General features: G+C 71.1%; 102 protein-coding genes and 1 tRNA gene (2 of these 103 cut by a window edge). 64 read left to right on the top strand and 39 right to left on the bottom strand.

All coding sequences use genetic code 11. The annotated features are described in order from the left end of the window. Positions 1-74, bottom strand: the 5' end (the start) of a protein-coding gene (locus VD659_RS17555) for an LLM class flavin-dependent oxidoreductase (RefSeq protein WP_423262324.1). It extends 961 nt beyond the left edge of the window; 74 of the gene's 1,035 nt are visible here — the first part of the coding sequence; the start codon lies at positions 72-74; its stop codon lies off the left edge, out of view. Between the two features lie 380 nt (positions 75-454). Between VD659_RS17555 and VD659_RS17550 the strand changes: the two genes are divergently transcribed. The 5 genes from VD659_RS17550 (at position 455) to VD659_RS17530 (ending at position 4,472) form a co-directional block, all read left to right on the top strand. Further along, positions 455-787 (top strand): nuclear transport factor 2 family protein, encoded by a 333-nt coding sequence (locus VD659_RS17550; RefSeq protein ID WP_423262323.1) that lies wholly within the window; start codon positions 455-457, stop codon positions 785-787. A gap of 141 nt (positions 788-928) precedes the next feature. Continuing rightward, entirely contained in the window at positions 929-1,789 is an 861-nt protein-coding gene (locus VD659_RS17545) for a universal stress protein (protein WP_423262322.1), read from the top strand. 70 nt (positions 1,790-1,859) lie between these two features. Then, positions 1,860-2,852 (top strand): DnaJ domain-containing protein, encoded by a 993-nt coding sequence (locus VD659_RS17540; protein WP_423262321.1) that lies wholly within the window; start codon positions 1,860-1,862, stop codon positions 2,850-2,852. 63 nt (positions 2,853-2,915) lie between these two features. Beyond that, entirely contained in the window at positions 2,916-3,575 is a 660-nt protein-coding gene (locus VD659_RS17535) for a TetR/AcrR family transcriptional regulator (RefSeq protein WP_423262320.1), read from the top strand. Between the two features lie 39 nt (positions 3,576-3,614). Continuing rightward, the gene (locus tag VD659_RS17530) at positions 3,615-4,472 is read left to right on the top strand and encodes a 3-hydroxyacyl-CoA dehydrogenase (protein WP_423262319.1); all 858 of its coding nucleotides are present in this window, start codon (positions 3,615-3,617) and stop codon (positions 4,470-4,472) included. A gap of 75 nt (positions 4,473-4,547) precedes the next feature. On the opposite strand, the gene VD659_RS17525 is transcribed toward VD659_RS17530, so the two are convergent. After that, positions 4,548-5,531 carry an NAD(P)H-quinone oxidoreductase gene (locus tag VD659_RS17525; RefSeq protein ID WP_423262318.1) on the bottom strand — a complete coding sequence of 328 codons (984 nt, stop codon included), beginning with the start codon at positions 5,529-5,531 and terminating at the stop codon, positions 4,548-4,550. A 126-nt stretch (positions 5,532-5,657) separates the two neighbouring features. Between VD659_RS17525 and VD659_RS17520 the strand changes: the two genes are divergently transcribed. The 3 genes from VD659_RS17520 (at position 5,658) to VD659_RS17510 (ending at position 8,610) form a co-directional block, all read left to right on the top strand. Continuing rightward, positions 5,658-7,256 carry an AMP-binding protein gene (locus tag VD659_RS17520; RefSeq protein ID WP_423262317.1) on the top strand — a complete coding sequence of 533 codons (1,599 nt, stop codon included), beginning with the start codon at positions 5,658-5,660 and terminating at the stop codon, positions 7,254-7,256. 142 nt (positions 7,257-7,398) lie between these two features. Next, positions 7,399-8,163 carry a dienelactone hydrolase family protein gene (locus VD659_RS17515; protein ID WP_423262316.1) on the top strand — a complete coding sequence of 255 codons (765 nt, stop codon included), beginning with the start codon at positions 7,399-7,401 and terminating at the stop codon, positions 8,161-8,163. Between the two features lie 63 nt (positions 8,164-8,226). Then, complete coding sequence (locus tag VD659_RS17510) at positions 8,227-8,610, top strand: VOC family protein (RefSeq protein ID WP_423262315.1); 384 nt, start codon at positions 8,227-8,229, stop codon at positions 8,608-8,610. 25 nt (positions 8,611-8,635) lie between these two features. On the opposite strand, the gene VD659_RS17505 is transcribed toward VD659_RS17510, so the two are convergent. From VD659_RS17505 to VD659_RS17495, 3 genes are all read right to left on the bottom strand, one after another. Further along, positions 8,636-9,130, bottom strand: a complete 495-nt coding sequence (locus VD659_RS17505; protein ID WP_423262314.1) for a glutathione peroxidase — start codon at positions 9,128-9,130, stop codon at positions 8,636-8,638. A gap of 91 nt (positions 9,131-9,221) precedes the next feature. Continuing rightward, complete coding sequence (locus tag VD659_RS17500; protein WP_423262313.1) at positions 9,222-9,554, bottom strand: GNAT family N-acetyltransferase; 333 nt, start codon at positions 9,552-9,554, stop codon at positions 9,222-9,224. A gap of 81 nt (positions 9,555-9,635) precedes the next feature. Beyond that, positions 9,636-10,256 (bottom strand): DNA-3-methyladenine glycosylase I, encoded by a 621-nt coding sequence (locus VD659_RS17495; protein WP_423262312.1) that lies wholly within the window; start codon positions 10,254-10,256, stop codon positions 9,636-9,638. Between the two features lie 45 nt (positions 10,257-10,301). Between VD659_RS17495 and VD659_RS17490 the strand changes: the two genes are divergently transcribed. Next, on the top strand, positions 10,302-10,463 hold the full coding sequence (locus tag VD659_RS17490; protein WP_423262311.1) for a hypothetical protein: 162 nt from the start codon (positions 10,302-10,304) through the stop codon (positions 10,461-10,463). 37 nt (positions 10,464-10,500) lie between these two features. Here VD659_RS17490 and VD659_RS17485 read toward each other — a convergent pair whose 3' ends face one another. Genes VD659_RS17485 through VD659_RS17470 form a run of 4 tightly spaced genes read right to left on the bottom strand, consistent with a single transcriptional unit; the run spans position 10,501 to position 15,049 of the window. Next, entirely contained in the window at positions 10,501-10,935 is a 435-nt protein-coding gene (locus VD659_RS17485; RefSeq protein WP_423262310.1) for a YdeI/OmpD-associated family protein, read from the bottom strand. Positions 10,936-10,960: 25 nt separating this feature from the next. Further along, a complete protein-coding gene (locus tag VD659_RS17480; RefSeq protein ID WP_423262309.1) occupies positions 10,961-11,755 on the bottom strand; it encodes a ferritin-like domain-containing protein in 795 nt (264 codons plus the stop codon). 19 nt (positions 11,756-11,774) lie between these two features. Continuing rightward, the gene (locus tag VD659_RS17475) at positions 11,775-14,150 is read right to left on the bottom strand and encodes an HAD-IB family hydrolase (protein WP_423262308.1); all 2,376 of its coding nucleotides are present in this window, start codon (positions 14,148-14,150) and stop codon (positions 11,775-11,777) included. Further along, the gene (locus VD659_RS17470; RefSeq protein WP_423262307.1) at positions 14,147-15,049 is read right to left on the bottom strand and encodes a hypothetical protein; all 903 of its coding nucleotides are present in this window, start codon (positions 15,047-15,049) and stop codon (positions 14,147-14,149) included. The genes VD659_RS17475 and VD659_RS17470 overlap by 4 nt, the downstream gene beginning before the upstream one ends. Positions 15,050-15,155: 106 nt before the next feature. Between VD659_RS17470 and VD659_RS17465 the strand changes: the two genes are divergently transcribed. The 3 genes from VD659_RS17465 to VD659_RS17455 are packed head-to-tail and all read left to right on the top strand — an operon-like array spanning position 15,156 to position 18,519. Beyond that, on the top strand, positions 15,156-16,034 hold the full coding sequence (locus tag VD659_RS17465) for an SDR family NAD(P)-dependent oxidoreductase (RefSeq protein WP_423262306.1): 879 nt from the start codon (positions 15,156-15,158) through the stop codon (positions 16,032-16,034). Then, entirely contained in the window at positions 16,031-16,789 is a 759-nt protein-coding gene (locus tag VD659_RS17460; RefSeq protein WP_423262305.1) for a lysophospholipid acyltransferase family protein, read from the top strand. Before VD659_RS17465 ends, VD659_RS17460 begins: the two co-directional genes overlap by 4 nt. Further along, positions 16,786-18,519 carry an FAD-binding oxidoreductase gene (locus VD659_RS17455; RefSeq protein WP_423262304.1) on the top strand — a complete coding sequence of 578 codons (1,734 nt, stop codon included), beginning with the start codon at positions 16,786-16,788 and terminating at the stop codon, positions 18,517-18,519. Before VD659_RS17460 ends, VD659_RS17455 begins: the two co-directional genes overlap by 4 nt. Positions 18,520-18,620: 101 nt before the next feature. Here the strand turns inward: VD659_RS17455 and VD659_RS17450 are convergent, their stop codons facing one another. From VD659_RS17450 to VD659_RS17435, 4 genes are all read right to left on the bottom strand, one after another. Further along, positions 18,621-19,193, bottom strand: coding sequence for a TetR/AcrR family transcriptional regulator (locus VD659_RS17450; protein WP_137838807.1), 573 nt, complete (start codon positions 19,191-19,193; stop codon positions 18,621-18,623). A 470-nt stretch (positions 19,194-19,663) separates the two neighbouring features. Continuing rightward, positions 19,664-20,305, bottom strand: coding sequence for a TetR/AcrR family transcriptional regulator (locus tag VD659_RS17445; RefSeq protein ID WP_423262303.1), 642 nt, complete (start codon positions 20,303-20,305; stop codon positions 19,664-19,666). A 120-nt stretch (positions 20,306-20,425) separates the two neighbouring features. Further along, positions 20,426-22,234, bottom strand: coding sequence for a hypothetical protein (locus VD659_RS17440; protein WP_423262302.1), 1,809 nt, complete (start codon positions 22,232-22,234; stop codon positions 20,426-20,428). Positions 22,235-22,323: 89 nt separating this feature from the next. Continuing rightward, positions 22,324-22,707, bottom strand: coding sequence for an RNA-binding S4 domain-containing protein (locus VD659_RS17435; protein ID WP_423262301.1), 384 nt, complete (start codon positions 22,705-22,707; stop codon positions 22,324-22,326). Positions 22,708-22,784: 77 nt separating this feature from the next. Between VD659_RS17435 and VD659_RS17430 the strand changes: the two genes are divergently transcribed. After that, the gene (locus VD659_RS17430; RefSeq protein WP_423262333.1) at positions 22,785-25,286 is read left to right on the top strand and encodes a DEAD/DEAH box helicase; all 2,502 of its coding nucleotides are present in this window, start codon (positions 22,785-22,787) and stop codon (positions 25,284-25,286) included. A gap of 69 nt (positions 25,287-25,355) precedes the next feature. Here VD659_RS17430 and VD659_RS17425 read toward each other — a convergent pair whose 3' ends face one another. The 4 genes from VD659_RS17425 to folP all read right to left on the bottom strand — a co-directional run bounded on the left by VD659_RS17425 (position 25,356) and on the right by folP (position 28,573). Beyond that, positions 25,356-26,078 carry a trimeric intracellular cation channel family protein gene (locus VD659_RS17425; protein ID WP_423262300.1) on the bottom strand — a complete coding sequence of 241 codons (723 nt, stop codon included), beginning with the start codon at positions 26,076-26,078 and terminating at the stop codon, positions 25,356-25,358. Continuing rightward, a complete protein-coding gene (locus VD659_RS17420) occupies positions 26,068-26,814 on the bottom strand; it encodes a GNAT family N-acetyltransferase (protein ID WP_423262299.1) in 747 nt (248 codons plus the stop codon). Before VD659_RS17420 ends, VD659_RS17425 begins: the two co-directional genes overlap by 11 nt. Then, entirely contained in the window at positions 26,811-27,638 is an 828-nt protein-coding gene (locus tag VD659_RS17415; RefSeq protein WP_423262298.1) for a pyrimidine reductase family protein, read from the bottom strand. Before VD659_RS17415 ends, VD659_RS17420 begins: the two co-directional genes overlap by 4 nt. A gap of 62 nt (positions 27,639-27,700) precedes the next feature. Next, positions 27,701-28,573 carry a dihydropteroate synthase gene (gene folP, locus VD659_RS17410; RefSeq protein ID WP_423262297.1) on the bottom strand — a complete coding sequence of 291 codons (873 nt, stop codon included), beginning with the start codon at positions 28,571-28,573 and terminating at the stop codon, positions 27,701-27,703. 58 nt (positions 28,574-28,631) lie between these two features. Between folP and VD659_RS17405 the strand changes: the two genes are divergently transcribed. Both VD659_RS17405 and VD659_RS17400 read left to right on the top strand, forming a co-directional pair. Further along, positions 28,632-29,651 carry an NUDIX hydrolase gene (locus VD659_RS17405; protein WP_423262296.1) on the top strand — a complete coding sequence of 340 codons (1,020 nt, stop codon included), beginning with the start codon at positions 28,632-28,634 and terminating at the stop codon, positions 29,649-29,651. A 335-nt stretch (positions 29,652-29,986) separates the two neighbouring features. Next, positions 29,987-31,081: a DNA-3-methyladenine glycosylase family protein gene (locus tag VD659_RS17400; RefSeq protein WP_423262295.1), complete on the top strand. Its 1,095-nt coding sequence runs from the start codon at positions 29,987-29,989 to the stop codon at positions 31,079-31,081. A 67-nt stretch (positions 31,082-31,148) separates the two neighbouring features. Here the strand turns inward: VD659_RS17400 and VD659_RS17395 are convergent, their stop codons facing one another. Beyond that, positions 31,149-32,360: a coiled-coil domain-containing protein gene (locus tag VD659_RS17395; RefSeq protein ID WP_423262294.1), complete on the bottom strand. Its 1,212-nt coding sequence runs from the start codon at positions 32,358-32,360 to the stop codon at positions 31,149-31,151. A gap of 70 nt (positions 32,361-32,430) precedes the next feature. Between VD659_RS17395 and VD659_RS17390 the strand changes: the two genes are divergently transcribed. The 3 genes from VD659_RS17390 to VD659_RS17380 all read left to right on the top strand — a co-directional run bounded on the left by VD659_RS17390 (position 32,431) and on the right by VD659_RS17380 (position 35,039). After that, a complete protein-coding gene (locus VD659_RS17390; RefSeq protein ID WP_423262293.1) occupies positions 32,431-32,928 on the top strand; it encodes a hypothetical protein in 498 nt (165 codons plus the stop codon). 105 nt (positions 32,929-33,033) lie between these two features. Continuing rightward, positions 33,034-33,588 (top strand): YceI family protein, encoded by a 555-nt coding sequence (locus VD659_RS17385; protein ID WP_137838492.1) that lies wholly within the window; start codon positions 33,034-33,036, stop codon positions 33,586-33,588. A gap of 170 nt (positions 33,589-33,758) precedes the next feature. Then, positions 33,759-35,039 carry a DUF4192 family protein gene (locus VD659_RS17380; protein WP_423262292.1) on the top strand — a complete coding sequence of 427 codons (1,281 nt, stop codon included), beginning with the start codon at positions 33,759-33,761 and terminating at the stop codon, positions 35,037-35,039. A gap of 37 nt (positions 35,040-35,076) precedes the next feature. Here VD659_RS17380 and VD659_RS17375 read toward each other — a convergent pair whose 3' ends face one another. The 3 genes from VD659_RS17375 to VD659_RS17365 are packed head-to-tail and all read right to left on the bottom strand — an operon-like array spanning position 35,077 to position 38,466. Then, positions 35,077-36,564 carry an NAD(P)/FAD-dependent oxidoreductase gene (locus VD659_RS17375; protein ID WP_423262291.1) on the bottom strand — a complete coding sequence of 496 codons (1,488 nt, stop codon included), beginning with the start codon at positions 36,562-36,564 and terminating at the stop codon, positions 35,077-35,079. Positions 36,565-36,568: 4 nt separating this feature from the next. Then, complete coding sequence (locus VD659_RS17370; protein ID WP_423262290.1) at positions 36,569-38,002, bottom strand: aspartate aminotransferase family protein; 1,434 nt, start codon at positions 38,000-38,002, stop codon at positions 36,569-36,571. After that, on the bottom strand, positions 37,999-38,466 hold the full coding sequence (locus VD659_RS17365) for an Lrp/AsnC family transcriptional regulator (RefSeq protein ID WP_137838495.1): 468 nt from the start codon (positions 38,464-38,466) through the stop codon (positions 37,999-38,001). The genes VD659_RS17370 and VD659_RS17365 overlap by 4 nt, the downstream gene beginning before the upstream one ends. A 142-nt stretch (positions 38,467-38,608) precedes the next feature. Here VD659_RS17365 and VD659_RS17360 point away from each other — a divergent pair, with 142 nt between their 5' ends. The 13 genes from VD659_RS17360 (at position 38,609) to VD659_RS17300 (ending at position 58,525) form a co-directional block, all read left to right on the top strand. After that, complete coding sequence (locus tag VD659_RS17360) at positions 38,609-39,688, top strand: FHA domain-containing protein (RefSeq protein WP_423262289.1); 1,080 nt, start codon at positions 38,609-38,611, stop codon at positions 39,686-39,688. A 62-nt stretch (positions 39,689-39,750) separates the two neighbouring features. Beyond that, on the top strand, positions 39,751-40,557 hold the full coding sequence (locus VD659_RS17355) for a PP2C family protein-serine/threonine phosphatase (protein WP_423262288.1): 807 nt from the start codon (positions 39,751-39,753) through the stop codon (positions 40,555-40,557). Between the two features lie 7 nt (positions 40,558-40,564). After that, a complete protein-coding gene (locus VD659_RS17350; RefSeq protein WP_423262287.1) occupies positions 40,565-42,046 on the top strand; it encodes a serine/threonine-protein kinase in 1,482 nt (493 codons plus the stop codon). Beyond that, positions 42,043-48,051 carry an Ig-like domain-containing protein gene (locus tag VD659_RS17345; RefSeq protein WP_423262286.1) on the top strand — a complete coding sequence of 2,003 codons (6,009 nt, stop codon included), beginning with the start codon at positions 42,043-42,045 and terminating at the stop codon, positions 48,049-48,051. The genes VD659_RS17350 and VD659_RS17345 overlap by 4 nt, the downstream gene beginning before the upstream one ends. 16 nt (positions 48,052-48,067) lie before the next feature. Next, on the top strand, positions 48,068-49,039 hold the full coding sequence (locus VD659_RS17340; RefSeq protein ID WP_423262285.1) for an AAA family ATPase: 972 nt from the start codon (positions 48,068-48,070) through the stop codon (positions 49,037-49,039). Next, positions 49,036-50,493 carry a DUF58 domain-containing protein gene (locus VD659_RS17335; protein WP_423262284.1) on the top strand — a complete coding sequence of 486 codons (1,458 nt, stop codon included), beginning with the start codon at positions 49,036-49,038 and terminating at the stop codon, positions 50,491-50,493. The genes VD659_RS17340 and VD659_RS17335 overlap by 4 nt, the downstream gene beginning before the upstream one ends. Continuing rightward, positions 50,490-52,835, top strand: a complete 2,346-nt coding sequence (locus VD659_RS17330) for a transglutaminase-like domain-containing protein (RefSeq protein WP_423262283.1) — start codon at positions 50,490-50,492, stop codon at positions 52,833-52,835. The genes VD659_RS17335 and VD659_RS17330 overlap by 4 nt, the downstream gene beginning before the upstream one ends. Continuing rightward, complete coding sequence (locus tag VD659_RS17325) at positions 52,832-53,500, top strand: FHA domain-containing protein (protein ID WP_423262282.1); 669 nt, start codon at positions 52,832-52,834, stop codon at positions 53,498-53,500. The genes VD659_RS17330 and VD659_RS17325 overlap by 4 nt, the downstream gene beginning before the upstream one ends. A gap of 149 nt (positions 53,501-53,649) precedes the next feature. Further along, positions 53,650-54,159, top strand: a complete 510-nt coding sequence (locus VD659_RS17320) for a hypothetical protein (RefSeq protein ID WP_423262281.1) — start codon at positions 53,650-53,652, stop codon at positions 54,157-54,159. Positions 54,160-54,396: 237 nt separating this feature from the next. Further along, a complete protein-coding gene (locus VD659_RS17315) occupies positions 54,397-55,545 on the top strand; it encodes an ABC transporter substrate-binding protein (protein ID WP_423262280.1) in 1,149 nt (382 codons plus the stop codon). Further along, positions 55,545-56,744 carry an ABC transporter ATP-binding protein gene (locus VD659_RS17310; protein WP_423262279.1) on the top strand — a complete coding sequence of 400 codons (1,200 nt, stop codon included), beginning with the start codon at positions 55,545-55,547 and terminating at the stop codon, positions 56,742-56,744. Before VD659_RS17315 ends, VD659_RS17310 begins: the two co-directional genes overlap by 1 nt. A 6-nt stretch (positions 56,745-56,750) precedes the next feature. Further along, complete coding sequence (locus VD659_RS17305; RefSeq protein ID WP_423262278.1) at positions 56,751-57,662, top strand: ABC transporter permease; 912 nt, start codon at positions 56,751-56,753, stop codon at positions 57,660-57,662. After that, the gene (locus tag VD659_RS17300; protein ID WP_423262277.1) at positions 57,659-58,525 is read left to right on the top strand and encodes an ABC transporter permease; all 867 of its coding nucleotides are present in this window, start codon (positions 57,659-57,661) and stop codon (positions 58,523-58,525) included. Before VD659_RS17305 ends, VD659_RS17300 begins: the two co-directional genes overlap by 4 nt. Positions 58,526-58,542: 17 nt before the next feature. Here VD659_RS17300 and VD659_RS17295 read toward each other — a convergent pair whose 3' ends face one another. After that, a complete protein-coding gene (locus tag VD659_RS17295) occupies positions 58,543-59,547 on the bottom strand; it encodes an asparaginase (protein ID WP_423262276.1) in 1,005 nt (334 codons plus the stop codon). A 2-nt stretch (positions 59,548-59,549) separates the two neighbouring features. Then, positions 59,550-60,923, bottom strand: a complete 1,374-nt coding sequence (gabT, locus tag VD659_RS17290; protein ID WP_423262275.1) for a 4-aminobutyrate--2-oxoglutarate transaminase — start codon at positions 60,921-60,923, stop codon at positions 59,550-59,552. Positions 60,924-60,974: 51 nt separating this feature from the next. Here gabT and VD659_RS17285 point away from each other — a divergent pair, with 51 nt between their 5' ends. After that, positions 60,975-61,451 (top strand): OsmC family protein, encoded by a 477-nt coding sequence (locus VD659_RS17285; protein ID WP_423262274.1) that lies wholly within the window; start codon positions 60,975-60,977, stop codon positions 61,449-61,451. A gap of 1 nt (position 61,452) precedes the next feature. Beyond that, on the top strand, positions 61,453-62,016 hold the full coding sequence (locus VD659_RS17280; RefSeq protein WP_423262273.1) for a hypothetical protein: 564 nt from the start codon (positions 61,453-61,455) through the stop codon (positions 62,014-62,016). Positions 62,017-62,089: 73 nt separating this feature from the next. On the opposite strand, the gene VD659_RS17275 is transcribed toward VD659_RS17280, so the two are convergent. Beyond that, on the bottom strand, positions 62,090-63,145 hold the full coding sequence (locus tag VD659_RS17275; protein WP_423262272.1) for a glycoside hydrolase family 76 protein: 1,056 nt from the start codon (positions 63,143-63,145) through the stop codon (positions 62,090-62,092). Between the two features lie 89 nt (positions 63,146-63,234). Between VD659_RS17275 and VD659_RS17270 the strand changes: the two genes are divergently transcribed. The 4 genes from VD659_RS17270 to VD659_RS17255 all read left to right on the top strand — a co-directional run bounded on the left by VD659_RS17270 (position 63,235) and on the right by VD659_RS17255 (position 68,287). Next, positions 63,235-64,671 carry an MFS transporter gene (locus VD659_RS17270; protein WP_423262271.1) on the top strand — a complete coding sequence of 479 codons (1,437 nt, stop codon included), beginning with the start codon at positions 63,235-63,237 and terminating at the stop codon, positions 64,669-64,671. 46 nt (positions 64,672-64,717) lie between these two features. Then, positions 64,718-66,070, top strand: a complete 1,353-nt coding sequence (locus VD659_RS17265) for an MFS transporter (RefSeq protein ID WP_423262270.1) — start codon at positions 64,718-64,720, stop codon at positions 66,068-66,070. Between the two features lie 44 nt (positions 66,071-66,114). Then, positions 66,115-67,125, top strand: coding sequence for an FKBP-type peptidyl-prolyl cis-trans isomerase (locus VD659_RS17260; RefSeq protein ID WP_423262269.1), 1,011 nt, complete (start codon positions 66,115-66,117; stop codon positions 67,123-67,125). Positions 67,126-67,195: 70 nt separating this feature from the next. Further along, positions 67,196-68,287, top strand: a complete 1,092-nt coding sequence (locus VD659_RS17255) for a 1-deoxy-D-xylulose-5-phosphate reductoisomerase (RefSeq protein ID WP_423262268.1) — start codon at positions 67,196-67,198, stop codon at positions 68,285-68,287. A gap of 143 nt (positions 68,288-68,430) precedes the next feature. Here the strand turns inward: VD659_RS17255 and VD659_RS17250 are convergent, their stop codons facing one another. Beyond that, complete coding sequence (locus VD659_RS17250) at positions 68,431-69,375, bottom strand: NAD-dependent epimerase/dehydratase family protein (RefSeq protein ID WP_423262267.1); 945 nt, start codon at positions 69,373-69,375, stop codon at positions 68,431-68,433. A 68-nt stretch (positions 69,376-69,443) separates the two neighbouring features. On the opposite strand from VD659_RS17250, the gene VD659_RS17245 reads away from it, so the two are divergent. Together VD659_RS17245 and ispG are read left to right on the top strand one after the other, a co-directional pair. Beyond that, positions 69,444-70,772, top strand: coding sequence for a M50 family metallopeptidase (locus VD659_RS17245; protein ID WP_423262266.1), 1,329 nt, complete (start codon positions 69,444-69,446; stop codon positions 70,770-70,772). Positions 70,773-70,815: 43 nt separating this feature from the next. Next, entirely contained in the window at positions 70,816-71,967 is a 1,152-nt protein-coding gene (gene ispG, locus VD659_RS17240; RefSeq protein ID WP_171010928.1) for a flavodoxin-dependent (E)-4-hydroxy-3-methylbut-2-enyl-diphosphate synthase, read from the top strand. Between the two features lie 84 nt (positions 71,968-72,051). Here ispG and VD659_RS17235 read toward each other — a convergent pair whose 3' ends face one another. After that, positions 72,052-72,933: an endonuclease domain-containing protein gene (locus VD659_RS17235; RefSeq protein WP_423262265.1), complete on the bottom strand. Its 882-nt coding sequence runs from the start codon at positions 72,931-72,933 to the stop codon at positions 72,052-72,054. 209 nt (positions 72,934-73,142) lie between these two features. Between VD659_RS17235 and VD659_RS17230 the strand changes: the two genes are divergently transcribed. From VD659_RS17230 to VD659_RS17205, 6 genes are all read left to right on the top strand, one after another. After that, entirely contained in the window at positions 73,143-74,288 is a 1,146-nt protein-coding gene (locus VD659_RS17230) for a LacI family DNA-binding transcriptional regulator (protein ID WP_423262264.1), read from the top strand. A 217-nt stretch (positions 74,289-74,505) separates the two neighbouring features. Next, entirely contained in the window at positions 74,506-75,210 is a 705-nt protein-coding gene (locus VD659_RS17225) for an L-ribulose-5-phosphate 4-epimerase (RefSeq protein WP_423262263.1), read from the top strand. Positions 75,211-75,269: 59 nt separating this feature from the next. Beyond that, on the top strand, positions 75,270-76,403 hold the full coding sequence (gene chvE, locus VD659_RS17220) for a multiple monosaccharide ABC transporter substrate-binding protein (RefSeq protein WP_423262262.1): 1,134 nt from the start codon (positions 75,270-75,272) through the stop codon (positions 76,401-76,403). Between the two features lie 118 nt (positions 76,404-76,521). Continuing rightward, positions 76,522-78,069 carry a multiple monosaccharide ABC transporter ATP-binding protein gene (gene mmsA / locus VD659_RS17215; protein ID WP_423262261.1) on the top strand — a complete coding sequence of 516 codons (1,548 nt, stop codon included), beginning with the start codon at positions 76,522-76,524 and terminating at the stop codon, positions 78,067-78,069. 32 nt (positions 78,070-78,101) lie between these two features. Continuing rightward, entirely contained in the window at positions 78,102-79,343 is a 1,242-nt protein-coding gene (mmsB, locus tag VD659_RS17210; protein WP_137835633.1) for a multiple monosaccharide ABC transporter permease, read from the top strand. A gap of 66 nt (positions 79,344-79,409) precedes the next feature. Beyond that, positions 79,410-80,903 (top strand): hypothetical protein, encoded by a 1,494-nt coding sequence (locus VD659_RS17205; protein ID WP_423262260.1) that lies wholly within the window; start codon positions 79,410-79,412, stop codon positions 80,901-80,903. A 24-nt stretch (positions 80,904-80,927) separates the two neighbouring features. On the opposite strand, the gene VD659_RS17200 is transcribed toward VD659_RS17205, so the two are convergent. Continuing rightward, complete coding sequence (locus VD659_RS17200; RefSeq protein WP_423262259.1) at positions 80,928-81,569, bottom strand: GyrI-like domain-containing protein; 642 nt, start codon at positions 81,567-81,569, stop codon at positions 80,928-80,930. A gap of 64 nt (positions 81,570-81,633) precedes the next feature. Here VD659_RS17200 and VD659_RS17195 point away from each other — a divergent pair, with 64 nt between their 5' ends. The 5 genes from VD659_RS17195 (at position 81,634) to ndk (ending at position 88,227) form a co-directional block, all read left to right on the top strand. Then, positions 81,634-82,242 (top strand): TetR/AcrR family transcriptional regulator, encoded by a 609-nt coding sequence (locus VD659_RS17195; RefSeq protein WP_423262258.1) that lies wholly within the window; start codon positions 81,634-81,636, stop codon positions 82,240-82,242. A 244-nt stretch (positions 82,243-82,486) separates the two neighbouring features. Beyond that, entirely contained in the window at positions 82,487-85,903 is a 3,417-nt protein-coding gene (gene ileS, locus VD659_RS17190) for an isoleucine--tRNA ligase (protein ID WP_423262257.1), read from the top strand. Continuing rightward, positions 85,896-87,422 carry a bifunctional folylpolyglutamate synthase/dihydrofolate synthase gene (locus VD659_RS17185; RefSeq protein WP_423262256.1) on the top strand — a complete coding sequence of 509 codons (1,527 nt, stop codon included), beginning with the start codon at positions 85,896-85,898 and terminating at the stop codon, positions 87,420-87,422. Before ileS ends, VD659_RS17185 begins: the two co-directional genes overlap by 8 nt. Further along, complete coding sequence (locus VD659_RS17180; protein WP_137835627.1) at positions 87,419-87,808, top strand: DUF4233 domain-containing protein; 390 nt, start codon at positions 87,419-87,421, stop codon at positions 87,806-87,808. The genes VD659_RS17185 and VD659_RS17180 overlap by 4 nt, the downstream gene beginning before the upstream one ends. Then, positions 87,805-88,227, top strand: coding sequence for a nucleoside-diphosphate kinase (gene ndk, locus VD659_RS17175; RefSeq protein WP_137835626.1), 423 nt, complete (start codon positions 87,805-87,807; stop codon positions 88,225-88,227). Before VD659_RS17180 ends, ndk begins: the two co-directional genes overlap by 4 nt. Here the strand turns inward: ndk and VD659_RS17170 are convergent. Next, a complete protein-coding gene (locus VD659_RS17170; RefSeq protein WP_423262255.1) occupies positions 88,224-88,838 on the bottom strand; it encodes a vitamin K epoxide reductase family protein in 615 nt (204 codons plus the stop codon). The genes ndk and VD659_RS17170 overlap by 4 nt on opposite strands. Positions 88,839-89,150: 312 nt before the next feature. On the opposite strand from VD659_RS17170, the gene VD659_RS17165 reads away from it, so the two are divergent. Beyond that, positions 89,151-91,886: an Rne/Rng family ribonuclease gene (locus VD659_RS17165; RefSeq protein WP_423262254.1), complete on the top strand. Its 2,736-nt coding sequence runs from the start codon at positions 89,151-89,153 to the stop codon at positions 91,884-91,886. On the opposite strand, the gene VD659_RS17160 is transcribed toward VD659_RS17165, so the two are convergent. Beyond that, on the bottom strand, positions 91,883-92,158 hold the full coding sequence (locus VD659_RS17160) for a DUF4031 domain-containing protein (protein WP_423262253.1): 276 nt from the start codon (positions 92,156-92,158) through the stop codon (positions 91,883-91,885). The genes VD659_RS17165 and VD659_RS17160 overlap by 4 nt on opposite strands. Before the next feature lie 155 nt (positions 92,159-92,313). Between VD659_RS17160 and rplU the strand changes: the two genes are divergently transcribed. The 4 genes from rplU (at position 92,314) to proB (ending at position 95,300) form a co-directional block, all read left to right on the top strand. After that, positions 92,314-92,622, top strand: coding sequence for a 50S ribosomal protein L21 (rplU, locus tag VD659_RS17155; RefSeq protein ID WP_137835623.1), 309 nt, complete (start codon positions 92,314-92,316; stop codon positions 92,620-92,622). A gap of 13 nt (positions 92,623-92,635) precedes the next feature. After that, positions 92,636-92,893: a 50S ribosomal protein L27 gene (gene rpmA / locus VD659_RS17150; RefSeq protein WP_092553949.1), complete on the top strand. Its 258-nt coding sequence runs from the start codon at positions 92,636-92,638 to the stop codon at positions 92,891-92,893. A 104-nt stretch (positions 92,894-92,997) separates the two neighbouring features. Further along, positions 92,998-94,509, top strand: coding sequence for a GTPase ObgE (gene obgE, locus VD659_RS17145; RefSeq protein ID WP_423262252.1), 1,512 nt, complete (start codon positions 92,998-93,000; stop codon positions 94,507-94,509). Further along, positions 94,506-95,300: a glutamate 5-kinase gene (gene proB / locus VD659_RS17140; protein ID WP_423262251.1), complete on the top strand. Its 795-nt coding sequence runs from the start codon at positions 94,506-94,508 to the stop codon at positions 95,298-95,300. The genes obgE and proB overlap by 4 nt, the downstream gene beginning before the upstream one ends. Positions 95,301-95,326: 26 nt before the next feature. Here the strand turns inward: proB and VD659_RS17135 are convergent, their stop codons facing one another. Continuing rightward, positions 95,327-96,256: an EamA family transporter gene (locus tag VD659_RS17135; RefSeq protein WP_423262250.1), complete on the bottom strand. Its 930-nt coding sequence runs from the start codon at positions 96,254-96,256 to the stop codon at positions 95,327-95,329. Positions 96,257-96,301: 45 nt separating this feature from the next. Here VD659_RS17135 and VD659_RS17130 point away from each other — a divergent pair, with 45 nt between their 5' ends. From VD659_RS17130 to VD659_RS17095, 8 genes are all read left to right on the top strand, one after another. Further along, the gene (locus VD659_RS17130) at positions 96,302-97,582 is read left to right on the top strand and encodes a glutamate-5-semialdehyde dehydrogenase (RefSeq protein WP_423262249.1); all 1,281 of its coding nucleotides are present in this window, start codon (positions 96,302-96,304) and stop codon (positions 97,580-97,582) included. 72 nt (positions 97,583-97,654) lie between these two features. Beyond that, a complete protein-coding gene (locus VD659_RS17125) occupies positions 97,655-97,867 on the top strand; it encodes a hypothetical protein (protein WP_423262248.1) in 213 nt (70 codons plus the stop codon). 7 nt (positions 97,868-97,874) lie between these two features. Then, the gene (gene nadD, locus VD659_RS17120; RefSeq protein ID WP_137835618.1) at positions 97,875-98,492 is read left to right on the top strand and encodes a nicotinate-nucleotide adenylyltransferase; all 618 of its coding nucleotides are present in this window, start codon (positions 97,875-97,877) and stop codon (positions 98,490-98,492) included. A 47-nt stretch (positions 98,493-98,539) separates the two neighbouring features. Continuing rightward, positions 98,540-99,610 carry a hypothetical protein gene (locus tag VD659_RS17115; RefSeq protein ID WP_423262247.1) on the top strand — a complete coding sequence of 357 codons (1,071 nt, stop codon included), beginning with the start codon at positions 98,540-98,542 and terminating at the stop codon, positions 99,608-99,610. 16 nt (positions 99,611-99,626) lie between these two features. Continuing rightward, positions 99,627-99,998, top strand: coding sequence for a ribosome silencing factor (gene rsfS, locus VD659_RS17110; RefSeq protein ID WP_423262246.1), 372 nt, complete (start codon positions 99,627-99,629; stop codon positions 99,996-99,998). 89 nt (positions 99,999-100,087) lie between these two features. Beyond that, a tRNA-Ala gene (locus tag VD659_RS17105) sits at positions 100,088-100,160 on the top strand. Positions 100,161-100,365: 205 nt separating this feature from the next. After that, on the top strand, positions 100,366-103,062 hold the full coding sequence (locus VD659_RS17100) for a fibronectin type III domain-containing protein (protein WP_423262245.1): 2,697 nt from the start codon (positions 100,366-100,368) through the stop codon (positions 103,060-103,062). Between the two features lie 172 nt (positions 103,063-103,234). Continuing rightward, the gene (locus VD659_RS17095) at positions 103,235-103,573 is read left to right on the top strand and encodes an SdpI family protein (RefSeq protein WP_423262244.1); all 339 of its coding nucleotides are present in this window, start codon (positions 103,235-103,237) and stop codon (positions 103,571-103,573) included. A gap of 64 nt (positions 103,574-103,637) precedes the next feature. Here the strand turns inward: VD659_RS17095 and VD659_RS17090 are convergent, their stop codons facing one another. From VD659_RS17090 to VD659_RS17080, 3 genes are all read right to left on the bottom strand, one after another. Continuing rightward, positions 103,638-104,504 carry a DNA/RNA non-specific endonuclease gene (locus VD659_RS17090; RefSeq protein WP_423262243.1) on the bottom strand — a complete coding sequence of 289 codons (867 nt, stop codon included), beginning with the start codon at positions 104,502-104,504 and terminating at the stop codon, positions 103,638-103,640. Positions 104,505-104,550: 46 nt separating this feature from the next. After that, positions 104,551-106,587, bottom strand: a complete 2,037-nt coding sequence (locus VD659_RS17085; RefSeq protein ID WP_423262242.1) for an ArnT family glycosyltransferase — start codon at positions 106,585-106,587, stop codon at positions 104,551-104,553. Positions 106,588-106,656: 69 nt separating this feature from the next. Continuing rightward, complete coding sequence (locus VD659_RS17080; RefSeq protein ID WP_423262241.1) at positions 106,657-107,271, bottom strand: helix-turn-helix domain-containing protein; 615 nt, start codon at positions 107,269-107,271, stop codon at positions 106,657-106,659. Between the two features lie 73 nt (positions 107,272-107,344). Between VD659_RS17080 and VD659_RS17075 the strand changes: the two genes are divergently transcribed. Beyond that, a complete protein-coding gene (locus tag VD659_RS17075) occupies positions 107,345-108,721 on the top strand; it encodes an NtaA/DmoA family FMN-dependent monooxygenase (protein WP_423262240.1) in 1,377 nt (458 codons plus the stop codon). 4 nt (positions 108,722-108,725) lie between these two features. Here VD659_RS17075 and VD659_RS17070 read toward each other — a convergent pair whose 3' ends face one another. From VD659_RS17070 to VD659_RS17045, 6 genes are all read right to left on the bottom strand, one after another. Then, the gene (locus VD659_RS17070) at positions 108,726-109,682 is read right to left on the bottom strand and encodes a Dyp-type peroxidase (RefSeq protein WP_423262239.1); all 957 of its coding nucleotides are present in this window, start codon (positions 109,680-109,682) and stop codon (positions 108,726-108,728) included. A 77-nt stretch (positions 109,683-109,759) separates the two neighbouring features. Continuing rightward, complete coding sequence (locus tag VD659_RS17065; RefSeq protein WP_423262238.1) at positions 109,760-110,512, bottom strand: FadR/GntR family transcriptional regulator; 753 nt, start codon at positions 110,510-110,512, stop codon at positions 109,760-109,762. A gap of 29 nt (positions 110,513-110,541) precedes the next feature. Beyond that, positions 110,542-111,333 carry a 3-oxoacyl-ACP reductase gene (locus VD659_RS17060; RefSeq protein ID WP_423262237.1) on the bottom strand — a complete coding sequence of 264 codons (792 nt, stop codon included), beginning with the start codon at positions 111,331-111,333 and terminating at the stop codon, positions 110,542-110,544. 96 nt (positions 111,334-111,429) lie between these two features. Next, positions 111,430-112,788, bottom strand: coding sequence for an aldehyde dehydrogenase family protein (locus VD659_RS17055; RefSeq protein WP_423262236.1), 1,359 nt, complete (start codon positions 112,786-112,788; stop codon positions 111,430-111,432). Further along, positions 112,785-113,588 carry a gamma-glutamyl-gamma-aminobutyrate hydrolase family protein gene (locus VD659_RS17050; protein WP_423262235.1) on the bottom strand — a complete coding sequence of 268 codons (804 nt, stop codon included), beginning with the start codon at positions 113,586-113,588 and terminating at the stop codon, positions 112,785-112,787. Before VD659_RS17050 ends, VD659_RS17055 begins: the two co-directional genes overlap by 4 nt. Positions 113,589-113,598: 10 nt before the next feature. Beyond that, on the bottom strand, positions 113,599-114,839 hold the 3' portion of the coding sequence (locus tag VD659_RS17045) for a glutamine synthetase family protein (protein ID WP_423262234.1). 148 nt of this gene lie beyond the right edge of the window; 1,241 of the gene's 1,389 nt are visible here — the last part of the coding sequence; the start codon falls outside the window, past its right edge — the gene reads right to left on this strand; it ends in the stop codon at positions 113,599-113,601.

Below are 114,839 nucleotides of genomic sequence, written 5' to 3'. Positions count from 1 at the left end.
GGCAGCGGGGTTCCGGATGCGTCCGCCGTGACGTCTCCGAAGGTGTCCAGCCCCAGTTCGAGCTCGCGTGTCATCGTCGTTCCCTCATCGTGTTGGTTCGCATGGGCAACCCATGTTCATGCACATGCATGAAACTCCCAACGAGGGGGCCGCGTCAAGTATTCCGGAGAGCAGGCCCGGGAAGGGCCGTCACCTCGTCGAGCTCCCGCGAACCCTCGGCGCGGTAGGCGCGGCGCTCGAGCACGCCGAACTCCCCGCAGCTGCTGGCCTCCTGACCGGAGCAAGTATCGAAATGCGGAGGACCGAGGCGATATACGCTTCGGTCCTCCGCATTTCGGTAGTAACTCATCACACCTCAGCAGCCGGCGCCGCCAGCGCGCGCCTACCCGGGATCTCCCCGTGAACACGCCGCACCCCCCTGGCGCCGGTCCGCGCCCGCCGTGAGGATGGACGCATGACCGGCACCTCGAACCTCCCGCCCGCCATCGCCGCCTTCTTCGACGCCACCAACGCCCGCGACACCGAACGTTTCCTCGCCGCCTTCGCCCCCGACGCCGTGCTCGACGACTGGGGCCGCTCCTTCACCGGCCGCGAGGGCATCGCGCGCTGGAACGACACCGACAACATCGGCAAGCAGAGTCACTTCGAGGTCACCGGCGTGCTCGAGACCAACGGCGTCCACGCCGTCTCGATCACCGTCACGGGCAACGGCTACAACGGCGGCGGCACCATCGCCTTCTCCCTCGACGGCGAGGGCCGCATCGCCCGCGTCGACATCACCGGCTGAGCGGATGCGCGCCCGCGGGCGCATGACCCGCTCGCGGCAATAGGCTGGCGGCAGGGCTGCCGGCGGAGTCGCGGCGGTCCACGAGAGCGGTGAGCGGCACGGGCGGCGGATGCGCATCCGCCGCCGGGGAAAAGGGGAGACATGAGCGGCACGATCATGGTGGGCTACGACGGATCGCCGGCGGGCAAGGTCGCCCTCGACTGGGCTCTGCGGCGGGCGGAGGCCACGGGGCACGACGTCGACGTGGTGTTCGTGGCCGACACCTCGTGGGATTCCGAGGCCTTCACGGCGGCGCCGTTGCTGCAGAAGCACGGCGAGGTCGTTCTCGCGAGCGCCGCCTTCAACGCCGACTCCAAGGCACCCGACGTGCGGGTCACCTCGCGAGTGGTGCACGGAAATCCCGTCGCGGTGCTCTGCGCCGAGGCCGAGTCCACGGGCGCGGCCCTGCTCGTGGTGGGCAGCTACCGCAAAGACCTCTACGAGCGCCTCACCACCAGCGCGGTGAGCCTGCGGGTGGCGGCGTCGGCGAAGGTGCCCGTGGCGGTCATCCCCGACCTGCCGGTGTCGGGGCGTTCGGGGGTCGTCGTGGGCATCGACGGCTCGGAGTCGGGCGACGCCGTCCTCGCCGAGGGCATCGCCGAAGCCGCGAGGCTCGAGGAGCCGCTGCACATCGTGAGCGCCTGGACCATGCCCCCGCTCTCGATGCCCGACTTCACCGACGGCTCCGAGCTCTATGACGCCCTCGAGGAGCGCGCCCGGCTCGGCGCGCAGGCCGCCGTCGAGCGGGCGGGCGCGCATCCGGAGCTCGTCATCGACACCCAGGTGGTGCTCGACGCGCCCGCCGCGGCCCTCATCACCGCCGCCAAGCAGGCGAGCCTGCTCGTGATCGGCAGCCACGGGCGCCGCGGCCTCAGCCGGTTCCTGCTCGGCTCGGTGAGCCACGACGTGCTCATCCACACCCCGTGCCCCGTGATCGTGCTGCGGGTGGCCGACACCGCCTGAGCCGCACGCCCTCGGCGAACGCGCGGCCCGCACGAAGGGCGCGCCGAGGACCGACCGGTATCGTGGTCGCGTGTCCGACAGCCCCGCCTCCGCCACGCCGTACGAGGTGCTGGGTGTGCCGCCCACGGTCAGCCACGAGGAGCTGCGCCGCGCCTACCGCCGGCTGCTGCGGGAGACGCATCCCGACACCGGGGGCAGCGCCTCCCGCTTCGTGGCCGTTCAGCACGCCTGGGAGCGCGTGGGCACGCCGGAGGACCGCGCCGCCTACGACCGCGGTCACGGCGCCCGGACCATGGCGCCGGAAGGGTCGGCGGCGCACGCGGCCGGCGCATCCGGTTCGTCGAGCACGGCGGGGGAGGGCTTCGGCTCGCCCTCGCGCGGAGGCTCCGGCCGGGCGGCGAGCTCCACGGTGCGTGCCCGCAGCTACGGGCACCCCGGCGGACAGGAGCGCGAGCGCTACCTGACGCTGCTGCGCGAGTGGGTGGGCCGGGGCGTCACCGTCAGCGACCCCTATGACCCGGCACTCGTGCGCTCGGCGCCGCGGGAGATCCGCGGCTGGCTCGCGAAGGCCATCGCCGAGGAGTCCACCGCCGGCCTCGTGGGCGCGCTCGGCATCGGCTACACCATCTGGAACAACGTGCTCACCGGCCGCACCCTCGGCGGCGTGCCCGAGACCATCGACCATGTCGTGCTCGGCCCAGCCGGGCTGTTCGCCATCCAGTCGGAGGACTGGGGCGGCGAGGTGCGCCTGCGCAAAGACGACCTCGTCGGCGACGGCCTGCCTCCTGGCGCCGAACCGCTGCACGAGCTCGCGAAGGGCGCCCGCGCGCTGGCCCGCTCGCTCGGCGTCACCTTCACAGGCCTGGTCGTGGTGGTTCCGGATGACGCCCTCGCCGAACCCGTCTCGGTGGTCGGCCGCGGGCGGCTGGCCGGCACCGTCGTGGTGCGCCGTTCCCTGCTGCCGCAGTTGCTGCGCACCGGGGTCGGCTCCGCCGATCGCACGAGCATCGATCGCGCCTTCGAGTTGCGACCCCGCCTGCAGCGCGGGATCCGCCTGGCCTGAGGGCTCTGAGGCCCTAGGGCACGCGCCGGTGGATGTGCATCCGAAAACGGAGTACACTCCGAAATGAGCACGATCCGTGGAGGTGGCCAGATGGAGACCCTGGGGCGCAGAGAACGCAGCAAGCTCGACAAAGAGCAGCGCATCTTCCAGGCGGCGGCGGAGCTGTTCGAGTCGCAGGGCTTCGAGGCCGTGACCACGCAGGCCGTCTCCGACCGGGCCGACGTGGGCACCGGCACCCTGTTCCGCTACGCGGCCACCAAGGGCGAGCTCCTGCTCATGGTCTACAACCACCGTTTCGCCGACGCCATCGCCGCCGGCCGGCGCGACGCCGCCCGGGCCGACGGGCTCGCCTCGGCGGTGCAGGCGGCCGTCGCGCCCCTGCTCGAGGCCGGCCGGAGCTTCTCGCACAACGCGATGGTCTACCAGCGCGAGCTGATGTTCGGCGACCCCACCGACCGCTTCCGCGCCGAGGGACTCGCCCTCGTGGCCGAGCTCGAGGGCGCTCTGACGAGCCTGTTGCTGACCGCGGGCGCCTCGGCGGAGTCTGCGACACATGCGCCCGGCGACGCAGTGGCCGCCCGCCGCGCCGCGCGGTCGATCTTCGCGGTCGTGCACCTCGCCCTCGTGCAGCCCGCCATCAACGCCTTCCCCGACACCGACCCGGTCGCCGAGGCTCGAGCCCAGATGGCGCAGATCGTGCGCGGCTACGGCCCGACACCATGAGCACTCCCTGAACAGATCCAGAACAGAAAGAAGCACTCGATGAGCAGTTCGAACTTCCACAAGGTGACGGTGCTCGGCACCGGCGTGCTGGGCTCCCAGATCGCCTACCAGACCGCCTACAGCGGCTTCGCGGTGACGGCCTACGACATCAACGCCGCCGCGCTCGCCACCGCGAAGGAGCGTTTCGCGGGCCTCGCGAAGACCTACCTCGCCGAGGTGCCCGGCGCCACCGAGGAGTCGGTGCAGGCGGCACTGGGCCGCCTGAGCTACTCCAGCGACCTGGCGGAGGCGGCCGCCGACGCCGACCTCGTCATCGAGGCGATCCCCGAGGTGCTCGCCCTCAAGCAGGAGACCTACGAGAAGCTCGGCGCCGTGGCCCCAGCGAAGACGGTCTTCGCCACCAACTCCTCCACGCTCCTGCCGAGCGACATCAAGGGCTTCACCGGCCGCCCCGACCGCTTCCTCGCCCTGCACTTCGCCAACAAGGTGTGGCAGTTCAACACCGCCGAGGTGATGGGCACCACCGACACCGACCCGGCCGTGTTCGGCGCCGTGGTGGCGTTCGCCGGAGAGATCGGCATGGTGCCCATCCCGATCCACAAGGAGAAGGCCGGCTACGTGCTGAACTCCCTGCTCGTGCCCTTCCTCAACGCGGCCGTCGAGCTCGCGGCCGGCGGCTATGCCGAACCGCACGACGTCGACAAGGTCTGGCGCATCGCCACCGGGGCGCCCCTGGGCCCGTTCCAGATCTACGACATCATCGGACTCACGACGCCGTACAACATCCTCGCCCACGGCACTCCCGCCAACCAGAAGCTGGCCGAGTGGCTGAAGGCCAACTACATCGACAAGGGCAAGCTCGGTGTGGCGGCCGGCGAGGGCTTCTATAGGTACTAGCGTGTGCTGGCTGCCGGAGGGTTCGGGCTGCGAGCGACCCCTCCGGGCGGCGCTGGACCTTCCCGGGGCTGGGGCTCAGGGGAGGAGGAGGATCTTGCCGATGTGGGCGGAGGACTCCATCAGGCGGTGGGCGGCTGGGGCCTGATCGAGGGGGAAGGTGGCGCCGACGACCGGGCGCACCGCTCCGTCGGCGAGCAGCGGCCAGACGTTCTCGCCCACGCTCGCCATCAGGGCCGCCTTCTCGGCCGGCGGCCGGGCGCGAAGGCTCGTCGAGCGCAGCGTGCCGCGCTTCATCATCAGCGCCCCGAGGTCGATCGAGGCGGTACGCCCGCCCATGCTCGCGATGTTGGCGATGCGCCCCTCCACCGCGAGCGCCCGGACGTTGCGCTCGAGGTAGTCGCCGCCCACCACGTCGAGGATGACGTCGGCGCCGCCGGTCGCCGCCCTCACTCGCTCCACGAAGTCCTCCGTCGTGTAGTCGATCAGGATCTCCGCACCCAGCTCGCGGCAGGCCTCGAGCTTCGCCGCCGAGCTCGCCGTCACGGCGACCCGTGCGCCGAACGCCCGCCCCAGTTGCACCGCCATCGTGCCGATGCCGCTCGATCCGCCGTGCACGAGCAGCGTCTCACCCGCCGCGAGCCCCGCCAGCAGGAACACGTTCGACCACACGGTCGCCACCACCTCCGGCAGCGCGGCCGCCTCCACGAGCCCGATCCCGTCGGGCAGGGCGAGAACCTGCCCGGCCGGCACCGCCACGCGCTCGGCGTATCCGCCCCCGCCGAGCAGCGCGCACACCCGGTCGCCCAGGGCGAAAGGGGTTCCGGATGCCGCGACGCCCTCGCCGAGCTCCACGACCGTTCCCGACACCTCGAGCCCCGGCCACGCCGGAACACCGGGCGGCGGCGGGTAGAAGCCCTGCCGCTGCGAGACGTCGGCCCGGTTCACCCCGGCCGCCGCGACCTCGATCACGACCTCTCCGGCGCCGGCCCGCGCATCCTCGACGTCCGCCAGTTCGAGCACGGAGGCGTCGCCCGGCTCCCTGATCACCACAGCTCTCATTCCGCCCACGCTACGCCCAGTGCGGCGAACCGCCGCGCCACCGCGCAACACCCTGCGGCCGCAGCACTTGCGTACCGACCGTGAGCGGTAGTCAAATAGCGTCACGACTATCGAAGGAGATAGATCATGGCCCGCTCGTCCTACCCAGACGTCGCCATCCCGGCGAAGAGCGTCTACGACCTCCTGTTCGCCGACCTCGACGACGCCGACCTCGACCGCGTCGCTCTCGTCGACGGAAGCTCGGGCGACGAGACCAGCTACCGCCAGCTCATCGCACAGATCGATGCCCTGGCCGGTTCGCTCGCCGCGCGCGGGCTCGCGGTGGGCGACACCGTGGGCATCCTCTGCCCGAACGTTCCGGCGTTCGCCACCGTGTTCCACGGCATCCTCCGCGCCGGGGGCACCGCCACCACCATCAACTCCCTCTACACGGTCGACGAGATCGCGAACCAGCTGCGCAGCGCGGACGCGCACTGGCTGTTCACGGTGTCGCCCCTGCTCCCGCAGGCCGAGGCCGCCGCGGCGGCGGTGGGCATCGCACCCGATCACCTCGTCGTGATCGACGGCGCCGACGGGCATCCCTCGCTGCGCGATCTGCTCTTCGACCGCGCCGCCCCGCCCGAGGTCGCGTTCGACCCCGCCGCGCACCTGGCCGTCCTGCCGTACTCCTCCGGCACCACGGGCCGGCCGAAGGGCGTGATGCTCACGCACCGCAACCTCGTGGCCAACGTGCTGCAGTGCCAGGACGTCATCCCGCTCGACCGCGACGACCGCGTGCTCGCCGTGCTCCCGTTCTTCCACATCTACGGCATGTCGGTGCTGCTGGACTTCGCCCTGCTGAAGCGGGCAGCCCTCGTGACGATGCCGAAGTTCGAGCTCGCCGAGTTCCTCCGGGTCGTGAGCGAGCAGCGCTGCACCTGGGTGTTCATCGCGCCGCCGATCGCAGTGGCGCTCGCGAAGCATCCGCTGGTGGCCGACTACGACCTCTCGAGCGTGAAGGTGATCTTCTCCGGCGCGGCCCCGCTCGACCGCGAGCTCGCCGCGGCGGTCGCCGAGCGCATCGGCTGCACGGTCTGCCAGGGCTACGGCATGACCGAGACGAGCCCGGTCACCCACGTCATCCCGGTCGGCGAGACCGGCATCGACCGCTCGGCCATCGGCCGCGCCGTGCCCAACACGGAGTGCCGCGTGATCGACACCAAGACGGGCCGCGACGTGCGGGTGCCCCGTCGGGGCGTCAGCGAGCCGGGGGAGCTGCTCGTGCGCGGCCCGCAGGTGATGAGCGGCTACCTGCACGACCAGGAATCCACCCGTGCCACGATCGACCAGGATGGCTGGCTGCACACCGGCGACATCGCCACCGTCGACTCGGCGGGCGTCTACGCCATCGTCGACCGGCTCAAGGAGCTCATCAAGTACAAGGGCTACCAGGTGGCGCCGGCGGTGCTCGAAGCGGTGCTGCTCGCGCATCCGGATGTCGTCGACGCCGCCGTGATCGGCGTCGACGACGAAGACGGCCAGGAGGTTCCGAAGGCCTTCGTGGTGCGGCGCGAGGGTTCGGCGCTCGACGAGGGCGAGGTGATCGAGTTCGTGCGCGTGCGGGTGGCGCCGCACGAGAAGGTGCGCCTCGTGGAGTTCATCGAGTCGGTGCCGAAGTCGAGCTCGGGCAAGATCCTGCGCAAAGACCTGCGGTCGAAGGTGGGGCGGCACGCGATCGTGCGCTGACGGCCGGATGCGCGGCTCCCGGATGCGCGGCTCCCGGATGTGCGGCTCCCGGATGGGCGCGGAGCCGGTGCGCGCACGGCCGCTCCGCGACGCGGCCGGCCCGCCGCATCCGCCGTTCAGAGCGGCGTGGTAGACCGGGATCATGACCGACGACCTCTCGCCCCAGCACCGCGCCCTGCTCGACACCGTGCCGCTCCCGGAGGGCGCCGACATCCGCTCCGAGCGGATTCCCTACGCCGAGAGCGGCGCCGCGCTCGACGGTGTGCTCCTGTGGGACGCGACCGCCGCCGAGCGCCGCCCCGCCGTGCTCGTGCTGCACGACTGGACCGGCGAGAACGAGTACACCCGAACCCGCGCGGCCATGCTCGCGCGCCTGGGCTACGTGGCCTTCGCGGCCGACCTCTACGGCGCCGGCATCCGGCCGCAGGGCGATGACGCCGCGGCGCTGGCGGGCGAGTTCTACGGCGACCTGCCGAAGTTGCGGGCCCGCGTGCAGGCGGGCTACGACGTGCTCGCGGCCGACGAGCGCGTCGACCCCGACCGCATCGCCGTGATCGGCTACTGCTTCGGCGGTTCGGCGTCGATCGAGTTCGCCCGCACGGGTGCCGAGCTCGCCGGCGCCGCCTCCTTCCACGGCGGGCTCGTCACCCACGAGCCGGCCGACGTCGCCGCGATCGCCGCGCCGCTGCTCCTGCTCACGGGAGCCGCCGATCCCGTGGTTCCCGACGAGGCGGTGGTGGCGTTCGAGAACGAGTTGCGCACGGCGCCCGGGCTCGACTGGCAGATCGTCAGCTACAGCGGCGCCCCGCACGCGTTCACCCTGCCGATGGCCCCGAGCTACCGCGAGAAGGCCGACAAGCGCAGCTGGGCGGCGCTCGAGGGCTTCCTCACGGAGGTCTTCGCCTGACCCTGGACCTACGCCGCCGGGCGTGACATTGTGGACGGTGTTCACATACGAGAAGGAGGCCTCATGGTCACGAGCAGCTACGCGTTCAGCGGTTTCGGCGTCGACGACATCGACGCCGCCCGGGCCTTCTACGGCGAGACCCTCGGTTTCGCCGTGTCGCAGAACGAGATGGGCATCCTGAACATCACCCTGCCGGGCGGCGCGATGGTCATCGCCTACCCGCGTCCCGACCACGTGCCGGCGGCGTACACGATCCTCAACATCACCGTCGACAGCATCGACACCGCGGTCGACGAACTGGCCGCGGCGGGCGTGAGCATGGAGCGCTACGAGGGCATGCCGCACGACGAGAAGGGCATCATGCGCGGCAAGGCGCACGACCGTGGCCCCGACATCGCGTGGTTCCTCGACCCGGCGGGAAACGTGCTCTCGGTCATCGAAGACTGAGCAGCCCGCCGGCCGCGAGCGCGCCTCAGGCCAGCGCGGCCTCGATCGCCGCGACGACCTCCGGGGCGTCGGGCTCGGTGCGCGGGCGGAAGCGCGTGATCGACCCGTCGGGAGCGAGCAGGAACTTCTCGAAGTTCCACTGCACGTCGCCGGCCTCGCCCTGGGCATCCGGCACCGCCGTCAGCTCGACGTAGAGCGGATGCCGCCCCTCGCCGTTCACCTCGGCCTTCTCCAGCAGCGGGAAGGTCACGCCGTAGGTGGCGGAGCAGAACTCCACGATCTCGGAGGCCGTGCCCGGCTCCTGGCCGTTGAACTGGTTGCAGGGCACGCCGAGCACGGTGAAGCCGCGCTCGGCGTAGCTCCTCTGCAGCTCCTCGAGCTTCGCGTACTGCGGCGTGAGGCCGCAGCGCGAGGCCACGTTCACGAGCAGCACCGTGTTCTGCGGCTCGTCGCCGAGGTAGTCGGCGAGCGAGGTGGCACGGCCGTCGATGGTGGTGAGCGGGATGTCGCGAAGGGTCATGTCTTTACGATAAGCCCGTCGCCCGGACCCGGATGCGCGCCCTCCGACGGGCAGGCGGTCGGGCGGCCTGGCGGCCTGCCGGCCGGGCGGCTCAGCCGAGCGAGGCGCGCAGGCTGATCGACACAGGGTCGATCACGTCGTCGAACTCGTGGTGGCGCTGCAGGTAGCCCACCATGAACGGGCACACCGGCACCGCGCGCAGCCCCGCGTCGCGCACCTGCCCGAGCGTGCCGGCCATGAGGGCGCTGCCGTAGCCGTGGCCCTCCTCGGCGGGGTCGATCTCGGTGTGCAGGAACACGCGCTGCGCGCCGCGGTCGGTGTACTCGGTGAAGCCGAGCTCGCGGCCGCCCGCGCTGATCACGTACCGGTTCTTCTCCGGCACGTTCACGACGGTGGGGGACTCGGATGCCATGTCGTCGGTCATGACTCCAGCGAAGCAGAACGGCGCGCAGAATGCGAGCGCCCGGGCCGTGGCTCGGCCGTGCCGCGCATCCGGATGCCCGCCTCAGCCCGGCCAGACGCCCGAACTGCCCCGGCGGTGGCTGTCGAGGAGGTGGGTGTCGACGATGCCGACGGCCTCCATCAGTGCGTACATCGTGGTGGGTCCCACGAAGCGGAAGCCGTGCCCGCGCAGAGCCGCCGCCAGCGCCACGGATTCGGGGGAGGAGGTGGGGATGTCGGCGAAGCTCACCGGCCGCGGGGTGACCTCGGGCCGGAACGACCAGATCAACCCCGGCAGGCCGCCCTCGACCTCCTCGCGCAGGCGCACGGTGGCGCGGGCGTTGCCGATGGTCGCCACGATCTTGGCGCGGTTGCGGATGATGCCCGCGTCTCCCAGCAGCCGTTCGATCTCGGTGTCGCCGTAGCCGGCCACCGCATCCGGGTCGAAGTCGTCGAAGGCGAGCCGGAAGGCCGGGCGCTTGCGCAGGATGGTGGCCCACGACAGCCCGGACTGGAAGGCCTCGAGGCTCACGCGTTCGAACAGTCCCTGTTCGTCGCGCACCGGCATGCCCCACTCGGTGTCGTAGTAGGCCGTCAGGAGCGGGTCGACGGATGCCCAGAGCGGGCGGGCGAGCCCGTCGGCTCCGCGCACCACGGCGGGGGGCTCACTCTGCGCGTCGCTCACACCCTCTAGTATTGGGGAAGTCACAGATTCGGGAGGATCACTGCAATGAACGTGCTCGCTGCTATCGGAGCCATCCTGCTGTTCCTCGTCGGAATCTTCCTCTTCGGGCTGCTCGAGAACGCGTGGGTGTTCTTCGCGGGCATCCTCTGCGTCTCGGCGTCGCTGTTCATCGTGTTCACGGTGCTGCCGACGCAGCGCCGGCACTGACGCCCGTTCCGGAGGCATCCGCCCCGGCGGCACCGGGTCAGGCGAGCTCTTCGAGCGCCTTCTCGATGCGGCGCTGACGCGTCGCGTCGGTCTTCGCGCTCTCGACCGAGGTGGCGAGCCGCTTCTTGTTGGTGAACGAGAGCGCCTGGAATCGCGCAGCGGCGTCCGGATGCGCCGCGAGGGCCGCCGCCAGCTCGGCCGGCAGCTCGACCTCCCGCGGAGCGTCGTCGAGCACGACCTCGACCTCCACCTCGTCACCCGCCGCCACGCCCGCTGCGGTGCGGTTCTCGGCGCTCAGGGCGATGAGGAACCGGCCTGTGTAGAACACGATCGACGAGCGGTAGCTGTGCCCGTTGAGCGTCACCACCACGGGGATGCGCTTGCCGGCATCCAGCGCCTCCACCACGCTCTCGGGCACCGGAATCCCGGTGTTGTTCTTGCCGCTGCCGAGGATCGTCGTGGTGAACTTCATGCGGCCATCCTGCCACCTGGGGCGGTCAGGCCGCGATGCCCCGCGCGTCGAGGGCGTCCTGCACGATGGTGAGGCCATCCAGGCCCGGCATCTTCGCGATGTGGGCGTCGATCTTCGCGGCCTCGCGGCGGCCTTCGGCGCCGCCCATCAGGTGCCCCATCACGTGCTTGACCTCGGCGTCGGTCATGACGCCCGAGCCCACGGGGCCCCAGAAATTCTTCAGCGCGAAGCGGGCGAGCACCTGGGCGCGCTTGGACTTCGCGAGGCGCTCCCGGGCCTGCGTGGCGTAGAACGCCACGTGACGGGCCTCCTGCTTCGCGATGCGGCGCAGCAGCTCGGCGAGCACCGGGTGCTTCTCCATGTCGGCGAGGCGGTTGTAGGCGGCCACGGCCGACCACTCGTTGGCCGCACCCCAGATCATGTGCACGGCGATGAAGCCCGAGCCCACGATGTTCCCGAGCAGCGACTGCTTCACCGGGTCGAGGCGGTCCTTCCAGCCGAGCTTGAGGCGGGTGGCCTTGAGCTCGTCGAAGTCCACGATCACGTCGTGCTCGGCGAGCACGGCGGCGAGGGCTTCGCCGTGCCAGAACTCCTCGCGGTTCCACATGGTCATGAACGCGGTCACGTCTTCGTCTTTGTGCGAGGGCGTCACGAGCATGTCGCGCAGGTAGCAGACCGTGTGGTACTCGATGTCGCACATGTAGCGCAGCGAACGCAGGGTTCCCTCGGGCAGGGGGTTCTCGCGGAAGTCGCTGAAATCGAGGTCCTGCCAGGCGACCTTCTTCGAGGTCTCGGTGTACTTGTCGATGTCGAAAGCCATTGGGGGTGTCGATCGGCGCTCAGGCGCCTGACCGGTCTCCTTCCTCGGGTGCGGAATTCTTCGGCGCGTTCGTGCGGGACGCGTCGGGGAGCATCCTCAGCGTAGCCGTCGACGACTGACGGTCGGATGTGCGTCTGGTCCAGTCCTCGACCATCCACTTGGTGCGCTGCGCGTGCCGGTAGAGCTCCGTGTCGGGATTCACCACGGTGGCGTTGCCGAGCAGCTGCAGCCAGGCCACGTCGGCCAGGCTGTCGCCGTAGCCGTAGGACTGCGTGAGGTTCATGCCGTGCTTGTGCGCGTATTCGCGCAGCCACGCGGCGCGCGCCTCGTCGACGAGCGGGGGAGTCGCGAGGTAGCCCGTCATCACGCCGTTCGCGGCGTGCATCTCGCCGGCCACGACCTCGTCGAAGAACGGGGCGAAGGGCTCGGCGGCCGAGCTCGTCGCGCCGGTCACGAGAACCGTGCGGTGACCGGCGGCGCGGTGCTGCGCGACCCGGTCGAGCGCATCCGGAATCGCCCGCGACAGCATGGCGGCACCGAAACGGCCCTGCACGAGCTGCTGCAGCTCCTCCACGCGGATGCCCTTGTAGCGGCGCACGAGGGTGCGGATGAACTCGCCGCGGTCGCGGTGGTCGGCGCGCAGGTACTTCGGCACCGAGAGCATGAGGCCGGCGAACTCCTGCGGCCACTGCGCCTTCGGGATCATCGCGAGCCGCACCCAGAGGTACTGCTCCACGAGGTTCGACTCCACCACGGTGCCCTCGAAGTCGAACACGGCGAGCACGTCGCTGCGCACCGGCAGGGCGCGCTTCGCACGGGCGCGGCTCGCGGGCCGGTTCGCGTAGGCCTTGGTGAGCCCCGTGATCGAGGGGAAGTGGATGTTCTGGAAGTAGTCGTGCCAGTCGATCTCGACCACGTCGAACGAGCGGTCGGCCTTCTGGTCGGCGGGGATGCGCTCGTTCAGCGCCCGCGTGTTGCGGTCGTCGAAGATGAGCTCGGTCTGCACGTAGGCGCGGTAGAGCTCGGCGAAGTAGCGCAGCTGGTCGAGGCCGCGCTGGCGCTGCTGCAGCGACTCGGTCCACTTGCGGGTCTGCTTGGTGGAGGGGAGGCGCGCCACGGTGTTGTCGGCCGAGGCGGTGAGCCGCTCCTGCATGCGGAGGGTGCGCTCGACCGAGCGGCCGCCGGGGAAGCGCCACGACGGCACCTCGATCGGGCCGTCGACGTGCGGCATGGGGTTCTTGGTGAAGAACTCCTTGACGTTCTCGTACATCGAGTGGAACGGCAGCGGGTTCCGCGCCCCCGAGACGATCTGGTAGTAGTCGGGCTTGCTCACCGGGGCCGGCGTGAGCGCGGCCGCGATGATGGCGTTCACCACGAAGTCGACCGGGATCACGTCGAGGATGGAGTCGGGAACGCCCGGGAACTCGGGCAGCTGCCCGCGCCCGTAGGCCATGATCAGCGGGTCGGCGACCTTGAAGCCGTCGAGCCAGCCGGGGAACGGATGCCGCAGAGCGCTCTCGATGATCGAGGGCCGCACGATGCTGAGTCGGTGCCCGGCGGTGCCCCAGAGCTCTTCGGCGGCGCGCTCCGCGAAGGCCTTGGTGAGGGTGTAGACGTCGGTCCAGCCGAGCGACTCGGCGCGGATGCGACCGTAGTCGACGAGGCGCTTGGTGACCCACTCCACGCGGGCGGCCTCCGCATCCTGGGCCACGGCCTGCGGGCCGACCTTGCCGAGCTTGGCGCGCGAGGCGGCAAGGAGCTTGCGCAGCACCTCGGGCTGGCGCGAGGCCATCTCCACGCGGCGGCGGGCCGACTTCGCGGCGTAGTTCTCGGCGCGCCAGTCGATGGCGTGCTCGAGCGAGGCCTCGGGCACGACGCCCTTGCGCATACCGCCCACGTAGGCGGTGGAGACGTGCACGACGTGCGGGTCGCCGCCCGAGGCGAGCAGGGCGCCGTAGATGCCGGTGGCGCCGTCGACGTTGGTCTGGAACGCCTCGTCGATCGGCGGGTCGAAGGACACCGTGGAGGCTCCGTGGATGACCACGTCGAGGTCTCCGGGCAGCTCGCCCGGGTTGGCGAGGTCGCCCTGCACCACGTTCAGGCGCTCGCGCACGGCGCGGGCCACCTCCTCGTCGCCGACGCGCTCGCGCCAGGCGCGGAACACGGGCTTCTTCAGCAGGGTGGTGAGGCGCGATTCGCCGCTCGACGACGACTTCGGGCGGATCAGCAGTGAGATGCGGGTGTCGGGATGCGACGACAGCAGCCGTTCGAGCACGGCCTGGCCCACGAATCCGGTGGCTCCCGTGAGCAGCACATGCGCAGAACCCAGGTCGTGGGGCTGCTCGGGTGCGGCGCCCGTGTCTCGGGGCTGGTCGGTCGGGGTGCGGTCGGTCATCCGTTCGCTCCGCCTTTCCTGTCGTGTCGGAGGGTGTGGCCGAGGGTGGAGGCAGTTCGCCCCAGCCAGTGGGCCACGGTGTTCGCGGGGCGGCGGGCGGTCGCGGCCGTCCGGGCCTGACGCACGAGGTGCAGCTTCTCGAGCCCGGGCAGAGTCTGCACCCGGCTGTCGATTCCGTCGATGTTCGCGTCGTCGAAGAGTGTTTCGTAGAAGTCGGCCGTATCGGATTTCCTCAGGCTCGCGGCACCGATCGGCCACGAGATGCGGGCGAGGCTGCGGCGGGCGAGCGAGCGTGCCCGCGCCGACTCGCGCAGCCGCCGCACGGCCTCCGGCTCGACGAAGGCGCGGTGGCGCGTCTTCACCTCGAGCACGCGCTCGATCAGGGCCACGAGTTCCGGATGCGGGTCGACGGTGGCGAGGCGGGTGTAGGCGGCCTCGGTGATCCACTCGTCGACGGTCACCGAGGCGAGGTGCACGCCGATCACGTCGGGGCCGATGGCGTTGGCGCGGAAGGACTCCACGATGGGGGTGGCGCGCTCGGCGAGCTCGAGGGCGAGTGCCCGCAGTCGCGGCAGCTGCTCGGCCGCTGCCGGGTCGACGCCGTGGGCGCGCACGATCACGTCGAAGGCATCCGCGATCCAGAACTTCTCGAAGGCCCAGGTGGTGAGGAACGCGGTGACGCGCGCGTCTTTGTGGGTGGGCGTGACGAGCACGTTGCGGAGGTACGTCATGGTCTGGCGCTCGAGCTCGCGGAGGTAGGCGAGCATCCGCACCGTGGCGGGGTCGAGCGGATGCGCGGCGAAGGCCTCGAGGTCGATCTCGGAGCGGTGGCTCCCCACGGCCGTGCGCGCGAACTCCCGCACGTCGAAGCGCTTCGGTGCTTCGTTCTCGATCGACATGGTCTGCTCTCCGGACAACGGAATCCCTCCGCGTTGGCGGTGTACCAGTGGTGTGGGCTCAGCGCGAGCGTCTATCGCTACGCACTCCGTAGCGTATCCTAAGAAAATGGCGACGGCTCTGGTGACCGGTGGCACATCCGGGATCGGTGCCGCATTCGCCCGGGCGCTCTCGCTCCGGGGCTACGACCTCGTGCTCGTCGCCCGAGACGAATCCCGGCTCCGCAGCATGGCCGAAGAACTCGGCCGTGACGGTGCGACGCGGGTCGAGATCCTGCCCGCCGACCTGAATGTGCGTGCCGACGTCGATCGCGTGGCGGCCCGGCTGGAGTCGACCGAGCAGCCGATCGACTTCCTGGTCAACAACGCGGGCTTCGGCATCCATGGTTCTCTGCTCGAGCGCGACGTCGAGATCCACGAGCGGGCCCTGAACGTGATGTGCCTCGCCGTGCTCGTGCTCGGGGGCGCCGCCGGGCGCGCCATGAAGGCGCGCCACAAGGGCACCATCCTCAACGTCTCGAGCGTGGCGGGCACGATCGCCACGGGCAACTACTCGGCCGTGAAGGCCTGGACCACCGCCTACACCGAGGGCCTCGCCGTCGAGCTGCGCGACACCAACGTGCAGGTCAGCGCCGTGCTGCCCGGCTGGGTGCGCACCGAGTTCCACGATCGCGCCGGCATCCGCACGAAATCGATCCCCGAGTTCCTCTGGCTCGACGCCGACGAGCTCGTGGAGGAGTGCTTGCGCGACGTCGCGCGTGGCGCCGTGCTCTCGGTGCCGTCGAAGCGGTTCAAGGTGCTGCTGTTCCTCACCCGGCACGCGCCGCGGCGCGGCATCCGCTGGGTCTCCGGCAAGATCTCGTCGAGCCGCAACAAACCGATCGAACCCGCTGCTCCGAACGACACTGATCCGGATGACACTGCTCCGAACGACACCGAGCCGAACGACACCGACCCGAACGACACAGTGGAGAAGGTGAGACCATGACCGCGCATCCGCACCTCATCAGGGCTCCGAAAGACCGCTTCACCTCCCCGGTGATGGCGGGCATGCGCTTCGTGGCGCAGCGCATGATCCTGAAGCCCGTCGTCTGGTCGATCACGCACGTCAGCGTGCGCGGGCACGACGCCGTGAAGGGCGTGCAGGGCGCGTTCATCGCCGTGGCGAACCATTCCAGCCACCTGGATGCGCCGCTCATCATGTGCGCGCTGCCCCGCCGCCTCGGCCGCTACCTCGCCGCCGGAGCCGCAGCGGACTACTTCTTCGACATCTGGTGGCGGCGCATCCTCACCTCGCTCTTCTTCAACGCCTTCCCGATCGACCGCACCGGAACCGCGCAGAAGCAGGGCGTCTCGAAGAAGCTGCTCGCTCGCGGCGTTCCGCTGCTGGTGTTCCCCGAGGGCACCCGCTCGAAGACCGGTGAGATGGCGGAGTTCAAGGCGGGGGCCGCCGCGCTGTCGATGGCGTGCGACGTGCCGTGCGTTCCGGTGGCCATCGTCGGCGCCTCGCTCGCCATGCCCCGCGGCCGCAACTGGCCCATCCCGGGCCGCCCGCCCGTCGCCGTGGTGTTCGGCGAGCCGATGCACGGCCGCCCCGGTGAGACCGCCGACCAGTTCTCCGCCCGCATCGCCCGCGAGGTGCGCCGCCTGCACACCCAGGCCGCCGGCACCGCCGACATCCCCGCGCTGCCAGCGCGAGCGACGAACACGAACACGAGGAACTCCACGAAGGGAGCCGCATGACCGACGTCAAGCACATGAAGTGGTGGGGCTGGGGCATCGAAGGGGTCGGTTTCCACTTCGAGGACAAGCCGGCCTTCGCCCCCTTCGTGCAGAAGGCCGTCGCGCTCGACGTGCGCACCCCGCCGGTGCCGCCGCTCGCCTTCGACGAGCTCACCATCGCCCCCTCCCGCATCAGCCCGACGTTCGAAGCGGAACTCGCGGCCATCGTGGGCGAGGAGAACGCCACGACGGATGCGATGGAGCGCGTCGTGCACACCTACGGCAAGTCGATCCGCGACCTGCTGCGCATCCGCCGCAACGAGATCGCCCGCGTGCCCGACATCGTCGTCTACCCCGGCGACGAGTGGGACGTGCAGCAGATCGTCGACGCCGCGGTCGCGGCCGGAGCCGTCATCATCCCCTTCGGCGGCGGCAGCAACATCGCCGGCTCGCTCGAGCCCCTGCCCGACGAGCAGCGCACCATCGTCTCGCTCGACCTCGGCCGGCTCGATCGCGTGCTCGAGATCGACGAGGGATCGGGCCTCGCGCGCATCCAGGCCGGCGCCCAGGGCCCCTCGATCGAGGAGCAGCTGAACGCCAAGGGCTGGACCATGGGGCATTTCCCCGACAGCTTCACCCACTCGACGGTCGGCGGCTGGGTGGCCACGCGTTCCTCGGGCATGCAGAGCGACAAGTACGGCGACATCGCCGACATCTGCCGCGGGCTCCGGATGGTGCGCCCCGGCGCGATCGTCGAGCTGAGGCCGCTGCCCTCCACCTCGACCGGCCCGTCGGTGCGCGAGATGATCCTCGGCTCGGAAGGGCGCCTGGGCGTCATCACCGAGGTCACCGTGCAGGTGCACCGCCAGCCCGCCGTGCGCGAGGTGCAGGCCTACTTCTTCCCGAACTGGAAGGCCGGGCTCGCCGCGATGCACGAGATCTCGGAGTCCGACGCGGCGCCGTCGATCACCCGCGTCTCGGATGCGCGCGAGAGCGGATTCTCGCTGGCCACGGCGAAGGAGTCCAAGGGCGTCTCGGGCACGGCCCAGAAGGTGCTCTTCTCGGTGCTGAAGCGCCGCGGCTGGAACCTCGACGAGATGTGCCTCTCGTTCATCGGCTACGAGGGCTCGGAGTCGCACGTCTCCTACGAGAAGAAGCTCGTCGGCGCCATCGTGAAGAAGCACGGCGGCATCGGCGTGGGCAAAGGGCCCGGCGCCCTCTACGACCAGAAGAAGTTCGACACGCCCTACCTTCGCGACTTCCTGCTCGACCGCGGTGCCGCGGCCGACGTGTCGGAGACCGCTGCGCCGTGGTCTCGCCTGCAGGAGGTCTACGACTCCACCGTCGCCGCCGCGAACAAGGCCTACGAGGCCCTCGGCGTGCACGGCTGGATCATGTGCCACCTCTCGCACTCCTACCACTCGGGCGCCTGCCTCTACTTCACCTTCGCCTTCGTGCACGGCGACGACCCGATCGCGCAGTACGAGGTCGTGAAGTTCTCGATCCAGCAGGCGTTCCAGGACGCCGGCGGAACGCTCTCGCACCACCACGGTGTCGGCGTCGAGCACTCGCCGTGGATGGAGCAGGACATCTCGCCGGCCGGCGTCGCCCTCATGCAGGGCCTCTTCGACTCGGCCGACCCGGGCCAGCAGTTCAACCCCGGCAAGGTCCTGGGCGTGCAGGTGACCGCCGAGGACGTGGCCGAGCTCGTGGCGAAGGCCCCGCGCGCCGCCGAGGTGCCCGCCTCCTAGCCCCCCTCCTCCCTCCTCCCTCCTCTCGAGTCGCCAAAAACCGCCCCAAAACTCTCGTTTTGGGGCGGTTTTTGGCGAGTCGGCACGCAGTCGACTCGGGGTCAGTCGGGGGGAGTGAGGGCCGGCCAGAGCAGGGTGAGCAGGCGGTCAGCCCACTCCTCGTCGGGCTCGCCGCCGCGGATGACGTGCCCTACGGCCGAGCCGAGCAGCACGCTCACCACGAGCTTGACGTCGAGGCCGGCGCGCAGGTCGCCGCGCGCGACCGCCTCGTCGAGGAACGCCACGAGCTGGTGGCTGCGCATCCGGATCATCAGGCGCAGCTGATCGGTGAACGGCCCTTCGTCGCCCATCAGGATGGCGGCGACCGTGCCGCGCCCCACGATCTCCTGCACCCGCTCGCGCCCGGCACCGAGCAGCCAGTGCAGGGTGTCGTAGGTCGACAGCCCGCTCGGCAGCGTCACCTCGGTGGTGGCCGCGTCGATCGCGGCGGCGAGCAGCGCCTCACGGTCTTCGTACCGCCGGTAGATCGTGGTCTTCGCCACCCCGGATGCCGCCGCCACCGCTTCGACGTTGACGCCCGCCGGCCCCCGGTCCCTCAGCAGCTGCAGCGTCGCGGCCACGATCCGCGCGTCGGCCCCGCCGTGCGCATCCGGCTCGACTGCGCGGTCGCTCATGGCTGAAGTCTAGTTGTGTGAGGTGTGCGAGCCCCCACCCGCCCCCACCCGCACAAGCCGCGCCGAGTGTGCGGCCGCAGCCTCGCCCCCTACCGAACGCAACGGGTCCCACCCAGCCGACCCCGGGTGAGCGCGCGCCCGCGAAGCGACCGCCCCAACGGCCCCCAACCGGCCTACCCCGGCCAGCGCCCGCCCGCCCGCAACCGAACGCAACAGGCCCCACCCGGCCGACCCCGGGTGACCCCGCGGCCGCGCAGCGACCGCCCGAAACGAGCCGCGCCCGGCCTACCCCCTGGCCAGCACCCGCCCGCCCCGCCCCCAACCGAACGCAACAGGCCGCACCCAGCCGCCCCAGGGTGAGCGCGCGGCCGCGCAGCGACCGCACGCGAACATATCGCGGAGCGCCGGGCGGGGACCGGCGCGACCCGTGGACGCCGCGCGAAGCACGGCGCCCACGGCAGCAAGCACTATCACAGCCCCCGATCGACCATGTCGAGCAGCCGGGCTGTGGAGTGGTCGATCATGCGGTCGTCGAGGCCGCGGAGGGGGCCGTCGATCACGAGCATCCCGAGGCCGTGCACCGCCGCCCAGGCCAGGAACTCGGCGTTCTCGCGGCGGCCGGCAGGCAGAACGCCCGCGGCGACCAGGGAGTCCAGCGCGGCCCCCACGAGCTGGAAGGGTGTGCGCCCCCCGCGACCGGCCTTCTCGGGGACGTTCGCGCGGCGCAGGTCGTCGGGCACCGAGAACGCGGTGCGGAAGAGGCCGGGCTCCTCGCGGGCGAAGGCGATGTAGCCGAGCCCCACGGCGCGCAGCTGCATCCGGGCGTCGGCCTCGGGGTCTCCGGTGGCCGGATGCGCCGCCAGCTCCTGCTCGATGCGATCGGCGGTGAAGCCGAGGCAGGCATCCGAGACCGCGTGCAGAAGGGCGAGGCGGTCCTCGAAATGCCGGTAGGCGGCGTTCGGGGAGACGCCGGCCCGGCGCGTCGCCTCACGCAGCACGATCGCACGCGGGCCGCCCTCGCGAGCCATCTCGACGCCGACTTCGACGAGTGCGCCCCGCAGGTCGCCGTGGCGGTAGGTGGTGCGCGCGGCGGGCTCGCGTTGCTCGCTCATAGCGGTCCTCGGGGTGGACGATTCGTCGATGGCGACGGCAGGAACGACCTGACCGTTGTGGACAGTGTACACATCGATGTCGTGCGGGTCGCCACTACGCCGCGCGGGTCATCCGGTCGTTCACTCCCCGGCGATGACGTTCAGCACGAGCACGGCGGAGTCGTTGGCCCCGATGTTGTACTCGTTCGTCTCGTTCTCGTCGCAGAGCTGGCTGGTGGCGACGTCCTCGATCTCGGCGACGAGGGCCTGGGATGCGCGCAGCTCGTTCTCGAGGCCGGCGATCGCGGTGACCCGCTCGCCCTGCAGGGCGGTGAGCGAGTCACTCAGACGTTCGCGGTCCTCGAGGGAGATGGCGGCGTCGGACAGCGCGCGGTCGCGCTCGTCGGCGAGGATGCCGATCTCGGCGCGCGCGGCGGCCAACTCGTTCTCGAGCTCCGCCACGCGGGCGCGGGCAGCTTCGAACGCCGTGTCGTCTGCGGGGGCGGGTTCGTGCGCCGACTCGGCCACGGCATCCGGAGTCGCCTCGCTCGCGGCGGCGGCGGCGGCAGCTGCTGCGGCGGCCACGGCGACCGACTGCTCCTCCTTCGCCTGAGCGAGCTCGCTCTCGAGTTCCGCGATGCGCGCCTGCTGCGCGTCGAGCGCGGCGGCGTTCGACGCCAGCGCGGCGGATGCGCCCTCGCCCTCGGACGACAGCGACTCGAGCGTCGCGGCGTGGTCGGCGCGCAGCTGCGCGATCTCGGCCTCGAGGCGCTCGGCGTTCGCCGCGCCCTCCGCGGCAGCGGCGGCGACGGCCGCCTCGTGCTCCGCGGAGAGTCGCTCGWTCTCGGCCTCGAGRCGTTCCGCGGTCGCCGCACCCTCGGCGGTGGCGGCGGCAAGAGCGGCCTCGTGCTCGTCGGTCAGCGCGGCGATCTCGGCCTCGAGGCGCTCGGCCGTCGCGGCACCCTCCGACTCGGCGGCGGCGAGGGCCGCTTCGTGCTCGGTGCGCAGCTGCGCGATCTCGGCCGCGTGCGAGGAGCGCAGCTGGTCGAGCTCGGCCGCGTGGTCGGCCTGCAACTGCTCGGCCTGGCTGCGGAGCAGTTCGGCATCGGAGGCGTGGCCCGAGCGCAGCTCGTCGCTCTCGGCTGCGTGCGCGGCCCGGAGCTCCTCGACCTGGGCGGCGTGCGCCGCGGTGAGCTGCTCCACCTGCGCGGCGTGGCTGCCGCGCACCTCGGCCAGCTCGGCGGCATGGGCGGCGTGCAGGCTCGCGATCTGGGTCTCGTAGCCCGCGACCACCGCCTGGTTCTCGTCGCCGAGCCGCACGGCGGTGGCGGCGAGCTCCGCCTGCAGCAGGCCGGTCTGCTCACTGAGCACGGCCTCGTGGCGTGCGCTCTCCTCCACGATCACGGCGTTGAGGCGGCCGGTCTCGGAGTCGAACTGCGCGCGCAGGGCGGTGGTGTCGTTCTCGTAGCGGGCCTGCAGCTCGGCGAGCTCCGACTCCCGCTGGCGCAGTGCTGCGGTGGTCTCGTCGAGGCGCGCTTGCGTGTCGGCCAAGCGGGCCGAGGTGTCGGCGAGCTGGGACTGCGTCTCGGCGAGCCGGCGCTCCGCATCCGTCCGCGCTTCGTCGCGGCTGCGGCGGTCGTCGACCACGAGCCCGAGCTGCGCCCGGATGATCTCGAGCGGGTCGCTCGACTCCACCTCCTCGATCGGCACCACGACCGGCGGCTCGTAGGCCGGGTGGGCGGTGGGGTCGACGAAGTGGTGACGGTAGAGCTCGTCGACGATGCCCTCGTAGCGAGCCCGGAACTCGGGCGTGCCGATCTTGAGCGAGGCCCCGATGAAGCTCAGCGCCGTGCGGTCGCGGCCCGTGAGCTGGTATTCGGTGGCGGCGGGCGCGCCGGGCTGAGGCGCCTCGGGGATGTCGGGCGTTTCGGTCGGGGTGGCGTCGGACATGATGCTCCTACTGGCCTCGCGGTGTCGGGTGGCGGCGGCGGCCGCTCGTGCGGGTTGCCGCTGGTCGAAGCGGCTCGTCGTGTTCCAGGTTAGTAGTCGTCGCGAGAACCGCGCAGCCGTTCGAGCTCGCGACGGTCTCGTTTGGTGGGCCGGCCGGTGCCCCGGTCACGCAGGGGGACGAAGGCCACGGCCTCGCGCGGTGGCGGCGGGGGAGTGAGGTCGAGGGCGATCTCGGCGGCGACGGTGGCCGAGCCGCGCTTCACCCCGAGACCGGCGACCTTCAGGATGCGGTCGAATCCGCTGATCCGCGCCCGCACCTCGTCGCCCACCTTCACGCTCTGCGCGGCCTTCGCCCGTTCGCCGTTGAGCTTCACGTGCCCGGCGCGGCAGGCGGCCGTGGCGAGGGAGCGCGTCTTGTAGACGCGCGCGGCCCAGAGCCAGCTGTCGACGCGCACCGATCCTTCCGCTGCCATGCGCCCAGCCTGCCACACGGCCCTGCACCTAGGCTTGGGTGGTGTCCACGCCGCCCACCGCATCCGCCCGCCCGTCGATGCCGGCGCCCTTCGATCCGGATGCCGCCTACGAGGCTTTCGCGGAGTGGGCCGCGAACCGCGGCACCGCCCTCTACCCGGCGCAGGACGAGTCGATCGTGGCCATCGTCTCGGGCGAGAACGTCATCCTCTCCACCCCCACCGGCACCGGCAAATCGCTCGTCGCGGTCGGGGCGCACGCGGTGGCGCTCGCCCAGGGCATCCGCAGCTACTACACGGCTCCCATCAAGGCGCTCGTCTCCGAGAAGTTCTTCGACCTGGTCGAGATCTTCGGCGCCGAGAACGTGGGCATGGTCACCGGCGACTCCTCGGTGAACGCCGACGCGCCGATCATCTGCGCGACCGCCGAGATCCTCGCGAACCTGGCCTTGCGGCACGGCCCCGACACCGCCGTGGGCCAGGTGGTGATGGACGAGTTCCACTTCTACGCCGAGCCCGACCGCGGCTGGGCCTGGCAGGTTCCGATCCTCGCGCTGCCGAAGGCCCAGTTCGTGCTGATGTCGGCCACCCTCGGTGACGTCGACTGGCTCGCCACCGACCTCTCGCGCCGCACGGGGCGGGAGACCACCGTCATCACGGGCGTCGAGCGCCCGGTTCCCCTCACCTACCACTACGCCACCACGCCCATCCAGGAGACCGTCGAAGAGCTGCTCTCCACGCAGATGGCGCCGGTGTACATCGTGCACTTCGCCCAGCTCGCGGCGATCGAGCGCGCCCAGGCGCTGTCGAGCATCCGGGTGGCCTCGCGCGAGGTGCGCGACGAGATCGCCGAGCTGATCGCCGACTTCCGCTTCACCACGGCTTTCGGCAAGACACTGTCGCGGCTGATCCGGATGGGCATCGGCGTGCACCACGCCGGCATGCTGCCGAAGTACCGGCGGCTCGTGGAGCGGCTCGCGCAGCGCGGGCTGCTCAAGGTGATCTGCGGCACCGACACGCTCGGGGTGGGCATCAACGTGCCGATCCGCACGGTGCTGCTCTCGGCGCTCACGAAGTTCGACGGCACCCGGATGCGCCAGCTCACCGCTCGCGAGTTCCACCAGATCGCGGGGCGGGCGGGGCGCGCCGGCTACGACACGGCCGGCACGGTCGTCGTGCAGGCGCCGGAGCACGAGACCGAGAACCTCAAGGCGCTGGCGAAGATGGGCGACGACCCGAAGAAGCGGCGCAAGTTCATCCGCAAGAAGGCGCCGGAGGGCTTCGTGTCGTGGGGCGAGCCGAGCTTCGAGAAGCTCATCGCCGCGCAGCCCGAGCGGCTCACCTCCCACCTCACGGTGACGCACGCGATGGTGCTCAACACGATCGCCCGCGGGGGAGACGTGTTCGACAACATGCGCGCGCTCCTCGAGGACAACCACGAGTCACGGGCCTCGCAGCGCGACCTCATCCGCCAGGCCCTCGCCATCTACCGCACGCTGCGCACGGCCGGCATCGTGGAGCAGGTGACGGATGCGACGACCGGGCGCACCCTCATCCGCCTCACCGTCGACCTGCAGCCGAACTTCGCGCTCAACCAGCCCCTGTCGCCCTTCGCGCTCGCCGTGTACGACCTGCTCGACGAGGACTCGCCCACCTTCGCGCTCGACGTCGTCTCGGTGACCGAGGCGATCCTCGACGATCCGCGGCCGGTGCTCTCGGCGCAGCAGTTCGTGGCGCGCGGCGAGGCCGTTCAGGCCATGAAGGCGGAGGGCATCGAGTACGAGCAGCGGATGGAGCTGCTCGACGAGGTGAGCTACCCGAAGCCGCTCGCCGGTCTGCTCGGCGAGGCGTTCGACACCTATCGGGCCTCGCAGCCCTGGATCGGCGACTTCGACATCTCGCCGAAGTCCGTCATCCGCGACATGTACGAGCGGGCGATGTCGTTCGGCGAGTACATCGCGTTCTACCGCTTGCCGCGCTCGGAGGGGCTGGTGCTGCGCTACCTCTCCGATGCCTATCGCACGCTGCGCACGACGGTGCCCGACGAGTACAAGAACGACGACCTGCTCGACCTGATCGAATGGCTCGGGGAACTCGTGCGGCAGACCGACTCGAGCGTGCTCGACGAGTGGGAGTCGCTGATCAACCCGGCTGCGGTCACGGCGGCGGCCCGCGAGGAGTCGGAGGCGATCGTGCCGCCGGCGCCGCGCCTGCTGACCTCGAACCCGCGGGCGTTCCGCATCCTGGTGCGGAACGAGCTGTTCCGGCGGGTCACGCTGGCCGCCCGCGAGGCGTGGGAGGAGCTCGGGGAGCTGGACGCGGGGTCCGGCTTCACCGCGGCGCGCTGGGCAGAGGCGATGGACCTCTACTACGACGTACACGACTCGGTGGGCATCGGCCCGCACGCCCGCAGTGCCGCCCTGCTCATCCTCGACGAGGGCCCCGCGGTGTGGACGGCCCGCCAGATCTTCGACGACCCGGCCGGCGACCACGACTGGGGCATCTCGGCCGAGATCGACCTCGCGGCCTCGAACGATGCCGGGGTGGCGGTCGTGCGCGTGCTGCGCGTCGACCAGCTCTGATAGAACGGAGGAGAATCGGGGGCTTCGTGTGCACTGCGTCGACGAGACCCCCGATTCTCCTCCGTTACGTCACCCCACTCGCGGCAGCTGCCACCCGAACGCGATCGCCAGGATGCGCAGCCCCGCGCACACCACGAACCCGATCGTCATGGCGACCGCGGGCGTGAGCCGCGCCTTCGCCCCGAGGTAGACCGCGAGGGCGCCGGCGGCGGCCGCCGAGGCATAGATGCTCGACGTGAGCACGGTGGGCACGTGCCCGAGCAGCACGTCTCGGGTCATCCCTCCGCCCACCGAAGTGAGCGTGCCGATGATCACCACCACCCAGCCGTTCGAGCCGAACTCGAGCGCCTTCTCCGCGCCCGTGATGGCGAAGAGACCGAGGCCCAGGGCGTCGAGGACGGCGATCACGTCGTCGGGCGCGGTGGCTCCCGCCGCGACGAGGGCGAACGCCCCGAGCGAGCCCAGGAGCGCGACGATGATGCGCGACGGCGAGCGGAACGCGAACGGCGGCGTGTCGCCGAGCAGCACGTCGCGCAGGATGCCGCCCACCATCGACGACACGCAGCCCACCACGACCACCCCGAAGAGGTCGAGTCCACTCACGGCCGCGAGCCGAGCGCCCTCGAAGGCGAACAGCAGGGTCGCCACGATGTCGGCGACGGTGAAGGCCAAGGTGGCGTGTGCGCCGCGCCGCGCCCAGCTGCTCGGGCGCCGCGCCGGGCCGCGGGCTCCTGCGGGAGCGGCACCCATCGCGCCCGCGCCCGTCGCCGCCTCGTCTCGTTCAGCCGGCATGGGCATCCGCCGTTCGGTCGAGCGGGGCGAGAGGGCGCTCCAGGCAGAGGAGGTCGGCGCGGTCGTCCCACGACGCGGTCTCGACGAAGCCGAGACGGCCGTAGAGGGCGATCGCCGGGAGCCGCCAGCGCCACACCGACAGTCGCACCCGCTCGGCGCCGGATGCCGCGGCCTCCCCGATCGCCGCCTCCAGCAGGCGGGTGGCGAGTCCGCGGCCGCGATGCCCGGGGTCGACCCAGAGGCGCTTCACCTCGCAGGACGCCGGCCGGCCGGTTGGGCCGGTGACGATCACGACACCGCTCGCCGGATCGGTGGGCGAATCCCGCGCCAACAGCACCACGCAGCCGGCGAAGGCCCGCGCGGGGTCGTCGATCTCGGCACGACAGCGCGGTGGAAGAGCCGCGGCCGAGGTGACGCCCGAGCCCTTCTCCGCCTCGGTGGCGAGATGGTAGGCGGTCAGCAGGGCGGCGAGCTCGGAGGTGCCCGGCTCCGGCAGCGCCCTGGCAGCGGTGATGGGTGTTGCGGGCGAGGGCGCCCCGGTGGAGGGTGCCGCGGTGGTGGGGCTGGTGGGTGTTGCGGGCGAGGGCGCCCCGGTGGAAGGTGCCGCGGTGGTGGGGCTGGTGGGTGCTGCCGGCGACGGCGCCCCGGCGGAGGGCGCAGCGGGCGAGGGCGCCGAACCGGAGCCCGCGGCACCGGGCGCGCGGCCGCTGAGCGCGCCGTTCCAGCGCTCGATCACGCCGGCCGCCCGGCGTCGGGGCCGTGCGCACCGGGTCGCACCCAGCGGGCGAGCAGCATGCTGCCGCTGCGCAGCAGCAGGCCGAGCTCGAGGTCGCGCGGCGAGGATCCCTCGCCCGGTGCGCTCACGATGCGCCGCCCGCTGCCCCCCTCGAGCATCGGGCTCGTGGTGAGGCAGAGCTCGTCGACGAGCCCGGCCGCGGTCAGTTCGCCGAAGAGCGAGGGGCCGCCCTCGCACAGCACCTGGGCGAGCCCGCGACCGGCGAGCTCTCGCAGCACCGTGGAGGGGTCGACGCGCTCGGCGCCCGCGTCGATCACCGTGGCGACCTCGGCGAGCCGCGCTCGCGCATCCGCCGGCGCCGACGCCACGGTGAACACGAGGGGCCGCACCGGTGCCTCGGCGAACAGCGCGCTCGCGGGGTCGAGGTCGAGACGGCCGCTCACGAGCGCCATCGCCGGATGCTCGGGCAGCCCGGATGCGCGCCGCCAGCGCACGAAGCGCTCGCCGACCGTGAGTGCCCCGTAGCCCTCCGCGCGTGCCGTGCCCGCTCCGACGAGAACGACGTCCGCGACACCGCGCAGGGTGTCGAACACCGCCTTGTCGGCCGGCCCGCCGAGCCCGCCGGAGAGACCGTCGACCGTGGCGGAGCCGTCGACGCTCTGGATGAAGTTGACGCGCAGCCAGGGCTCGCTGCGGCGCGGGGGTGCGTAGCGCGCGAGCAGCTCGTCGGGGGAGAGCGGCCTGGAGGGCTCCGGGAAGAGTTCCACGATCTCGGCCGGTGCGGCGGCGCCAGCGGCGGCGGTGTCGGTCTGGGTCTCGGTCACGCGGGCTCCGATCGGCGGCAGGGTTCAGAAGTCAGGGTTCAGAAGTCAGGGGTCGGGCGGCGTCAGACATTGTGCACGGCGAGCACCGGGTCACGGAACCCGAGAATGCCCTCGAGCATCCGCATCGAGGCAACGGCCGCCCGTACGTCGTGCATCCGCACCACCCGGGCGCCGAGCATCACGCACGCCGTCGCCGCCACGATCGAGCCCTCGAGCCGCTCCGACTTGGGCACGCCGAGGGTCTCGCCGATGAAGTCCTTGTTCGACACGGCCGCCAGGGTGGGGAGGCCGATCGCCGTGATCTCGGCCATCCGGCGGGTGAGTTCGAGGCTCTGCACGGTGTTCTTGTTGAGGTCGTGGCCCGGGTCGATGAAGAGGCGGTCCTGGCCGACCCCGGCGGCCACCGCGCGTTCGACCCGCAGCTCGAGGTAGGCCCGCACCTCGGCGGCGATGTCGTCGTAGTGCGGATGCGGGTAGGGCGTGCGGGGCGCGGCCAGGCTGTGGGTGATGACGAGCGAGGCGCCGGACGCGGCCACCACCCCGGCCAGCTCAGGGTCGCTGAGCCCCGTGGTGTCGTTCACCACGTGGGCTCCGGCGGCGATGCAGGCCGCAGCCACCTCGGCGCGGAACGTGTCGACGGAGATCACGACGTCGCTGCGCGCGCTCACTGCCTCCACCACCGGAAGCACCCGGTCGAGCTCCTCGGCGGCGGGGATCTCGGGGCCGGGGGCGAATTTCGCCCCGCCGATGTCGACCCAGTCGGCGCCCGCCTCCGCCGCGGCGAGGGCGGCATCGACCGCCCGGTCGAGGGCGAAGGTGGCTCCCTGGTCGAAGAAGGAGTCAGGGGTGCGGTTGACGATCGCCATCACGGCCACCTGCCGGTCGAAGTCGAATCGGCGCCGGCCGAGGGTGCGCACCGGATGGCGGAGTCTCATGCATCCATCATGGCTGCTCGGCGCGGTCGCGCGCGTTCAGACGTGAGAAGCTGGGTGGATGACCGAGGTCCCCGCCCGACTCCCGCCCCGTGACAGCGGAGACGCCTGGGTGGAGGGGCCGGACGGCCGGCGCTACTGGGGCCGCTACGGCGCCGCCGGGCTGCTCGTGCACGACGAGGCGGCCGGGGTGCTGCTGCAGCACCGCGCCGAGTGGAGCCACTTCGGCGGCACCTGGGGGCTGCCCGGCGGGGCGCGACACGCGGGCGAGTCCGCGGTGGCCGGCGCCGTGCGCGAGGCGGGCGAGGAGGCCGGTGTGCCGGCGGACGCGCTCGAGATCGCCTTCACCTCGACGGTCGACTTCGGCTTCTGGTCGTACGTCACCGTGGTGGCCCGCGCCTCCCGCCCCTTCGAGGCGACCATCGGCGATGCGGAGAGCCTCGAGCTGCGCTGGGTGCCGGTGGCGGAGGTCGATGCGCTCCCGCTGCACCCGGGCTTCGGGGAGGCTTGGCCGGGGCTGCGCGCGCGACTGGGGCGGCGCATCCGGCTCGTCGTCGACGCGGCCAACGTGGTGGGCTCACGGCCCGACGGGTGGTGGCGGGACCGCGCCGGAGCGGCTTCGCGCCTGCTCGGGCGACTGGATGCGCTGAGTGCGGCAGGCGTGCCGGTCGAGGCTCTCGAGAGCGCCGACGCCGATCTCGCGGGCGGCCGCTGCTGGGCCGGCATCGTGGTGGTGCTCGAAGGGCAGGCCCGGGCCGCGGAGCTGCCGGTTCTCGCGGCGCCGACGGGTGGCGACGGGGACGCGGTGGCCGCACCGGATGCGCCCCTCGCCGAGACCGTGACCGAGCACCCCGACGGAGCGGCCGCGATGGCGCCGGCGCTCGAGATCGTGCGCGCACCGGCATCGGGCGACGACACGATCGTGGCCGTGGTGGAGTCGGCGCTCGCCGCGGACGCTCGCGGTGCCGATCGGCTGCTCGTGATCACGGCCGACCGCGAACTCGTCCAGCGCGTGACCGCCGCGGGCGCGGAGACCCGCGGCCCGGGCTGGCTGCTCGAGCAGCTCGACGCCCTCGACTGACCGCCGGGCCTGTGTCGCGGCGGCGTCTGGCGGTGTTGATGCCGCAGACGCGCCATAGTGCTGGCCGCGGGTGCCTCGTGGCAGCGCCGGCATAGCAACCGCCTCGGTGCCGTTGCCGGCACCGAGGCGCGCGGTGCTGATGCCGCTCCCTACTTCTCCCGCCGGCCACGGGCTGCTCGCGGCGCAACGCGTGCGCCGACCCGCATCGCGTGCGCCGACCCGCATCGCGTGCGCTGACCCGCATCCGCGCGCCCCGACCCGCAACGCGTGCGCCGACCCGCATCCGCGCGCCCCGCGTCGCCGATGTCCGCGCCCTCACGTAGTCTTCTCGCACGATGACCATCACCGCCGGCACTCCGTCCACCGCCGGTGGCTTGCGCCCGCCTCATGACGGTGCGCGCGATGACGATGTGCGCCGTGACGATGACCCCCGTGACGATGGGCGCCGTGACGGTGTGCCCCGTGGCGAGGTGCTCCCTGACGCCGCCCGCCCTGCGCGCCGCGACGACGCTCCGCTCGAGCTCCACTACGAGCCGCGCGAGCCGGTCGACTACCGGGCCACCCTCGCCCCCCTCCGCCGCGGCGCCGGCGACCCCTGCGTGCACGTCGACGAGAGCGGCGCCGTCTGGCTCGCGCTCCGCACGCCCGAAGGGCCCGCCACGCTGCGCTTCTCCGGCGCCCGCGGCCGGGTGCGCGTGTGCGCCTGGGGGAGCGGAGCGTCCGCTGCTCTGCAGCAGGTGCCCGAGCTGCTGGGCGCCGACGACGCCGGGCACTGGGCCGAGCTCGACCTCGGCGCCTCCGCCCTGCTCGCGGACGCGAGGCACCGCAACCCCGGCCTGCGCCTCACCCGCACCGGCCGGGTGTTCGACGCTCTCGCGCCGGCCGTCATCGAGCAGAAGGTCACCTCGGTGGAGGCGTTCCGGGCGTGGCGCATCCTCGTCACCGTGCACGGCGAGGCCGCCCCGGGGCCCGCTCCCGCGCGGATGCGGCTGGCACCCACCCCGGAGGTGTGGCGGCGCATCCCGTCGTGGGAGTGGCACCGCGCCGGGGTCGACCCGCGTCGCTCGCGCACCGTGCTCCAGGCTGCTCAGGTCGCGGCGGGTCTCGAGCGCACCACCGCGCTCGGCCGCGGGGGCGCCGAGGTCGAGCGCCTGCTCCGCACCGTGAACGGGGTCGGCGTGTGGACGGCGGCGGAGACCGCGCAGCGCTCGCACGGAGACGCGGATGCGGTCAGCTTCGGCGACTACCACCTCGCCGCCCACATCGGCTGGGCACTCGTGGGCCAGCCGATCGACGACGACGCGCTCGCCGAGCTGCTGGAGCCGTGGCGGGGGCACCGGCAGCGCATCGTGCGCCTGGTGCTGGCGAGCGGGTTCCGCAAACCGCGGCACGGCGCGCGGATGACGATCCAGGACCACCGCGACCACTGAGCGCTCAGCCCCACTCGGGCATGCATCAGCAGGCGAGCCGCGACCCCCGCCCGGTCGACCCGAGGGATCAGTACCAGTGCGGGCTGCGCGCCGTCCACTGCGAGAGCGCCTCGCACGGCGTGCCGTACACATCGGAGATGTAGGCGAGTCCCCAGTTGATCTGCGTCGCGGCGTTCGTGACGTAGTCCGCGCCCATTGTCGCCATCTTCGAAGCCGGCAGCGATTGCGGGATGCCATATGCCCCACTGGAGGCGTTGTAGGCATTGGCCTGCCACCCGGATTCGCCAGTCCAGAGACTGACGAGGCAACCGAATTGGCCACCGCCCCAGCCATAGGAGCTCATCTGGCTCGCGGCGTAGGCTTGCGCGTCGGCGGGCGACGCGACGGCCGAGGAATCAGGAACCCAAGCGCTATCGAGGGGGTTGTCGGTCGCTCCACTCGCCGCGGCCGCCGCAGCCGCCGCGGCCGCTTCGGACGCCTTCTTCTGCGCCTGGTACACGAGGCCCGCCTGGTAGCCGGCCTCGACCGATTCGCTGGTCTGCTTGAGGCTCGCGAGCTGGGCGGTCATCTGGGCGTTCTGCGACTGCGCCAGCGCCACGGCCGCATCGGCTTCGGTCTTCGCCGAGGCCGCCGCGTCCTTCGCCTGCGAGGCCTCCTGCTCGAGGGCGTCGCGGGCGGTCTTCGCCACGTCGGCCTGCGAGTTCAGCGCGTCGGCCGTGTTCTGCGCCTGCACAGCCTTGTTGCGGATGCCGGCGGTCTGCTCCGTGAGCTTCGACATCGCGCCGAGGCGGTAGAGCAGAGACGTCGAATCGCCCTGGTTGAGGATGAGGTTCACCGTCGAGTCGCCGCCGTTGCGGTAGAGCTGGGCGGCGAGCTGCCCCACCTGCGTGTTGGCCTTGTCGGCGTCGGCCGTGGCGGTGGCGGCTTGCGCGGCGAGGGTGGCGGCGTAGCCGGCGGCCGCCTCGGCGTCGTACTTCGCCTTCAGATACTCCTGGCCGCGCTGCAGATAGACGGTGTTCGCAGCGTCGGCGGCCTGCAGGTTGGCGGTGAGCTGACTCTGGATCTTCGCGACCTCCGCCTGCGTCGCCTGCACGTTCTGCTTGGCGGCGTTCACCTCGTCCCACGAGGGGAAGACGGGGTCGGCGCGAAGGCCCGCGGGCGCATCCCGGATCGTGGCGGGGGCTCCGGATGCGCTCGCCGCTGCGGGCAGACCCGGCACGGCGACGAGGGCCGCCACCACCGAGAGCACCCCGAGTGCGCGGGCAGAGGGCTTCCACATGCGGTCCAGGCTAAGCGACGAACCCGAAAGAGAAGGCGAAGGGATGCGCGCGTCCCGATACCATGTCGCCATGGATCCCGTCGTGACCGAGGGCTGGAACGACTTCGCCGTCGCCACCGCCGGAGCGGCCGGCGCGCTCGCCGGGCTCATCATCGTGGCGATGTCGGTGAACATCAAGGAGATCATCTCCGGCCAGGCGCTGCCGGCCCGGGCGGGCGCGACGATCGCCTCGGTGGTGGTCATCGTGGTGTCGTCGGCGGCCATCCTCATCCCGGGCCAGCTCGCCGTGGCCCTCGGCCTCGAACTGGTGCTCTTCGCCGCGGGCGGGCTGGCACTGCAGGTGGTGGCGATCAAGGAGATGTTCGCGACCAGCGAAGGCGCGTCGCTGCGGGACAAGGTGGCCCAGAGCGTGCTGGGCGTGGGGCAGCTGCTGCCCGTACTGGTGGGCGGCGCGTTCGTGGCGGCCGGCGCATCCGCCGGGCTGTTGGGCGTGGCGGCGGGGTTCATCGCGATCTTCGTCGTGTCGATCCTGAACGCGTGGGTGCTGATGGTGGAGATCCTCCGTTAGGAATGCCGGGCGAGTTCGGAATAAATCTCCAGGTCGATGCATTTGTATTGACACAGGCCACCTTCGCGCCTCGCTCACGTCCACGACTCACGAAGAGAGAACACCATGACTGACACCATCGAGATCCCCGGCTACAAGGTCGGCACCTGGACCATCGACCCCTCCCACTCCGAGGTCGCCTTCAGCGTGCGCCACATGCTCATCAGCAAGGTCAAGGGCACCTTCGACACCTTCACCGCCACTTTCGTGACCGGCGAGAACCCGCTCGACACCACCGTGTCGGCCACCGCCGAGGTCGCCTCGGTGAACACCAACGACAAGAACCGCGACGGCCACCTCGCGACCAACGACTTCTTCAACGCCCCCGAGTTCCCCCAGATCACCTTCGTCTCGACCGGCGTGCGCAACGTGGGCGGCGACTACAAGGTCGACGGCGATCTCACCATCAAGGGCGTCACCAAGCCCGTCACCTTCGACTTCGAGTTCGGCGGCTTCGGCACCGACGCCTACGGCAACTACAAGGGCGGCTTCGAGGCCAAGACCGAGATCGACCGCAACGACTTCGGTGTGAACTGGAACGCCGCTCTCGAGACCGGCGGCGTGCTGGTCGGCGACAAGGTCACCATCACCATCGACGTGCAGGCCGTCCTGCAGCCGTAATCTGCGGGGCTTCGCCCCTCTTCGAGGGCGTCGCGGGCCGGGTTCACCCCGGGCCGCGACGCCTTTCGCGTTTCTCCCCGAGACTTCTCCACAGGCCGGGATCCGGTGGCCCTGTCCACAGATCGCCGGTTTCACCCCCGTGGCCTGATGGTGCTCAGGACACTGGTCGCATGACCACGATCACCGCACCCTCCCGCACCTCCACCACCGGCCCGTCGGCATTCGCCGAGGTCGACGACCTTCTGGGGTTCCGGCCGCAGAGCTCTCTCGTGCTGCGCGTGCGCCGTCGCCGAAGACCGCTCGCCGTGCTGCGCATCGACCTGCCGCCCGGTGCGCTCTCGGCAGCTCACGGCGAGTTCGCGCGCCGGCACCTCGCCGAGGCCGTCACCGGCATGCTCGCCCGCATCGAGGGAGCCGTCGATGTCGAGCTGGTGGTCTACGCCGAACCCCCGGGGCGCGACGGTAGGCCTGCCGTCTCCGGGGTCGCCGAGTCGGTCGCCGCGCGACTCGACGCTGCGGGCTTCGCGGTCCGGCGCGCCTTCTGGGTGAACGGCGCGCGCTGGGCCGAGCTGCACCGGGGGGTCACGCGGATGCGCTGGCAAGCGATGCCGGAGGCCCCCGGATGCGCGGTACCCGGCCCGCAGTCGCCGTCCTCCGTCGCCGCGGCCGGCTCGCCGATCCCCGCGCCGACCGGCGCCCGCACGGGGATGCCACCGGCCGCCGATCCCGGTGGCCGTTCGACCGGTGCGCACTCCGCCGCGAACGCAGTGCCGCCGCCGCATGCCGATCCGCACCACGGCCCCTTCGTTCCGATCACCGCGGCCACCGCGGAGCGCCGCACCCGCGCCCTGGCCACCCTCGCGGGGCTGCAGCGGCCGGGGCGCGACGGCCGCGACGACGGCCCGGTCGAGCAGCTGCTCCACTGGCACGCCGTGCTCCGCTCCGAGGGCACGCTGCCCACCGATGTGCGCTCGATCTCCCTGGCCTGGTCGCTGCGGCACAAGCCGTTGCGCGACGCCGTGCTCCTCCTCTCCGCCTGGGGTCTCGACGCCGGCGTCGTCGCTCTGCGCGAGGCGGGCGACTCTGCGGTGTGCCGGGGGAGGAGGCGGGGAGTGGTGCTCGAGAGCTTCCTCGGCGAGGGTGAGACGGCTCCCGAGCGCTCGGCTCTCCGTCGTTCGGTGGAGGTGCTGCGAGGAGTGGTGGAGTGCGTTCCCGAGCCCATCGCCGGCGCCCCACTCACGATGCTCGCGTGGCTCGAGTGGGCGCGAGGGCGCGGGAGCGTGGCCGTCGCCTACCTCGAGGAGTGTCGCCGGGTCGACCCCGACTACGAGCTGGCGGCGCTGTTCCGCACCATGCTCGCGCGCGGCTTCGTGCCGGAGTGGATCGTGGCGCCCCGTTCCGGGGCCCGAGCGGGCGGTGTCCTCGACGCGGAGCCGTCCGGTGCGCGCTGACGCGCCGGCCGCCGTGAGGGCGGCCGCGCCGACGCGTTCAGTGGCCGGTGAGCGGGCCGAGGAGGCGGGCCGCGAGCGAGCGCCGGCCGGTGACCGACTCCTCGAGGTCGGCGGCGCCGGTGCCCACCAGCCCCAGGTTCGCTCCCACGAAGCGCCACGGTTCCGGCTCCCACTTGGGCGAGAGGTGGTTCACCCATGGCAGGGCGGTGAGCTCGGTCGAGGAGCCGACGATGAGATCAGCGAGGGTGCGCCCGGCGAGGTTCGTCGTGCTCAGGCCGTCGCCCACGTAGCCGCCCGCGAAGGCCACTCCGGTGCGCGGGTTGAAGCTCGCCGTCGCGTGCCAGTCGCGAGGCACGCCGAGGGGGCCGCCCCACCGATGGGTGACTGCCGCTCCGCGCACGGCGGGGAAGAGCTCCACGAGGGTGCGTTCGAGGTGCCCGAACACGCGGTCCACGCGGTCGTAGCTCGGCTTGATGCTGCTGCCCCAGTGGTAGCGGGCGCCACGGCCGCCGAAGGCGAAGCGGTTGTCCGCGGTCCGCTGGCCGTAGATGAGCAGGTGCCGGTAGTCGCTGAAGGTGGTGCCGTGCTCGATGCCGAGCTCGTCCCAGAGCGCGTCCGGCAGCGGCTCGGTGGCGATCATCAGGGAGTAGAGGGGCATGATCCGGCGCCCGACACCCGGCAGCTGGGAGCCGTACGCCTCGGTGGCGATCACGATCTGCTCGCATTCCACGAGCCCCTCTCCGCCGGCTCCGGAGTACAGAACCCGGTGAGGCGCCCACTCCACCACCTCGGTCCGCTCGGCGATCACGACGCCGAGCTGCTCCACCACACGGGCGAGTCCGCGCACGAGCTTGGCGGGGTGCAGTCGCGCACAGGCCGGGTCGAAGGCGGCGGCGAGCGAGGAGGTCGCCGAGAGGGCACGGGCCCTCGGGTCGTCGTGCGATCCGGGGGTCACGAGTTCGAGCTGGTCGACGCCGAACTCGCGCGCGGCGTCGACGTCGGCCAGCGCGGCAGCGCGCTGAACGCCGTCCCGGGCGAACACCAGGGTGCCGCCGTGCGCGAAGTCGCAGTCGATGCCTTCGGCGGCGGTCACCCGGCCGACTTCGGCGACGGTGTCGATCATCGCCTGGCGCATGGCGCGGGCGGCCTCGTCGCCGTACTGCCGTCGCAGGGCCTCCGTCGAGCGGGGGAACAGCGCCGAGCACCACCCGCCGTTGCGGCCGGAGGCCCCGAACCCCACGGTGTGCTTCTCGACCACGGTGATCGCGAGCTCGGGGTTGCGCTTCTTCAGGTAGTACGCCGTCCACAGTCCGGTGAGGCCGCCGCCGATGATGCACACGCCCGTCGAGAGGTCACCCGAGAGGGGCGCCCGAGGGGCCAAGAGGTCGGGGCGAGCAGATGCCGCGTCGGTGTGAGCGGATGCCGTGTCGCTGTCAGCCTGCGCGCCCTCGGCGTGGTGGCTGTCGGCGCCGAGCGAGTCGAACCAGAACGAGATGTCGCGGAGCTCCCGCACGGTGCCGGCCACCCGGTTAGAGCCGAGTCCAGGCTTCGGAGAGAACTCCGCGCAGAATCTGCTCGATCTCGTCGAACTCGGCCGGCCCGATGGTGAGAGGAGGGGAGAGCTGGATGACGGGGTCGCCCCGGTCGTCGGCTCGGCAGTACAGCCCGGCGTCGAAGAGCGCCTTCGAGAGGAAGCCGCGCAGCAGGCGCTCCGACTCGTCGTCGTCGAAGGTCTCGCGGGTCGCCTTGTCCTTCACCAGTTCGATGCCGAAGAAGTAGCCGTCGCCGCGCACGTCGCCGACGATCGGCAGGTCGAGCAGCTTCTCGAGGGTCTGCCGGAAGATCGGCGAGTTCTGCTGCACGTGCTCGTTGAGCTTCTCCTCCTCGAAGATGTCGAGGTTCTCGAGCGCCACGGCGGCCGACACGGGGTGACCGCCGAAGGTGTAGCCGTGGTAGAACGCGGTCTGGCCGTGCTTGAACGGCTCGTAGATCCGCTCGTTGATGATCGTGGCGCCGATCGGGGAATACCCGCTGGTCATCGCCTTGGCGCAGGTGATCATGTCGGGTTCGTAGCCGTAGGTCTCGCAGGCGAAGTAGTTTCCGATGCGGCCGAAGGCGCAGATCACCTCATCGGAGACGAGCAGGACGTCGTACTGGTCGCAGATCTCGCGCACACGCTGGAAGTAGCCGGGAGGCGGCGGGAAGCATCCGCCCGAGTTCTGCACCGGCTCGAGGAACACCGCCGCCACCGTCTCGGGGCCCTCGAACAGGATCATCTCCTCGATGCGGTTCGCCGCCCACAGACCGAAGGCCTCCGGCGTGCCCTCGAAGCCCATCTCGGGGGCGCGGTAGTAGTTGGTGTTCGGCACGCGGAAGCCGCCGGGCGTGACGGGCTCGAACATCTCCTTCATCGCGGGGATCCCCGTGATCGCCAGGGCGCCCTGCGGGGTGCCGTGATAGGCCACTGCCCGGGAGATGACCTTGTGCTTGGTGGGTCGGCCCTGCAGCTTCCAGTAGTACTTCGCCAGCTTGAACGCCGTCTCCACGGCTTCGCCGCCGCCGGTGGAGAAGAACACGCGGTTGAGTGAACCGGGGGCATAGTGTGCGAGCCGGTCGGCGAGCTCGATGGCGGAGGGATGGGCGTACGACCAGATCGGGAAGAACGCCAGCTCCTCGGCCTGCTTAGCAGCCACCTCGGCGAGGCGCTTGCGGCCGTGGCCGGCGTTCACGGTGAAGAGGCCGGCGAGACCGTCGATGTACTTCTTGCCGGTGGAGTCCCAGATGTGGTGGCCTTCTCCGCGGGTGATGATGGGCACTCCGGCGCCCGACTCCATCACCGACTGGCGGGCGAAGTGCATCCAGAGGTGGTCTTTGGCCATCAGCTGGAGTTCGGACTCGGTGCGCGAGCCGCGAGCGGCGGCGGTGTACGACCGGGCGGAAACGGGCTGTTCTGTCGTTGTCATCGTGTACCCCAGTTGTAGAGCTGCTTGTGCAGCTTCAAATAGACGAATGTTTCGGTGGACTGGACGCCCTCGAGCCGGCGGATCTCGGAGTTCAGCAGGGTGATGAGGTCGTCGTCGTCTTCGCACACGACCTCGGCGAGGATGTCGAAGGTTCCGGCGGTGAGCACCACGTAGTCGACGGCCGGCATCGCGGAGAGCGCGTCGGCCACCACCCGGGTGTCTCCTGACACCTTCAGGCCGATCATCGCCTGGCGGTAGAAGCCGAGCTGCAGCGGATCGGTGACGGCGACGATCTGCATCACTCCCGATTCGGTGAGCTTCTGCACCCGCTGCCGGACGGCGGCCTCGCTGAGGCCGACGGCCTTGCCGATCTCGGCGTACGAGCGACGGCCGTCGTCTTGCAGCTGCTCGATGATCGCCTTGGAGGTGTCGTCGAGCAGGGAGGGCCTCGGCTTGGTGCTCATGCTTCGATACTGTCAGGTGCAGGGGTGCCCGGCAAGCGAATCCGAAGCAGATCACAGCAAATGATGCTGAAATCGACAGTCCGGCTTTCAGACTCCCGCCACGGCGGCGGGCGGGCGCATCCGCCGGTAGTACTCTCGCCGCATGGGGAGTCTGCGATTCGTGCCCGCCGAGGGGGAGTGGACGGTTCTCGCCGCGTGGCCCACGGTCGTGACCCTCGACGCCGGTGCCGGCGACGAGGTCGTGCAGGCCGTCTGGAACGCGCTCTCCACCCCGAACGCGTCGATCGAATCGGTCGTGTCGAGCATCCCGATCCGCACGGCAGCGGCCGAGGCCTCGTTCTCGGTCGTGCGCTTCCGTGCCGAGGGCGCGGAGGACGACACGGTCGACCCCGCGATTCCACCGTCGGCGTGGACGGCCACCGTGGTGGCGCGCGGAGCCGCCGCCGTCGACCTGCACTCGGTAGGAGGAACGCGTCGTTTCGGGTCGGGCGGCATGCAGCCCTGGGCGCTCGCCGAGTTCTCCTCCGTCGTCGCCATCGCGACCGGCGGGCTGGCCCCGGTTCCCGAGTCGGTTCTGCACCTGCCCACGGATGCCCGCCGGCTCGACCACGGGATCGCCCGCGCCAGTCGGGTGCTCTGGGCCACCTCGGTCGGGCTGTTCGTGCCCGAGGGAGCCGCCACGGGGCCCGACCCCGACACAGCCGACGGCGAGACCGTGCTCCGGCCGCGGATGCAGACGGCACCGACGGCCGGGCCCCTCGAGCCCGCTGCGGAAGCGGCGGAAGCGGGCGCAGCGGCGGCCGAGTCCCTCGACCCAGCGTCCGGCACCGAGTCCGACGCCGGGCCGGAGCCCGCGCCCGAGTTCGAACTGCGGGTGGGTGACGGCGAGCCGATCGCCCTCACCGGCGCGGTCGTCATCGGCCGCAGTCCCCGCATCCGTCGCTCCTCCTCGGCCGCCGAGCAGCTGCTCGTCACGGTCGACTCGCCGTCGCAGAAGGTCTCGGCGAACCACGTGGAGATCGCGCGCACCGGGCGCACCGTCGTGGTCACCGATCTGCGCTCGACGAACGGCACCACGGTGCGCCTGCCGGGGCAGCCCGCCCTCCGTCTGCGGCAGGGAGATTCGGTGGTCGCATCGGTGTCGGCTATCGTCGAAATCGGCGACGGAAACGTTATCCACATCTCGTCGCGAGACCGGGGAAACTCCGGGATCACCCTTTAGGATTCCCGGAAAGCTGTCAGGAGTTGGTCACCGTGACCCAAGTCGGTCGAACGAGCGCGCGCGTGAGCGTGACACGCGACGGCGCGAGTCCGCGCCGCGTCACCCTGTCGTGGGCCTCGCTCACCGACAAGGGCAACAAGCGCGCGGTCAACGAAGACAGCGCACTGAGCGAGATCCCCTTGTTCGTCGTGGCCGACGGGATGGGCGGGCACTCCGCCGGCGACGTCGCCAGCGCCGCCGTGGTCGAGCGGCTGAGCGGCATCACCGAAGCCGTCACCACCGCCGACGCCATCGAGTCGGCGCTCGCCGAGGCCCTGACCGACATCGACAAGGTGGGCGACGAATCCGCCCTCGGCACGGGCACGACGGTCACCGGCGTCGCTCTCGCGGAGGTCGACGACGACCTCGCCTGGATGGTGTTCAACATCGGCGACTCGCGGGTCTACCTCTTCGCCGACGACGAGCTGCGTCAGCTCACGGTCGATCACTCGGTGGTGCAGGAGCTCATCGACGCCGGTCTCATCACCAAGGAGCAGGCCGAGCACCACCCCGACAGCAACGTCATCACGCGCGCGGTCGGCTTCCACGAGAAGCCGGTGCCCGACTACGAGCTGCTGCCCGTGGCCCCCGGTCAGCGCATCCTGGTGTGCTCCGACGGGCTCACCAAGGAGCTCACCGACTTCGGCATCCGCCACTATCTCTCCACCACCCCCTCCGCGGAGCGCGCCGCCGTCGAACTCGTCACGGCCGCGCTCGCGAACGGGGGCCGGGACAACGTGACCGTCGTGGTGGTCGACGTGGAGTCCGACGAGACCGAGGCACCGGGCTCCGACGCGCGCGCGGCGCGCCACGGGTCGACCCGGAACTGAGAGCACCATGGCCCGGCGTCTTCCGTCACCCCCACCCGCGCTCCCCGGGTTCACGCCCGTGCGCGTGCTGGGCTCGGGCGGGTTCGCCGACGTGTTCCTGTTCGAGCAGAACATGCCGCGGCGGCAGGTGGCCGTCAAGGTCATGCTGCCCGAGGTTGTGAACGATCAGGTGCGGCGGATGTTCCAGGTCGAGGCCGACCTGATGGCCAAGCTGAGCGCGCATCCGTCGATCCTCACCGTCTACGAAGCCGGCGTCTCCTCCGACGGCCGGCCTTACCTCGTGATGGAGCTCTGCTCCTCCTCGCTGGGCCAGCGCTACCGCAGCGAACCGCTGCCGGTGGCCGAGGCGCTGCGCATCGGAGTGAAGATCGCGGGGGCGCTGCAGACCGCGCACGAGCAGGGCATCCTGCACCGCGACGTGAAGCCGTCGAACATCCTCGTGACGGCATACGGCGCTCCCGTGCTCTCCGACTTCGGCATCTCGGCGTCGACGCGCGGCAACGCGGCGGCCGAGGCCGTCGGGCTCTCGATCCCGTGGTCGGCGCCCGAGGTGGTCTCCGAACAGACGCAGGGCACCGTCGCCTCCGAGGTCTGGGCGCTCTCGGCCACGCTCTATTCTCTGCTCGCCGGCCGCTCTCCGTTCGAGGAGCCGGGAGGCCGCTCGGCGCCGGGCGATCTGGCGCGCCGGATCGTGAAGGCCAGACTCGCGCCGACCGGGCGCACCGACGTGCCCGCGTCGCTCGAGCGCATCCTGGCCCGCGGCATGGCGAAGAACCCCGTGCAGCGTCCCGCCTCGGCGCTCGAGCTGCTGCGCGAGCTGCAGGCCGTCGAGACCGAGCTGGGCCTCGCGCAGACGAGCGCCGAGATCGCGATGGCGGAGTGGGCGAGCGACTACTCGCGCGATTCCGACGAGCGCACGGTCATCCATGTGGCGGAGGCGACCCGTCGCCGCCGCCGGAGCGTGACCGGAGCGCGCGGCCCCGCCGGATCCGGATCCGGCGGATCGCGCGCGGGCTGGGCGTCGGGCTCCGTGCCGGGCGTCGGGCCGGCTTCCGGCGCCGGAGAGGGCAGCGACGGACGTGACCGTTCGGTCGCGTCCCGCGTCGCGGGCGCCGGCCCCGGCTCCTCTCGCACGGCAGGCGGCCGCGGCCGGGTCTGGCTGGTCGTGGCGGGCGTCGTCGTCGCCGCCGCGATCGCGGCCGGCGCGATCTTCCTCGTCGCGCGCCCCGGCAGCGGCGGAATCCCGCGGGTCGGCGAGATCGCGGCCACCACCCAGGGCGGCCACATCCTCTTCACCTGGGCGGACCCGGGCCTCGGTGACGGCGACAGCTACCGGGTCACGACCAGCAGCGGCCAGAGCTCGGTGCAGAAGAGCCGCGAGTTCGCGGCCGACCCCACGAGCACCGCCCCGGTGTGCATCTCGGTCGCCGTCGTGCGCGCGGGAAAGTCGGGCGAAGCGAGCTCGCAGAAGTGCGCAGCGCGGGAATGACCGATCGAGCGCGAACCGCCGGCTGGCTCCGTTCGCACCGCTCCCTCGCCATCACGGTCGCCGCGAGCGGTGTCGTCGCGGCGCTGGTGGCCGTCGTCGCCGTGGTGTCCACCGGCTATACGGCCCGTCAGGTGCACCTCGACGACGCGGCCGTCTGGGTGACGAGCGACCTGCACCAGGCGGCCGGCCGCGCGAACCCGCAGCTCGGCGAGCTGAACACGGCCGTGCGGATGCAGTCGGGCTCGCTCGCGGTGAGCCAGCTCGGGCAGACGGTCGTCGTGAGCGATCTCGGCGGCGGGCAGGCGCGCATCCTGAACACGGCCGACGCGAGTGTGGCCGACACCGTCCCTCTCCCCGTCGGCGACGTCGGGATCGCGCTCACCGACTCGCGCGCCGTCATCACCTCGCGCACAACGGGGGACGTGTGGATCACCACACCCGGCGCGCTGGCGACCTTCGATCCCTCGAGTCCGCCCGACCTGACGCTCGGCGCCGGCGGGGACACCGCGATCACGGCGGCGGGCTCGATCGTCGCCGTGTCGGTGGCCACCGGCTCGGTGTTCACGGTGAATCCCTCGGCGGCGGCCGGCGCCTCCGCCAGCACGCCGATCTCGGTGGACGCGGGCGCCGACGTCTCGATCAGCGCCGTGGGCGAGCGCTGGGTGGTGCTCGACCGCAGTACCCGCCGGCTGATCACCGCCGAGGGAGCCATCGACCTCTCGGGCTCGATGAACCCGGTCGCCGCGGCGGGTACGGGAGCCTGGTTGCAGTCGGCCTCGGACGCCTCGCCGAGGGTTCTGCTCGCGACCAGCGAGGCACTTCTCGCCGTCACCCTGGCCGACGGCTCCGTCGAGCCGCTGTCCTCGGGGCACACCGGCAGCGCCGCGCGGCCGGTGCAGGTCGGCGGATGCTGGTACGCCGGCTGGACCGACGGCCGCTCGTGGAGCGCGTGCGGCGAGCCCGGCACGGACGGCGGCGGTGCGGCCGCGGATCCCGCCGCCGTCACCGTCGGCACCGCCGGAGCGACGGGAGTGACGACCGCCCCGGCGACGGGCGCCGAGGGCACCCTCTCGGGCGCCGCCTCCGGCGACGAGCTGGTGTTCCGCACCAACGGCGGCGGTGGCGTCCTGCTGAGTGACGCCGTCACCGGGCGCTCCTGGGATGTCACGCGCCAGAACGCGCCGATCGACAACTGGGAGGCGCTGCTGCCAGACACCACCTCCAACCAGCAATCGTCCTCGGCCGTCACAGACGAGCCCGTGCAGGCCGACCCCACTCAGCGTCCTCCCGTCGCGGTCGACGACCAGCTCGGCGCCCGGACCGGCCGCTCGACGGTGCTGCCGGTGCTGCTGAACGACTACGACCCCAACGGCGACGTCATCGTGATCGACTCCGTGCGCGTGCCCGACGGCGTCGACTGGAGCGTCGCCCTGATCTCCGACGACCAGCAGCTCCAGCTCACCCTGCCCGCCACGGCCACCGGGGAGCTCGCCATCGGCTACACCATCTCCGACGGGCGGGGCGGCACGGCGGAGGCCACCGCCCACGTGGCGGTGCGCGCTCCCACCGAGAACTCGCCGCCCGTGCAGGCCTCGAAGCCGGGCATCGACGTGGCGCTCGGCGGCCGGCAGAGCACCGACATCCGCAGCAGCTGGTACGACCCCGACGGGGATGCCTTCTTCGTGCAGAGTGCCGGGGTCGCCGCACCCGACGTGGTCACCTACACGCCCGACGGCGTGATCACCTATTCCGACGCGGGGCAGAGCACCGGGCCGAAGGAGATCGCCGTCACGGTGAGCGACGGCCAGGCCTCGACGGCGGGCTCGATCGGCGTCGTCGTGCATCAGCCGGGCGAGGTGCCGCTCGTCGCCTCGGGCTTCGTGGTGCTCGTGCACGTGGGCCAGGAGGTCGACGTGAGCCCGTTGCCGCACGTCGCGGGGGGTTCCTCGGCGCTGCGGCTCGCGAACGTGCCCGCGCACGACGGTTTCACGATCGCTCCCGACTACGCCGGGGGGACGGTGCGGATCACGGCACAGACCGCCGGTTCGGAGTCGCTCGACTACGCGGTCGCCGACGGCGCGCGGACGGCCTCGGGCGTCATCCGCGTGATCGCCACGCAGCCGCCGGATGCGAACACCCGCCCCGTGACCGTGCCCCACTCCGCCTTCGCGCGGCAGAACGCGAGCGTGCTGGTCGACGTGCTCGCCGGTGACTTCGACCCGGCCGGCGGCGTGCTCATCGTGAGCGGGGTCACCGGCGTGAACCCGCTGGACGGTGTGCGGGTGGAGATCATCGAGCAGAGGCTCATCCGCGTCACGCTCACCCGCCCGCTCGACCTGGGCCGCATCACCTTCGGCTACACCGTCACCAACGGACTCTCCGACGCGCAGGGCTTCGTGACCGTCGTGCAGATCCCGGACCCCGCGTCGCGCCAGCCACCCGTCGCCGTGCCCGACACGGCCTCGGTGCGGGTGGGGGACGTGGTCGACATCCCCGTGCTGCGCAATGACGTGCATCCCGACGGCGATCCGCTCACCCTCGACCCCGTGCTCGTGCAGGGCCCGGGCGCAGACGCCGGCCTGCTCTTCGTCTCGGGCAATCTGCTGCGCTACCTGGCCCCGTCCACCCCCGGGGACTTCACCGCCGTCTACCGCGTGGACGCACCCGACGGCCAGTGGGCCACGGCCCAGGTGACCATCAGCGTGCGCGAGGCCGACCCCACCGCGAACGCGGCACCCGTGCCGGCGCAGGTGACCGCGCGCGTGATCGCGGGCGAGACCGTGCACATCCCGATCACCCTCACCGGCATCGACCCCGACGGCGACTCGGTGCAGTTCCTCGGCATCGATTCCGCCCCCGGCAAGGGCACCGTGGTCGCCACCGGCGCCGACTCGATCGACTACCAGGCGGGCGACTACTCCACCGGCACCGACTCGTTCAGCTACACCGTGGTCGACCGGCTGGGCGCGCGCGCGACCGGCACCATCCGCGTGGGCATCAGCGCACGACTCGACGGCGCCCGCAACCCGGTGGCCACCCCCGACGAAGCACAGGTGCGGCCCGGCAAGACGGTGCTCGTGCGGGTGCTCGACAACGACTCCGACCCCGACGGCAGCCCGCTCACCGTCACCGACGTGACCCCCGTCACACCCGGCGCCACCGCTTCGGTGTCGGACAACATGCTCTCGATCGCCGCGCCGGCCACGCCGGGCCGGTACGGCTTCATCTACTCGATCGCGAACGGTCGCGGCGGAACGAGCTCGAGCTTCGCCACCATCGACGTGCAGCCGGATGCGCCGCTCTCCCGCCCGCGGGTGAGTGACACCGTGCTCACGCTCACCGACATCCTCGACAAGAAGACGGTCGACGTCTCGGTGCTCGACAACGTGTTCTTCGCCGAGGGGCCGACGAGCAGCCTCTGGCTCTCGGTGCTGCCCTCGTACTCGCAGGTGGCTCGTGTCGTCGGCGGGCGGATCCAGGTCGACGTCCTGCCCGGCCGCCAGGTGATCCCGTTCACGGTCGCGCATCCCGACGACCCGAACATCCGGTCGAGCGGCTTCATCTGGGTGCCGGGCACCGACGACGCACTGCCGCAGGTGCGCGCCGGGGCTCCCAAGCTCTCGGTGCAGAGCGGGGCGACCCTGAGCATCCCGATCAACGATTTCGTCGTCGCGGTGGGCGGACGCCAGGTCACCATCACCGACCCGAACACCGTGCGGGCCACCCACGCCGACGGTGGTTCGCTCGTCGCCGACGACCGCACGGTGGTCTTCCGCAGCGCCGACAAGTACTTCGGGCCCGCCTCCGTCTCGTTCGAGGTCACCGACGGCAGCCGCACGGCGACGCTGGTGCTGCCCATCACGGTGACGCCGCGTGACAACCAGCCTCCCGTGTTCAACGGAGCCATGATCGAGTTCGAGCCCGGACAGCAGAAGGTCATCGATCTGAGCCGCCTCACGAGCGCTCCCGGCGGCGGCGCGCAGCTCGGCTATCAGCTGCTCGATCCGAAGCCGGCGGGGTTCTCGGCCGTGCTGCTGGGGTCGAGCCTCACCATCTCGGTCGATGTGGGCACGAAGAAGGGCACGACGGGCGCCTTCTCCATCGGGGTGAGCGACGGCGCGAATCCGGGCAAGGCCGGGCGCATCGAGATGAGCGTGGTGCCGTCGACGAAGCCGCTCGCGGTACCGGCGACGGATGCGGTGGTCGCGCCACGCGGCAAGACCACCAGCGTCGACGTGCTCGCCAACGACGACGCCACCAACCCCTTCCCGGGGAAGCCGCTCACGGTGATCGCCGTGCGTGGAGCCGACGCCGGTTCGCTGCCGACCGGGGTGACCGTGGTGCCGAGCGCCGACAAGAGCGTCCTGCAGATCACGGTGGCGGCGGATGCCCCGCCCGCCGACGTGAGCGTGCAGTACCAGGTGCTCGACGGCACGGGCGATCCGGAACGCGCCACCTGGGGAACGGTGCGCATCGCCGTTCAAGACCGGCCCGGACCCGTGACCGGCCTCAGCGTGACCGGCTTCGGCGACCGCACGATGACCGTCGCGTTCTCGCCCGGCCCGGCGAACAACGCGCCCCTCCAAGGATTCGACGTCACGGCGGCGACCCCGGCCGGAGCGTCCGTCACCACCCGATGCTCCGGCACCGCGTGCGTGGTGGGCACGCCCGGCAACGGGCCCGGCAACGCGGTCACGCTGAGTGTCGTGGCGATCAACTCGATCGGGGCGTCCGATCGGGTGTCGTATCCGGTACCCGTCTGGTCCGACCTGCTGCCCTCGGCGCCGGGCGTGCTCACCCTCGTGCCGCGCGACGGCGCGCTCGGCGTCAGCTGGGCGGCCTCCACAGTGCCCTCGGGCGGGTCGCCGGTGCGGCAGTACGACGTCTCCGTCGGCGGCCGGGTGGTGGCCACGGTCGACGCGAGCGGCTCCGGATGCACGGCCTCGGGCTGCAGCGCCCTGGTGGGCGGCCTCGCCAACGGCACCTCGACCACGGTCACGGTCACCGCCCGCAACGGCGCCTACCCCTCCCTCTCCGCCTGGCCCTCCGTCTCCGGCGCGGGCACACCCTATGGCGCGCCTGCCGCCTCGCCGGTCTCCGCGGTCGCGAACCTCGGCAGCGGCCTGGGTTCGGTCACGGTCTCGTGGCCGGCGTTCGCGGGCAACGGAGACGCGGTGGCCGGGTACTTCGCGCAGCTGCTCGCCCCCGGAGTCACGAGTGTGCCGGGCGGCGCCCAGGCCTGCTCGGTGTCGTCGCCGGCGCCCGGCACCGTCTCGCCTCCCCGCGCCGGCGGCGACGTGGCTGCGCAGCTCGCGCTCGGCGGCGACGCGCGCAGTGCGACCTTCTCCGGTCTCGATCAGGTCGACCAGAGCTACTCCTTCGTGGTCTGGGGCTACAACGCGGCCGGCTGCGTGGCCTCGGCCGTCACGACCGCGGTGGCCTCGCCGAGCCCCGGCAAGGTCGACGCCGGCGGAGTCTCGATGACCATGGTGCCGAGCGGCAAGACGGTCGACGTGCGCGTCGACTCTGCGCCCACGCCGTCGGCGCCCTCCGCGAACGTGCGCTACGCGGTGCGGCCGGTCGACGGCGGCGGATCGCCCACCGGGGCCCGCCAGTCGTTCACCCTCGGCGGGTTCCCGCGCGAACTCACCGACGGGGCGTTCGGCGAGAGGTATCGCTTCATCATCCAGGCCTGCAACGTGTGGGGCAGCACCGAGGTCTGCGGGCCGTGGTCAGACCCCGTCACCGCGCCCGAGCCATCCCTCACCTTCGCCTTCGACTCGGAGCCGGTCTACGACGGCACGGCCTGGGGCTGGCTGGCCGACCCGCCGAACGGCACTCTGACGCCCCGCTACTCCTGCGGCACGGGCACGCCGCCGGCTGAGCCGGGAGGCACCGGAGGCGTGGTCGGAGCGAACTCCTGCACCCCGGATGCGCCGGCCCCACGCGGCAGCAGCTGGCTCGACCTCACCATCGGCGCCTACCACTTTGTGTACCGTGGCTAGCGGAAAGGCTCCCTCCATGACCATGACGACCGAGCAGGCGACGCGCTTCGCCGACGTCTTCGATCGCCTCACTGCCTCGATCGAGCAGACGCTGCACGGCAAGTCGCACGTGGTGCGACTCGCGCTCACGGCGCTGTTCAGCGAGGGCCATCTGCTGCTCGAAGACGCGCCGGGCACCGGCAAGACCTCGCTCGCCCGTGCCATCGCCGACAGCGTGCGCGGCACGTCGAGCCGCATCCAGTTCACGCCCGACCTGCTGCCCGGCGACATCACGGGCGTCAGCGTGTTCGACCAGAGCAGCGGGGCGTTCACCTTCCATCCCGGACCGATCTTCGCGAACGTGGTTCTGGCCGACGAGATCAACCGGGCCTCGCCGAAGACGCAGTCGGCGCTGCTCGAGGTGATGGAGGAGGGGCGGGTCACGGTCGACGGCCAGGGGCATCCGGTGGGCGAGCCGTTCATGGTGATCGCCACCCAGAACCCGATCGAGCAGGCCGGAACCTACCGCTTGCCGGAGGCTCAGCTCGACCGATTCCTGATCAAGACCTCGATCGGCTACCCCGATCACGCCACGACCCTGCGCATCCTCGCGGGCGCCACCGAGAAGGCCCACGGTGAGGCACGACCGCCGTTGATCACCTCGGAGGGGGTGTCGCTGCTCGCCGCCGAGGCCCGTTCGGTGCACGTCGACCCCACCATCAACGACTACGTCTCGCGGCTCGTGCAGGCCACCCGCGACGCCGACGAGACCCGGCTCGGAGCCAGCGTGCGGGCCGCCCTCGCGCTCATCCGCTCGGCCAAGACCTACGCGGCCTCCGACGGCCGGCACTACGTGGTGCCCGACGACGTGAAGTCGCTCGCCGGTCCGGTGCTCGCGCACCGGCTCGTGCTCGACCCCGAGGCCGAGTTCGACGGCGTGACCCAGCTCGGCGTCGTGTCGCAGCTGCTCCTCGACGTCCCGCCGCCCGGGGACGTCGCGCCCGTATGACCTCCGGGGGCGACTCCGCCGGCGCGGGCTCGCGCCTGGGCGCGCCCGCATCCGCGTCCGTGTCCGCGCCCGGTGGCGGTGCCGCGGATGCCCCACAGCGGCATCCGCGGAGCGTCGTCGTCTCCGCGAGCGGCTGGGTGGTCTGCGCGATGGCGGTGCTCGGCCTCGCCGGGGGCCTCGGGCTCGGCTGGACCGAGCTGCTCGTGATCGGCGTCTTCGCGGTGGTCGTGGCCGCCGTGGCCTCGGTGTTCCTGCTCGGCCGCATCGTCGGCCGGATCGACATCGCCGTGCGCGACCGCGAGGTGACGGCGGGCGCCGCGGCCTCCGTGGTCGTCCGCGTGCGCAACGAATCGGGCCGGCGCCAGCGCGCCCGCCTCGCCGACTTCGTGGTGGGGGAGCGCACCGAGAGCATCCGGCTCCCCGCCGTGGGACCGGGGGAGTCGCACGAGATCGTCATCTCCGTGCCGACGAGCCGGCGCGGCGTGATCGAGCTCGGGCCCGTCACCATCCTGCGGCGCGACCCGCTCGGACTCGCCCGACGGGAGTCGGTGCGCTCGGGCACCGCCGAACTCTTCGTGCATCCCGCCACGGTGCCCGTCGGCGTGAGCACCACCGGGCTGCTGCGCGACCTCGAGGGCATCCCCACGGCCGACCTCACCGACAGCGACATGTCGTTCCATGCGCTCCGCGCCTACCTGCCCGGCGACGACCGGCGGCACATCCATTGGAAGAGCACGGCGAAGACCGGTTCGTTCCTCGTGCGGCAGTTCGAGCAGACCCGCCGCAGCCACCTCATCGTGATGCAATCGCTGAGCGCCGCAGACTACGCCTCCGAAGAGGAATTCGAGCTGGCGGTGAGCGTCACGGCGTCGATCGGCGTGCGGGCCGTCACCGACGGCACCGCGGTGTCGGTGTTCGCCGGGGTGCCCGCGCGGCCGTCGACCGGCGTCGGGCGGGGGCGGATGCTCCGGGCCGGCGGCGCGGGAGCAGCCGGCCGCGCGGGCCGCGCGGGGGCTGCCGATCGGGCGACGGCGCGCGACGGCGGGCGCCCGCGTTCCGGGGCGGCCGCCGGACCGTCCGCGGGCGGCCCTCGGGCCGGAGCGGCCGGGCATCCGGGGCGCCTGCGCACGCGGACGCCCCGCCAGCTGCTCGACGACCTCAGCCGCATCGCCGAATCCTCGTCGGCCGGCACCGCGCGGGTGGCCGCGCTCGCCCGTGCGGTCGGGGAGTCGGCCCCGGATGCCTCGGTCGTGTTCCTGGCGTGCGGGTCGACGGTCACGGCCCGCCAGCTGCGCGCGGCCGCCTCGCACTTCGCGGCCGGCGTCGAGGTGGTGGCGGTCGTGGTCGAGCCGGAGGCCGAGGCGGCGCTCGTGCGCATCGACGCGCTGCGCATCACACGCATCGGCTATCTCGACGATCTCGTGCGCATCCTGAGCCGGGCGGTGGCCGCATGAGCGCGTCGGCGCCGGCCCGCGCCGGGGCCGGGGCCGGGGCCGAGGCTGTGCGACCCGCCTCGGTGGGAGCCGGACGTCGCGGGCGAGCCGGGCGATCCCGCCGCCCCCGCGGGCCCGGCTGGCCGCGCATCCTCGCCGCCGCCCTCGTGTTCGAGGTGCTCACCCTCGTCGCGGCGGAGAGCTGGTGGCCGATCTACGAATCGCCCGCCTTCGTCGTGATGGCCGTGGTCACGGTGACCGTCGGCGTGCTCATCGGAGCCGCCGGGGCCCGCTGGTCGTGGCCGGGCCATCTCGTGCTGGCCGCGGTGGTGGTGGCCTGGGCTGCGCTCGGCGTTCCGCTGGCCGTGCCGGCCGAGGCGGCCGGCGGCGTGCTGCCGAGCGCCTCCGGCCTGGTCGACCTCGTGGTGACCACGGGCACCGGATGGAAGCAGCTGCTCACCATCGCGCTGCCCGTCGGCAGCTACCAGGCGCTCCTCGTGCCGGCCTTCGTGCTGCTGCTGGTCGCCTCGACGCTCGGCGTCACCGTGGCGGCGCGGTCGTCGCGGCCGGCGTTCGCCGTACTCCTGCCGGCGCTCGTGCTCGTCGGGGGAATAGCGCTCGGTGGGCCCGATGCCTTCGCCCCGGCGCTCGTGGGTGGGGCGTTCGCCGTCGTGTCGGTGCTCTGGCTCGTGGTGTCCCGTGGGCGCGTGCCGGCGCGAGTGCTCGGCCCGGCAGCCGCCCTCGTGGTCGTGGGCCTCGTGGCGGCCCTCGCCGTCGCGGCCGCGACGCCCGCGCCGGGTCGCGTGGTCGCCCGAGACGCGGTGCAGCAGCCCTTCGACGCCAGCCGGTATGCGAGCCCGCTCTCGGGGTACCGGGCACAGCTCAAACAGCCGGCCGACGCATCCGTGCAGCTGCAGGTCTCGGGCGCCGCGCCGGGCGAGCGCATCGTCGTGGCCCGCATGGACTCCTATGACGGCGTCGTGTTCAGCGTCGGTGGGGCCGCCGGGTCGAGCTCTCTCTTCTCCAGGGTGCCGGGAACGCTGCCCGGGGGACAGGACGCGGCGAGCGGCTCGCGCGTCGTCGTCGTCGTCGGCGCCTATCAGGGGGTCTGGGTTCCCACCGTCGGCGTGCCGAGCGCCATCGACTTCTCCGGGCCGAACGCCTCCGCCCTGCAGAACTCCCTCTTCGCGAGCGCCGCCCTCGGCACCGTCGCCGACACCGCCGGGCTCACCACGGGTGACTCCTACACCGTGACCACCCGGCTCGACTCGGCGGTGACCGACACCACCGACCTCACTCCGGGTGCGCTCGTCACCGGTGCGAACGCGTCCGCTCCGGATGCGGTGGGCGTGCGCGCGGCGACCTGGGCGCCCGACTCGCTGTCCCCGGGGCTGCGGCTCAGCGGAATCGTGGCCGGGCTCCAGTCGGGGTATGTGAGCAGCGGGCTCCCCGGCGAGGTCTTCAGTCGTTCGGGTCACGGGGCCGACCGCATCCAGGAGCTGCTCACGGCCACGCCGATGGTGGGCGACGACGAGCAGTACGCCGCCGCGGGCGCCCTCCTGGCCGAGGCCGCCGGGTTCCCGGCGCGGGTCGCGACCGGTTTCACGGTGCCCGGCGCGGGCGGCGTCTCGGAGTCCGGGAGCGGGAGCGGCGCGGCGATCGCGGTGCGCGGCGCGGATGCGCACGCCTGGGTCGAGGTCTACACCGCCGAGGCGGGCTGGGTCGCGCTCGATGTCACTCCCGCTCCGCGCCCCATCCCCGAGGCCTCGGTGGACCAATCCTCGAGTGCGGTGCGGCCGCCCGAGGTCATCCCGCCGGCCACCGAGGAACTCGCCGATCCGGGCAACGCCGCTCCCTTGCAGCAGAACGACAGCAGCGCGCCCCCCGGTGACGGAGCCATCGCCACGGTCCTGCGCATCGCGGCCATCGCCGGTCTCTCGCTCGGAGTGCTCGCGGTGCTGCTCGCTCCGTTCCTTCTGGCGCTCGCGCTCAAGGCCCGGCGTCGCGCGCGCCGGCGCAGCTCCGGCAGCGCCCGTTCGCGCGCGGCGGGCGGCTGGGCCGAAGTGGTGGATGCGGCACGCGACCTCCGCGAGCCGCCGGCTCCGAGCGCCACCCGGCGCGAGGCGGCACGGAGCTTCGGGGGAGGCCCGGCCACGGCGCTCGCCGAACGTGTCGACGGCGCCCTCTTCGCGCCTGTCGAGCCGAGCGAGGCCGAGCTCCGGGCCATCTGGGAGGCGTCGGACGCCGAGCGGAGACGGCTCCGGATCGCCCGTGGGCGGTTCGCTCGGCTGCGTGCTCGCGTCTCCTGGCGATCGTTGCGCGCCTATCATGGCAAGGACAGGAAGAGGCAGGACGACCAGTGAAGTGCAGGACATGCGGCACGATCCTGAGCCCCGGGGCCCTGCTCTGCGGCGAGTGCGGAACCTCGGCCATCGCGCCCCGGCCCACCCTCGGCGACACCGCCCGGTACGACCGGCAGGCCCTCCTCGACGCGATCGCGGGCGAGGAGCGGCGCAGCCGCGGCGGAGCGCTGGTGGCACCGGCGGTCCCGGGCCCCGATGCCACTCCGCGGTCCGAGCCCGAGACGCCGCTGCCGACGGCGGCAGCTCCGGAGACCGCCGGTCTCGTGACGGAGGCCGCCGCCGCCGTCCCGGCACCTGCTGCACCGGCAACTGCTGCGCCGGCGGCGTCGCGCGCCTCCGGAAGCCTGTTCAGTCTCGTGTTCAGCACGGGAGAGAGCATCCGGGTGGCCGGCAGCGGCCTCGTCGGTCGCAACCCGGCACCGGCGGCCGGGGAGCGCGTCGACTACCTCGTGCAGATCGTCGACCCCGAGCGCAGTGTGTCGAAGACGCACCTCGAGTTCGGCGTCGACGACGGGGGTCTCTGGGTGGCCGACCGCGGTTCCTCGAACGGCACGCGCCTCGAGCCCGACCGCGCCGAACCGCTCGAACTCCGCGCGGGCGAGCGGATGCGCGTGGAACGCGGCACCCGCGTCGGCATCGGCGACCAGTACTTCGACGTGCACTGAGTTCCGTGTCGTGGTGAGCCTCGGCGCCGCCTGGCACGCGTGCGACGACGGCCCGCCGCGACTCCTCCACATCGGGAGCCGAACCGCTCGCTCTCCACGGATCCCGGATGCACGCCACCGCGACCGTGCCGCTCGCGTTGAATCGACGCATGCACACCTCCACCGCCGCCCTGATCGGCGCCACCCCCGTCGCCCACGCCACGCGCGCCAGGCCGGCCCTTCCGGCGTTCGAGCTCGGCGCCACCCCTCGTGGTCACCCCGTGCGACTCCGGCTCCGTGCCGGCCCGGCCGGTGAGGGCGCCGCGGATGCGCCCGTCCTCCGGCTGAGCGGCGTCCGGCCGGTGGTGCTGGCCTTCGCCCGCACATTGCTCACGCAGGCGCGCGCTCTCGGCCTGCCGGAGGTGCGTCTCTCGAACGACGGGTCGCTCCACGTGGCCGGTGCGGTGGTGGTCGTCGTCGGCCCTATCGCGCCGGGTCCCGTCACCGGCTCCCGGCCGCCCCCGGCGCGTCTCGAGTTCCACGACGCACCGTGGGCGCTCCTGCACTGGCCGCGAGGTGATCGGCAGCAGCTGATCCGCTGCGCGCTCACCTCCGAAGCCGATCTGGATCTTCTGTCGAGACAGACGAAAACGACGGTCATCACGTCACCGCGACACTGATTTCGTAAAGACTATGTTTCGAAGTGCTGTTTTTCGTTGTTCCCTGTGTCGCACTGGGGCATGCGTGTGCCAGTATCGGACCTACCATTTTCGAGTCCGTGACGATTCGGAAGCGTGGTTCGCACACTGCCTGTCCGCCAAGAGGAAAGCGTGAAGAGCATGACCTTGAGACCACCACAAGACCCGATGATCATTCAGGCCATCCGCCACTCGCAGGCGATGCAGAAGGCCCGAGCGATGAATCTCACGCGGCGTGGCTTCCTCGGAGCGGCCGGTATCAGCGCCACGGCACTCGCTCTCGCCGCCTGCGCGCCTTCCGAGAAGAAGGCGCTCACCCCGGCGACCGACGTCTCCGCCACGGAGAAGACCCTGCGGTGGGACAACTGGCCGGCCTACATGGACGAGGACTCGGCCGGCAACTACCCCACGCTGATGGGCTTCGAAGACCAGTCGGGCATCACGGTCACCTACAACGTGGCGGTCGACGACAACAACAGCTACTACGCGAAGTCGAAAGACGCCCTCGCCCTCGGCCAGGACATCGGTGCCGACACCGTATGCCTCACCGACTGGATGGTCGCGCGCCTGGTTCGCAACGGCTACGTGCAGACCCTCGACCACGCCAACATCCCGAACATCTCGAACCTGAGCCCCTCGTTCGCGAACCCCGACTTCGACAAGGGGCGCCAGCTCTCCCTGCCGTGGCAGGGCGGCTTCGCCGGCATCTGCTGGAACAAGGAGAAGGTGCCGAAGGGTCTGACGAGCGTCGACGAGCTGTGGGACGCGTCGCTCAAGGGCCGCGTCGGCGTGCTCTCCGAGATGCGCGACACGATGGGTCTCATCATGCTCTCCCAGGGCGTCGACATCACCGGTCAGTGGGGCGACACCGAGTTCGCGAACGCGATGGACAGCTTCACCCAGCAGGTCACCGACGGCCAGATCCGCAACATCAAGGGCAACGCCTATCTCAACGACCTCCAGTCCGAAGACACCTATGCGGCGATCTGCTGGTCGGGCGACATCACCTCGCTCAACGCGCAGGCGGGCGACAAGTGGCAGTTCGCGATCCCGGATTCCGGAGGAACGCTCTGGAACGACACCTTCGTCGTGCCCATGGGCTCGGCGCACAAGGCGAACGCCGAAGCCGTCATGAACTACTACTACGAGCCGGAGGTCGCGGCGGAACTCGCCGCCTGGGTCAACTACGTGACTCCGGTCGTGGGGGCCAAGGAGGCCGCCGTGGCGCTCGACCCGCAGCTCGCCGAGAACCAGCTGATCTTCCCCGACGACCAGACGCTCTCGACGGTTCACGTCTTCCGCACGCTGACGCCGTCCGAGGAGAACGACTACGGAGCCCAGTTCCAGAAAGTGCTCCTGGGAAGCTGATGGCCATCGCCTCCTTCGCCGACAAGGGCGCCGACCTCGAGCTCGTGGGGATCACGAAGCGGTTCCCCGGCTTCACCGCGATCGAAGAACTCGACCTGTCGATCCCGGCAGGCTCGTTCTTCGCTCTGCTCGGCCCTTCGGGCTGCGGCAAGACCACCACGCTGCGGCTGGTGGCCGGGCTCGAGGAGCCGACGGCCGGCCAGATCCTGATCGGCGGCAAAGACGTGACGGCGACGAAGCCGTTCCAACGGCCGGTCAACACGGTGTTCCAGTCGTATGCGCTCTTCCCGCACATGACCATCCTCGAGAACGTGGCCTTCGGTCTCCGCCGGCGCAAGATGAGCGACCCGGTCGCGAAGGCGCACGAGGCGCTCGCGCTCGTGGAACTCGACCATCTGGCCGCGAGGCGGCCGGCTCAGCTCTCGGGCGGTCAGCAGCAGCGCGTGGCGCTCGCCCGCGCCATCGTCAACCGGCCCGCTCTGCTGTTGCTCGACGAGCCGCTCGGCGCGCTCGACCTGAAGCTCCGGCGGCAGATGCAGCTGGAGCTCAAGACCATCCAGACCGAGGTGGGACTCACCTTCCTTCACGTCACCCACGATCAGGAGGAGGCCATGACCATGGCCGACACCGTGGCGGTGATGAACAAGGGCCGCATCGAGCAGATGGGCGCGCCGGAGGAGCTCTACGAGCTGCCGCGCACCGCCTTCGTGGCGAACTTCCTCGGGCAGTCGAATCTGTTCAGCGGCTCCGTCACCGCCTCCACGGCCGACGCGATCACGGTCGACGTGGCCGGAGTGCCGATCGTCGTGCCGCGCACCCGCGCGAAGCGCCATGCGGGCGAGGTCGCCATCGGCGTGCGCCCCGAGAAGGTGAGCCTGCTCACCGAGGCGCCGCAGCCCGTCGCCGGCCGTAACGTGCTCGGCCCGGGCCGGGTGACCGACGTCTCGTTCTCGGGAGTGAGCACGCAGTACCTGGTCGAGGTGCCGGGCGTGGGCGAGCTGATCGTGTTCGCCCAGAACATGGTCTTCGGCCCGGTCGTGCACGTGGGCGCGGAGGTCTGGGTGTCGTGGAACGCCGATCACGGCTTCGGCCTCGACGACGATGCGAGCGCGGTGCCGCGCTTCCCGGCCGACGCCTCCACCGAATCGATCGCCGTCCAACGGCGGATCGCCCTCGAAGAAGAACTCGAACAGGCCTGAGCCGCCATGGCCTTCACCGCGTTCTCCTCGCAGGCGGTCGTCGAGCAAGCGCCGCGCAAGCGGAGCTTCATCGCGCTCGTGCTGCTGCTGCCCGGCATCCTCTACCTGGTGCTGTTCTTCCTCGCCCCGCTGATCTCGCTCGTCATCACCTCGTTCCAGCAGCCGGTGATCGACGGCGACGTGGGGGAGTACACGGCCGGGTTCCAGTGGCAGAACTACACCGACGCGATGGGCGAATACTGGCCCCTCGTGCTGCGCGCCTTCGGGTTCGCGATCATCGCCACGGTGCTCGCGCTGATCATCAGCTACCCGATCGCCTACTTCATCGGGGTGAAGGCGCGGCGGTGGCCGCTCCTGCAGAGCCTGCTGCTCACCCTCGTGATCGCGCCCTTCTTCATCAGCTTCCTGCTGCGCACCCTCGCCTGGAAGCAGATCATGAGTGACGAGGGACCGATCGTGCAGTTCCTGAAGACCGTCGCCATCCTGCCCTCCGACGGCCACCTCACCGGCACCACCTTCTCGGTGATCTTCGGTCTCACCTACAACTTCATCCCGTTCATGACCTTGCCGCTCTACGCCACCCTCGAGCGGCTCGACCTGCGCTACATCGAGGCGGGAGCAGACCTCTACGCGAGCCCGTTCACCGTGTTCCGCAAGGTCACCATCCCGCTCTCGATGCCCGGCATCGTCTCAGGAACCCTGCTCACCTTCATCCCGGCGGCCGGTGACTACATCAACGCGAGCCGCGACTTCCTCGGCAGTTCCTCCACGGCGATGGTCGGCAACGCGATCGAGGCCAACTTCCTCGTGCTGCAGAACTACCCGATCGCCGCCGCGCTGTCGATCGTGCTGATGGCGGTGATCCTCATCATCGTGGGCATCTACGTACGCCGCTCCGGAACGGAGGACCTGATATGACCAGTGCGGTCCCCGCGAAAGCCTTCGAGCAGGCCTCCTTCGAGCCCTCGCCGGCGCCTCGGCGCCGCAGCCGCCTGCGCGGCATCGGCCTGCCGATCTACACCGGTCTCGCTCTGCTGTTCCTGCTCATCCCGATCGCGTACACCTTCGTGTTCTCGTTCAACGACTCCGGCAAGCTCAACATCGCCTGGCAGGGGTTCACCCTCGACAAGTGGCTCACGGTCTGCAACACGCAGGGGCTCTGCGAGGCCTTCGGCAACAGCATCCTCGTTGGCGTCGTCTCGACGGTCGTCGCCACCGCGCTCGGCACCCTGATCGCCATCGCGCTCGTGCGCTACCGCTTCCGGTTCCGCTCGGCCATCAGCCTGCTGCTGTTCCTGCCGATGGCCACACCCGAGGTCGTGCTCGGTGCGGGTCTCGCCGCTCAGTTCCTGACGCTCGGCACCGAGAAGGGGCTGCTCACCATCATCCTGGCGCACACGATGTTCTGCATCAGCTTCGTCGTGGTGACGGTGAAGGCGCGGGTGGCGAGCCTCGACCCAGCCCTCGAAGAGGCGGGGCGCGACCTCTACGGCTCGCCCGCGCAGGTGTTCTGGCGCATCACCTTCCCGCTGCTGCTGCCCGGGATCGCGGCGGCCGCGCTGCTCTCCTTCGCCCTGAGCTTCGACGACTTCATCATCACGAACTTCAACTCGGGCTCGGTCGACACCTTCCCCAAGTTCATCTACATCGCGGCGGCCCGAGGCATCCCGGCGCAGGTGAACGTCATCGCGTCGGCGGTGTTCCTGCTCGCGATCGTGATCGTGGTGGTGGCGCAGGTCTCCCGCGCGGCCCGGGCGAAGCGTCTCGCCAAGCAGAGCTAGGGCCGGTCAGCCGGCCTTCAGAGGCTCGGCGACACCGTCACGGCGCCCACCGGTTCTCCGCGGCCCCACACGGTGAGGTCGAGCTCGGAGACCACCTCGGCGACCGCCGCTGCGTCGAGCGCACTGTGGCGCGCCAGCAGCGTGAGCGCGACGAGGGTGGCCGGGCGCAGACTGCCGTCGAGCATCTTGAGGGTCACCGTGGTGCCGTCGGGCGCGACGAGAACCATCACGCCGTCGGCGCCGAACTTCGCGAGAACGCCGAGGCGGTCGATCACGATGCTGTTCGGGCGCCCGGGCCCCTCGACGACCCAGCCGTTCGCGAGGGCACCGTCGACGAGGCGACGGGCCGGGCCCTCGTCGGCCAGCCGCACGCGGTTGTAGCCGCGGGCCAGCGCGATCAGCGACATCGCGTGCACCGGGGTGCCGCATCCGTCGACCCCGGTGTGCACCACGGGCTCGCCGGTGAGGCGTTCGACCGTGGCCAGGATGCGCTGCTGCAGCGGATGCGCCGGCTCGAGATAGTCGGCGGTGTTCCAGCCGTTCGCCGCGCACGCGAGCAGCATGGCGGCGTGCTTGCCCGAGCAGGTCATGAACAGCCGCTCGGGGCGCCCGCCGCTGCGGATCACCTCGGTGCGGGTGGCGGAGTCGGCGGGCCAGTCGGCCGGGCAGCCGAGCGCGTCGGGCGTGAGGCCGCCGAGGTCGAGCATCGACCGCACCACGGCGAGGTGCGCCGGAGTGGCCGTGTGGCTCGCCATCGCCATCGCCGACTGCAGCGGATCGAGCTCGACGCCCGATTCGAGCACGGTGAGCGCCTGGAACGGCTTCAGGCTCGAGCGCGGGTAGACCGGGCGTTCCGGTGCGCCGAAGCTCGCGACGACCTCGCCGGCCGGGGAGAGCACGACGGCCGAACCCGCGTGGCGCGACTCCACGAAGCCGCTGCGGTCGACCACGGCGAGCTCGACCGACTCGGCCAGACTCGCGGTGCCGAGCGACGGAGCGCCCGGTTCCGAAGCCGTGCCCATGTTCACGCGCCCAGCGACGCGAAGGCCTCGTCGAGCACCGAGAGCGCGTCGGCGAGCAGGGCGTCGGAGACGGCGAGGCTCGGCAGGAAGCGCAGCACGTTGCCGTAGGTTCCCGCGGTGAGCACGAGCACGCCGCGCTGCGCAGCGAAGGCCACGATCGCGTTCACGGCTTCGGCGTTCGGGGTCTTCGTCGTCGACGCGGTGCCCGGCTCGACGAGCTCGATCGCCACCATGGCGCCGATGCCGCGCACCTCGCCGATGATGTCGTACTTCGCCTGCAGCTCGAGGAGCCCGGCGTAGAGCGTCTGCTCGATGCGCTTGGCCTCGGCCAGCAGCGAGCCGGCCTCGATCTGCTCGAACACGGCGATCGCGGCCGCCGCAGCCACCGGGTTGCCGCCGAAGGTGCCGCCGAGGCCGCCCGGCTGGGCCGCGTCCATGATCTCGGCGCGGCCGGTGACGCCGGCGAGCGGCAGGCCGCCCGCGATGCCCTTGGCCGAGAGCACCATGTCGGGCACGAGGCCGAAGTGCTCGCTCGCGAAGTAGGCGCCGGTGCGGGCCATGCCGCTCTGGATCTCGTCGGCGATGAACACGATGCCCTGCGCCGTGCACCACTCCTGCAGAGCGGGGAGGAAGCCCTCGGCCGGCACCACGAAGCCGCCCTCGCCCTGGATGGGCTCCACCACGAGGCAGGCCAGGTCGGCGGCGCCGACGGTCTTCTCGAGGTAGTTGATGGTGCGTGCCGCCGCCTCGGTGCCGGAGAGGCCGTCGTGGTAAGGGTAGGAGTTCGGCGCGCGGTACACGTCGCCCGCGAACGGGCCGAAGCCGGTGGAGTAGGGCGCGGCCTTGAAGTTCATGGCCATGGTGAGGTTGGTGCGGCCGTGGTAGGCGTGCTCGAGCACGGCGACGCCGTTGCGGCCGGTGTGCTTGCGGGCGATCTTGACGCCGTTCTCCACCGCCTCTGCGCCCGAGTTCACGAGCACCGTGCGCTTCTCGAAGTCGCCGGGGGTGTGCTCGGCGAGCAGCTCGGCCACCCGCACGTACTCCTCGTAGGGGGTGATGGTGAAGAGCGTGTGGATGACGTCCTGCAGCTGGCCGGCCGCCGCATCCACGACGGCCTTCTCGGTGTGGCCGACGGTGGTGACGCCGATGCCCGCGCCGAGGTCGATGAACTGGTTGCCGTCGACGTCGACGAGGATCGCGCCGTTCGCCTTGGCGATGTACACCGGCAGCGCGCTCGACACCCCGCGCGGCACCACGGCGAGGCGGCGGCGGTGCAGCTCCTCCGACTTCGGGCCGGGGATCGCCGTGACGATCCTCCGCTCCTGGGTGACCGAGTAGCTCGGGGTCGCGATCGAGGTGTCGATGGTGTCAGTCATAGTCTTCCGAGTTTAGGCCAGGGGCCTCCGCGGGAGGGTTAGCATGGCCGGGTGAAACCTGAGCATCACTACAGCGTGGATGTGGCCTGGCTTGGCAATCGCGGCAGCGGCACGAGTCACTACCGCGAATACGGCCGCCAGAACGTGATCGCGGCGGCCGGCAAGCCGGTGATCGAGGCGTCGGCCGACCGCACCTTCCACGGCGACGCCGACCGCTGGAACCCCGAGGAGCTCCTCGTGGCGGCGCTCAGCGAATGCCACATGCTCTCCTTCCTGCATGTGGCCGTCGTCCACGGCGTGGTCGTGACGGCCTACACGGATGCCGCGGAGGGCGTGATGCTGCAAGAGGGCGACGGGGGCCGCTTCACGAGCGTCACCCTGCATCCGCGCGTCACGGTCGCCGGGCCGCTCGACGAGGAGCGGTTCGAGCGGATGCACCGCGAGGCCGGCGAGAAGTGCTTCATCGCGAACTCGGTGAACTTCCCGGTGCGGCACGAGGGCGTGCTCGTCGTCGAACCGGCCATCTGAGATGAGCGTGGCCGGATCGGGCGCGGCAGCGCCGCGCGTCGGGCCCGGATCACCCGCACCACGGCCCGTGGAGCCCGCCGCCGTCGAGGTCTTCGTGCGGGGTCGCACCCTGCGCGGAACGCTCGGCGACGCCTTCGTGCGTGAAGCGGTCGAGCTGTTCGCCGAGCTGCACGGAGCCGGGCCGCCGCCTCGCACGAGCATCAGCCGCGCGGTCGAGCTCACCGCCGTGGCCGTGACGCGCGCCGGCCGGGTGCGGGTCGACTGCACGATCGCCGACCCTGTCTTCGCTGGCGGTCGGCTGCCGGCGCTCGCGCCGGCCGATCACGCCGCACCAGGAGAGCGCATCGCGCTCGCAGAGCCGGGTGACCCCGCCGCGCCCGAGCGCCCGTCGGCGCCGGGCGAGGCCGCCGCCGACGGCGCGGGTGTCACGAGCGTGCGCTACGAGTCACTCCCGGGCGCCGTGCCGCTCGCCGCACCGGCGGGCGTCGACCGTTCGCGCACGATCACGGTGCACAGCGACGCCCCGATCGTGCACTTCCACGTCGTCCTTCCCCGAACGGAATGAGATTCCGGGGTCGTCTCCACATCCTGCGCACGCGACCCCCGAATCCCATTCCGACCGCCGCCCGAGCGGAGGGTCAGAGCCGCGCGACCGCCTCCAGCGCCATCACGGCGGACAGCTGGGTCGACATCGCCGTGACAGGCGGCGGAGCGGCGCTCCAGTCGTCGCCGGCGCGGCCGTCGGCGTCGAGGTGCGCGGCCAGCGCGCTCGTCGTCCCGCGCAGGAACCCCAGCAGCTCCGCGCGGTCCGTGCCGGGCGGCAGCGCGCCCACGAGTAGCGCGAGGTACCGCACGAAGACGCCCTTGAACAGGCCCACGTCGCCGCCTCCGCGCTCGTCGAGCCGCGCCTGCTCGCCGCGGATGACGCCGTCGGGTGCGAGCGCGGCGATCGCCGCCTCCGCCGTGCGCGCGGCCCGTGCAAGGAGTGTCTCGTCGCCAGACGACGCGTACGCCTCCACGAGAGCCCCGACGTAGAGCCCCTGGTTGTAGCTGAACACCCACGCGTCGTCGCGCTCGGCGCCGCCGGTGCGCCCGAGGCCGTCTACCACCAGCCCGCCGGGGGAGAGGAGGTTCTCGGTGAGCCAGCTCAGGGCGGCCTCGCCGGCCACGCGCATCCGCTCGTCCCCCGTGCGCGCGAACAGGCGCAGGGCCGCGATCGCGAACGCCCCGTTGCTCGGCGCATTCTTGTAGCCGGGCTGCTGCACCCGCCAGGACACGCTCTCGCCGTGCAGTGGGTTCCAGCCGCGGTCGTGGATGCGCGCGAACAGCGCCACCGCGTCGGCGAGGTAGGGCGAAGCGGATGCGCGCGACCCGCCCGCGTCGTGGAGTCGCAGCGCCGCGATGCACAGCCACCCCATGTCGTCGAAGTAGTCGTTGAAGAGTCCGCGATTGCGGCGCTTCAGCTGCGCGTAGAGTCGCTCCGCCTCGGCGAGGCGGGCCGGATCGCCCGTGCGCTCGAAGGCGTCGACCCGCACCTCCACGGCGTGCGCGAGCCACCAGTAGTTCAGGGCGAAGCTCTGGCGCCACCGGAATCGAGAGGTGTTGCGCAGCCGCCCCGGAACGAGCCGGGAGCGGAAGCTCCGGCTCAGCCCGTGCTGCGCGAGCTCGGCCGCCCGCCCCAGACGCTCGTCCATCCGCCCACCCTAGGGCGTCCGGTCCGTGTGCCGCCCGGTGTGCTCGGATCGTCGCAAACAGCGACGCAGGCCTCGCGGTCGAGCAAAGGATGCACTTGACTGAGGCCATGTCCCGGCAGCAGCGTTTCGTTCTGATCGTGGCCATCCTGTCGGCCATCGTGTCGTTCCTCGACGCCACCGTCATCAACGTGGCGCTCCCGGCCATCGGACGCGAGCTCGGCGGCGGTCTCTCGGCCCAGCAGTGGGTGGTCGACGCCTACCTCATCACGCTCGGCGCCGTCATCCTGCTCGCCGGCTCGTTGTCGGACGTGTTCGGCCGCAAGAAGGTGCTTCTCGCCGGCCTCATCGGCTTCGGCGTCACCTCCCTGCTGTGCGCCTCCGCTCCGACGATCGAGTTCCTGATCGTGTCGCGCGGCCTCCAGGGCATCGCGGGCGCGCTGCTCGTGCCGTCGTCGCTCGCCATCATCCTCGCCAACTTCAGCGGCCCCGCCCAGGGCCGCGCCATCGGCACCTGGACCGCCTGGACCAGCACCGCCAACATCGCCGGCCCCATCCTCGGCGGCGTGCTCGTCGATCAGCTCTCCTGGCGCTTCGTGTTCGGCATCAACGTGCTGCCCATCGCCGTGACCATCGTGCTGCTCACCAAGCTCGAGCCCGACCGCCACCACGCGCCCGGCGCGCGCATCGACGTGCTCGGCGCCGTTCTGGGCATCCTCGGCCTCGGGCTGCCGGTGTTCGCCCTGATCGAGCAGGCGAACTTCGGCTGGGGCTCCCCGGTCGTGCTCGTGCCGCTCGTCGTGGGCGTGCTGGCGCTCGCCGGCTTCCTCGTCAACGAGCGTTTCACGGCCCAGCCGATGCTGCCGCTCAGCCTGTTCCGGGTGCGCAACTTCTCGGTGGGCAACGTCTCGACCTTCCTCATCTACGGGGCGCTCTCGCTCGGCTTCTTCACCATCGCCGTCTTCCTGCAGCAGGTGGCGGGCTACAGCGCGACCGAGGCCGGATTCGCCATGATCCCCACGAGCCTGCTGCTGATCTCGCTCTCCACCCTGTTCGGCAAGCTGAGCGGCCGCCTCGGGCCGCGGCTGTTCATGACGGCCGGCCCGCTCATCGCCGGCAGCGGGTTCCTGCTGATGCTGCGCGTCGACGAGCAGGCCCCCTATCTCACGCAGGTGCTGCCGGCCATCGTCGTCTTCGGCCTGGGAATGGCCATCACGGTCGCACCGCTCACGGCCGCCATCCTCGGCGCCATCGACCCGTCGCGCTCCGGAATCGCCTCGGCGGTCAACAACGCCGTCTCGCGCGTGGCGGGCCTCATCGCCGTCGCCCTCGCGAGCATCATCACCGGCGCCGCGGTTCTCGATCTGGCCGGATTCCACCGCGTGGTGCTGGTCGCCGCCCTGTTCTTCATCGCGGGCGGCGTGGTGTCGTTCCTCGGCATCCGCAACCCCGCGCATCCGGCCGGCCCCGCGCATCCTGCTCCGGATGCGGGACCGCAGCCCGATAGACTCGCCACGTCGCCCGAGTAGCCGGTGGGCATTCCCGCCTTCGCTGCGACCAGAATGCCGAGTGCCCGTGCCTTCTCCGAAGACACCCACCGCCCTGCGGGGCTACCGCGAGATCTTCGCCGTGCCCGGATCGGCCGCCTTCGTCGTGGCCGGCTGGTTCGGCCGGATGCCGCGCTCCACGCTGAGCCTCGGTTCGGTGCTGCTCATCGCCGGCGCCACCGGCCGCTACACGCTCGCCGCCGGTGTGGCCGCGGCCATCGTGGTGGGCACCGCCCTGCTCGGCCCGCTCTGGTCGCGCGCCATGGACCACTACGGCCAGCAGCGCGTGCTCCTCGCGGGCCTCGCCGCCTCGACGCTCGCCGGGGTGTTCCTGGTGGGGAGCGTCACGGCCGATCTGCCGGTCTGGACCTGGTTCCTCGCCGCCTTCCTCGTCGGCGGCAGCGCGGTCGACATCGGCTCGGTCACCCGCGCCCGCTGGTCGAACCTGCTGCCGCCCGGCCACCAACGGCACACGGCCTACTCGATCGAGTCCGTGGCCGACGAGTCTGTGTATGTCATCGGGCCGCCGGTGGTGACCGTGCTCGCGGCCGCGGTGAGCCCCGTGCTCGGCTTCGGGGTGGGGCTCGTGCTCGGGATCGCCGGGGGAGTGGCGCTCGTGCTGCAGCGCAGGACCGAACCCCCGGTGCGCGAGGAAGCCGCCCAGAACGCGGCGGCGCCGACGGAGGCCACCCGCATCCCGCCGGCGCCGCAGCAGCCCGGGCATCCGGATGCCGCGGCCGTCGCCGGCGGCGCCAGGCCCGCGGGGCGCCGCGCCCGTCCGCCACTCTGGCGCCGCCTGCCCGAGGGCGTCGCCGGCACCCTGCCGCTCTTCCTCGGGGTCGGGCTCGTCTTCGGCTCGATCGACCTCACCGCCGTCGGCGTGGCGAACGCGGCCGGCGAACCCGCAGCGGCCGGGTTCCTGCTCGCGATGTACGCCCTCGGCAGCGTGGCGGCCGGTCTCGTGTTCGGACTGCTCCGCTTCACCGTGCCGCCCGTCGTGCGCGTGGGCAGTGCCGCGGTGCTCTACGCGCTGGTGCTCCCGGTCGTCGCTTTCGTCCCGGATGTGACGGTGCTCGGGATCGTGCTGCTCCTCTCGGGCCTGGTCACGACGCCGCTCCTCATCTCCGGGATGGGGCTCGTGGAATCCCGTGTCGACCCCGCGCGGCTCACCGAGGCGTTGACCTGGCCGTCGACCGCCATGAGTGTGGGCGTCACCGCCGGTTCATCTGTCGCGGGCATCCTCATGGACGGCCTGTCGGCCCGATCGGGCTTCGTCGTGACCGTGGTCGGGGCCTTCGTGGTCGGTGTCTGCGGGCTCGTGATGCTGGCGGCGCACCGGGCCCGCTCCCAGCGGGTCACCAGCTTGGACCAAGCGGACTGAGCAAGACTGTCACGCGATCCCCCCGACACTCACGAAGAGGAACCATGCGCTCACTCCCGGCATTGGCCGCAGCAGCCGTCGCCGCCACCCTCCTGCTCGCGGGCTGCTCAGCCTCCGGCGACGCCTCGTCGACGAACGCGGCATCGAGCGACTGCACGCCGACGGCCTCCGGCAGCGCCTCCGAAGGTGTCACCGTCGCGGGCGACTTCCAGGCCGCGCCGACCACGACCTTCACCGGTCCGCTGACCGTCGACGCCACCCAGCGCACCGTCGTCACGACCGGCGACGGAGCCGTCGTGCAGAACGGCGACGTCGCCACCATCGACTTCACCATCTACAACGGCACGAGCGGCAAGCAGGTGTTCTCCACGCTCGACGCCGGCGGCACGCAGCTGCAGCTCACGGTCGACTCGACCCAGTTCATCCCCGGCATCGTCAACGCCGTCGCGTGCTCCACGGTGGGCTCCCGCGTCGTCGCGGTCATCCCGCCGGCCGACGGCTTCGGCACCACCGGCAACACCTCGCTCGGCATCGCCGCCACCGACAGCATGGTGATGGTCGCCGACGTCGAGGCGATCATCCCGACCCGCGCCGACGGCGCCGACCAGGCGCCGCAGGACGGCTTCCCCACCGTCACCCTCGACGACACCACGGGCGCCCCGACCGTCACCATCCCCTCGGCCGACCCGCCCGCCACGCTGCAGACCGAGGTGCTCAAGAAGGGCACCGGCGCCACGGTCGCCGACGGCGACAACGTCACCGTGCAGTACCAGGGCCTCGTCTGGGGCACCGGCAAGGTCTTCGACCAGAGCTGGGGCCAGGGCGGTCCGCGCACCTTCCAGACCACCGGCGTCGTCAAGGGCTTCGCGGCCGCGATGGTCGGCCAGACCGTCGGATCCCAGGTTCTCGTGGTCATCCCGCCGGACCAGGGCTACGGCTCCGCCGGCAACAGCGCCGCGGGCATCTCGGGCACCGACACCCTGGTGTTCGTGATCGACATCCTGAACACCACCACGCCGCCGGCCACCACGCCGACGCCGACGCCGACCCCGTAGGAGCGGATGGCCCACGGGCCGTCCGTCCGGCGAATCGCCGGGCCGGTGGACCGGATGCGATGATGGCACGGTGAGACGTGTCATCATCCTCGGTTCCACCGGCTCCATCGGAGTGCAGGCCCTCGACGTCATCCGGGCGAATCCGGAGCTGTTCGAGGTGGTCGGCCTCATCGCGGGAACGAACCGCACGGCGATGGCTGCGCAGGCCGCCGAGTTCGGCGTCGACCCCGCGGCGACGGGGCTGGGCGCTCGTGAGGCGGAGCAGCTCGTGCGCGACGTCGAGTGCGACGTGGTGCTCAACGGCATCACCGGATCCGTCGGGCTCGGACCCACGCTCGCCGCCCTCGAGGCGGGCCGCACCCTGGCTCTCGCCAACAAGGAGAGCCTGATCGTGGGCGGCGACCTCGTGAAGGGCGCCGCCCGGCCCGGGCAGATCGTGCCCGTCGACTCGGAGCACTCGGCCATCGCCCAGGCGCTGCGTTCGGGCACCGCGCAGGAGGTGTCCCGCCTCGTGCTCACCGCATCCGGCGGTCCGTTCCGCGGGCGGTCGCGCGCCGAGATGGCCCACGTCACGCCGCGCGAGGCGCTCGCCCACCCCACCTGGGACATGGGTCTCGTGGTCACCACGAACTCGGCCACCCTCGTGAACAAGGGCCTCGAGGTGATCGAGGCGCACCTGCTGTTCGACGTTCCCTACGCCGACATCGCCGTGACCGTGCATCCGCAGTCGGTGGTGCACTCCATGGTGGAGTTCGTCGACGGCTCCACGATCGCACAGGCCTCACCGCCCGACATGCGGCTGCCGATCTCGCTCGGCCTGCAGTGGCCCGCGCGGGTCGCCGGCGTCGGTGCGCCCCTGGACTGGACGGCCTCGCACAGCTGGACGTTCGCGCCCCTCGACGAGGTGGCGTTCCCCGCGGTGGCGCTCGCGAAGCAGGTGGGCCGCGCCGGCGGCAGCTACCCGGCGGTCTTCAACGCCGCGAACGAGCAGGCGGTGCACGCCTTCCACGCCGGGCGCATCGGGTTCCTCGACATCGTCGACACCGTGCAGCGGGTGGTCGACGCCCACGAGATGCCGGGCGAGGCCGTCACCCGCGAGTCGCTCGCCGAGGCCGAGCTCTGGGGCCGCGCCACGGCCGACGCGCTCATCGCCGCGGCCTGAGCCCCCCACCACCCTCACCCCACGAGCCCCTACCCCACCCCGCCACCCCTGTTTCGCCGAGCCGTCGAAACTACGTGCATGTTCACGAGTTATGACGTTCGTCCGACGGCTCGGCGATTGGCAGGGATGGGGGAGGTGATGGGTCAGGGGGCGGGGTAGGAGAGGGCGGTCGTGCGCAGGGCGTCGGCCCACGGGGTGGCCCGGATGCCGAGTTCGCGCTCGGTCACGGCCGAATCCACCACGAAGGCGTCGGTGAACTGGTAGCTCGACGCCCGTACCTCGCGGATGAGCGGGGAGAACACGCCGACCAGGCGCAGCAGTCCGCGCGGCCAGGGGGCGACGCGGCCGTGCGAGCCGGAGAGGGCGTTCGTCTCCGCCGCGATCTCGCGGAAGGTGCGCGTGGTCGACGGCACGAGGAAGACCCGCGCGGCCGGTGCATCCGAGCCGTCTGCGGCCGTGCCGCCGGGGGCGTCGGCGGCCGCGACGAGTGTCGTCACGATGTCGGGCAGGTAGCTCCAGCTGTGCCGCGCATCCGGCGAGCCCACGACCCTCGCCGTGCGCGAGCGGCGCAACGCCGTGAAGAAGCCGGCGCCGAGGTGGTTCGTGCCGCCGACGCCCGGGCCGAAGTAGTCGCTCGCCCGCACCTCGCTCACCCGGATCTCGCCGCGCGCCGCGGCCTCCGCCGCCTGCAGCCACCCCGTCTTGCGCACGAGCCCCTTCGTCTCGGTGGTGACGAGCGGCGAGCCCTCGGTCATCGGGGTGCGCGTCGGGCCGTAGGCGTAGAGATTGCCCATGATCACGAGACGGGCCCCGGATGCGTGCGCCGCCTCGATCGCCGCCGTGAAGACGGGCGGCCACTCGACCGGCCAGGTCCAGTAGGGCGGATTCGTCACCAGGAAGATGGTCGCGGCACCCGTCGCGGCCGCCGTGAACGCAGCCGGGTCGGAGGCATCCAGGCGCAGCGACGCGCATCCGGCCACGGCTGTGCCCGAGCGGGTGGCCACCCGCACCTCGTCGCCCCGAGCCGCGAGCCGCGAAGCCAGCTGACCGCCGATGTGACCGGCCCCGACCACCAGCTGAACCGCCACGGGATCTCCTCACGCTTCGCTCAGCGAACGATCAGCGCTCGCCTTTTCTCCCAGGGTAGTGTCCTCGTGTGGATACGGTCCTTCAGTTCGTTCTCGGCGTTCTCATCATCGGTGTGGGCGTCGCCGTCTCCATCGGCCTGCACGAGGTCGGGCACCTGGTGCCCGCGAAGCTGTTCGGCATCAAGGTCACGCAGTACATGATCGGCTTCGGCCCCACCGTGTTCTCCAGGCAGCGCGGCGAGACCCAGTACGGCATCAAGGCGGTTCCCCTCGGCGGCTACATCTCGATGATCGGCATGTTCCCGCCGCGCCGAGAGGGTGAGAAGGCGAGAGCGAACAGCACGGGCTTCTTCCAGTCGATGGTCCAGGATGCACGGGCCCAGTCCCAGCTCACCATCGGTCAGGACGAAGACCGCGCCTTCTACCGCAAGCCCGTGTGGCAGCGCATCATCGTGATGCTGGGCGGCCCGTTCATGAACCTCGTGCTCGCCTTCGTGTTCTTCTCGATCGTGCTCGTCGGCTTCGGCACCGCCCAGGTCTCGACCACCGTCGGCAGCGTCTCGGCCTGCGTGTTGCCCGCCACGAGCACGCAGACGACGTGCGAGTCCACCGACCCGGCCTCGCCGGGCGCGGCCGCCGGTCTGCAGCCCGGCGACAAGCTCGTGAGCCTCGGCGGCACCCCCATCACGAGCTGGGCGCAGTCGACCGACATCATCCGCCAGTCCTCCGGCCAGACCCTCCCGCTCGTGGTCGAACGCGACGGCGCCGAGGTCACGCTGAGCATCACGCCGCTGCTCACGCAGCGCTACGTCTACGACGACAAGGGCAACGTCGTCACGAATGCCGACGGCACGAAGCAGACCGAGAACGTCGGCTTCGTCGGCATCGGCGCCGCCACGCAGCTCGTGCCCCAGCCCATCACGGCCGTCCCCGCGATGATCGGCGAGAACATCGGCAGCACCGTCGCCCTAGTGGCGAACCTGCCGCAGCGCCTCTACGACGTGGCGCAGGCCGCGTTCGGCTCGGCGCCGCGCGATCCCAACGGCCCGATCAGCGTGGTGGGCGTCGGCCGGGTGGCGGGCGAGATCGCCTCGATCGACAGCATCCCGCTGGCGGCGAAGGCCGCGAGCCTGCTCGGCCTCCTGGGCTCGCTCAACATCGCCCTGTTCGTCATCAACCTGGTGCCGCTCACCCCGCTCGACGGCGGGCACGTCGTCTCGGCGGCGTGGGAGGGCATCCGGCGATTCTTCGCGAAGCTGTTCGGGCGCCGCGACCCGGGGCCGGTGGATGCGGCCAAGCTCATGCCGCTCACCTTCGCGGTGGTCATCCTGTTCGGCGGCATGACCGCGCTGCTCGTCTACGCCGACATCGTGAAGCCGGTCAACATCTTCGGCTGAGGCCGCTGACCGCGCATCCAGATAGCGGTTCTAGACTGAACCCGTGCCAGCAATCAATCTGGGAATGCCCAAATCGGCCCCCGAAACCCTCGCTCCGCGGCGCAAGTCCCGCCAGATCAAGGTCGGCAAGGTGCTCGTCGGCGGTGACGCCCCGGTCAGCGTGCAGTCGATGACCACCACGCCCACCCCGAACATCAACGCGACGCTGCAGCAGATCGCCGAGTTGACGGCCTCCGGATGCGACATCGTGCGCGTCGCGGTGCCGTCCCGCGACGACGCCGAAGCGCTGCCGATCATCGCGAAGAAGTCGCAGATCCCGGTGATCGCCGACATCCACTTCCAGCCGAACTACGTGTTCGCGGCCATCGACGCCGGCTGCGCCGGGGTTCGGGTCAACCCGGGCAACATCCGCAAGTTCGACGACCAGGTGGGCAAGATCGCCGCTGCCGCCAAGGCGGCCGACGTCAGCATCCGCATCGGCGTGAATGCCGGCTCGCTCGAGCCGAGCATCCTCGCGAAGTACGGCAAGGCCACCCCGGAGGCGCTCGTGGAGAGTGCCGTGTGGGAGGCCAGCCTCTTCGAGGAGCACGACTTCCACGACTTCAAGATCTCGGTCAAGCACAACGACCCCATCGTGATGGTGAAGGCCTACCGCCTGCTCGCCGAGCGCGGCGACTGGCCGCTGCACCTCGGCGTCACCGAGGCCGGCCCCGAGTTCCAGGGCACCATCAAGAGCGCCACCGCGTTCGGCATCCTTCTCGCCGAGGGCATCGGCGACACCATCCGCGTCTCACTCTCGGCGCCGCCGGCGCAGGAGGTGAAGGTGGGCCTGCAGATCCTGCAGTCCCTGAACCTCCGCGAGCGCAAGCTCGAGATCGTGTCGTGCCCCTCCTGCGGGCGCGCGCAGGTCGACGTCTACAAGCTTGCGAACGACGTGACCGACGGCCTCGAGGGCATGACCGTTCCGCTGCGCGTGGCCGTGATGGGCTGTGTCGTGAACGGCCCGGGCGAGGCCCGAGAGGCCGACCTCGGCGTCGCCTCGGGCAACGGCAAGGGCCAGATCTTCGTCAAGGGCGAGGTCATCAAGACCGTGCCCGAGTCGGAGATCGTGGCCACCCTGATCGAGGAGGCCAACCGCCTCGCCGCCGAGATGCCGGCCGGCGCCGTCGGCTCGCCCGAGGTCGTCACCGCCTGACGCCCCCAGCCGTGTGACAACGGAGGAAATTCCGGGGGTACGAGTGCAATACGTCGACGAGACCCCCGATCTTCCTCCGTTACGTCACGCTCGGCGGGGCCAGAGGTGCTTGCGGTCGCGCACGAGCTCCAGAATCACAGCTTCGCACTCCGGCCACTGCCACATCACCTGCGCGTAGCTGAGCCGCACCACGAGATAGCCGAGGCGGGTGAGCTCGAGGTCTCGGCGGCGGTCCTCCTCGAAGTCGGCCTTCTTCGAGTGCCACTCGTGGCCATTGAGTTCGAGCACGAGGCGGTCGCCGAGCAGCAGGTCGACGTGGCCCACTCCGGGGATCAAGACCTGCGAGCGGATGCGGATACGACGGCTCCGGAGCGTCACGCGCGCCTTGGTCTCTAGGCCGGACTGCGACGCCGGGTCGACGAGTGCCAGGAGCTGCCGGTATTTCGCCGGAAGCGGCGCGAGCGCGTCCTGGAGCCCGGAACGGCTGATGAGCTCGCGGTTCAGCGCCGAGTCGAGGGTCACGAGAGCGTCAAGTCGGTGCTGGCAGGTGACGGCGAGCGCCAGCGCGGTCGCCATGTCGTCGACCGGTGCCTTTGCTGGGCGCGCCCACCCCGGGCGATGAAGCAGCACGGGGTGGTGCGTACTCAACGGCCGAGCCCGATCGAACGGCGAGGAGACACGGCCCGCCTTCGGGGACACGCGCACGTGCAGGCGGGAGTCGTCGGCGCACCACACCTTGTGCCGCCGCAGAAGCGTCGTGCAACTGAGCGTGCCGCCTACGCGCACGGCGGCCACGGCACGGGGATCGGCGCCGGCGAGGGCGAACCAGCCGCGACGCACCCGCACGAGGTCGCCGCGGTTGACGGCCGCGGTCAGCTCCCGCGAGGTCACTCCTTCAGTGGTCAGACTCGTGATCGATGCGACGCCGCCAAGCGACTCGACGGTGGAGAGAGCAGAGGTGTGCATATCGGGAGACTGCACGCTGCCGCGGCCGTCCGGGCAACGAGTTCGTTGATCTGTGGAGGGATGCGGGCTGTGCAGAACACGCTCGGCGCGAGCGACGGTGGCTCGATGTGACTGTCACATTCCTCTCGGGGCACTCACAGCACCGGGTGCATAATGAACATGCGCTCACAGTTGTGACCGTGCACACGAGCCATCCTGCGAGCAACGACGTGACCACAGAACCCCCGCCTCCGGCGCGACGCACACGGGCTCCGAGCATCCGCGACGTCGCCCGCCTCGCCGGGGTCTCGCACCAGACGGTGTCACGCGTGCTCAACAACCACGCGAGCATCCGCGACGAGACGAAGAGCCGCGTCCTCGAGGTGATGGAGCAGCTGCAGTACCGCCCCAACCGGGCGGCGCGGATGCTCGTCACCAGCCGCTCGCGCACCATCGGCGTGCTCACCTCCTCGCGCTCGGAGTACGGGCCGGCGTCGAGCATCCAGGCCATCGAAGAAGCCGCCGTGCTGCAGGACTACCTCGTCATCACCGCCAACGCCGACGGCAACGACTCCCGCTCCATCGCCCGCGCGATCGCCCATCTGCTCGACCAGGCGGTGGAGGGGATCGTGGTGATCGCCCCGCAGGTGAGGGTGTTCGACACCCTCGCCGAGATGCGGCTCGACCTGCCTTTCGTGACGCTGCAGTCGACCGGCCGGATGAACGACCACGCGCTCTCCGTCGACCAGATGACGGGCGCCCGGCTCGCCACCCGCCACCTGATCGAGCTCGGCCATCGCGGCATCTACCACCTCGCCGGCCCGCAGGACTGGATCGAGGCGGAGGCCCGGATGGAGGGCTTCCTCCGCGAGATGAGCGACCAGGACGTGCCCACCACGGCCCCGATCCTCGGCGACTGGACCTCGGAGTTCGGCTACTACGCGGGCCGTGAGCTGCTGCGGGTGCGCGACTTCACGGCCATCTTCTCCTCGAACGACCAGATGGCGCTCGGGCTCATCCACGCCATCCACGACGCCGGGCTGGACGTGCCCCGGGACATCAGCGTGGTGGGCTTCGACGACATCCCCGAGGCGGCGCACTTCTGGCCGCCGCTCACCACCGTGCGGCAGGATTTCGCAGAACTCGGCCGCCGTGCGGTGGACCTGCTGATCGGCGACGGGCACGACGAGGCGCACGCGGAGGCGGGCCGCGGCGCGGACGCCGGCGCGGGCGACGACCCGGATGCCGCGGTGCCGGCCGCGCCGCCGCGTGAGGGGATCGCATCCCTCCGGTCCGACCCCGAGGGGGAGCCTGTGCCCCGCTCGGTGGTGCCCACCCTCGTGGTGCGCAGCTCCACCGCCCGACCCGCGTTCTGAGCGCGGTTACCGAAACGAGATCATTCCGGGTTGACACGGAGATCGGTTGTGGGGCTACCATGATGAACCGATGTGACCGTTCACATTTCTACGGATGTGAACGGTAACAAACAGTCGGCCGGCACCGTCCGGCTGCGCAGACGAAGGAGTCCCGCGTGTTCGAGCGCCCCACCGCCCCCCAGCCGATCCGGCTGAGCGACGCCACGGTGCAGAGCGCATGAGCGGCTTCGGGCCCGAGGTCGAGGTGGGCATCGCCCGCCTCCGCGCCGAGATCGCCACCCTGCACGCCGAGCTCACCCGCTACGGCCTCGTCGTCTGGACCGGTGGCAACATCTCCGGCCGCGTCGACGGCGCCGAACTGTTCGTGATCAAGCCCTCCGGCCTCGGCTACGACGAGCTGGCGCCCGAGAACATGGTGCTCTGCGACCTCGACGGCGTCGTGGTGCAGGGCACCCCGGGCGCCGGGCGCATCCCGTCCAGCGACACCGCCGCGCACGCCTACGTGTACCGCAACCTCCCCGAGGTCGGCGGCATCGTGCACACGCATTCGCCTTACGCCGTCGCCTGGGCGGCGCGCGGCGAGTCGATCCCCTGCGTCACCACCGCGATCGCCGCCGAGTTCGGGGGAGAGGTGCCCGTCGGCCCCTTCGCCGTCATCGGCGACGACTCCATCGGCCGCGGCATCGTCGACACCCTCGCCGGGCACCGATCTCCCGCGGTGCTGATGCAGAACCACGGCCCCTTCACCATCGGCCCGGATGCGCGCTCCGCCGTGCGCTCGGCCGTGCTCCTGGAGGATGCCGCCCGCGCCGCCCACCTCGCCCGCCAGCTCGGCGAGCCCCGGCTCATCCCCTCCGCCGCCGTCGACTCGCGCTACGAGCGCGATCGCCGCGATCGCCGCGATCGCGCCCTGCGCCCCTGAACCCGCACCATGTCCGAACCGACAAAGAAGTCCCTCACCGAAAATCGAAAGGAATCACAGTGAAGATCAAGACACTGCTCGCCGGAGTCGCCGCGGGCGCGATGGTCATCGGCCTCGCAGCCTGCTCCAGCGGAGGAAGCGGTGCCAGCAGCACCGGCGCCGCCGCAGCCGGAGACGGCGGCCTCATCGGCGTCGCGATGCCGACGAAGTCGTCGGAGCGCTGGATCCAGGACGGCGACGCCGTCAAGTCCCAGCTGGAGGACGCCGGCTACACCGTCGACCTGCAGTACGCGGAAGACGACATCCCCACCCAGGTCTCGCAGATCGAGAACATGATCACCAAGGGTGCCAAGGCCCTGATCATCGCCTCGATCGACGGCACCACCCTGACGAGCGTCCTGCAGGAGGCGGCCGACAACAGCATCCCGGTCATCGCCTACGACCGCCTCATCCGCGACACCCCGAACGTCGACTACTACGCCTCGTTCGACAACTACAAGGTGGGCGTGCAGCAGGCCAACTCCGTGCTGAACGGCCTCGGCCTCGTCGGTCTCGACGGCACCCCCACGAGCGGCGCCCCGGCGGGTCCGTTCAACATCGAGCTGTTCGCCGGTTCGCCCGACGACAACAACGCGACCTTCTTCTGGAACGGCGCCATCGACACCCTGCAGCCCTACATCGACAAGAAGATCCTCGTCGTGAAGAGCGGCCAGACCGCGTTCGAGCAGGCGGCGACGCTGCGCTGGGACGGCGAGACGGCGCAGAAGCGCATGGAGAACATCCTGACGTCGACCTACTCCGACGGCTCGAAGGTCAACGCGGTGCTCTCGCCCTACGACGGCATCTCGCGCGGCATCATCTCTGCTCTCACCGACGCCGGCTACACCGTGGGCGCCGGCTGGCCGGTCATCTCGGGCCAGGATGCCGAGCTCGACTCCGTGAAGGCGATCGTCGCGGGCGAGCAGTACGCGACCATCTTCAAGGACACCCGCAACCTGGCCAAGGTGGCCGTCGACATGGCGACCGCGCTGCTCCAGGGCAACGAGCCGCAGACGAACAACACGAAGGACTACGACAACGGCGTGAAGGTCGTGCCCTCGTACCTCCTCGAGTCGCAGATCGTCGTGAAGGACAACATCAAGGACGTCCTCGTGACCTCCGGCTACTACACCGACGCCGAGATCAACGGCTAGTCACCCACCCGAACACCGACACCGCCCCGGTCGCGCCCGAACAGCGCGACCGGGGCGGTGTCCCGGCCCAGCCGGCGGGTAATGTACAGCCCACCGGCAAGGAAGCAGGCAATCGCACATGACGGATGACATCCAGGCGAGATCGAACATCCTCGAGATGCGCGGCATCACGAAGACGTTCCCGGGCGTCAAGGCACTCCAGAACGTGACCGTGGATGTTCGGCGGGGCGAAGTCCACGCCATCTGCGGCGAGAACGGCGCCGGCAAGTCGACGCTCATGAAAGTGCTGTCGGGGGTGTACCCGTACGGTACCTACGACGGCGACATCGTGTTCGAGAACGAGGTGGTGGAGTTCCGCGACATCCGCGACTCCGAGGCGAAGGGCATCGTCATCATCCACCAGGAGCTGGCGCTCAGCCCCTACCTCTCGATCGCCGAGAACATCTTCCTCAACAACGAGCAGAAGGGCGCCTTCGGCCTGATCGACTGGAACAAGACCAACCACGAGGCGGCCAAGCTGCTCGCCCGGGTGGGTCTTCGGGAGAACCCGACCACGAAGATCATGGACATCGGCGTGGGCAAGCAGCAGCTCGTCGAGATCGCGAAGGCGCTCTCCAAGCGGGTGAAGCTGCTCATCCTCGACGAGCCCACCGCGGCGCTCAACGACGAGGACTCCGACCACCTGCTCAACCTCATCCTGCATCTCAAGGAGCAGGGCATCACCTCGATCATCATCAGTCACAAGCTGAACGAGATCAAGAAGGTCGCCGACTCGGTCACGATCATCCGCGACGGCAAGACCATCGAGACCATCGCCAAGAACGACGTGACCGAAGAGCGCATCATCAAGGACATGGTGGGGCGCGACCTCGAGCATCGCTACCCCGACCACACGCCGCACATCGGCGAGGAGGTGCTGCGGGTCGAGGAGTGGACCGCGCACCACCCGCAGGACCCCAGCCGCGTGATGGTGGATGCGGTCAACCTGAACGTGCGCCGCGGCGAGATCGTGGGCATCGCCGGACTCATGGGCGCCGGGCGTACCGAGTTCGCGATGAGCCTGTTCGGCCGCAGCTACGGGTCGAAGATCTCGGGCCGCGTGTTCATCGACGGCAAAGAGGTCAAGACCCGCACGGTGTCGGAGGCCATCGAGGCCGGTCTGGCCTACGCCACCGAGGACCGCAAGACCTACGGCCTCAACCTCATCGACGACATCAAGCGGAATATCTCGATGGCGGCCCTCGGCAAGCTCGAGCGCTTCGGCATCGTCGACGACGGCAAGGAATACCAGGTCGCCAACGAGTACCGCAAGAGCATGAACATCAAGGCGCCGAGCGTGCTGGCGAAGACCGGGAAGCTCTCCGGCGGAAACCAGCAGAAGGTCGTGCTCTCGAAGTGGATCTACTCCGACCCGGAGGTGCTCATCCTCGACGAGCCCACCCGCGGTATCGACGTGGGCGCGAAGTACGAGATCTACAGCATCATCAACAAACTCGCGGCCGCCGGCAAGGGCATCATCGTCATCTCCTCGGAGCTGCCCGAGCTCCTCGGCATCTGCGACCGCATCTACGCCCTCTCCGAGGGCCGCATCACCGGGGAACTCCCGATCGCCGAGGCGAGCCCGGAATCCCTTCTCAAACTCATGACCATGGAAAAGCCCCGCTAGCGCCCGCGCTACCGGAGAGGAGCTACACGACAATGTCCGACCTGGAAACCAAGCCGACCGACTCCACGGCGGCCGGCGCGCAAGTCAATCCGATCGAGAACAAGTTCACCGAGCGGCTCAGCCACATCCTCGGCGACCTCGGCAAGAACGGCATCTTCATCGCGCTCATCCTGGTGGTGGTGCTGTTCAGCATCCTCACCAACGGCATCCTGCTGCGCCCGCAGAACATCTCGAACCTGATCGTGCAGAACGGCTACATCCTCGTTCTCGCGATCGGCATGGTGATGGTGATCATCGCCGGGCACATCGACCTCTCGGTCGGCTCGGTCGCCGCCTTCGTCGGCGCGATCTCGGGCGTGTTCGCCGTGCAGTGGGGCCTGCCGTGGTGGCTGGCCGTCGTGCTGTCGCTGCTCGTGGGTGCTCTGGTGGGCGTCTGGCAGGGCTTCTGGATCGCCTTCGTGGGCATACCCGCGTTCATCGTGACCTTGGCGGGCATGCTGATCTTCCGCGGGCTCGCGCTGGTGGTGCTCGGCAACGCCAACATCGGATCGTTCCCCGACGAGTACCGCGCCCTCGGCAACGGCTTCCTCACCAACGTCTTCGGCGAGTACGCGCTCGACCCGCTCACCCTCGGCATCGCGGCGATCGCGATCGTGGCGCTCTTCGTGCAGCAGTTCCGCACCCGCGCCGCCCGCCAGAGCTACGGCCAGGAAGTGGAGCCCTTCGGCTGGTTCATCACCAAGCTGGTGCTCGTGACGGTGGCGATCGGCCTTTTCGCGTGGGCGCTCGCGAGCTACAAGGGCATCCCGGTGACGCTCATCGTGCTCGCGGTGCTCGTGCTGGTGTACGGCATCGTGATGAACCGCTCGACCTTCGGCCGGCACATCTACGCCATCGGCGGCAACCTGCACGCGGCCGAGCTCTCGGGCATCAAGACCCGCAACGTCACGTTCTGGCTGTTCGTGAACATGGGCTTCCTGGCAGCACTGGCCGGCCTCATCTTCACGGCCCGCCTCAACCTCGCAGGCCCGAAGGCCGGTGACGGCTTCGAGCTCGAGGCCATCTCGGCCGCCTTCATCGGCGGTGCAGCGGTGCAGGGCGGTGTCGGCCGCATCGGCGGTGCCATCATCGGTGGTCTCATCATCGGCGTGCTGAACAACGGTATGTCGATCATGGGCATCGGCATCGAGTGGCAGCAGGCCGTCAAGGGTCTCGTGCTGCTGCTCGCCGTGGCCTTCGACGTCTACAACAAGCGTCGCTCGGGCGGCCGCTGATCGTCTGTTCGGGCCGTCGCGCATCCCGTGGTCGTCGCCGGCGACGGGATGCGCGAGGATCGAATGATGAGTGACGTGGATCTGCGGTTCGAGTTGTCACCCGGCAACACGGTGGTGGCGCGCGCGGGCGTCGTGACGGCGGTCTGCGAGGAGAACGGATCCGGTCTGCCGCGGCTCGTCTCGGCGGCGGCGGACCGCCTCCTGGCCGCGGCGTCCGGGGGCAGCCCGCGCGGCGGCCGTCCGCGCTCCTTCCCGCTCACCCTCGTCGACCGTCGCCGCGCGCTCACGGGCTCGCTCGACGTGGCCGAGAACGTGAGCCTCGGCGTCGAGTTCGAGCGGCGCCTCGGACCGCTGCCCCTCGGCATCGACGTGAAGCGCACCCGGGCCGCCGCCGCAGAGGCGCTCGACCGGGTGGGCTGCGCCCTCCCGCCCTCCCAGCCGGCGCGAGAGCTGGGCGAGTTCGACCGCCTGCACGTCGAGCTGGCCCGTGCCGCCCTGCGCGGATCCTCGGCGATCGTGCTCGACGAGCCCAGCGCCGAGCTGGGGGAGGAGGACGCCGAGCGCCTGTTCGCGGTGCTCCGCGGCTTCGCCGATCGGGGAGTCGCGGTGCTCGTGCTCTCCCGCCGGCCCCGGGAGGCCATGGAACGGGCCGACGAGATCGTGGCGATCCGCGACGGCGAGATCGTGGGCCGGCACGCGCGGAGCGAGTGGTCCGCGTCGCCGGCGGCACGCGCATCCGTTCACGCGGCACTGCTGCGCGAACTCGTCGACCGAACGCCCCGGCGCGCCTACCCCGAAGCTCCGCCGTCGCCCGCCGAGGCGAGGGAACTGCTGCGGATCAGCGGCTGGACGGTCCACGACCCGCTCGACCGCAGCGCCCTGCTGGTCGAGGACGCCGGTCTCGTGGTGCGCGCAGGGGAGATCGTCGGCCTCGCCGGGCTGCCCGACTCCGGAGCCGAGGACCTGCTGCTCAGCGTCTACGGCCGCTCCGCGGGCACGGGGGCGAACGGGCAGGTCGAGATGGACGGCCGCGTCGTCGACACCGCCACCGTGGAGAAGGCGATCGCCGCCGGCCTCTACTTCGCCTCCACCGATGCGCCGCGCTATCGCATGAAGGTGGTGGGCGGGATCTCGATCCCGGTCCCCGCCTCCCGCGTGGCCTCGCTCGCGGCCACCGGGCTGCTCGAGCGCGGCGCGCCCGAGCCGGAGACCGAGGGGTGGGGGCGGAAGGCGCTCGGCGCCGCCCGATCGATGACCCGCGCGGGCGACGACGAGCAGCACATCCTCGGCCTCGTGCGCGAGTTCGCCGGATCGGAACGCACGGTGCTCATGCTCGGTCGGCCGGCGAGGGGCATGACCGAGGGTGAGCGCGAGGAGCTCTACGCCGGTCTCGTGCGCAGCGTCGAAGCCGGCAAGGGAGTGGTGCTCATCTCGAGCGAGCTCGACGAGCTGCTGGGCCTCTGCCACCGGGTCGTGGTGATGGCCGACGGCCGGGTGACCGGGGAGGTCGCCCGGGGCGCCGATCCGGGGCTCGTCGCCACCCTCATGCTGCGCGACTAGCACCGATGCGGATGCCGCGGCCCGTCACGGCTCGACGCGCTCGACCGGCTGGCGGAGCAGGGTGCGCAGCTTCGCCGGTTCGACCCGGCGGAGGTCGCTGAAGTAGACCTCGTGGTGCCGGCCGGTCATCCGGAGTCCGTGCTGAGGGATGAATTCGTCGTGCAGGGCGGCCAGCACGGGCCCTTCGTCGTCGAAGGATCCGAGGTGGAGCGTCTGCACGCAGAGCCCCTCCTCGAGGGTCTCGAGCCGCACCCGGCCGAGCGCGGGCGGTGGTGCGCCCTTCGCCAGGACCGTTGTCCGGGCCGCGTCGACGTCGCCCGCGGTCAGCCACTCCGGCACCAGGCTCAGTGCCGTCCAGCTCCAGCGGGACTTGTCCCGGGCCGCGGTGAACGACTGCATGTCGTCGGCCCACCACAGGGCTTCCAGCGGCGGCACCACGTAGTCGCGCTGCCGTTCGGTCTTGCTCGCGAACTTGAGGGCATAGGCGAGCGGATAGAGGGCCTCGATCGCCGCCGTCCACTCGGGCGAGGTGTTGGGGTCGCCCTGGCCGTCGACAATCAGGTACTGCGCCGGCGGGAGGGTGACGATGTCGAACCGGCCGTGGCGCGCGCGGTATCCCGGGAGCGACTTCTTGACGTCGTCCTTCGTCGTGAACGCTGCGTCCATGGCTGAGAGAATAGCCGCACCGGGAGCCTGCGCTCCGCGAGAGAACGAGAGAAGAGGAGGAGACATGGCCGGCCGCCCCCGAGCCTCCTCCCAGCGCATGCTCGAAGAGGCCGCCTCCGAGCTGTTCGTCGAGAACACCTACGCGAAGACCACGATCGAGCAGATCACCCAGCGCGCCGGCGTCAGCCGCAACACCTTCTTCAACTACTTCGGCTCCAAGAGCGAGCTGCTCTGGGTGGAGCTCGACGCGAGCACGGCTGCGCTGACGGATGCGCTGGCCGCGACGAGCGACGACGCCGACCCCCTCGACGCGGTCGAGTCGGCCTTGCTCAGCACCGCGGCGGCCTTCCGCGCCGACCGGGCGCCGCTGGTCCTCACCCAGCACGAGACCATGGGCATCGACGCCGAGCTCCGCGCCGCCGGGCTCGCGCGGGCGCTCGAGCTGGCCGTCGTGATCGAGCGCTTCCTCGCACCCCGCCTCGGCGGGGCGGATGCCGCCTTCCGGGCCCGCGCGATCGCGCTCGCCGTTCTCGGAGCCGCCTCCGCCGCCGTCGGCCGCTGGGCCGCCGAGGGGCCGCGTCGCGAACCGCTCGAGCGGTATCTGAGCCGGGCCGTGCATCCGGTGCTCGCGGGCTTCGCGGCCGAGGGACCGCAGCCGTCCACTATCGGCTAGAATTGTGCGTCGTATGGCAATGAACCGGCAATCACCGGGGAGCCTTCGGAAGAACAGCGTTCGGGCATCCCGTCCGAACGCCCAGTAGAGCCGAACGGGTCGGGCCCGTCACAGCCTAAGAACAAGCGGTCGCCCACTCCGGTGAGCGGCAAGCGAGGTGGTACCACGGATGCGCGGCGCGAGCAGCGGCGGGCGTCCGTCCTCGTGGAACAGGCAGCAGCGCATCCGCCGTCCAGGAGAACACATGACGTACCCCAAAGACTCTGACGACTTCTCATCGGTCGTCCCCTCGCCGAGCTTCCCGGCCGTGGAGGAGGGCGTGCTCGCCTTCTGGAAGGACGACGACACCTTCCAGGCCTCCCTCGCGAACCGCGACGGTGCGCCCGAGTGGGTGTTCTACGACGGACCGCCCTTCGCCAACGGCCTCCCGCACTACGGGCACCTGCTCACCGGCTACGCCAAAGACGTCTTCCCGCGCTTCCAGACCATGCGCGGCAAGAAGGTGGAGCGCCGCTTCGGCTGGGACACCCACGGTCTCCCCGCCGAGCTCGAGGCGATGCGCCAGCTCGGCATCACGCAGAAGAGCGAGATCGAGGAGATGGGCATCGAGGTCTTCAACGCGGCCTCGCGCAAATCCGTGCTGCAGTACACGAAGGAGTGGCAGGAGTACGTCACCCGCCAGGCCCGCTGGGTCGACTTCGACAACGATTACAAGACCCTCGACGTCACCTTCATGGAGAGCGTGCTGTGGGCCTTCAAGCAGCTGCACACCAAAGGCCTCGCCTACGAGGGCTACCGGGTGCTGCCCTATTGCTGGAACGACGAGACGCCGCTGTCGAACCACGAGCTCCGGATGGACGACGACGTCTACAAGATGCGTCAGGACCAGACGGTGACCGTCACCTTCCCGCTCGTCGGCTCGCGCGCCGAGTCGCTCGGCCTCACCGGCGTCGAGGCGCTCGCCTGGACGACGACGCCCTGGACCCTCCCCACCAACCTCGCGCTCGCCGTCGGGCCCGACATCGCCTACGTGGCGGTGCCCCATGCCCTCGCGGCGGGGGAGCGCACCGGGGTGCAGGAGAAGCTGCGCGGGCAGGTGTTCCTGCTGGCCCGCGAGCTCGTGGGCTCGTACGCCAAAGACCTCGGCTACGAGTCGGCCGCGGATGCGCTGGCCGCGTCGGCCGAGTGGGCTGCGGTCGCCGGCCGCCAGACCGCGTACTCCGGGCGCGAGCTCGAGGGAGTGGCCTACGACCGGCTCTGGGACCACTACGCCGACACCGAGACCTTCGGCACCCAGAACGCCTGGCAGATCCTCGTGGCCGATTACGTGTCGACGAGCGACGGCACCGGCATCGTGCACCAGGCCCCCGCCTACGGCGAGGAGGACCAGAAGGTGTGCGAGGCCGCGGGCATCCCGGTCATCATCTCCGTCGACGACGGCGGCAAGTTCCTCCCGAACATCGCCGAGGTCGCGGGCCTGCAGGTGTTCGACGCCAACAAGCCGCTCACCCAGCTGCTCAAGAACGAGGGGCGGCTGTTCCGCCAGGCCAGCTACGAGCACAGCTACCCGCACTGCTGGCGCTGCCGCAACCCGCTCATCTACAAGGCCGTGTCGAGCTGGTTCGTGCGCGTCACGCCCATCCGCGACCGCATGGAGGAGCTCAACCAGCAGATCGAGTGGGTGCCCGAGAACGTCAAGGAGGGCCAGTTCGGCAAGTGGCTCGCCGGCGCCCGTGACTGGTCGGTGTCGCGCAACCGCTACTGGGGCTCACCCATCCCGGTGTGGAAGAGCGACGACCCGGAGTACCCGCGGGTCGACGTCTACGGCTCGCTCGCCGAGCTCGAGGCCGACTTCGGCCGGCTGCCGCTGAACCGCGACGGCGAGCCCGACCTCCACCGCCCGTTCATCGACGACCTCACCCGCCCGAACCCCGACGACCCCACCGGCCGCTCGACCATGCGCCGCATCTCGGACGTGTTCGACGTCTGGTTCGACTCCGGCTCGATGCCGTTCGCGCAGGTGCACTACCCGTTCGAGAACCAGGACTGGTTCCCGACCCACAGCCCCGCCGACTTCATCGTGGAGTACATCGGGCAGACCCGCGGCTGGTTCTACGTGATGCACGTGCTCTCGACCGCGCTCTTCGACCGCCCGGCGTTCAAGAACGTCATCAGCCACGGCATCGTCCTGGGCTCCGACGGGCAGAAGATGTCGAAGTCGCTCCGCAACTACCCCGACGTCACCGAGGTCTTCGACCGCGACGGCTCGGATGCGATGCGCTGGTTCCTCATGTCGTCCCCCGTTCTGCGCGGCGGCAACCTCGTCGTCACCGAGGAGGGCATCCGTCAGGGCGTTCGCGAGGTGCTGCTGCCGCTGTGGAGCACCTATTACTTCTTCACCCTCTACGCCAACTCGGCGAGAGAGGGCGGCTACGAGGCATCCTGGCGCACCGACTCGACCGACGTGCTCGACCGCTACCTGCTCGCCAAGACGCGCGAGCTCGTGCAGGACGTCACGGCCGACCTGGAGCAGCTGGATGCGACCCTCGCCTCGGCGAAGCTCCGCGACTTCGCCGACGTGCTCACCAACTGGTACGTGCGCCGCAGCCGCGACCGCTTCTGGTCGGGCGACGACACCGCGGCCTTCGACACCCTCTACACCGTGCTCGAGACCTTCACCCGGGTGGCCGCCCCGCTGCTCCCGCTCGTCTCCGACGCGGTCTGGAAGGGACTGACCGGCGGCCGCAGCGTGCACCTCGCCGACTGGCCGAACGAGAACGACTACCCGGCCGACGCCGGCCTAGTGCACGCGATGGACACGGTGCGCTCGATCTCCTCCACGGTGCTCTCGCTGCGCAAGCTCAACGGCCTGCGCGTGCGCCTGCCGCTTGCCGAGCTGACGATCGTCACCGAGGGCGCCGAGAACCTGGCGCAGTTCGAGGGAATCCTGCGCGACGAGCTCAACCTGAAGAAGGTCACCCTGGTCGAGGAGGCCACCACGAGCGCCGCCGAGTTCGGCATCACCTCGCGGCTCACGGTCAATGCCCGTGTGGCGGGTCCCCGTCTCGGCAAGAGCGTGCAACAGGCCATCAAGGCCGCGCGCGAGGGGCAGTGGTCCGAGGCCAACGGGGTCGTGACGGCGGGCGGCATCGAGCTGCTCGAGGGCGAGTTCGAACTCGTGCTCGAGGCCTCCATCGACGAGGCCTCGGCCGAGGCCGGCCGGAGCCGTGCCCTCGCGCTGCTCCCGCGCGGCGGCTTCGTGCTGCTCGACACCACGCTCACCCCGGCCCTCGAGGCCGAGGGGCTGGCCCGTGACGTCATCCGGGCGGTTCAGGATGCCCGCAAGTCGGCCGGATTCGACGTGAGCGACCGCATCGCCCTCGACCTCGTGTTCTTCTCCGACGCCGACGCGGATGCCGTGGCCGGGGTCGTGGGCGTCGTCGACATCGCGGGCGAGACCCTCGCCACCGACTTCGCGGTGCGTTCGCCCCGCGACACGGCCGCGCTCGACGGGTATCGTGAGGTGCTCGCCTCGGAGTGGCTGCCGGGCATCGCCGGAGCGGTCCCCGAGCACTTCGCGCGGATCGAGGCGGGAAAGTATGCGAACGACGACGAGTTCCTCATCGCCGTGAGCCGGAAGACGGTGACCAAGGATGTCTGATCAGAACACGCCCGGCGGGCCCTTCAACCCCTTCGGAGACGGCGACGCCGACGACGAGTTCGCGAGCGACCTCGACTTCGGCGAACTGCCGGAGAACAGCGACGACGCCGTGGCCGAGCGCTACAACGCCTCCGGTCAGGACGAGTTCGAGTCCGCGGGCCTCGACGCGCCCGACGAGTTCGTGGAAGAGGGCGACGCGGTCTACGCGGCGCTGCTCTCCCGCCTCGGCGAGGCCGCCCCCGAGCCGCGCCTCTCGGCCACCCGCCGCGCGGTGGAGATGCTCGGCGATCCGCAGCGGGCCTACCCCGTCATCCACATCACGGGCACCAACGGCAAGACGAGCACGAGCCGCATCGTCGAGAGCATCCTCCGCGCCTCGGGCCTGCGCACCGGTCTCTTCACCAGCCCGCACCTCGAGCGGGTGAACGAGCGCATCATGATCGACGGCGTGCCCATCTCCAACGAGTCGCTCGCCGCCAACTGGCGTGACATCGAGCCTTTCCTCGACCTCGTCGACACCGAGCTCGAGAACGACGGCGAGCCGCGCCTGACCTTCTTCGAGGCGCTCTCCGTGCTCGCCTTCGCGTCCTTCGCCGACGCGCCGGTCGACGTGGCCGTGATCGAGGTCGGCATGGGCGGCGAATGGGACTCCACGAACGTCGCCGACGGCCAGGTGGCGGTCTTCACCCCCATCTCGCTCGACCACACGGCACGCCTGGGCAACACCGTGGCCGAGATCGCGCGCACGAAGTCGGGCATCATCAAGCCCGCCGCGCAGGTCGTGACCGCGGCGCAGCTGCCGGATGCGCTGGCCGAGCTGGTGCGCGCCGCCGAGCTCTCCGAGTCCACCTTCGAGGCCGAGGGCGATCGCTTCCGGCTGCTCGAGTCGACGGTGGCGGTGGGCGGCCAGCTGGTCTCGATCCAGGGTCTCGCGGGCACCTACCGCGACGTCTTCCTGCCGCTCTACGGCAACCACCAGGGTCACAACGCGGCGGTCGCGGTCGCAGCGGTCGAGTCGTTCATCGGCGGCGGAACCCAGGCCATCACCGACGAGGTGCTCACCGAGGGCTTCGCCACCGCCACGTCACCCGGCCGGCTGCAGCTCGTGGGCACCGAGCCCACCGTGCTCGTCGACGCCGCCCACAACCCGGGCGGCGCCGAGGTGCTCGCCGCCGCTCTGGCCGAGTACTTCACCTTCGACAAGGTCGTGGCCGTGGTCTCGGTGCTGGCCGACAAAGACGTGGAGGGCATCATCCGCGCCCTCGCCCCGGCCGTCTCCGAGTTCGTGGTGACGACGTCCGGATCGGATCGCGCCATCGACCCCGACGAGCTCGCCTCGACGGTGGTCGGCGTGGTGGGCGCCGACCGGGTGCTCGTCGAGCCGGATCTGCTCGCCGCCCTCGACCAGGCCCGCGAGATCGCGGGGGAGTCGGAGAAGGGTGCCGTGCTCGTGGCGGGCTCGATCACTCTCGTGGGCGACGTCATCACGATCGCGGCGGAAGAGGGCTGGAAGGCGTGAGAAGCGGCTCCGTTCGCCAGAACCTCGGCGCCATCGTGCTCGGCTTCGAGTCGGTGGTGATGTTCTTCGCCGCGCTCGTGATCTTCGGGCTGCAGGCGCTGCCCGCCCCGATCGCCCTCGGCGGCGGCGCCGTGCTGTGCGTTCTCCTGCTCGGCAGCACGCTGCTGCTGCGTTACCCCTGGGGGTACGGCCTCGGCTGGGCGCTGCAGGCGGTCATCGTGCTGACGTGCATCCTGGTTCCGCTGCTCTCGATCGTCGCGGCGATCTTCGTGGGGCTGTGGATCTACTGCATGGTCAAGGGCTCGCAGATCGACCGCCAGAACGCCGCTAGGGTGATTCCGGAGAATTCGAGCCGCGAGAGCGGCAACCCGGAAGGAACATCGTGACCACGTTCGTCGAAGAAACCCTCGTCCTCGTCAAGCCGGATGGCGTGGCGCGCAACCTCACCGGGGAGATCCTCCGCCGCATCGAGGCCAAGGGCTACCAGCTGGTCGACGTGAAGCTCATCGAGCCCGACCGCGAGCTGCTCGCCGCGCACTACGAGGAGCACCAGGGCAAGCCCTTCTACGAGCCGCTGGTGGAGTTCATGGAGTCCGGCCCGATCGTCGCGCTCCGCATCGCGGGCAACCGCGTGATCGAAGGCTTCCGTTCGCTCGCCGGAACCACCGACCCCACCACGGCCGCCCCCGGCACCATCCGCGGCGACCTCGCGCGCGACTGGGGCCTCTCGGTGCAGCAGAACCTCGTGCACGGCAGCGACTCGCCCGAGTCGGCCGCCCGCGAGCTCGCCCTCTGGTTCGACTAGAGCGAGTTGATGATCGAGGTGATCGCGTCGAGCCGCAGCTGCGCGATCACCACGACGACGAGGTAGCTGAGCAGCACGAGGGTCCAGAGCCAGGGGAAGACGAGAGCGGCGATCTCACGGCTCTCCCCCCGGTTGCCGAAGTGGCCCTCTCGGAGGTTGTACCCGGTGACGTACCAGAACAGCGGGATGACGACCGACCACACGAGCATGCAGTAGGGGCAGAGTGTGCCGAGCGAGAAGATGCTCTGCGAGATCAGCCAGATCACGAACACCAGCGCGAGCACGATGCCCAGGTTGAAGAGCACCCAGAACCACTTCGCGAAGCGCGCGCCGGCCAGGATGGCCACGCCCACGACGATGGGCGCCACGAAGCACGCCACCCCGATGACGGGGTTGGGGAAGCCGAAGATCGATCCCTGCCAGCTCGCCATGTTCGGCCCGCAGGTTACGAGCGGCGAGATGTCGCAGGTGGGCTTGTAGGCGGGATTGAGGAGGGTCTGGATCTTCTCGAGGGTGAGGTCGAACGAGGAGTACCAGCCGATGACTCCCGCGACGATCAGGAACACGGCGAAGGCGATCGGTCGGCGGTATTCCGCGGTCTGGTCTGGCACGTCAGCATTATTGCAGAGGCCAATCGCGAGCAATCTGGGAATGCATGCGATAATCGGGGGAAGGTTTTCGTGAACGAAGCGGAAACCGCCCAAGAAGACTTACCGGGCTCGACGGCCATGAGCGGCTCACCCAGAGTGTGATCCATCGACCGGCACCCGGCATACGAAGAGACAGAGCGACCAGGGCCGGCACGACGCCGGCCGGGCGCATTAGCGAAAGATCGGCGGAGGTGGCTGCACCCGCAGCACTGCGCTCGTGAGAGTACCTGCCGGAAGGCGAAAGTCTCCGGCTGGCAAGGAGTTGCACCAGAGATGGTGGAGAAAAATTCACACAATGACAATGACGGAGCAAACGGAGAGGGCACGGCACGCCGCAAGACCCGGCTGTTCGGCGGTCGCCGAGCGGTGAAGAAGGATGCGCCGACGCAGCCTGCTGCGGAGGCCGCGACCCCGCCTTCCGCTCCCGTGATCGACGCCCCGGCGCCGGCCGAGGCCGAGGTGCCCGCCGTCGCCGAGAACGCCGAGGTCACGGCGGCACCGGATGCTCCCGCCGTGACGAGCTCCGGCGCGCACGACGACGAGCCCGGTCTCGCTCCCTTCTCGGCGCCCGCCGCCTCGGCTCCGGATGCTCCCGCAGCCGCCGCGGACAAGCCGGCCGTGCGTGCGCTCAGCACCACCTCCCTCATCTTCCAGGCCCCCGATCTCCCGCCGCTGCCGCCGCGCGGCGATCGCGACGACGAGCGCGATCCCCGTGACCGCGACCCGCGTGACCGCGATCCCCGCGACCGCGACGACCAGGGGCCGGAGTCGAACGTGCGCCGCCGCTCCCGCCGTCGCGCGGGCGACGAGAGCCGTGGGGGAGAGGGCGACCCGGCGAACACCGTCGTCAAGGTCCGCGCCCCGCGTGAGCCCGAGCTGATCACCGAGCCGCAGCGCGTCAAGGGCTCCACCCGCCTCGAGGCCAAGAAGCAGCGCCGCCGCGACGGCCGCGACGCCGGCCGCCGCCGGCCCGTCGTGACCGAGGCCGAGTTCCTCGCCCGCCGCGAGGCCGTCGACCGCCAGATGGTGGTGCGCGCCAAGAACGACAAGATCCAGATCGCCGTGCTCGAAGACGGCGTGCTCGTCGAGCACTACGTGGCCAAGGCCCAAGACGCCTCCCTCATCGGCAACGTCTACCTCGGCCGCGTGCAGAACGTGCTGCCGAGCATGGAGGCCGCCTTCGTCGACATCGGGCGCGGCCGCAACGCCGTGCTGTACTCCGGCGAGGTCGACTGGGATGCCGCCGCCGAGAACAACGAGGGCAAGGGCACCCAGCCGCGCCGCATCGAGCTCGCACTCAAGTCGGGCGACACCGTGCTCGTGCAGGTCACGAAAGACCCGGTCGGCCACAAGGGCGCCCGCCTCACGAGCCAGGTCAGCCTGCCCGGCCGCTACCTCGTCTACGTGCCCAACGGCTCGATGAACGGCATCTCCCGCAAGCTCCCCGACACCGAGCGGGCGCGCCTCAAGCGCATCCTCAAGGAGGTGCTGCCCGACAACGTGGGCGTCATCGTGCGCACCGCCTCGGAGGGCGCCACTGAGGAGCAGCTGACGCTCGACGTCAACCGCCTCACCGCCCAGTGGGCGCACATCTCGGAGCTCGTGAAGACCAAGCAGGGCCCGCACCTGCTGCACTCCGAGCCCGACCTGCTCATCAAGATCGTTCGCGACGTCTTCAACGAGGACTTCCACAAGCTCGTCATCTCCGGCGACGACGCCCAGGCCACGATCGAGAACTACCTCGCGGCCGTCGCTCCCGACCTCCTCGACCGTGTCGAGAAGTACGAGGGCGAGCGCGACGCCTTCGACGAGTACCGCGTCTCCGAGCAGATCGAGAAGGCGCTCGACCGCAAGGTCTGGCTGCCCTCGGGCGGCTCGCTCGTGATCGACCGCACCGAGGCCATGACGGTCGTCGACGTCAACACCGGCAAGTTCGTGGGCTCCGGCGGAAACCTCGAGGAGACCGTCACGAAGAACAACCTCGAGGCGGCCGAGGAGATCGTGCGCCAGCTGCGGCTGCGCGACATCGGTGGCATCATCGTGGTCGACTTCATCGACATGGTGCTCGAGTCGAACCGCGACCTCGTGCTGCGCCGGCTCATCGAGTGCCTTTCGCGCGACCGAACCAAGCACCAGGTGGCCGAGGTCACCTCGCTCGGACTCGTGCAGATGACCCGCAAGAAGCTCGGGCTCGGCCTCATCGAGTCGTTCTCCGAACCCTGCGAGGTCTGCGCGGGCCGGGGCATCATCATCCATCACGACCCCGTCGTGAAGCACCGCCCGACCGGCCCCGGCATGGGCGGCAGCGCCCAGCAGTCCGCGGGCGGACGCCGCGGCCGCGGTGGCAACGGCGGCCAGGGTGGGGGCGGCAACGGTTTGTCCAACGGCTCCGGCAACGGGTCGAACGGCGGCGCGCACTCCGCGCCCTCGACCGGCAACGGGGTCACGCACGCCATCACCGACGACGCGAAGAACGCGCTCGCCCAGATCGCGGCCTCGACCATCGCGGCGTCGCACGCGCACCCGCCGACGGCCTCCGTGCCCGTGGTGACCGACTCGACGGCTCCGGATGCGCCGGGCAGCGCCTCGGGTGAGCAGCCGGCCGCGGAGGCGCCCGAGCAGGGCGTCGCGGCCAGCAAGTCCTCCCGCCGGCGCAAGTCGCGCCAGAGCCGCTCCACGGAATCCGCGGGCGGCGACGCCCCGGCGACGACCACCGCTGCAGACGCCCCGGCGGCTCCGGATGCGCCGGAGCAGGCCCCAGCGCCGGCGCCCGTCGTCGAGGCGGCGGCCGCGGTCGGCGAGTCGGCGCCCGAGATCGCCATCCTCGACATCCCGGTCACGAAGGCGCAGCGCGTCCCGCGGGTGCGCCCGCAGGACGCGACGCACCTGCTCGACTCGGTGCTCGAGGCGCTGCCCGAGCCCAAGCAGCCCGGCCAGGGCCGCGGCCGCAGCCGTCGTGTCAGCACGGCGGCCGTCTCCGCTCCCGTCGAGCCCCCCGCGCAGTCCTAGGACTTCGCGGGGCGGTCCCGGCCCCGCACGCGCAGGCCGCTGTCCCGCAGGCGCACCACGAGGTCGCGGTAGCTCACGGGCAGCGCCCCGGCCGCCACGAGCTCCTCGTAGCGGTCGACGGGCACGTCGTAGTGGTCGAGGTCGAAGCTCCGTGGCGGAAGCCCCGCCCGGGCCGCGAAAGAATGCAGTTCGTCCAGCGATTCGTCGCTGACGAGGTGCCCCCAGATGGTACCGTGGGCTGGCCAGATGGGCCTGTCGATCAAGACCGTCACGTGGCCGAGTATCCCACTCGAGCCAGTTTGACCGAAATCGCAGATTCAAGTAAGCTTGACCGCTGGTGTGCGTAGAGCTTCGCTCGCGAAACGCCAAGACTTCCAAGCGTCGCAGATTGCGCTTTTGAGGGCCCCCAAAGAGTTAGGTACGTAAATTGGTTTACGCAGTTGTGCGCGCCGGTGGTCGGCAGGAAAAGGTCGAGGTCGGCACCATTGTCACCCTCGACCGCATCAAGGCCGACAAAGACGGCAACATCGAGCTGGCGGCAGTGCTGCTCGTCGATGGTGACAAGATCACCACCGACGCCCCCTCGCTGTCCAAGGTGAAGGTCACCGCCGAGGTCCTCGAAGACCTCCGCGGCCCGAAGATCGTCATCCAGAAGTTCAAGAACAAGACCGGGTACAAGAAGCGCCAGGGCCACCGCCAGGAGCTCACCCGCGTCAAGGTCACCGGAATCAAGTAAGGATCACAGGCTAATGGCACACAAAAAGGGCGCGAGTTCCACTCGCAACGGTCGTGACTCCAACGCGCAGCGCCTCGGCGTGAAGCGCTTCGGTGGCCAGGTCGTCGGAGCGGGCGAGATCATCGTCCGCCAGCGCGGCACCCACTTCCACCCCGGCGTCAACGTCGGTCGTGGTGGCGACGACACCCTGTTCGCCCTCGCGGCGGGCTCGGTCGAGTTCGGCGCCAAGGGCGGCCGCAAGGTCGTCAACATCGTGGTCGCCGCGGAGTAACCTCCGCCGGCAAGGCTTCAGACGGGCGGGCTTCGGCCCGCCTGTCGCATTTCCCCCGAAGAACAGCAGCACCAACGAACACCGAAGGCAGTGAGGGAACCGGAATGGTCACTTTCGTCGACCACGTCACCCTCCATCTGAGGGCGGGCAACGGCGGCAACGGATGCGTGTCCGTGCGCCGCGAGAAGTTCAAGCCCCTCGCCGGACCCGACGGCGGCAACGGCGGCAACGGCGGCGACATCGTGCTGGTGAGCGACTCCCAGACCACGACGCTGCTCGGCTTCCACCGCCACCCGCACCAGTCCTCCGCGAACGGCGGCCCGGGCATGGGCGACCACCGCGCCGGCGCCAACGGCGACGAGCTCGTGCTCACCGTGCCGGTGGGCACCGTGGTGAAAGACACCGAGGGCAACGAGCTCGTCGACATGGTCGTGAGCGGGATGCGCTTCGTCGTGGCCGCCGGAGGCCAGGGCGGTCTCGGCAACGCCGCGCTCTCCACCACCAAGCGCAAAGCCCCCGGCTTCGCACTGCTCGGTACCGAGGGCTGGGAGGGCGACGTCCTCCTCGAGCTCAAGACGGTGGCCGACATCGCCCTCGTGGGCTACCCGAGCGCCGGCAAGTCGAGCCTCGTGGCCGCGCTCTCGGCGGCGAAGCCGAAGATCGCCGACTACCCCTTCACGACGCTGCACCCGAACCTCGGCGTGGTCGAGTCGGGTAGCACCCGCTACACCATCGCCGACGTCCCCGGCCTGATCGAGGGTGCGAGCGAGGGCAAGGGCCTGGGCCTGGAGTTCCTGCGGCACGTCGAGCGATGCAGCGCGCTGCTGCACGTTCTCGACTGCGCCACGCTCGAGCCGGGCCGCGACCCCATCAGCGACCTCGAGATCATCCAGGCCGAACTCGCCGCCTACCCGGTGCCCGAGGGTCAGCTGCCGCTTCTCGAGCGCCCGCAGCTCATCGCTTTGAACAAGATCGACGTGCCCGAGGCCCGCGAGCTCGCCGAGTTCGTGAAGCCCGAGCTCGAGGCCCGCGGCTACCGCGTGTTCGAGATCTCGACCGCGAGCCACGAGGGTCTGCGCCAGCTGTCGTTCGCTCTCGCCGACCTCGTCGAAGCCGAACGCAAGAAGGCCGCAGAGCAGCCGGCCGCGGCGCGCATCGTGCTCCGGCCCCGTGCGGTCGACGAGTCGGGCTTCGTCATCAAGGTCGAGGGCGGCACGCACGGCAACGTCTACCGCATCATCGGCGCCAAGCCCGAGAAGTGGGTGCAGCAGACCGATTTCGCCAACGACGAGGCCGTCGGCTTCCTCGCCGACCGGCTCGCGAAGCTCGGCGTCGAAGACCAGCTGTTCAAGGCCGGCGCCGTCTCCGGCTCGGCCGTGGTCATCGGCCGCGGCAACGGCGTCGTGTTCGACTGGGAGCCCACGCTCACCTCGACCGCGGAACTCGTGACGAGCCCGCGCGGCTCCGACCCGCGCCTGGAAGGCCCGCGTCGTCGCACCAGCAACCAGCGCCGCGAAGACTACTTCGACCTCATGGACGCCAAGGCCGAGGCGCGCGCCGAACTGGTGCGCGAGAAGGAAGCAGGTCTCTGGAAGAACGAGGACGACGAGTCGTGACCCGCCCGCGCATCCTGTCGCGCGCCGGCATCCCCGGTGCTCAGCGCGTCGTGGTGAAGGTCGGATCCTCGTCGATCAGCGGCGCCAATGCCGGCCAGATCGAGCCGCTCGTCGACGCCCTGGCCACCGCTCACGCGCGGGGCACCGAGGTCATCCTGGTGTCTTCGGGCGCCATCGCCACCGGCATGCCCTACCTGAAGCTCGACGCGCGGCCGAACGACCTTGCCACGCAGCAGGCTGCGGCGGCGGTGGGCCAGAACGTTCTCATCTTCCGCTACCAGGACAGCCTGCGCCGCTACGGCATCGTGGCCGGCCAGGTGCTGCTCACCGCGGGCGACCTCGAGAACCCCACGCACACCTCGAACGCGCAGCGCGCCATGGACCGGCTGCTCGGCCTGCGCATCCTGCCCATCGTCAACGAGAACGACACGGTCGCGACGCACGAGATCCGCTTCGGCGACAACGACCGGCTCGCCGCGATGGTGTCGCAGCTCGTGGGGGCGGATGCGCTCATCCTGCTCTCCGACGTCGACGCCCTCTACACGCGCCCTCCGCAGGAGCCCGGCGCGGTCAAGATCACCGAGGTGCCGCTCGGCGACGACCTCGCGGGCGTCACCTTCGGCGACATCGGCTCGGCCGGCGTCGGCACCGGGGGCGCGGCCACGAAGGTCTCGGCGGCGCGTCTCGCCGCCGCCGCCGGCACGGCGGTGCTCGTCACCTCCACGGCGAACGTCGCTGCGGCCCTCTCCGGCGCCGAGCTCGGCACCTGGTTCGAGCCCGCCGCCCTCTAGCGTGCGTGCGCGGAGCTGCCGCCGGGCTAGGAGAGGCTGAGCAGCACCGCCGCCACGAGGGCGAGCGCGATGCCCGCCACCTGGATGCGCGCCACGCGTTCGCGCAAGACCACGGCGGCCAGGATGACCGTGGCCAGCGGGTAGAGGCTCGAGAGCACGGACACCACGGCCAGGTTGCCCGCGTGGAGCGCCAGCATCAGGAGTGCGTTCGCCGCGCCGAGCAGAAGGCCGGCACCGGCCGCGGCGGCCCAGGCTGCTCGCGGAGCTCGCGGTTCGGCGGTGGCCTCGGCGGTGCCGGCGGCCGCCTCCGGCCCGTCCGTTGCGGTCCCAGCCTCGCCGGAGAGCCACGGGATCTCCCGGCGCGCCAGGCGCAGCACTCCGATCAGGCAGCTCAGGACGACGAGCCCGACGGCCATCTCGAGGAACGCCGGCAGCAGGCCGGACTCCTGCGGCGAGGAGTCGAGCGCCACCACCGAGGCACCGAGCGTGACGCCCGACACCACGGCGAGGACCGCGCCCGGGAGCGTGACCCGCCCCGGCGCATCCGTGTGCTGGCGGGAGATCAGCAGGGTGGCCACGACGGCCAGGCCGACCGCGCTCCAGCCGAGCGGGCTGAGCCCCTGCCCGGTCACCAGCGCCGCCGTCACCGGCACGAGCGCCTGGATGAGCGCGATGACGGGGGAGAGCAGACTCATCGGGCCGATCGCGAGCGCGGCATAGAAGGTGATGAAGCCCACGATCGCGAAGAGCCCGGCGAGAACGCCGGACACGCCGGCATCGGCGCTCCACGACCAGCCTCCGGGCAGCAAGGCCAGAGCGATGACGACGGAGCCGAGCGCGTAGGTCACGAGGGTGGCCGGCAGCACGGAGAGGCGTCGGGCCGCCACCGCGCCGAGGAAGTCGGAGGTGCCGTAGAACAGGCTCGACACGAGGCTCAGCACGACGATCAGGAGCACGGTGCCCCCCGACGTCGCGGCGCTCCGGGCGCGTAGACTTTGCGCATGCCTGAGGTTACCGTTCTCGAGCCCACCGCCGTCTCGGCCTTCGACGGCAAGCTCGCCGCCGCACGAGCCGCGTCCATCGTGCTCGCCACCGCCCGCACCGAGCAGAAGAACCGCGCTCTCGAGGCCATCGCCGCCGCCATCGAGACGGCGGAGGCCTCCGTGGTTCCGGCCAACGACCTCGACCTCGCGAACGGTCGCGAGAACGGCCTCTCCGGCGCCCTGCAGGATCGCCTGCGACTGGATGCGCCGCGCTTGGCCTCCCTCGCCGCCGCCGTGCGCGAGGTGGTCGCCCTGGTCGATCCGGTGGGCGAGACCGTGCAGGGCCGCAGCCTGCCGAACGGGGTGCGCATCGACCAGGTGCGGGTGCCGTTCGGTGTGGTCGGCGTCATCTACGAGGCCCGCCCCAACGTGACGGTCGACATCACCGCGCTCGCCGTCAAGAGCGGCAACGCCGTCGTGCTCCGGGGCGGTTCGGCGGCTGAGAACACCAACCGCGTGCTCGTGGGGCTCATCCAGGGCGCGCTGGAGTCGGTGGGCCTGCCCGGCGCCTCCGTTCAGACCATCGACGAGTTCGGCCGGGACGGCGCCCGGCAGCTCATGCGCGCCCGGGGTGCGGTCGACGTGCTCATCCCGCGCGGCAGTGCCCAGCTGATCGAGACGGTCGTCACCGAGTCGAAGGTGCCCGTGATCGAGACCGGGGCCGGAGTGGTGCACGTCTTCCTCGACGCGAGCGCCGACGAGCAGTGGGCCGTCGACATCGTTCACAACGCCAAGGTGCAGCGGCCGAGCGTGTGCAACGCCCTCGAGACGCTTCTCGTGCACGAAGACGCGGCAGAGCGCCTGCTGGGGCCGGTGCTGGGGCGGCTCACCGCATCCGGGGTCACCCTCCATGCCGACGAGGCGACCCGCGCCCTGTTCCCGGATGCCGTGCCGGCCACCGAGGACGACTGGCGCACCGAATACATGAGCCTCGACCTCGCGGTGCGCGTGGTGCGCGATCTCGACGAGGCGATGGAGCACATCCGCCGGTATTCGACCCACCACACGGAGTCGATCATCACCAACGATCTGGGCAACGCGGAGCGTTTCCTCAACGAGGTCGACTCGGCCGTGGTGATGGTGAACGCCTCGACGCGGTTCACCGACGGCGGCGAGTTCGGCTTCGGCGCCGAGGTGGGCATCTCCACCCAGAAGCTGCACGCCCGCGGCCCGATGGGGCTGCCGGAGCTCACGAGCACGAAATGGCGCGTGCGCGGTTCGGGGCAATTCCGCAGTTAGCGGTATCGTAGGAGGGCTCGCCCCGAAACAGGGGGCGGTACGGAACGATCGGGAGAATCAATGTCTGCTCTGGTGAGTGTGCTGGCTATCGGTGTCGACGAGCGCGTCACGCTGCCGTTCCCCCCGATCGTGTTCGGCCTCATCGCCGCCGTGGTCTTCCTCGCGCTCGCGCTCGTGGTGTGGAGCTACCGGGATGTGGCGAACCGCCACCCGCAGAAGTCCGCCCAGTTCGCCCAGACGCACGATGTGCACGGGCACGCCGACCGCACGGGCGCGGATCACTAGACGTCGTATGACGATCGATACCGCGCGGACGGGGGAAGCGCGGCGACAGCGCATCGGGGTGATGGGCGGAACCTTCGACCCGGTGCACCACGGCCACCTCGTGGCGGCCAGTGAGGCCGCCACGTCCTTCGACCTCGACGAAGTGGTCTTCGTGCCCACCGGGCGACCGTGGCACAAGCAGCCGGTGACCTCGGCGGAGCACCGCTACCTGATGACCGTGATCGCCACCGCCTCGAATCCGCGCTTCACCGTGAGCCGCGTCGACATCGATCGCGGCGGCGTCACCTACACGATCGACACCTTGCGCGATCTGCACGCCGCGCATCCGGACGCCGACCTGTTCTTCATCTCGGGGGCCGACGCGATCACGCAGATCCTCAACTGGAAAGACGTCGACGAACTCTGGGATCTGGCGCATTTCGTCGCTGTCTCCCGGCCGGGTCACACCCTCGCCATTTCGTCTTTACCGCGCCAGGACGTAAGCTATTTGGAAGTTCCGGCGCTTGCGATATCGTCCACTGACTGTCGCGGCCGGGTTGGCCGGGGTTTTCCGGTGTGGTACTTGGTACCCGACGGTGTCGTTCAGTACATCACCAAGCACCATCTATATCGGAGTGTTGAATGAGTTCGTCCCAGGGAGAGCCGCCGCTGACCAGGCGTCAGCTACGCGAAATGGAGCGTCAGAAGCCGCGCAAGGAACGCGAGGCCGACGCCAAGGCCGCCGAGGAGGCCGAGGCCGCACGCAAGGCGCAAGCCGAACGCGACGCCGCTGAGGCCGCCGCCGCCGGTGCAGAGCCTGCCGCGGATGCTTCCACCCCTTCGCGACGCGCGATGCGCCAGCAGGGTCCCGCAGACGCGGGTGCGCCCGTTGCGGCCGCGGGTGCAGCTGCCGAGCACGACGAGATCGTGGAAGACACGATCATCCCCGAGATCGTCACCTCCGACGACGACGCCGTCGACGACGTCGAGCCGGCCACCCGGGTGCAGCCCGTCATCGAGGTCGTGCCGCTCTCCGAGCCGCTCAGCCCCGCCGCTCAGGCCGCTGCCGACGCCGAGGTCGCCGATGAGGGCGACGACGACGTCGTCGAGCACATCGAGATCCTGACCGTCGCCGAGACCTCGGAGCCCACCGTCGTCGAGGAGATGGTGATCGACCTCCCGACCGCCGCGACCGTCGACCCCACCGCCGAGGCCGCCGCCCACGCCGACGCCGAAGCGCGCGAGGCTGCTGCTGCGAGCCCGACGCTCGCGCCGCTGTTCCAGAGCCCCACCGAGCGCAGCCGCCAGCTCTCCAGCGACGAGCTTCCCTCGTCGTTCGACGACCTGCTGTCGCTGCGCAACACCGCGGCCGCCAACTCGATCTCCACCACGAGCGCTCTCGTGCTCCCGAACGTGCCGGGCTCCGGCGACGTCGGCACCGCGCTCGACGAGACCGGCGAGGTCATCATCACCGGGTCGATCGACCTCCCGGCGAGCTTCGGCTCGATGGGCGCGCCGGCATCCGGTCTCGAATCGACCGAGCTCGACTCGTTCCTCGAGCACTCCGAGGTCGACACGGGCTCCGATGTGGCTCCGGTCAGCGCGAGCCGTGCCATCAGCACGAACACCTCGTCGACCTCGCTCATCGCCCCTCCGAAGCGGGCGCGTGCCAACGCGCCCGTCGTGCTCGCCATCACGGCGGGCGTCCTGGCCGTGGGCGTCGTGAGCCTCCTGCTCGCCGTCTTCGTCTTCCACGTCTTCTGATCCAGAGAAAGTCTTCGTGACTGCTTCCACCGAATCCATCCACCTCGCTCAGCTCGCCGCTGAGGCGGCCGACGCCAAGCAGGCCGAGAACCTCGTGGCTCTCGACGTGTCGGGCCCGCTGCCTCTCGCCGACATCTTCCTGCTCGCCTCCGGGCGCAACGAGCGCAACGTGATCGCCATCGCCGAGGAGATCCAGGACCGCCTGGCCGAGGCCGGCGTGAAGGCCGTGCGCCGCGAGGGCTTCTCCGAGGGCCGCTGGGTGCTGCTCGACTTCAACGACCTCGTGGTGCACGTCTTCCACGAGGAGGAGCGCATGTACTACTCCCTGGAGCGGCTCTGGAAGGACTGCCCGGTCGTGCCCCTCGTGGTGTCGGGGGCGGATGCCTGAGTGGTTCGCAACACCCTCCGGCATGTAGTAATCTAGACAAGTTGTTTCCGGGAGATCGGAAAGAACGCCAGGTGAGAAATCACACACCTGGGCCCGTGGCGCAGCTGGTAGCGCACCTGCATGGCATGCAGGGGGTCAGGGGTTCGAATCCCCTCGGGTCCACCGAAGAAGAGAATGAGCCGCGGAATCCCGCGGCTCATTCTCGTTTCCGGGACCGATTGCGAGATAAGCCGATCGACGGCATAGAGTTCGCACGGGGCTTGCATGCAGGGGGCTTCTCTGTCGTGCGAGTCAGCACGGGTCATCTGGAGGCCACGTGTCATCTCCGTTCTCGTCCTCGCTCGCGCCACGTCGGCGTCTTCAGCCGGTGAGGGCCGCCGCGGCCTCGCTCGCTGTCCTCCTCGTCGCGGTGTTCGTGTTCGCGGCCGGAACCGGCGGCGCCGTCGCGCAGGTCTCGGTCGGCACGGGCACGCTCGACCAGTCGAACACGGTGGAGATCCTGTCGTCCGCCTCAGCCCAGGTGATCGCGCAGACCTTCACCGCGAGCATCTCGGGGCCGGTGGGCACGATCGACCTCCATCTGGACGGAGACTACCCTGCTGGGGTTCGGAGCTACTCGCTCTCCATCCAATCCGTCGATTCCTCTGGTTCACCCACGGGCACCATCCTGGGCACGAGCGTTCAGCAGCTCGATCCGAACGTGAGGGGTTGGGCATCCTTCCCGGTCACCGGTGCCGTGAGCCTGCAGGCCGGCACCACCTACGCAATAGTGGTGATCGCCGCCGGCACGTTCTTCGGAACGAACAACAGTGCTCTGCCCGGTGCTTCTGTTCTCTTCTCGTCCGGCGACGGCCAGTACTCCAACCCGTTCGGCGGCGACTTGGCCTTGCTGTTCCGTGAGTACGTGCTGCAGAAGCCGACGATCTCGGGCGTGCCGGGGACGGATGCGCCCGTCGAGCATCCCTACTCGTTCGACTACGTGGTCGACGGAGGCGGAAGCCCGGCCACGACCTCGGTCGACCAGAGCACGCTGCCGCCGGGCCTGACACTGTCGAGCGACGGGGTGCTCGCGGGCACTCCCACGACGATCGGCAGCTACACCTTCACCGTGCACGCCACGAACTCGCTCGGGGTCTCAGACCTCGTCTCGACCGTCGTCACCCGGGCGCGGAAGGCTCCGGATGCGCCGACCGGCGTCACCGCCGTCGCGGGCAGCAGCTCTGCCGATGTCTCCTGGGCGGCACCGGCGGATCCCGGGGACGATCCGATCACCGGCTACACGGTGACGGCCTGGGCCGGCGGCGCGATCGTCTCGACGACGTCTGCGGCCACCGCCCCGGCGACCATCACCGGCCTGGTGCCCGGGACGGCCTACACCTTCACCGTCACCGCGACGAACGCGTCGGGGGACGGCGGCGCCTCGGTGCCCTCGACCCCGGTGATTCCCTACACGACGCCGGGAGCACCGATCCTGACGGGTACTGCCGGGGACGGTGTCGCGAACCTCTCCTGGACTCCGTCGGCCTCCGACGGCTTCTCTGCGGTTAGCGGATACACCCTCGAGCAGAGCGTGAGCGGCGGCGCCTTCACGACCGTGGCCTCCCCAGGCCCGAGCACCACCACCCTCCAGATCGCCGGACTGAGCAACGGCACCGCGTATGAATTCCGGGTGTCTGCGGTCAACCCGGCAGGAACCGGCGCTGCGAGCCTTCCGGCGGCGGTGACTCCGGTGACCGTGCCGGGCGCACCGACCTCGGTGTCGGTCACCCCGGGCGACGAGTCCGCACTCGTGACCTGGGGTGCGCCGGGCGATGACGGCGGAACCGCGGTGACGGGCTACACCCTGGAGTACCGGACCGGTGCCGGCGCGTGGACGACGTGGCCGTCAGCGGCGGTCTCGCCGACGGCGGTGACAGGGCTGGACAACGGAACGCCGTATGAGTTCCGGGTGGCTGCGGTGAACGCCGCGGGGACCGGTGGCGTCAGTGTTCCGGTGACGGCGACCCCCGTGACGGTGCCCGGGGCACCGACCTCCGTGACGGTCACCCCGGCCGACGGGTCCGCGGTCGTGGCGTGGAATGTGCCGGGCGACGACGGGGGCAGCGCCGTGACGGGATATTCGCTGGAGTATCGCACCGGTGCCGGTGCATGGACGACATGGCCGTCTTCCGCGGTGACGCCGGTGACGGTGACGGGGTTGACCAACGGGCTGAGTTACGAGTTCCGGGTGTCGGCCCTCAACGCCGTGGGAACCGGTCCGGCGACCGTTCCGGCGACGGCGACCCCGGTGACGGTGCCGACCGTTCCGACAGCGGTGAGCGTGACCCCGGGTGACGGGAGTGCCGTCGTGACCTGGGGCGCGCCGGGCGACGACGGAGGAAGCGCTCTGACCGGGTACACGCTGGAATACCGTGCGGGGGCGGGGGCATGGACGACGTGGACTTCCGCCGCCGTGGCCCCGACGACCGTGACGGGACTGGCGAACGGCACGCCGTACGAGTTCCGGGTCTCTGCGACGAACGGTGCGGGGACGGGCCCGGCGGCCTCTCCGGTCGCCGCGACGCCGTTCCTGTTCACTCCCACCTCGGGCACCCCCGTCGGGTCGTCGATCGACGGCCAGACGGTGCTGCCCGGTGACCACGTGACGCTCGGTGCGACGGGGCTTCCCGCCGGTTCGGTCGTCACCATCCAGCTCGACGGCGCGGTTCCGCCGCTCACGACCGTGATCATCCCGGCCTCCGGCGTGCTCGACGTCACCGTGGTCATCCCGGCCGACGCAACGGTCGGTCCGCACACGCTCACCCTGACGGTCTCGGGCACCGGAGCCGGGCCGGTCGCCGTCAGGTACGCCTTCACCGTGGCGGCGGTGGCGCCGCCGGTGACCCCGACGCCGACCGCTCCGGCCGTGACGCCGGCGGCGACCGGCTCCGTGCCGGTGCCGGGGCGCGCACTCGCTGCGACGGGCGCGACCGTGGCCCCGACGCTCGCGATCAGCACAGCGGCGGCCCTGCTCCTCGGTGCGTTCCTCATCGTCTCGACGCGGCTGCGTCGTCGTCGCCACTGACCCTTGCGGGGCAGACCGGCGCCGCGAAGGTCACGGCGGCCGGTCAGCCGCCGGAGGCCGCTTCCCGGTACTCTCAGGATGACCCCAGCTGAGGTGTCGTCCCGACGAAGGGAAGCATGATGGTCCAGCGGCGAGATCACGGCGGCCACAGCGTCAGCGGCGGGGTGACCGGATGAACTCCGGGAGCACGTTCCCCCTCGCGCTGCTCGGCTGGGTGTTCACAGGGCTCCTCCTCGTGCTCCTCATCGCCTGTGTCGCGGCGGGCCAGGGCGTGCTGCGCCGGAACCACGTCTTCGGTGTGCGATTCCCGGCCATGATGCGGAGCGATGCCGCCTGGCGTCGCGGGCACCTCGCCGGGGTGCTGCCCGCGGGGATCGCGTTCGCCGTGGCGGCGATCTGCAGCACCGTCGGGCTCAGCGTTCCGCTCGCCTACGGGGGAACGATCGTGGCCTTCGTGGGCGGCGTGATCTGGGTCGTCCTGCGAGCGTCGAGGGCGGCCGGGCCGGCGTGACGCGAGCGGGCGGTCTGCGGTCGCAGGCCTGCGATGGAACGGATGGCCCCGAGTGCACCCGCGCTCAGAGCCGGATCTGCCCCGGCGAGCTGAGCTCGACCCAGCGTCGACCTGCGGCCGCGAGCGGCGCGAGGTAGACGTCGGCGGCGACGAGCTGCGGCATCGCGAGGCCCGTCAGGTGCTCGATGTCGGCGACCGGCACCTGGAAGGTGCGGAACGGACCGAGCGGCGGCACCGCATCCACTGCCGGCTGCTCCGGCTGCACCGTCGAGAGGTCGATGCCGCCGAGCTGTGGCGACTGGTCGAGCAGGAAACCGGCCGTGGCCAGCCGCCCCCGGCCGGTGTCGGCCCAGGCCGCCACCTTGAAGAACCGGGTGGGGATGCGCGTGCCGCGGTAGAGCCGGTCGGTCTCGTCGAACACGGGCCCCGTGAACACGCTCAACCGCAGGCCGTTCGACTCGGCATAGGCGAGCACGTGGTCCTCGACGCCGTTCCAGAGCTCCTTCGACTGGTTGAACTCGGCGGCCTGCGGCGCGGCGTTGGTGTAGGCGAAGGTGTCGGTGTTCGCCCGGGCGGCCACCGCATCCGGCCCCCACACCGGGTCGCGGCGACGCACCAGGTGGCCGCGGTCGAGGGCGTTGCGGGCGTAGACCTCGGGGCCCGTCTGCTCTGCGGCGGGCACCCGCTCGTCGAGGTGCCAGTCGTCGCCGCGCCCGAGGTCGAGCAGGGCGCTCCCGTCGATGTTCACGGCGGTGACGGCAGCGAGTTTGCGCTCCGCGTCGAGCAGCACCGTGAAGTGGGTGTAGTCGAGCGAACGGATGCGGCGCGCGGCATCGGGCTCCGGCACCGAGCACGGCGCACCGGGGAGGAACGCGGGGTCGAAGCCGGTGACGCTCTCAGCGCGGCGGGGGTCGGGCGTCGTGGGGCTCATGCTCCCAGTCGACCCGCTCCCGCGCCGAACGGCAAGAGCGGCGCGCTCAGGGCGTGCAGGAGTACAGGCCGGTGCTGCTCACCGAGGAGTCGGTGACCGCGGTGCAGGTGGCCGTGACCCAGGAGCGGATCTCCGACGCCGAGCCCGTGGACGCCGTCGCGCCGCCGCCGCCGAAGCCGTTGCCCCCGCCGCTGCCGCTCACCAGCACGAACCTGAGCTGGCCCGAGGAGACGAGCTGCTGGAACGCGGCGAGCGTCGGCACCGGATCGCTGCCGTCGAAGCCGCCGATGGGCAGCACCGAGTCGCCGTCCGTCGCCGTGATGTACGAGGCCGCCGCCTGGGCGCCGAAGGTGGCGAGCAGGTAGCTCGCGGTGCCGCGGTTCGCCTGCAGGTAGCTGAGGAGAGCCTCGTCGACACCGGATGCGCCGCCCGCGCCGCCGAAGGACGCCCCGCCGAATCCTCCCGGCGCACCGCCGTCGGTGCGAGCGCCGCCGTCGCGCGCGGCCGTCCCGGTTCCCGCCGGCGCTCCGCCGCCCCCGGGTGCCGCACCCTGCGGCGGCGTGCCGCCCTGCCCGAACACACCGGCCGACGAACTCCCCGGGCGGCCGGCCCCGCCGAACCCGCTGCCGCCGCCGAACGACATCGCCGCGGTGCCGTCGCCGGCCACCGGATTGATGGAGCTCGGGTGGTTCATGGCGTCGAGCGACCAGGCGGCCGGCGTCAGCACGAGCGACGCCCCGAGGAGCACCGACACCCACCAGCTGCCGCCGAAGCGGCGCAGCGGGCCGGCGGGCCGGCTGAGCACGAGCAGTGCGCACACCAGCACGGCGAGCACCACCTGCACCACCGCCACCCAGAGCAGGTACGAGGGGTACAGGAATGCGATGCCGAGCGCCGCCACCGAGGCCGCCCCGACGAGCGCGAGCTGGGCCCACAGCACGCGCTTCGTGAGCGCTCGGGCGACGGCGAGCCCCACCAGCAGGCCCACCGGCACGGCGAGGGCCGCGGTGTAGAACTGGTGCATCCCGGCGACCACCGAGAACATCGCCACGAGCGTCGCGAACCAGGCGCCGAGGAAGACGGTGACGGCCCGGTTGAACTTCAGCACGAACAGCACCACGATCGCGAGCACCGCCACGGGCAGCATCCAGGCCACCTGCCCGGCCAGTTGCGTGTCGAAGAGCCGGAAGAGCCCCGGCGAACCCGAGAACGGGGGAGTGAAGGAGCGGTAGGCCGTGGAGTCGGAGGTGGCCGAGAAGCGGCCGAGCCCGTTGTAGCCGAACACCATCTCGAAGGGGTTGTTGCCGTAGGTGCCGCCCACGTAGGGTCGCGCGCTCGCCGGAGTCAGGAACACCACCAGGATCCACACGAGCGAGAGCGCGAGGCTCGTCACGCCCGCGATCACGACCTCGCGCAGCTTCTTCCAGAACGGCTTCGGCACGAAGAGGTAGGCCAGGGCGAGCGCGGGCCACACCGCCCAGGCCTCGAGCATGTAGGTCTGGAAGGCGAGCGCCACGAAGCCGCCCGTGATCATCAGCCAGCGGAACGACCCCCGCTGCACCGCCTTCGCCGCGGCCCAGGCCACGAGGGCGAGCGCGAGCACGAAGAACGACTCCGGCTGGTTGGAGCGCGCGACGGCCACCAGGATGGGCGTGGTCGCCGTCACGGCGCCGGCGATGAGCCCCGCGGTGGGGCCGAGCAGGCGCTTCGCGGTGACGGCCACGAGAACGACGGCGACGACTGTGGCGATGGCATTGGGCGCATCCACCGACCAGGTCGAGAAGCCGAACAGCCGCACGAACGCGGCGGGCACCCAGAACGAACCGGGGATCTTGTCGAGCGAGACGGTGCCGGCCGGGTCGACCGCGCCGAAGAGGAAGTTCGACCAGCTCTCGCTCATCGACAGGGCGATGGAGGCGTAGTACTCCGAGCGCTGGCCGAGCTGCAGCCCCCACAGGGTGAGCACGGCGCTCGCGGCCGCCAGGATGCTGAGGCCGGTGTGCCAGGGCTGCCAGCGCCAGGTGCGCAGCCGGCTACGGCTCGCGGCCAGGGGGAGCGGGGAGGTGGGAGTCGTTGTCGTCACAGGAAGGACGCTATGCGCCCGTTTCGGGAGCGGCCTTGGCGAAACCCAAGGACTTGCTATGACGCCCCCTCAGTGGGAGTGGACGCCCGAGGTGACGGTGATCACGCGGTAGCCCTCCGCTCCGGTCGCTCGCCAGCCATGGGCGGCGCCGGCCGCGATCGCGAGGCTGTCCCCGGGGTGCAGGGTGTGCACCGTGCCGTCGGTGAGCCCCACCTCGAGGCCGCCGTCGAGCAGGTAGAGGAATTCGTCTTCGGCGTGCTCCGCGAACTCCGAGAACTCGCGCTCGGTGCCCACCATCTCGGTGCCGAACAGGCCACCGGGCAGCTGGGCGAGCTGCCAGACCGCTCGGTCGAGCGAGGGAGGGAGCCGGCGCTCGGCGCGCGCGTGCACCACGTCGACGCCCTCGCCCGTGCGGCGGTCGGCGGGAGGCTCGGCGAGCAACGATCCCGAGCGCACACCCAGGGCCGCCGAGAGCTTGGCCATCGAGGCGAGGCTCAGCCGGGCGTGGCCGCGCTCGACGAGACTCAGGAAGGGCTGCGACATGCCGGCGAGGGCGGCGAGCTGCACGAGAGTCAGGCCGCGCTCGCCGCGCAGGCTCCGGATGCGCGCCCCCATGGTGACGGCCTCCTCGTCGAGCGGCGCGGTCGAGCGCGCGCCCGGGGCATCGGGGTCGAGAGCTGCCATCGGGCCGCCTCCCTTCATGTGTTCGTAACCCACCGTAACGCGCACGAAAAATATTTATGAGATAAATATCAACATGACACCCTTGATCCTCGGAATCTTCCAGTACATCGGACCGAACGGCACCGTCGGAGCCGCGTGGCAGCATCCGGAAGACGAATCGGCGAACTTCACCAAGCTGAGCCACTGGACCCGGCTGGCGAAGCGCTTCGACGAGGCCGGACTCGACTTCCTGTTCCTCGCCGACAGCTACGGCTTCCCCGCGCTCGACGGCGAGCTTCTCGACGCCTCGGTGCGCGAAGGACGCGGCATCCCGCACGGCGACCCGATGCCGCTGGTGTCGGCGCTCGCCGCGGTCACCGAGAACCTCGGGTTCATCCTCACAACCTCGACCACCGTCGAGCCGCCGGCCGCCAACGCCCGCCGCTTCGCGACCCTCGACCACTTCACCGAGGGGCGCATCGGCTGGAACATCGTGACCGGCTCCTCGGGCGCGACCGCCGCCGCATTGATGGGCAAGGAGCTCATCGCGCACGACAAGCGCTACGACATGGCCGACGACTACGTCGACGTGAGCCTCACGCTCTGGGAGGGATCCTGGGAGGACGGCTCGCTCGTGCTCGACAAGCAGGCGGGGGTGTACGCCGACCCGGCGAAGGTGCATCTGGTGCACCACGAGGGCCCCTACTTCCGCACCGACGGCATCCTGAACCTGCCGCCGTCGCCGCAGCGCACGCCGCTGCTCGTGCAGGCGGGCGCCTCGGGCCGTGGGCGGGAGTTCGCGGGCCGCAACGCCGAAGCCGTCTTCGTCGGCGGGGGAGAGCCCGCCACCGTGGCGGCGAACGTCGCCGGAATCCGGGCCGCGGCCGTCGCGGCCGGCCGCCCGGCCGACTCGATCAAGGTGCTCGTGGGCGCGCTGTTCATCACGGCCCCGACCAGCGAGGAGGCCTGGGCCAAGCACGCCGAGATGCTGGCCATGTCGAGCCCCGAGGGCGCCGCCGCCATCTACGCCGGCAACACCGGCATCGACCTGCTCGCCCTCGACCCCGACCGGCCGATCGAGCAGACGACCACCGAGATGGGGCAATCGAACCTCGAACGCTACCTCGGCAAGGACGGCAAGCCCGCGCCGCTCGTGCGCGACATCCTCGAGAACTTCCGGCGCACCGGCATCAACGGCAGCGTCTTCGTGGGCGACCCGGGGGAGGTGGCCGACCAGATCGAGCAGTTCGTTGCCGAGACCGGGGTCGACGGCTATCTCATCCAGCCGCACCTCACCCCCGGCACCTACGACGACCTCATCGAGCTCCTGCTGCCGGTGCTCCGGGAACGCGGCCTCGCGGCGCCGGCCCCCGCGCCGTCGGCGCCCGGCACCACCCTGCGCCAGAAGCTCTTCCCCGAGGGCACGGCTCACTTGCCCGCCACCCACCGCGGCCACGCCTTCCGAGCCTGAAGGATCAGGGCGCGAGCGCCTCCAGCACGTCGTTCGAGGGCACGAAGAAGGTGGTGCCGGTCACCGCCGTGGAGAAGTCGAGGATGCGGTCGTAGGAGCCGACGGGCACGCCCACGAACATGTGCCGCAGCATCTCCTCGATCACCCACAGCTCGCGGGCGTAGCCGATGAAGTAGGTGCCGAACTCGCCCTGGCCGGGGCGGCCGAACGGCATGTTGTCGCGCAGGATGTCGTGCTCCCTCCCGTCGGCGTCGGTGATGGTGTTGAGCGACTTGTGCGACTTGCGCTCGCCCGGTCGCTCGTCGAGCTCCACGTTGTCGGCCTTGGTGCGGCCGATGATCGCCTCCTGCTGCTCCGTGCTGAGCGTCGCCCAGGCGCCGAGGTCGTGCAGGTACTTCTGCACCACGACGTAGCTTCCTCCCGAGAAGGCGGCGTCCTCCTCGCCCACGAGCGCCGAGCGGGCCATCGAGGCCCCGGTCGGGTTCTCGGTCCCGTCGACGAAGCCGAGCAGGTCGCGGGAGTCGAAGTAGCGGAAGCCGTGCACCTCGTCGACCACGGCGACGGCGTCGCCGAGCTTGGCGAGCAGCAGGCGCTCGAGCTCGAAGCACTGGTCGGCCCGCTCCGCGCGGATGTGGAAGAGCAGGTCGCCGGGCGTCGACACGGCGGTGTGGACGGGCCCGCGAACCTCGAAGAACTCGCGCAGCTGGGCGGGGCGCGACTCCTGCCCGAAGCGGTCCCAGGCCGCGGCGCCGATGCCGACGTTGCAGGAGAGGTGGCCGTTGAGATCGCGGAAGCCGACCGCGCGAACCAGCCCGCCGATGTCGGAGACGACCTCGCGGGCCCGGTCGGCGGCATCTTGGCCCGGCCCGATCGTCGCCACCAGGAACACGGCGGCCGTGGAGAGAGGGGCGTCGACGCTCTGCGGTTCGATCGGGGTGCGGCCCATGGCATCGTCATGCATGCTGCGATCCTAGGGCCCGGCCGCGATCGGATGCTGCGACAGCGCGCGCAGGCGGGCCGCGCATCCGGCTTCGCAGCTCAGGACAGGAAGCCCCGCAGCAGCGCCGCCGACCCGGCGAGGTGCTCGCTCATCACGCGGGCCGCGTCGTCGCCGTTGCCGGTGAGGATGGCCCCCACCAGGCTCTCGTGCTGCTGGTTCGAGTGCGCGATGTTGCGGTCCAGCAGGGGGATGGCGTCGAGCAGCGCGTTCACGCGCATCCGGTTCTCGGCCACGATCGGCAGCAGCGAGGGCGACCCCGCGAGCTCGGCGATCACGAGGTGCAGGCGCGAGTCGAGACGCCGGTAGTCCGAGGCTCCGGCCGCCGCTGTCTCCCGGAGCGCCTGCCAGAGCGACTCGCGCTCGGCCGCGCTCAGGCTCCGGCCGGCGGCGAGCCGTGCCGCGCCCGGCTCGAGGATCTCCCGGAGCCTCAGCACGTCGTCGAGGGCCGCCGCGTCGAGCTCGAGCCCGGGAGGGGCATCCGGAGATCCGCCGCGGGGCTGCCGGGTGGGCACCGGGTCGCTCACGAAGGTGCCGCCGTAGCGCCCGCGCCGGGACTGCAGGTAGCCGGCCTCGGCGAGCGAGGCGATCGCCTCGCGCAGGGTGTCGCGGCTCACGCCCATGAGTGCGGCGAGGTCGCGCTCGGGTGGCAGGCGGTCGCCCGGGGGCACGACGCCCAGCCGGATGGTCTGCAGCAGCTTCTCCACGCACTCCTCGAAGGCGTTGCCGGCGCGCACCGTGCGCAGCAGCAGGGCGGCGGGCAGCGCCGGGGGGAGATCGGAGGGGATGCTCATCACACGGATTCTCGCACGCGGCGCACCGCTCACTCGGGAGTGACGTACGCCGAGCTGATGCCGCCGTCGACGAGGAAGGTCGACCCGGTGATGAACGAGGAGTCGTCGCTCGCGAGGAAAGCCACGGAGGCGGCGATCTCGCTGGGGTCGGCGAAGCGGCCGAGCGGGATGTGCACGAGCCGGCGGGCTGCGCGAGCCGGGTCCTTCGCGAACAGCTCTTCGAGCAAGGGCGTGTTCACCGGGCCCGGGCACAGAGCGTTGACCCGGATGCCCTGCCGCGCGAACTGCACGCCGAGCTCACGGCTCATCGCCAGCACCCCGCCCTTCGAGGCGGTGTAGGAGATCTGCGAGGTGGCGGAGCCGAGCACCGCCACGAACGACGCCGTGTTGATGATCGAGCCGCGGCCCTGCTTCACCATGTGCCGCAGGGCGGCCCGGCAGCAGAGGTACACCGATTTCAGATTGACGTCCTGCACGCGCTCCCAGGCCGGCAGCTCGGTGGTCTCGATCGAGTCGTCGTCGGGCGGCGAGATGCCGGCGTTGTTGAACGCGACGTCGACCGAGCCATAGGTGGCGGCGGCCGTGTCGAAGAGGGCGTCGACCTGCTCCTGATCGGTCACGTCGACCGCCACGAAGAGGCCTCCGACGAGCTCGGCCGCGGCCTGCCCCGACACCGGGTCGAGGTCGCCGATCACGACCGTGGCTCCCTCGGCGGCGAAGCGGCGCGCGGTGGCGAGGCCGATGCCGCTCGCGCCGCCGGTGATCACGGCGACCTTGCCGGCGAGGCGCCGGGTGAGGTCGATCGGTGTCAGCTCGGTCATGGTTCTCCTCAAGGGTGGTGCGGGTGGCACGGACGGTACGGGTGGTCGGTGGTTCGGGTGTCCGGTGGTTCGGGTGTCCGGATGCGGTGGTGCGGGTCATTCGTCGATCGCGAGGAAGACGTTCTTCGTCTCGGTGAAGGCGAGCGGAGCATCCGGCCCCAGCTCCCGCCCGAGGCCGGACTGCTTGAACCCGCCGAAGGGCGTGCTGTAGCGAACCGAGGAGTGCGAGTTCACGGAGAGGTTGCCCGACTCGACGGCCCGCGCCATCCGCACGGCCCGGCTGAGGTCGCGCGTCCAGATCGAGCCGCTGAGGCCGTAGTCGGTGGCGTTCGCCAGCCCGATGGCATCGGCCTCGTCGTCGAAGGGCAGCACCGTCACGACCGGCCCGAAGATCTCCTCGGTGGCCGAGCGGTCGGTGCGCCCGGGCGTGAGCACGGTCGGCGGGAACCAGAACCCCGGGCCGGACGGGGCCTGACCGCGGAAGGCGACGGGGGCGTCATCCGGAACGTACGACGCCACCTTCTCGTAGTGCCCGCGCGCCACGAGCGGGCCCATCTCGGTGGCCTCGTCGAGCGGGTCGCCCACCTTCACGCCCGCCACGGCGGGTTCGAGCAGCTCCATGAAGCGCTCGTAGACGCTCCGCTCCACCAGGATGCGGCTGCGCGCGCAGCAGTCCTGACCCGCGTTCTCGAACACCCCGTAGGGCGCCGTGGCGGCGGCCTTCTCGAGGTCGGAGTCGGCGAACACGATGTTGGCGCTCTTGCCGCCGAGTTCGAGGGTGACGCGCTTGACCTGCTCGGCGCAGCCGGCCATCACGCGCTTGCCGGTGACGGTCGAACCGGTGAACACGACCTTGCGCACCGTGGGGTTCGTCACGAGGCGCTCGCCGACGACGGGGCCCCGGCCCGGCAGCACGGTGAACAGGCCCTCGGGCAGCCCCGCCTCGAGAGCGAGGGCGGCGAGGCGCAGCGAGGTGAGCGGCGTCCACTCCGCGGGCTTCAGCACCACGGCGTTGCCGGCGGCCAGCGCGGGGGCGAAGCCCCAGGAGGCGATGGTCATCGGAAAGTTCCACGGCGTGATGATGCCCACGACGCCGAGCGGTTCGGCGAAGGTGAGGTCGAGTCCGCCCGCCACCGGGATCTGCTTGCCGAAGAGCCGTTCGGGTGCCGCCGCGTAGTACTCGAGCACGTCGCGCACGTGGCCGGCCTCCCAGCGGGCCTGTGAGACCGGATGCCCGGAGTTCCGCACCTCGAGCAGCGCCAGCTCCTCGACGTGGGCGTCGACCACGTCGGCGAAGCGGCGCAGGGCGGCCGCCCGGCCGGCGGGCGCGAGCCGCGCCCAGAGCTTCTGGGCCACGGCTGCGCGCGCGATGGCGGCGTCGGTGCGCGGCACGTCGAACTCGTCGATCTCGGTGATGACGGTCTCGTCGGCGGGGTTGATCAGTGTCAGGCTCATCGGGCGGCCTCCGGGGTCGAGCTTCGTGCGGGTGCGCCCCTGGTTGCGGACGCGCGTGCGGCGTCGACCAGGGCCTCGAACAACCGCAGGTCGCCGGCGTCCACCTCGGGGTGCCACTGCACCGCCACGCCGAACGGCACCGTGGTGAGCTCTACGGCCTCGACGATGCCGTCGGGGGTGCGGGCGGTGATCACGAGGCCGTCGCCGACCCGGTCGATCGCCTGGTGATGGTAGACCGGCACGTCGAGCTCGGGGGTCTCGGCGAGGGCCCCGGCGAGGAGCGTGCCCGGTGCGACGGCCACCGGCGCGCTCGCGTAGGTGCCGCCGCCCGGCTGGTAACGGCGGTCTCCCACCACGTCGGGCAGATGCTGGTGCAGCGAGCCGCCGAGGGCCACGTTGAGCACCTGGGCGCCGCGGCAGATGCCGAGGAAGGGCAGCTCGCGCGCGATCGCAGCGGTGAGCAGCGCATCCTCCCAGGCGTCGCGATCGGGTCGCGGCTCGTCGGTCTCCGGGTGGGGCTCGGCGCCGTAGCGGGCGGGCTCCACGTCTTTGCCGCCGGTGATGATGAGGCCGTCGAGGCCGTCGAGCACGCGCTCGGCGATGTCCGCGTCGACCGGCTGCGGGGGCAGCAGCACGGCGATGCCGCCCGCGCGGGTGACGGCGGAGAAATACGCGTGGGGGAGGAAGGCCGCCGGAACGTCCCACACCCCGGTCTGCGCCTGCTCGAGATAGGTGGTGAGGCCGATCACGGGGCGGCGGGATGCGCTCGCCCCGGCCGCGCCCGTCGTGCCGGTCGTCACGCCCTGCGTCTCAGAGGCGCTCAAAGCCGCGCACCCGCTCCCAGTCGGTGACCGCCGCGTCGTAGGCGGCGAGCTCGATGCGGGCGTTGTTGAGGTAGTGCTCGACCACCTCGTCGCCGAAGGCCTCCCGGGCGATGGCCGACTCGGCGAACAGGGCCGCGGCTTCGCGCAGCGTCGTCGGAACCCGCGGGGAATCGCCCTCGTAGGCGTTGCCCACGAAGGCGTCCTCCAGCTCCAGCTCGTTCTCGATGCCGTGCAGGCCCGCGGCGATGAGCGCAGCGACCGCGAGGTACTGGTTCACGTCGCCGCCGGGCACCCGGTTCTCCACCCGCATCCCGAGCCCGTGGCCCACCACGCGCAGCGCGCAGGTGCGGTTGTCGAAGCCCCAGGCCACCGCGGTCGGGGCGAAGCTGCCGTCGACGTAGCGCTTGTAGGAGTTGATGTTGGGCGCGGAGAAGAGCGTGAGTTCGCGCAGCGCGGCCAGCTGGCCGGCGAGGAAGTGGCGGAAGAGCTTCGACATGCCGTGGTGCTTCGACGGCCCCTCGTCGGGGTCGACCTCGGCGGCGAAGACCGCCGCTCCCTCGGCGGAGCGCAGGCTGATGTGGATGTGGCAGCTGTTGCCCTCGCGCTCGTTGAACTTGGCCATGAAGGTCAGGCTTTTACCGTGCGCATCGGCGATCTCCTTGGCGCCGTTCTTGTAGATCGAGTGGTTGTCGCAGGTGGTGAGGGCGCTCGCGTAGCGGAAGGCGATCTCCTGCTGACCGAGGTTGCACTCGCCCTTGACGCCCTCGCAGTACATGCCGGCGCCGTCCATGGCGTTGCGGATGTCGCGCAGCAGCGGCTCCATGCGGGTGGAGGCGAGGAGCGCGTAGTCGATGTTGTAGTCGCTCGCGGGCGTGAGCTCGCGGTAGCCCTTCGCCCAGGCCTCGCGGAAGCTGTTCTCGAACACGATGAACTCGAGCTCGGTGCCGACGAAGGCCTCGAGGCCCCGCTCCGTCAGACGCTCGAGCTGGGCCTTCAGGATCTGGCGCGGCGAGGCCACGACGGGGGCTCCGTCGAGCCACTCCAGATCGGCCGTGACCATCGCCGTGCCGGGAAGCCAGGGCGCGAGGCGCAGGGTGGTGAAGTCGGGGATCATCGCCATGTCGCCGTAGCCGTGTTCCCAGCTCGACATGGAGTAGCCGGCGACGGTGTTCATCTCCACGTCGACGGCGAGCAGGTAGTTGCAGCACTCGGCGCCGTGCTCGGCGA

This window comes from Herbiconiux sp. 11R-BC, from assembly GCF_049472555.1.
Taxonomy (GTDB): Bacteria; Actinomycetota; Actinomycetes; order Actinomycetales; family Microbacteriaceae; genus Herbiconiux.
Note: the sequence above shows the minus strand (reverse complement) of the source record. Positions and strands in the feature narration are given on the sequence as shown.

Bases quoted from the DNA above. Each gene is read 5' to 3' on its own strand.
- VD659_RS17350 (WP_423262287.1), top strand. From the start codon at position 40,565: ATGGCCCGGCGTCTTCCGTCACCCCCACCCGCGCTCCCCGGGTTCACG.
- folP (WP_423262297.1), bottom strand. From the start codon at position 28,573: ATGAGACTCCGCCATCCGGTGCGCACCCTCGGCCGGCGCCGATTCGAC.
- VD659_RS17270 (WP_423262271.1), top strand. From the start codon at position 63,235: ATGCACTTGACTGAGGCCATGTCCCGGCAGCAGCGTTTCGTTCTGATC.
- VD659_RS17275 (WP_423262272.1), bottom strand. From the start codon at position 63,145: ATGGACGAGCGTCTGGGGCGGGCGGCCGAGCTCGCGCAGCACGGGCTG.
- VD659_RS17195 (WP_423262258.1), top strand. From the start codon at position 81,634: ATGGCCGGCCGCCCCCGAGCCTCCTCCCAGCGCATGCTCGAAGAGGCC.
- VD659_RS17390 (WP_423262293.1), top strand. From the start codon at position 32,431: ATGGATCCCGTCGTGACCGAGGGCTGGAACGACTTCGCCGTCGCCACC.
- VD659_RS17380 (WP_423262292.1), top strand. From the start codon at position 33,759: ATGACCACGATCACCGCACCCTCCCGCACCTCCACCACCGGCCCGTCG.
- VD659_RS17070 (WP_423262239.1), bottom strand. From the start codon at position 109,682: ATGCATGACGATGCCATGGGCCGCACCCCGATCGAACCGCAGAGCGTC.
- VD659_RS17445 (WP_423262303.1), bottom strand. From the start codon at position 20,305: ATGAGCGAGCAACGCGAGCCCGCCGCGCGCACCACCTACCGCCACGGC.
- VD659_RS17470 (WP_423262307.1), bottom strand. From the start codon at position 15,049: ATGTCGATCGAGAACGAAGCACCGAAGCGCTTCGACGTGCGGGAGTTC.
- VD659_RS17225 (WP_423262263.1), top strand. From the start codon at position 74,506: ATGAGCGGCTTCGGGCCCGAGGTCGAGGTGGGCATCGCCCGCCTCCGC.
- VD659_RS17095 (WP_423262244.1), top strand. From the start codon at position 103,235: ATGAACTCCGGGAGCACGTTCCCCCTCGCGCTGCTCGGCTGGGTGTTC.
- ileS (WP_423262257.1), top strand. From the start codon at position 82,487: ATGACGTACCCCAAAGACTCTGACGACTTCTCATCGGTCGTCCCCTCG.
- VD659_RS17080 (WP_423262241.1), bottom strand. From the start codon at position 107,271: ATGGCAGCTCTCGACCCCGATGCCCCGGGCGCGCGCTCGACCGCGCCG.
- VD659_RS17510 (WP_423262315.1), top strand. From the start codon at position 8,227: ATGGTCACGAGCAGCTACGCGTTCAGCGGTTTCGGCGTCGACGACATC.
- VD659_RS17385 (WP_137838492.1), top strand. From the start codon at position 33,034: ATGACTGACACCATCGAGATCCCCGGCTACAAGGTCGGCACCTGGACC.
- VD659_RS17315 (WP_423262280.1), top strand. From the start codon at position 54,397: ATGAATCTCACGCGGCGTGGCTTCCTCGGAGCGGCCGGTATCAGCGCC.
- VD659_RS17500 (WP_423262313.1), bottom strand. From the start codon at position 9,554: ATGACCGACGACATGGCATCCGAGTCCCCCACCGTCGTGAACGTGCCG.
- VD659_RS17055 (WP_423262236.1), bottom strand. From the start codon at position 112,788: ATGAGCCTGACACTGATCAACCCCGCCGACGAGACCGTCATCACCGAG.
- VD659_RS17330 (WP_423262283.1), top strand. From the start codon at position 50,490: ATGAGCGCGTCGGCGCCGGCCCGCGCCGGGGCCGGGGCCGGGGCCGAG.
- VD659_RS17310 (WP_423262279.1), top strand. From the start codon at position 55,545: ATGGCCATCGCCTCCTTCGCCGACAAGGGCGCCGACCTCGAGCTCGTG.
- VD659_RS17530 (WP_423262319.1), top strand. From the start codon at position 3,615: ATGAGCAGTTCGAACTTCCACAAGGTGACGGTGCTCGGCACCGGCGTG.
- VD659_RS17450 (WP_137838807.1), bottom strand. From the start codon at position 19,193: ATGAGCGACCGCGCAGTCGAGCCGGATGCGCACGGCGGGGCCGACGCG.
- VD659_RS17535 (WP_423262320.1), top strand. From the start codon at position 2,916: ATGAGCACGATCCGTGGAGGTGGCCAGATGGAGACCCTGGGGCGCAGA.
- VD659_RS17520 (WP_423262317.1), top strand. From the start codon at position 5,658: ATGGCCCGCTCGTCCTACCCAGACGTCGCCATCCCGGCGAAGAGCGTC.
- VD659_RS17300 (WP_423262277.1), top strand. From the start codon at position 57,659: ATGACCAGTGCGGTCCCCGCGAAAGCCTTCGAGCAGGCCTCCTTCGAG.
- VD659_RS17345 (WP_423262286.1), top strand. From the start codon at position 42,043: ATGACCGATCGAGCGCGAACCGCCGGCTGGCTCCGTTCGCACCGCTCC.
- VD659_RS17525 (WP_423262318.1), bottom strand. From the start codon at position 5,531: ATGAGAGCTGTGGTGATCAGGGAGCCGGGCGACGCCTCCGTGCTCGAA.
- VD659_RS17235 (WP_423262265.1), bottom strand. From the start codon at position 72,933: ATGCACACCTCTGCTCTCTCCACCGTCGAGTCGCTTGGCGGCGTCGCA.
- VD659_RS17165 (WP_423262254.1), top strand. From the start codon at position 89,151: ATGGTGGAGAAAAATTCACACAATGACAATGACGGAGCAAACGGAGAG.
- VD659_RS17455 (WP_423262304.1), top strand. From the start codon at position 16,786: ATGACCGACGTCAAGCACATGAAGTGGTGGGGCTGGGGCATCGAAGGG.
- VD659_RS17480 (WP_423262309.1), bottom strand. From the start codon at position 11,755: ATGGCTTTCGACATCGACAAGTACACCGAGACCTCGAAGAAGGTCGCC.
- VD659_RS17360 (WP_423262289.1), top strand. From the start codon at position 38,609: ATGGGGAGTCTGCGATTCGTGCCCGCCGAGGGGGAGTGGACGGTTCTC.
- VD659_RS17065 (WP_423262238.1), bottom strand. From the start codon at position 110,512: ATGAGCATCCCCTCCGATCTCCCCCCGGCGCTGCCCGCCGCCCTGCTG.
- VD659_RS17205 (WP_423262260.1), top strand. From the start codon at position 79,410: ATGAGTGACGTGGATCTGCGGTTCGAGTTGTCACCCGGCAACACGGTG.
- VD659_RS17405 (WP_423262296.1), top strand. From the start codon at position 28,632: ATGACCGAGGTCCCCGCCCGACTCCCGCCCCGTGACAGCGGAGACGCC.
- VD659_RS17130 (WP_423262249.1), top strand. From the start codon at position 96,302: ATGCCTGAGGTTACCGTTCTCGAGCCCACCGCCGTCTCGGCCTTCGAC.
- VD659_RS17425 (WP_423262300.1), bottom strand. From the start codon at position 26,078: ATGCCGGCTGAACGAGACGAGGCGGCGACGGGCGCGGGCGCGATGGGT.
- VD659_RS17545 (WP_423262322.1), top strand. From the start codon at position 929: ATGAGCGGCACGATCATGGTGGGCTACGACGGATCGCCGGCGGGCAAG.
- VD659_RS17075 (WP_423262240.1), top strand. From the start codon at position 107,345: ATGACACCCTTGATCCTCGGAATCTTCCAGTACATCGGACCGAACGGC.
- VD659_RS17460 (WP_423262305.1), top strand. From the start codon at position 16,031: ATGACCGCGCATCCGCACCTCATCAGGGCTCCGAAAGACCGCTTCACC.
- rpmA (WP_092553949.1), top strand. From the start codon at position 92,636: ATGGCACACAAAAAGGGCGCGAGTTCCACTCGCAACGGTCGTGACTCC.
- VD659_RS17320 (WP_423262281.1), top strand. From the start codon at position 53,650: ATGCACACCTCCACCGCCGCCCTGATCGGCGCCACCCCCGTCGCCCAC.
- VD659_RS17490 (WP_423262311.1), top strand. From the start codon at position 10,302: ATGAACGTGCTCGCTGCTATCGGAGCCATCCTGCTGTTCCTCGTCGGA.
- VD659_RS17400 (WP_423262295.1), top strand. From the start codon at position 29,987: ATGACCATCACCGCCGGCACTCCGTCCACCGCCGGTGGCTTGCGCCCG.
- VD659_RS17335 (WP_423262284.1), top strand. From the start codon at position 49,036: ATGACCTCCGGGGGCGACTCCGCCGGCGCGGGCTCGCGCCTGGGCGCG.
- VD659_RS17365 (WP_137838495.1), bottom strand. From the start codon at position 38,466: ATGAGCACCAAGCCGAGGCCCTCCCTGCTCGACGACACCTCCAAGGCG.
- gabT (WP_423262275.1), bottom strand. From the start codon at position 60,923: ATGACTGACACCATCGACACCTCGATCGCGACCCCGAGCTACTCGGTC.
- VD659_RS17505 (WP_423262314.1), bottom strand. From the start codon at position 9,130: ATGACCCTTCGCGACATCCCGCTCACCACCATCGACGGCCGTGCCACC.
- mmsA (WP_423262261.1), top strand. From the start codon at position 76,522: ATGACGGATGACATCCAGGCGAGATCGAACATCCTCGAGATGCGCGGC.
- VD659_RS17465 (WP_423262306.1), top strand. From the start codon at position 15,156: ATGGCGACGGCTCTGGTGACCGGTGGCACATCCGGGATCGGTGCCGCA.
- VD659_RS17475 (WP_423262308.1), bottom strand. From the start codon at position 14,150: ATGACCGACCGCACCCCGACCGACCAGCCCCGAGACACGGGCGCCGCA.
- obgE (WP_423262252.1), top strand. From the start codon at position 92,998: ATGGTCACTTTCGTCGACCACGTCACCCTCCATCTGAGGGCGGGCAAC.
- VD659_RS17370 (WP_423262290.1), bottom strand. From the start codon at position 38,002: ATGACAACGACAGAACAGCCCGTTTCCGCCCGGTCGTACACCGCCGCC.
- VD659_RS17260 (WP_423262269.1), top strand. From the start codon at position 66,115: ATGCGCTCACTCCCGGCATTGGCCGCAGCAGCCGTCGCCGCCACCCTC.
- VD659_RS17550 (WP_423262323.1), top strand. From the start codon at position 455: ATGACCGGCACCTCGAACCTCCCGCCCGCCATCGCCGCCTTCTTCGAC.
- VD659_RS17515 (WP_423262316.1), top strand. From the start codon at position 7,399: ATGACCGACGACCTCTCGCCCCAGCACCGCGCCCTGCTCGACACCGTG.
- VD659_RS17485 (WP_423262310.1), bottom strand. From the start codon at position 10,935: ATGAAGTTCACCACGACGATCCTCGGCAGCGGCAAGAACAACACCGGG.
- VD659_RS17395 (WP_423262294.1), bottom strand. From the start codon at position 32,360: ATGTGGAAGCCCTCTGCCCGCGCACTCGGGGTGCTCTCGGTGGTGGCG.
- VD659_RS17295 (WP_423262276.1), bottom strand. From the start codon at position 59,547: ATGGGCACGGCTTCGGAACCGGGCGCTCCGTCGCTCGGCACCGCGAGT.
- VD659_RS17430 (WP_423262333.1), top strand. From the start codon at position 22,785: ATGCCGGCGCCCTTCGATCCGGATGCCGCCTACGAGGCTTTCGCGGAG.
- VD659_RS17280 (WP_423262273.1), top strand. From the start codon at position 61,453: ATGAGCGTGGCCGGATCGGGCGCGGCAGCGCCGCGCGTCGGGCCCGGA.
- mmsB (WP_137835633.1), top strand. From the start codon at position 78,102: ATGTCCGACCTGGAAACCAAGCCGACCGACTCCACGGCGGCCGGCGCG.
- VD659_RS17185 (WP_423262256.1), top strand. From the start codon at position 85,896: ATGTCTGATCAGAACACGCCCGGCGGGCCCTTCAACCCCTTCGGAGAC.
- VD659_RS17115 (WP_423262247.1), top strand. From the start codon at position 98,540: ATGGAGCGTCAGAAGCCGCGCAAGGAACGCGAGGCCGACGCCAAGGCC.
- VD659_RS17060 (WP_423262237.1), bottom strand. From the start codon at position 111,333: ATGACCGAGCTGACACCGATCGACCTCACCCGGCGCCTCGCCGGCAAG.
- VD659_RS17305 (WP_423262278.1), top strand. From the start codon at position 56,751: ATGGCCTTCACCGCGTTCTCCTCGCAGGCGGTCGTCGAGCAAGCGCCG.
- nadD (WP_137835618.1), top strand. From the start codon at position 97,875: ATGACGATCGATACCGCGCGGACGGGGGAAGCGCGGCGACAGCGCATC.
- VD659_RS17340 (WP_423262285.1), top strand. From the start codon at position 48,068: ATGACCATGACGACCGAGCAGGCGACGCGCTTCGCCGACGTCTTCGAT.
- VD659_RS17090 (WP_423262243.1), bottom strand. From the start codon at position 104,504: ATGAGCCCCACGACGCCCGACCCCCGCCGCGCTGAGAGCGTCACCGGC.
- VD659_RS17200 (WP_423262259.1), bottom strand. From the start codon at position 81,569: ATGGACGCAGCGTTCACGACGAAGGACGACGTCAAGAAGTCGCTCCCG.
- VD659_RS17435 (WP_423262301.1), bottom strand. From the start codon at position 22,707: ATGGCAGCGGAAGGATCGGTGCGCGTCGACAGCTGGCTCTGGGCCGCG.